The 115,343-nt window shown below is 45.2% G+C and carries 92 protein-coding genes and 1 pseudogene (1 of these 93 running past the window's edge); 58 read left to right on the top strand and 35 right to left on the bottom strand.

All coding sequences use genetic code 11. The features are described from left to right. The 4 genes from B9N89_RS05005 to B9N89_RS04990 form a co-directional block, all read right to left on the bottom strand. Positions 1 to 781, bottom strand: the 5' end (the start) of a protein-coding gene (locus B9N89_RS05005) for a TonB-dependent receptor plug domain-containing protein (RefSeq protein WP_132316209.1). The gene continues 1,268 nt to the left of window position 1, outside the view; the window shows 781 of its 2,049 coding nt (coding positions 1-781); it begins with the start codon at positions 779 to 781; its stop codon lies off the left edge, out of view. Positions 782 to 939: 158 nt separating this feature from the next. After that, complete coding sequence (locus tag B9N89_RS05000) at positions 940 to 1,788, bottom strand: DUF4382 domain-containing protein (RefSeq protein WP_132316211.1); 849 nt, start codon at positions 1,786 to 1,788, stop codon at positions 940 to 942. 11 nt (positions 1,789 to 1,799) lie between these two features. Further along, positions 1,800 to 2,681 (bottom strand): TIGR02147 family protein, encoded by an 882-nt coding sequence (locus B9N89_RS04995; protein WP_132316213.1) that lies wholly within the window; start codon positions 2,679 to 2,681, stop codon positions 1,800 to 1,802. A 66-nt stretch (positions 2,682 to 2,747) separates the two neighbouring features. After that, entirely contained in the window at positions 2,748 to 3,269 is a 522-nt protein-coding gene (locus tag B9N89_RS04990; protein WP_132316215.1) for a hypothetical protein, read from the bottom strand. A 512-nt stretch (positions 3,270 to 3,781) separates the two neighbouring features. Between B9N89_RS04990 and B9N89_RS04985 the strand changes: the two genes are divergently transcribed. Both B9N89_RS04985 and B9N89_RS04980 read left to right on the top strand, forming a co-directional pair. Further along, entirely contained in the window at positions 3,782 to 4,345 is a 564-nt protein-coding gene (locus tag B9N89_RS04985; RefSeq protein ID WP_132316217.1) for a hypothetical protein, read from the top strand. A 242-nt stretch (positions 4,346 to 4,587) separates the two neighbouring features. Further along, entirely contained in the window at positions 4,588 to 5,430 is an 843-nt protein-coding gene (locus B9N89_RS04980) for a histidine kinase dimerization/phospho-acceptor domain-containing protein (protein ID WP_132316219.1), read from the top strand. Positions 5,431 to 5,446: 16 nt separating this feature from the next. On the opposite strand, the gene B9N89_RS04975 is transcribed toward B9N89_RS04980, so the two are convergent. Beyond that, a complete protein-coding gene (locus tag B9N89_RS04975; RefSeq protein WP_200820667.1) occupies positions 5,447 to 6,322 on the bottom strand; it encodes a lytic polysaccharide monooxygenase in 876 nt (291 codons plus the stop codon). 277 nt (positions 6,323 to 6,599) lie between these two features. On the opposite strand from B9N89_RS04975, the gene B9N89_RS04970 reads away from it, so the two are divergent. Together B9N89_RS04970 and B9N89_RS04965 are read left to right on the top strand one after the other, a co-directional pair. Further along, positions 6,600 to 7,076 carry a CBS domain-containing protein gene (locus tag B9N89_RS04970; protein WP_159455152.1) on the top strand — a complete coding sequence of 159 codons (477 nt, stop codon included), beginning with the start codon at positions 6,600 to 6,602 and terminating at the stop codon, positions 7,074 to 7,076. A 272-nt stretch (positions 7,077 to 7,348) separates the two neighbouring features. Then, on the top strand, positions 7,349 to 8,545 hold the full coding sequence (locus B9N89_RS04965) for a glycoside hydrolase family 5 protein (protein WP_132316225.1): 1,197 nt from the start codon (positions 7,349 to 7,351) through the stop codon (positions 8,543 to 8,545). A gap of 86 nt (positions 8,546 to 8,631) precedes the next feature. Here the strand turns inward: B9N89_RS04965 and B9N89_RS04960 are convergent, their stop codons facing one another. Beyond that, entirely contained in the window at positions 8,632 to 9,006 is a 375-nt protein-coding gene (locus tag B9N89_RS04960; RefSeq protein WP_132316227.1) for a hypothetical protein, read from the bottom strand. 333 nt (positions 9,007 to 9,339) lie between these two features. Here B9N89_RS04960 and B9N89_RS04955 point away from each other — a divergent pair, with 333 nt between their 5' ends. From B9N89_RS04955 to B9N89_RS04945, 3 genes are read left to right on the top strand one after another with little or no spacing between them, the layout of a single operon-like run. Then, a complete protein-coding gene (locus B9N89_RS04955; RefSeq protein ID WP_132316229.1) occupies positions 9,340 to 9,855 on the top strand; it encodes a YfiR family protein in 516 nt (171 codons plus the stop codon). Position 9,856: 1 nt separating this feature from the next. Continuing rightward, positions 9,857 to 11,467, top strand: a complete 1,611-nt coding sequence (locus tag B9N89_RS04950) for an ATP-binding protein (RefSeq protein WP_132316231.1) — start codon at positions 9,857 to 9,859, stop codon at positions 11,465 to 11,467. 7 nt (positions 11,468 to 11,474) lie between these two features. Next, positions 11,475 to 13,484, top strand: a complete 2,010-nt coding sequence (locus tag B9N89_RS04945) for a TonB-dependent receptor plug domain-containing protein (protein WP_132316233.1) — start codon at positions 11,475 to 11,477, stop codon at positions 13,482 to 13,484. Here B9N89_RS04945 and B9N89_RS04940 read toward each other — a convergent pair whose 3' ends face one another. Then, the gene (locus tag B9N89_RS04940) at positions 13,485 to 14,639 is read right to left on the bottom strand and encodes a DUF4097 family beta strand repeat-containing protein (protein ID WP_132316235.1); all 1,155 of its coding nucleotides are present in this window, start codon (positions 14,637 to 14,639) and stop codon (positions 13,485 to 13,487) included. Between the two features lie 141 nt (positions 14,640 to 14,780). Beyond that, positions 14,781 to 15,212, bottom strand: coding sequence for a CBS domain-containing protein (locus tag B9N89_RS04935; protein ID WP_132316237.1), 432 nt, complete (start codon positions 15,210 to 15,212; stop codon positions 14,781 to 14,783). A 306-nt stretch (positions 15,213 to 15,518) separates the two neighbouring features. On the opposite strand from B9N89_RS04935, the gene B9N89_RS04930 reads away from it, so the two are divergent. The 3 genes from B9N89_RS04930 to B9N89_RS04920 all read left to right on the top strand — a co-directional run bounded on the left by B9N89_RS04930 (position 15,519) and on the right by B9N89_RS04920 (position 20,226). Next, positions 15,519 to 16,277 carry a response regulator gene (locus tag B9N89_RS04930; RefSeq protein ID WP_132316239.1) on the top strand — a complete coding sequence of 253 codons (759 nt, stop codon included), beginning with the start codon at positions 15,519 to 15,521 and terminating at the stop codon, positions 16,275 to 16,277. Between the two features lie 451 nt (positions 16,278 to 16,728). Beyond that, the gene (locus B9N89_RS04925) at positions 16,729 to 19,422 is read left to right on the top strand and encodes an ATP-binding protein (RefSeq protein WP_132316241.1); all 2,694 of its coding nucleotides are present in this window, start codon (positions 16,729 to 16,731) and stop codon (positions 19,420 to 19,422) included. 27 nt (positions 19,423 to 19,449) lie between these two features. Continuing rightward, positions 19,450 to 20,226 (top strand): substrate-binding periplasmic protein, encoded by a 777-nt coding sequence (locus B9N89_RS04920; protein ID WP_159455151.1) that lies wholly within the window; start codon positions 19,450 to 19,452, stop codon positions 20,224 to 20,226. Between the two features lie 110 nt (positions 20,227 to 20,336). Here the strand turns inward: B9N89_RS04920 and B9N89_RS04915 are convergent, their stop codons facing one another. After that, positions 20,337 to 21,596, bottom strand: coding sequence for a DUF1552 domain-containing protein (locus B9N89_RS04915; RefSeq protein ID WP_132316245.1), 1,260 nt, complete (start codon positions 21,594 to 21,596; stop codon positions 20,337 to 20,339). Between the two features lie 27 nt (positions 21,597 to 21,623). After that, positions 21,624 to 23,366 (bottom strand): DUF1592 domain-containing protein, encoded by a 1,743-nt coding sequence (locus tag B9N89_RS04910; RefSeq protein ID WP_132316247.1) that lies wholly within the window; start codon positions 23,364 to 23,366, stop codon positions 21,624 to 21,626. 370 nt (positions 23,367 to 23,736) lie between these two features. Here B9N89_RS04910 and B9N89_RS04905 point away from each other — a divergent pair, with 370 nt between their 5' ends. Next, positions 23,737 to 24,204, top strand: a complete 468-nt coding sequence (locus tag B9N89_RS04905) for a response regulator (RefSeq protein ID WP_132316249.1) — start codon at positions 23,737 to 23,739, stop codon at positions 24,202 to 24,204. Further along, entirely contained in the window at positions 24,205 to 25,404 is a 1,200-nt protein-coding gene (locus B9N89_RS04900; RefSeq protein WP_132316251.1) for a tetratricopeptide repeat protein, read from the top strand. 87 nt (positions 25,405 to 25,491) lie between these two features. On the opposite strand, the gene B9N89_RS04895 is transcribed toward B9N89_RS04900, so the two are convergent. The 7 genes from B9N89_RS04895 to B9N89_RS04865 form a co-directional block, all read right to left on the bottom strand. Then, on the bottom strand, positions 25,492 to 26,217 hold the full coding sequence (locus tag B9N89_RS04895; protein WP_159455150.1) for a substrate-binding periplasmic protein: 726 nt from the start codon (positions 26,215 to 26,217) through the stop codon (positions 25,492 to 25,494). A 263-nt stretch (positions 26,218 to 26,480) separates the two neighbouring features. Continuing rightward, positions 26,481 to 27,380: an OmpA family protein gene (locus B9N89_RS04890; RefSeq protein WP_132316255.1), complete on the bottom strand. Its 900-nt coding sequence runs from the start codon at positions 27,378 to 27,380 to the stop codon at positions 26,481 to 26,483. Between the two features lie 273 nt (positions 27,381 to 27,653). Further along, positions 27,654 to 28,331: an OmpA/MotB family protein gene (locus B9N89_RS04885; protein ID WP_132316257.1), complete on the bottom strand. Its 678-nt coding sequence runs from the start codon at positions 28,329 to 28,331 to the stop codon at positions 27,654 to 27,656. Then, positions 28,328 to 29,107, bottom strand: coding sequence for a MotA/TolQ/ExbB proton channel family protein (locus tag B9N89_RS04880; RefSeq protein WP_132316259.1), 780 nt, complete (start codon positions 29,105 to 29,107; stop codon positions 28,328 to 28,330). Before B9N89_RS04880 ends, B9N89_RS04885 begins: the two co-directional genes overlap by 4 nt. A 4-nt stretch (positions 29,108 to 29,111) precedes the next feature. Then, positions 29,112 to 30,755, bottom strand: coding sequence for a hypothetical protein (locus B9N89_RS04875; RefSeq protein ID WP_143478117.1), 1,644 nt, complete (start codon positions 30,753 to 30,755; stop codon positions 29,112 to 29,114). Further along, a complete protein-coding gene (locus B9N89_RS04870) occupies positions 30,752 to 31,393 on the bottom strand; it encodes a hypothetical protein (RefSeq protein ID WP_132316263.1) in 642 nt (213 codons plus the stop codon). The genes B9N89_RS04875 and B9N89_RS04870 overlap by 4 nt, the downstream gene beginning before the upstream one ends. A gap of 10 nt (positions 31,394 to 31,403) precedes the next feature. After that, positions 31,404 to 32,639 carry a hypothetical protein gene (locus B9N89_RS04865; RefSeq protein ID WP_132316265.1) on the bottom strand — a complete coding sequence of 412 codons (1,236 nt, stop codon included), beginning with the start codon at positions 32,637 to 32,639 and terminating at the stop codon, positions 31,404 to 31,406. A 323-nt stretch (positions 32,640 to 32,962) separates the two neighbouring features. On the opposite strand from B9N89_RS04865, the gene B9N89_RS04860 reads away from it, so the two are divergent. The 10 genes and pseudogenes from B9N89_RS04860 to B9N89_RS04820 all read left to right on the top strand — a co-directional run bounded on the left by B9N89_RS04860 (position 32,963) and on the right by B9N89_RS04820 (position 47,152). Continuing rightward, positions 32,963 to 33,961, top strand: a complete 999-nt coding sequence (locus B9N89_RS04860) for an LVIVD repeat-containing protein (protein ID WP_132316267.1) — start codon at positions 32,963 to 32,965, stop codon at positions 33,959 to 33,961. Further along, on the top strand, positions 33,961 to 35,712 hold the full coding sequence (locus B9N89_RS04855) for a pentapeptide repeat-containing protein (RefSeq protein WP_132316269.1): 1,752 nt from the start codon (positions 33,961 to 33,963) through the stop codon (positions 35,710 to 35,712). Before B9N89_RS04860 ends, B9N89_RS04855 begins: the two co-directional genes overlap by 1 nt. Next, entirely contained in the window at positions 35,709 to 36,428 is a 720-nt protein-coding gene (locus B9N89_RS04850) for a leucine-rich repeat domain-containing protein (protein ID WP_132316271.1), read from the top strand. The genes B9N89_RS04855 and B9N89_RS04850 overlap by 4 nt, the downstream gene beginning before the upstream one ends. After that, the gene (locus tag B9N89_RS04845; RefSeq protein WP_132316273.1) at positions 36,425 to 37,330 is read left to right on the top strand and encodes a hypothetical protein; all 906 of its coding nucleotides are present in this window, start codon (positions 36,425 to 36,427) and stop codon (positions 37,328 to 37,330) included. The genes B9N89_RS04850 and B9N89_RS04845 overlap by 4 nt, the downstream gene beginning before the upstream one ends. Next, positions 37,327 to 41,586, top strand: a complete 4,260-nt coding sequence (locus B9N89_RS04840; protein WP_159455149.1) for a S8 family serine peptidase — start codon at positions 37,327 to 37,329, stop codon at positions 41,584 to 41,586. The genes B9N89_RS04845 and B9N89_RS04840 overlap by 4 nt, the downstream gene beginning before the upstream one ends. A 196-nt stretch (positions 41,587 to 41,782) precedes the next feature. Then, on the top strand, positions 41,783 to 41,914 hold the full coding sequence (locus tag B9N89_RS32125) for a hypothetical protein (RefSeq protein WP_268808678.1): 132 nt from the start codon (positions 41,783 to 41,785) through the stop codon (positions 41,912 to 41,914). Positions 41,915 to 42,132: 218 nt separating this feature from the next. Continuing rightward, on the top strand, positions 42,133 to 44,889 hold the full coding sequence (locus B9N89_RS04835) for a bifunctional aconitate hydratase 2/2-methylisocitrate dehydratase (RefSeq protein ID WP_132316277.1): 2,757 nt from the start codon (positions 42,133 to 42,135) through the stop codon (positions 44,887 to 44,889). A 410-nt stretch (positions 44,890 to 45,299) separates the two neighbouring features. Beyond that, a complete protein-coding gene (locus B9N89_RS04830) occupies positions 45,300 to 46,214 on the top strand; it encodes a sterol desaturase family protein (protein WP_132316279.1) in 915 nt (304 codons plus the stop codon). A gap of 51 nt (positions 46,215 to 46,265) precedes the next feature. After that, positions 46,266 to 46,334 (top strand): annotated as a pseudogene (locus B9N89_RS32375) (mannan-binding protein); the annotation flags it as partial. 371 nt (positions 46,335 to 46,705) lie between these two features. Then, positions 46,706 to 47,152, top strand: coding sequence for a YqaA family protein (locus tag B9N89_RS04820; RefSeq protein WP_132316281.1), 447 nt, complete (start codon positions 46,706 to 46,708; stop codon positions 47,150 to 47,152). A gap of 39 nt (positions 47,153 to 47,191) precedes the next feature. Here the strand turns inward: B9N89_RS04820 and B9N89_RS04815 are convergent, their stop codons facing one another. Then, positions 47,192 to 50,065 carry a 7TM diverse intracellular signaling domain-containing protein gene (locus B9N89_RS04815; RefSeq protein WP_143478115.1) on the bottom strand — a complete coding sequence of 958 codons (2,874 nt, stop codon included), beginning with the start codon at positions 50,063 to 50,065 and terminating at the stop codon, positions 47,192 to 47,194. Between the two features lie 92 nt (positions 50,066 to 50,157). After that, positions 50,158 to 50,697, bottom strand: a complete 540-nt coding sequence (locus B9N89_RS04810; protein ID WP_132316285.1) for a CAP domain-containing protein — start codon at positions 50,695 to 50,697, stop codon at positions 50,158 to 50,160. Positions 50,698 to 51,214: 517 nt separating this feature from the next. Here B9N89_RS04810 and B9N89_RS04805 point away from each other — a divergent pair. Both B9N89_RS04805 and B9N89_RS04800 read left to right on the top strand, forming a co-directional pair. Next, positions 51,215 to 51,958 (top strand): Bax inhibitor-1/YccA family protein, encoded by a 744-nt coding sequence (locus B9N89_RS04805; protein WP_132316396.1) that lies wholly within the window; start codon positions 51,215 to 51,217, stop codon positions 51,956 to 51,958. Between the two features lie 118 nt (positions 51,959 to 52,076). Then, positions 52,077 to 52,586: a DUF1993 domain-containing protein gene (locus B9N89_RS04800; protein WP_132316287.1), complete on the top strand. Its 510-nt coding sequence runs from the start codon at positions 52,077 to 52,079 to the stop codon at positions 52,584 to 52,586. A 71-nt stretch (positions 52,587 to 52,657) separates the two neighbouring features. Here B9N89_RS04800 and B9N89_RS04795 read toward each other — a convergent pair whose 3' ends face one another. After that, the gene (locus B9N89_RS04795) at positions 52,658 to 52,981 is read right to left on the bottom strand and encodes a hypothetical protein (protein ID WP_132316289.1); all 324 of its coding nucleotides are present in this window, start codon (positions 52,979 to 52,981) and stop codon (positions 52,658 to 52,660) included. A gap of 119 nt (positions 52,982 to 53,100) precedes the next feature. Further along, on the bottom strand, positions 53,101 to 53,385 hold the full coding sequence (locus tag B9N89_RS04790; protein WP_132316291.1) for a hypothetical protein: 285 nt from the start codon (positions 53,383 to 53,385) through the stop codon (positions 53,101 to 53,103). A gap of 351 nt (positions 53,386 to 53,736) precedes the next feature. On the opposite strand from B9N89_RS04790, the gene B9N89_RS04785 reads away from it, so the two are divergent. Further along, positions 53,737 to 55,494: a chloride channel protein gene (locus B9N89_RS04785; RefSeq protein WP_159455148.1), complete on the top strand. Its 1,758-nt coding sequence runs from the start codon at positions 53,737 to 53,739 to the stop codon at positions 55,492 to 55,494. On the opposite strand, the gene B9N89_RS04780 is transcribed toward B9N89_RS04785, so the two are convergent. Together B9N89_RS04780 and B9N89_RS04775 are read right to left on the bottom strand one after the other, a co-directional pair. Then, positions 55,491 to 56,075, bottom strand: coding sequence for a 2OG-Fe(II) oxygenase (locus B9N89_RS04780; RefSeq protein ID WP_132316295.1), 585 nt, complete (start codon positions 56,073 to 56,075; stop codon positions 55,491 to 55,493). The genes B9N89_RS04785 and B9N89_RS04780 overlap by 4 nt on opposite strands. Positions 56,076 to 56,165: 90 nt before the next feature. Continuing rightward, on the bottom strand, positions 56,166 to 57,260 hold the full coding sequence (locus B9N89_RS04775; RefSeq protein WP_159455147.1) for a DUF3626 domain-containing protein: 1,095 nt from the start codon (positions 57,258 to 57,260) through the stop codon (positions 56,166 to 56,168). Between the two features lie 304 nt (positions 57,261 to 57,564). On the opposite strand from B9N89_RS04775, the gene B9N89_RS04770 reads away from it, so the two are divergent. From B9N89_RS04770 to B9N89_RS04735, 8 genes are all read left to right on the top strand, one after another. Next, positions 57,565 to 58,341 carry a TauD/TfdA family dioxygenase gene (locus tag B9N89_RS04770; RefSeq protein WP_159455146.1) on the top strand — a complete coding sequence of 259 codons (777 nt, stop codon included), beginning with the start codon at positions 57,565 to 57,567 and terminating at the stop codon, positions 58,339 to 58,341. A gap of 97 nt (positions 58,342 to 58,438) precedes the next feature. Beyond that, complete coding sequence (locus tag B9N89_RS04765) at positions 58,439 to 58,867, top strand: hypothetical protein (protein ID WP_132316301.1); 429 nt, start codon at positions 58,439 to 58,441, stop codon at positions 58,865 to 58,867. Next, positions 58,864 to 60,201 carry a phenylacetate--CoA ligase family protein gene (locus B9N89_RS04760; protein ID WP_132316303.1) on the top strand — a complete coding sequence of 446 codons (1,338 nt, stop codon included), beginning with the start codon at positions 58,864 to 58,866 and terminating at the stop codon, positions 60,199 to 60,201. The genes B9N89_RS04765 and B9N89_RS04760 overlap by 4 nt, the downstream gene beginning before the upstream one ends. Next, entirely contained in the window at positions 60,202 to 60,450 is a 249-nt protein-coding gene (locus B9N89_RS04755) for an acyl carrier protein (protein ID WP_132316305.1), read from the top strand. 52 nt (positions 60,451 to 60,502) lie between these two features. Further along, positions 60,503 to 61,984 carry a class I adenylate-forming enzyme family protein gene (locus B9N89_RS04750; RefSeq protein ID WP_132316307.1) on the top strand — a complete coding sequence of 494 codons (1,482 nt, stop codon included), beginning with the start codon at positions 60,503 to 60,505 and terminating at the stop codon, positions 61,982 to 61,984. A 68-nt stretch (positions 61,985 to 62,052) separates the two neighbouring features. Next, positions 62,053 to 62,742: a cupin domain-containing protein gene (locus B9N89_RS04745; RefSeq protein WP_132316309.1), complete on the top strand. Its 690-nt coding sequence runs from the start codon at positions 62,053 to 62,055 to the stop codon at positions 62,740 to 62,742. Positions 62,743 to 62,746: 4 nt separating this feature from the next. After that, positions 62,747 to 64,315 (top strand): pyridoxal phosphate-dependent aminotransferase, encoded by a 1,569-nt coding sequence (locus B9N89_RS04740; RefSeq protein WP_132316311.1) that lies wholly within the window; start codon positions 62,747 to 62,749, stop codon positions 64,313 to 64,315. 47 nt (positions 64,316 to 64,362) lie between these two features. Continuing rightward, positions 64,363 to 64,611 carry a hypothetical protein gene (locus B9N89_RS04735; protein ID WP_132316313.1) on the top strand — a complete coding sequence of 83 codons (249 nt, stop codon included), beginning with the start codon at positions 64,363 to 64,365 and terminating at the stop codon, positions 64,609 to 64,611. Positions 64,612 to 64,707: 96 nt separating this feature from the next. Here the strand turns inward: B9N89_RS04735 and B9N89_RS04730 are convergent, their stop codons facing one another. Together B9N89_RS04730 and B9N89_RS04725 are read right to left on the bottom strand one after the other, a co-directional pair. Then, positions 64,708 to 66,543, bottom strand: a complete 1,836-nt coding sequence (locus tag B9N89_RS04730) for a hypothetical protein (RefSeq protein ID WP_132316315.1) — start codon at positions 66,541 to 66,543, stop codon at positions 64,708 to 64,710. Between the two features lie 15 nt (positions 66,544 to 66,558). Continuing rightward, a complete protein-coding gene (locus B9N89_RS04725) occupies positions 66,559 to 68,895 on the bottom strand; it encodes a hypothetical protein (RefSeq protein ID WP_132316317.1) in 2,337 nt (778 codons plus the stop codon). Positions 68,896 to 69,272: 377 nt separating this feature from the next. On the opposite strand from B9N89_RS04725, the gene B9N89_RS04720 reads away from it, so the two are divergent. Next, a complete protein-coding gene (locus B9N89_RS04720; RefSeq protein ID WP_132316319.1) occupies positions 69,273 to 70,166 on the top strand; it encodes a hypothetical protein in 894 nt (297 codons plus the stop codon). A gap of 215 nt (positions 70,167 to 70,381) precedes the next feature. On the opposite strand, the gene B9N89_RS04715 is transcribed toward B9N89_RS04720, so the two are convergent. The 3 genes from B9N89_RS04715 to B9N89_RS04705 all read right to left on the bottom strand — a co-directional run bounded on the left by B9N89_RS04715 (position 70,382) and on the right by B9N89_RS04705 (position 75,311). Beyond that, positions 70,382 to 71,983, bottom strand: coding sequence for a cation:proton antiporter family protein (locus B9N89_RS04715; protein ID WP_200820665.1), 1,602 nt, complete (start codon positions 71,981 to 71,983; stop codon positions 70,382 to 70,384). Between the two features lie 273 nt (positions 71,984 to 72,256). Continuing rightward, positions 72,257 to 73,516 (bottom strand): hypothetical protein, encoded by a 1,260-nt coding sequence (locus B9N89_RS04710; protein WP_132316321.1) that lies wholly within the window; start codon positions 73,514 to 73,516, stop codon positions 72,257 to 72,259. Between the two features lie 265 nt (positions 73,517 to 73,781). After that, complete coding sequence (locus B9N89_RS04705; protein WP_132316323.1) at positions 73,782 to 75,311, bottom strand: cytochrome P450; 1,530 nt, start codon at positions 75,309 to 75,311, stop codon at positions 73,782 to 73,784. A gap of 107 nt (positions 75,312 to 75,418) precedes the next feature. On the opposite strand from B9N89_RS04705, the gene B9N89_RS04700 reads away from it, so the two are divergent. The 7 genes from B9N89_RS04700 (at position 75,419) to B9N89_RS04670 (ending at position 82,204) form a co-directional block, all read left to right on the top strand. Further along, entirely contained in the window at positions 75,419 to 75,577 is a 159-nt protein-coding gene (locus tag B9N89_RS04700; protein WP_132316325.1) for a YqaE/Pmp3 family membrane protein, read from the top strand. 398 nt (positions 75,578 to 75,975) lie between these two features. Then, positions 75,976 to 76,866 (top strand): LysR family transcriptional regulator, encoded by an 891-nt coding sequence (locus B9N89_RS04695; protein ID WP_159455144.1) that lies wholly within the window; start codon positions 75,976 to 75,978, stop codon positions 76,864 to 76,866. Positions 76,867 to 76,926: 60 nt separating this feature from the next. Next, positions 76,927 to 77,694: a hydroxyacylglutathione hydrolase gene (gene gloB / locus B9N89_RS04690; protein ID WP_132316329.1), complete on the top strand. Its 768-nt coding sequence runs from the start codon at positions 76,927 to 76,929 to the stop codon at positions 77,692 to 77,694. A gap of 152 nt (positions 77,695 to 77,846) precedes the next feature. Next, positions 77,847 to 78,089 (top strand): hypothetical protein, encoded by a 243-nt coding sequence (locus B9N89_RS04685; protein ID WP_132316331.1) that lies wholly within the window; start codon positions 77,847 to 77,849, stop codon positions 78,087 to 78,089. Between the two features lie 273 nt (positions 78,090 to 78,362). Continuing rightward, positions 78,363 to 79,142 carry a DUF1295 domain-containing protein gene (locus B9N89_RS04680; RefSeq protein WP_132316333.1) on the top strand — a complete coding sequence of 260 codons (780 nt, stop codon included), beginning with the start codon at positions 78,363 to 78,365 and terminating at the stop codon, positions 79,140 to 79,142. 64 nt (positions 79,143 to 79,206) lie between these two features. Further along, positions 79,207 to 79,992: a substrate-binding periplasmic protein gene (locus tag B9N89_RS04675; RefSeq protein WP_132316335.1), complete on the top strand. Its 786-nt coding sequence runs from the start codon at positions 79,207 to 79,209 to the stop codon at positions 79,990 to 79,992. Positions 79,993 to 80,239: 247 nt separating this feature from the next. After that, complete coding sequence (locus B9N89_RS04670) at positions 80,240 to 82,204, top strand: methyl-accepting chemotaxis protein (protein WP_132316337.1); 1,965 nt, start codon at positions 80,240 to 80,242, stop codon at positions 82,202 to 82,204. A 17-nt stretch (positions 82,205 to 82,221) separates the two neighbouring features. Here B9N89_RS04670 and B9N89_RS04665 read toward each other — a convergent pair whose 3' ends face one another. Then, on the bottom strand, positions 82,222 to 84,126 hold the full coding sequence (locus tag B9N89_RS04665) for a cation:proton antiporter (protein ID WP_132316339.1): 1,905 nt from the start codon (positions 84,124 to 84,126) through the stop codon (positions 82,222 to 82,224). A 42-nt stretch (positions 84,127 to 84,168) separates the two neighbouring features. Between B9N89_RS04665 and B9N89_RS31825 the strand changes: the two genes are divergently transcribed. After that, positions 84,169 to 84,306: a hypothetical protein gene (locus B9N89_RS31825; protein WP_207912194.1), complete on the top strand. Its 138-nt coding sequence runs from the start codon at positions 84,169 to 84,171 to the stop codon at positions 84,304 to 84,306. A gap of 4 nt (positions 84,307 to 84,310) precedes the next feature. On the opposite strand, the gene leuS is transcribed toward B9N89_RS31825, so the two are convergent. Both leuS and B9N89_RS04655 read right to left on the bottom strand, forming a co-directional pair. Then, positions 84,311 to 86,737: a leucine--tRNA ligase gene (gene leuS, locus B9N89_RS04660; RefSeq protein WP_132316341.1), complete on the bottom strand. Its 2,427-nt coding sequence runs from the start codon at positions 86,735 to 86,737 to the stop codon at positions 84,311 to 84,313. A 152-nt stretch (positions 86,738 to 86,889) separates the two neighbouring features. Continuing rightward, positions 86,890 to 88,560, bottom strand: coding sequence for a GIY-YIG nuclease family protein (locus B9N89_RS04655; protein ID WP_132316343.1), 1,671 nt, complete (start codon positions 88,558 to 88,560; stop codon positions 86,890 to 86,892). A 362-nt stretch (positions 88,561 to 88,922) separates the two neighbouring features. On the opposite strand from B9N89_RS04655, the gene B9N89_RS04650 reads away from it, so the two are divergent. Both B9N89_RS04650 and B9N89_RS04645 read left to right on the top strand, forming a co-directional pair. Then, the gene (locus B9N89_RS04650) at positions 88,923 to 90,275 is read left to right on the top strand and encodes a sensor histidine kinase (protein ID WP_132316345.1); all 1,353 of its coding nucleotides are present in this window, start codon (positions 88,923 to 88,925) and stop codon (positions 90,273 to 90,275) included. Next, positions 90,265 to 90,816 (top strand): response regulator transcription factor, encoded by a 552-nt coding sequence (locus B9N89_RS04645; RefSeq protein ID WP_132316347.1) that lies wholly within the window; start codon positions 90,265 to 90,267, stop codon positions 90,814 to 90,816. The genes B9N89_RS04650 and B9N89_RS04645 overlap by 11 nt, the downstream gene beginning before the upstream one ends. A gap of 6 nt (positions 90,817 to 90,822) precedes the next feature. Here the strand turns inward: B9N89_RS04645 and B9N89_RS04640 are convergent, their stop codons facing one another. From B9N89_RS04640 to B9N89_RS32260, 4 genes are all read right to left on the bottom strand, one after another. Further along, positions 90,823 to 93,417 (bottom strand): ATP-binding protein, encoded by a 2,595-nt coding sequence (locus tag B9N89_RS04640; protein WP_132316349.1) that lies wholly within the window; start codon positions 93,415 to 93,417, stop codon positions 90,823 to 90,825. After that, the gene (locus tag B9N89_RS04635) at positions 93,414 to 94,403 is read right to left on the bottom strand and encodes a type 1 periplasmic-binding domain-containing protein (RefSeq protein WP_132316351.1); all 990 of its coding nucleotides are present in this window, start codon (positions 94,401 to 94,403) and stop codon (positions 93,414 to 93,416) included. Before B9N89_RS04635 ends, B9N89_RS04640 begins: the two co-directional genes overlap by 4 nt. Beyond that, positions 94,400 to 95,128: a hypothetical protein gene (locus tag B9N89_RS04630; RefSeq protein WP_132316353.1), complete on the bottom strand. Its 729-nt coding sequence runs from the start codon at positions 95,126 to 95,128 to the stop codon at positions 94,400 to 94,402. The genes B9N89_RS04635 and B9N89_RS04630 overlap by 4 nt, the downstream gene beginning before the upstream one ends. A gap of 126 nt (positions 95,129 to 95,254) precedes the next feature. After that, positions 95,255 to 96,640 (bottom strand): DUF1731 domain-containing protein, encoded by a 1,386-nt coding sequence (locus tag B9N89_RS32260; protein WP_200820664.1) that lies wholly within the window; start codon positions 96,638 to 96,640, stop codon positions 95,255 to 95,257. A 321-nt stretch (positions 96,641 to 96,961) separates the two neighbouring features. Here B9N89_RS32260 and B9N89_RS04610 point away from each other — a divergent pair, with 321 nt between their 5' ends. The 14 genes from B9N89_RS04610 (at position 96,962) to B9N89_RS04545 (ending at position 115,246) form a co-directional block, all read left to right on the top strand. After that, on the top strand, positions 96,962 to 98,344 hold the full coding sequence (locus B9N89_RS04610; RefSeq protein WP_132316355.1) for an ABC transporter permease: 1,383 nt from the start codon (positions 96,962 to 96,964) through the stop codon (positions 98,342 to 98,344). After that, positions 98,341 to 99,039 (top strand): ABC transporter ATP-binding protein, encoded by a 699-nt coding sequence (locus tag B9N89_RS04605; RefSeq protein WP_200820663.1) that lies wholly within the window; start codon positions 98,341 to 98,343, stop codon positions 99,037 to 99,039. The genes B9N89_RS04610 and B9N89_RS04605 overlap by 4 nt, the downstream gene beginning before the upstream one ends. Then, complete coding sequence (gene bamA, locus B9N89_RS04600; protein WP_159455142.1) at positions 99,036 to 101,342, top strand: outer membrane protein assembly factor BamA; 2,307 nt, start codon at positions 99,036 to 99,038, stop codon at positions 101,340 to 101,342. The genes B9N89_RS04605 and bamA overlap by 4 nt, the downstream gene beginning before the upstream one ends. A gap of 18 nt (positions 101,343 to 101,360) precedes the next feature. Further along, positions 101,361 to 101,939, top strand: a complete 579-nt coding sequence (locus B9N89_RS04595) for an OmpH/Skp family outer membrane protein (protein ID WP_132316359.1) — start codon at positions 101,361 to 101,363, stop codon at positions 101,937 to 101,939. A 37-nt stretch (positions 101,940 to 101,976) separates the two neighbouring features. Then, positions 101,977 to 102,501 (top strand): 3-hydroxyacyl-ACP dehydratase FabZ, encoded by a 525-nt coding sequence (fabZ, locus tag B9N89_RS04590; protein WP_234996069.1) that lies wholly within the window; start codon positions 101,977 to 101,979, stop codon positions 102,499 to 102,501. 251 nt (positions 102,502 to 102,752) lie between these two features. Then, positions 102,753 to 103,574 (top strand): acyl-ACP--UDP-N-acetylglucosamine O-acyltransferase, encoded by an 822-nt coding sequence (gene lpxA, locus B9N89_RS04585; RefSeq protein ID WP_132316361.1) that lies wholly within the window; start codon positions 102,753 to 102,755, stop codon positions 103,572 to 103,574. Beyond that, on the top strand, positions 103,571 to 104,752 hold the full coding sequence (locus tag B9N89_RS04580; RefSeq protein ID WP_159455141.1) for a glycosyltransferase family protein: 1,182 nt from the start codon (positions 103,571 to 103,573) through the stop codon (positions 104,750 to 104,752). The genes lpxA and B9N89_RS04580 overlap by 4 nt, the downstream gene beginning before the upstream one ends. Beyond that, positions 104,749 to 106,572: an ABC transporter ATP-binding protein gene (locus B9N89_RS04575; RefSeq protein WP_132316365.1), complete on the top strand. Its 1,824-nt coding sequence runs from the start codon at positions 104,749 to 104,751 to the stop codon at positions 106,570 to 106,572. The genes B9N89_RS04580 and B9N89_RS04575 overlap by 4 nt, the downstream gene beginning before the upstream one ends. A 131-nt stretch (positions 106,573 to 106,703) precedes the next feature. After that, a complete protein-coding gene (locus B9N89_RS04570) occupies positions 106,704 to 107,732 on the top strand; it encodes a hypothetical protein (protein ID WP_132316367.1) in 1,029 nt (342 codons plus the stop codon). Between the two features lie 261 nt (positions 107,733 to 107,993). Then, positions 107,994 to 109,853, top strand: coding sequence for an oligoendopeptidase F (gene pepF, locus B9N89_RS04565; RefSeq protein ID WP_132316369.1), 1,860 nt, complete (start codon positions 107,994 to 107,996; stop codon positions 109,851 to 109,853). 59 nt (positions 109,854 to 109,912) lie between these two features. Further along, positions 109,913 to 110,479: a 5-formyltetrahydrofolate cyclo-ligase gene (locus B9N89_RS04560; RefSeq protein ID WP_132316372.1), complete on the top strand. Its 567-nt coding sequence runs from the start codon at positions 109,913 to 109,915 to the stop codon at positions 110,477 to 110,479. A 47-nt stretch (positions 110,480 to 110,526) separates the two neighbouring features. Continuing rightward, positions 110,527 to 111,387 carry a class II glutamine amidotransferase gene (locus B9N89_RS04555; protein ID WP_132316374.1) on the top strand — a complete coding sequence of 287 codons (861 nt, stop codon included), beginning with the start codon at positions 110,527 to 110,529 and terminating at the stop codon, positions 111,385 to 111,387. Then, complete coding sequence (locus B9N89_RS04550) at positions 111,384 to 113,366, top strand: sensor histidine kinase (protein WP_132316376.1); 1,983 nt, start codon at positions 111,384 to 111,386, stop codon at positions 113,364 to 113,366. Before B9N89_RS04555 ends, B9N89_RS04550 begins: the two co-directional genes overlap by 4 nt. 176 nt (positions 113,367 to 113,542) lie before the next feature. After that, complete coding sequence (locus tag B9N89_RS04545) at positions 113,543 to 115,246, top strand: S9 family peptidase (protein ID WP_159455140.1); 1,704 nt, start codon at positions 113,543 to 113,545, stop codon at positions 115,244 to 115,246. The last annotated feature ends 97 nt before the right edge of the window (positions 115,247 to 115,343 follow it).

Raw genomic sequence — 115,343 nt, 5'->3', positions numbered from 1 at the left:
CTATCAAACCCTTGGCGTAGGTTTCAGCATATTTGATATCCCAAGTTCCTTGCAAGCTGTTGATCTTGGCATCAGAAAGTGTGATTGGATCTCCATAGAAGCTGGTGGATGTTCCATCATTGAGAACTCCTTGGCTCACTGTGAGGTTAACGCTTCCCTTTAGGTCGCCTTCAACTCCAGCATAACCACTTGATACAACTCCATTGATAAAGGCCTCATGCCCTTGCTCGGCATCTACGATGCTATAGCTTCCAGGTCTTTGATCGTTACGAGTGATAAGGTGGATCACGCCCAGTGAGCTATAGCCTCCATAGATAGACGAACCAGGCCCTCTAATGATCTCGATCCTTTCAAGTGCATGGATAGGGAAGTGTTTGGCAAATTGCACAATACCAAACTTCTCCCCATTGATATCGAGACCATTGATCATGACGAGGAATTTGCCATCAATGGCATTTAACCCTCGTATACTCAACAGTTGTGCGCCTTCAATTTCAGTAACAATGCTAAAGCCAGGCACCATGCGCTGGATGACATCGATCACGTCTCTCGCTCCCATGGCTAGCATTTGCTCACGGGTAACCACCGATACGATCCCCGGCGTTTCACGTAAGTTGGTCTCACTCTTGGTTGCGATCGACACATCTAAATCCAACAGTTCAGCGAGGTTGAGAGAGGCGGGCATGTCCTGTTCCTGAGCTAGCAGAGAGCTACCTGTGAACCAAGAAAATAGCAGAAACCAACTAAGACAATGTTCGAGTCGAGGCTTAATAAGCTGCAACTGTAACCTCTTTCATCATATGCAAGCCAATGAGAATAGTAATTGTCTATTTATGGTAATTAATTGAAATTGATGAGGCAAACTAAATCATGTTTAGTCGTGAAGAGCTGAGCGCCTTGACTAGGACAAATGTTCCTAGCCAAGGATTTTGCTAATTGTTATTGGTTAATTGTCACGTTTGAGTCGGTTACTTCAAAGCTGCTGGAATCCGATGTGCTACCGTCAGAGTTGAAGTATCTTATCTTGTAGCTACCTGGTGCTACGAAGCCGATCTCGAACGTCCCTGATTTAACATTTGCGGAGCTAACCGACTGATCACAGCCAGTATCATCATCAGGCTCGATAGAGGCTTCATAAAGACAAGCAACAATGGCACTACTGCTCCCATTGATCTCAAAGCTTTCCTCCGTTGAAACAGCTCTTATCCTTGGGGAAAGCTTGATGGTATTGCCAGTCACCTTGAGCGACTTTCTAAGGTCGAAATCCAAGGTTAATGAGCTGCCCGATTCCGTTACTTCAAACTCGGTTGTAATTTTAATACCTGAGCTTGTCGCACTAGGGGCGGAGACTGCCACTTCGTTGCCCTCAAGGTCAAGGGCTCTAGGTGCGGATTCGGTGCTTAGGACGAGACGAACTTCAGAGTAGGTGCCGTAGGGGATGTCATCAGTCCCGGCGAACAGTATAGAGTCACTACCTTGATAGTCTAAAAGATTGATTTCATCGGTGACAGAAACTGGAATCGAGACATCATCTTCGTCTGTTGATTTTACGGTTATCGAAGCCACGGTAATATAGAATGCGGACAGATCATCCACAGCGGCATCCGTTAAGGCAAGTGTGAAAAGCTTGTCACTGATCTCATTGGGGTCTTCAGGAGTATTCACTGTGGTGCCGTCATCATCTGGGGTCTCCGAGTTTTGGACCTCGTCATCTTCTTCGGGGTTTCCGATATAGGTTCCACAAGCAGAAACTAGTGAGAAACATACTATAAGGTTTAAAAAAGCCATTAGTTCCAATCTCACTTTTTGGTCCCTTTGTCTTGAGGAGTCACGAATGGAAAGAACTGAACATTAAACTGATAAATTCGATCCTGACTTTCAATGTCTTGTGACAAAGAGAAAACTTTTTCATTGAACTCATGGATAAGGGATCGGACCAGTTCGTAGTTCTTTTCGTCGATAGCGATAGTCATCGCACTAATATTTCTCTCACTTCCCTTTACGGTAGACAGTGAATCCTTTGCGCGTTCAATCATCGCCTGATGGTAGGACTTTATGGCCATGCCTCTAATTCTGTGGCCTGTTGCGATGTTCTTACTTGTTTGGGTAAGCATTCCGGTTTCATCTTCTTCCACCAGACCGATACGCTTTAGCAAGTCGATACTCTTCTTAACTTGTTCTGGTCGGACTCGTGGTTGGATCATATCGGCTAAATCTGCAGGTTTATTCGGTGTTGATTCAAGCCCAATGAGTTCTCGAATAACCGGGTGGTACCACTCGCTAAGGTAGGTGAGGATATCCTTATCGTAGGTATCTTCCAACTTGCTTTGTTTGATTTCTAACAAAGCCTTGAACAAGTCATCGCGCTTGCGGGTTGAGCTTGTGTTGCAATATTCCGCCAGGAGCTGGAAGTACTTCTTTTCCGAACCTTTCAGTTGCAGATGCTTGCTGATCTGCTCAGCCGCCTTGGAACTCATCTTTCTTTGACCAGCCATATACTGGTACATGATATTGGTTCGTGCAAAACCCATGTCCTCGGCAAACTGATAGTATGAGTAGCCAGTATCGAGGCCTTTCATGGTAGAAAATAGGCTGCTGAGAAAGACCTTGTAATCGAGAAAGCTACTGGGCTTTAGCTCGACTAGAACCTTTTCATGGATAATTTTTAGGGTGTCGTTCACTGTTTTCCCCTATCTGAAGAGCTTTTCCCTCTTGTGAACTGTGGGAATTATCAAAAATAATGCGTGCTACTGTCTTATAACTTTAAAATTATTAGCCGTTTGAGTTTCTTGTGAAACTGTGGCTAACATACTTTCTTGACCCATTAATATCTGAAAGTTGTTTGCGATTCGACCCGTGAAGTACAAGCAGTACCACCCATTTGGATTTCTGAGTTCCATCATGCCTTTGTTGGCGACATTGAGACCGATCGTTACCAGATAAAGTGCTGGCAGTTCAGTGGCTGTTGGATCGGAGTAAATGAGGTCGCCATTGCCCTTATTTTGATCGATGTTCGCTAGAGTTGGGTTTTTTATTTCTTCGAGGGAAAAGGGGTGGTTCTCCCAAGTGTTGAGGCATTCATCTAGGGCGGTGTATTCCTCTGCTGGCTCGGCTGCTAATTCTTCAGGAGCTTCGGGTGATGACTCCACAACGTCAGGCGTCTCTGGAGTTGCATCAGCCACCTGAGGTGCTTCAGCATGCTTAATGGAGCTTTTCGAAAACTGGCCCGAGTCCGCACAGGAAGCTAAGCCTAACAAAATCATTAACATGTAAATACCTTGGTTACCCATTATCCTTCCCCCGAAAATATGTGCGGTGTCTAATCAATCTATCGGCCTTGCTGCGAATAAAACTAAGGGCAAAAAATGTATCGCTCTTTATCTAATAAAAACTGAATATTATCCTTCAGAGAATAGGTGCTTTTGAACTTTTTTGGTACAAACTCATGGTGCCAGGCTATTGGCTGTCGGAGTTATAATAGAATCGAAATATGTACAAATTAGGACGGTGTAAACCTTTGATAATACGATTTATAAGACAGCTACGTTAGGTTTCTTACATTTTCGACCGAATAGATCTGTACAAACTTCGATCGCAAAATGAAAAAGATCCTAAACTTCTTTCTGATCAGCAAATTCAGCAGTTTTTGAACCTTAGATCCAATGATTCCTTTGTACCGATAGTTGCTTGTTCGCAAAGTTTCGTAAAAAGTTCAGCGTCTGAGGTCTTTCCACCCTATCACGAACTATATAGAACCCACACTTTATGGAGGATGATTCAAATGAAATTTATTGTTGTGCTTTTGATGTCGTTTCTATCACTATTAGCCTGTGAGTCGGAAGAGTTTGCAGGTGAAACGGCACTTCGATCTGGCACTGAAGTGAATGTTGTTTCAGCAGATCAAAGGCCGGAACCTGGTAACGAAGAAAAAGGGTCAGAAAAAGGTGACGAGAAAGGCGATACAAATTCGAATGTTAAGTGCTCCAAATTAGAGGATGGCAGCTACACCGAATTAAAAATTAATGGCAACCAAGAATCCGTATCGATTGAGGATAACAAAGCCATAGTTGCTCGAATTACCGGAAACCAATCACAGTTTGATCTTGAGTTAGTTAGCGAAGAACCGGTTTCAGTCGCAGCCTTGTGCCTATTTATCGCAGGCAATCAGCAGGCGGTAACTATTCGATCGAATCTTAACATATCTCTCGTTGAGATCAGAGCCCGAGGGAATCAGGGAAAAATAGAAATTGAAATGGCCGATGGATATGCTATCGAGGATTTGCAGACAGATGTTAAGGGCAACGGCTCTACGGTTTGGCTCAACAGCATGTTGATCTCTGACTAGTGCTTAGTCACATTGAATCCTCGGCGTTGTTGTCTTCGTCTCTCAATCGTCGCTGTACGGGAGTACTATCCCCTCAATCATTCCTCGACGCCTAGCCGAGAATCCAATGTGACTAAGCACTAGTTACCATAGCCGTCATATATTCTGTCAGGTATAAAGTAGATTAGAAGTAATGCTATAATGGGAGTGTGGTCAGAAGGCCATTCTCTAACCTTGCAAGTGTAGCTTACAGAGAAATTGTGATGTTCAAGAGCTTCCATGAGAGACTCCATTTCCTCGATGAAAATACCCAGTTTAAGGCTAGAATTGGCTTTACGATATCTCTTGTTGGAGCAATATTTGCCTGGATATCTTTGGCAGCTACTCTCAGTTTCTCGCACTTGGAACCACTGATCCTTTTTCTTTCAGCCTCGCTTAGGATTTTTGCTCTTGGATCTTGCTACATGCAATGGCGAAACCCTGAGCTTGATCGGTGGCGGACGGCAACTCTATTCGCTTTTGTCCTAATGATTTTCGTAGGTATTTGTGACAAACGTGGGATTAATAATGCGCCGGCTACCATGGCCCTTGTCTTGATGCCGATTATGGCAACTCAAATTACCTCTGTTCGTCATTCTTCCTTGGTAACAGCACTAGTTTTAGTTGCTATTCTGGGAGGGTTCTCGATCGAGGCCGTTGACCTGCTACCCCCAAAAAAACATCTCGGACAAGAAATTAATCCAACCCATCGCATGATGCAGTATCTTTGCTATGCCTTCGCTTCATTCTTTGTTGGTTTGTATGCAATTAGGGGCCGTAAAGAGCACCAAAAACTTAGAGAAGAACTCGCTCATCAAGAGAAAGCACGGCAGCTTATTATTACCTATAACCATGAGATTAATAACCCTTTAGGGTCTCTTAAGGGAAGTCTCGACTTATTAACTTGCAAAGGGCAATACGACCAAAGCCTCGTTGACAAGGCGCAGCGATCTACCGATCGCATCGCGCAGGTGGTTAAAGACTTGGATCGTATTGCTAAAGGCAGTGCAGATCTAGTTGAAACAGAATACAGTCATCGAACTAGCATGGTGAAGCTGCCTAAATAGTTTCTACAAGTGTTATTTACTTCTGGCAAAGCTCCCAAGCGAGTTGCCAAGCGCTTCCGATTCCAGGTTCAAACTGATTAGACCCTTCAGACCATTGCTGGCAGTAGCCACTGTAGGGAAAAGGTCGGCATTGGTAGCTTGAACCAGTTTTTGGTTGGTAGACAATCGTGCCTGATCGGTACTCTTTGAAGCCATCTGGGAAGTCATAATCAACGTCACAGAGATTTGGGTTTGGTTCTGGCTCTGGCTCTGGATCAGGTGTTGGCTCTGGATCAGGTGTTGGCTCTGGATCAGGTGTTGGCTCTGGGTCTTGTCCCGGGTCGCCTTCTGGGAGAATTACATCGATAGTGTTATAAAAACTATTGACCGTGTCACCAACATCCCAGATAGCCAAAACCACGTGATAACCAGCCTTTGATTCTGGAATCATGCAGTGGTGTGTGAGGCTTTTAGGAGGTCGCTTCATAGCACCTTCGTAGACGCAGAAAGGACTAAGATCAAAGGAAGCCCTGGTTAGTGGCTGATCTGGGTTCCAATGGTCCTTAGTTATAAAGTAGCGCCAGTCTTTGCTAGCGTGAGGCGCTGTGAAGTGCCATCTAAAGTTGATGTGATGTTCAATTTCTGTTTTGTACCAACGTTCTAAGCTCTGCTCGTTCAGGGGGGCAAAACTTTGAAGCCCTGCGCTTGCGATAGAGCCATCTTGTGGGCCGAACTGAGGAAAGCCATCCTCTCCTTCAATGCTTTGTGGTTCCCACACAATGGCTCCACAATCCTCGTTTAATCCCTCACGACAGGCTAAGCCTCTTGAAAAAGGCTCCGCAACGTAGCCGTGAGAGAAAGCGGTCTGGCTTGCAATCCCTGATAATAATGCTGTTAAAATTCCCGTTTTCATAGTCACTCCCATGAGTAAGTTTACGATAAAGGAAGTTTTTTATGAATTGGTGGCGATGCTCAAGTGAAACTCCAGTGATCTGTGCGTGTTTTACAAAGAGCTGCCCAAAACCCGCTCAAAATCGCCCTTTTTTGTTGCATCTCAGATACAGAGCAAACCTTACGATAAGACTGAATTATCGTTTTTATAGGGAATAGTAATGCAACTTTTCTATTTTTATCCGCCGTGTAATCTTTCGATAATCTAAATGGTTGGGAATTTAGTGAAAGGAGATTCCATGCGCGTGTCAGATATAATGTCATCACCGGTCATCACTTGCCATCAGGATTGGCGATTGGAAGACGCGGTTCAATTAATGGTCGAGAAAAAAATTGGCGTTCTTCCGGTAATAGATGATCGCGGTATTCTTCAGGGGACCGTCACTGAAAACGATTTTCTACCCCACTACAGTCGTGTTGATGGACGTGGTCTTTCGGTTGCAACAATTTTTGGCGAGTACCTTGATTCAGCAGAGACTGCCGAAGACATTTTTGAGAGAGTCCGAACGGCCGCTGTCCGAGACTGCATGAACCACTTCCCCATGACCCTGACTCGGGATACAAGCCTAACGTCTACCGTCTATCAGATGTTTCATAGTAGTGGTCAGAAGGCTGTAGTTGTAGAAGAAGGTAGGCCTGTCGGCGTGGTGTCCAGTCACGATGTGATGAAGTCTATGATCAAAGTGCAGCAGTCAGCTCGATGCGCGATTGCATAGCACGTCTCTGGAGCCTGAAAAGGCAAGCCTAGTACTTGGGGCTTGCCTTTTCAACTCTCATGGGAATATTCGCCTCACCCTGCCTCAATGAACTCTAAAGAATGCCATTTCGAACCATAGTCCTACCAAAGTGTTGTTTTTTTGTCCTCGTTCGCTTTTCAATTGGGAAACTGGATAAAAGTCAAATCCTTAATTCATATTTTTAAAAAATTAACAGATGGCAGCAAAACTAGCGAACCAGTTATGGGAAATTAATCAACATTGAGGTTAGTATGGAATTTAGACTTGGTATATCGATTCTAGCGTCTGTGGCTTGTTTTCTAGGGGCTAAGAGCTCAGAAGCATTTGCCTACCAGGGTATAGGTAGCGAAAAACATGTAATGAGCTTCGCTCAAAAAACTGACCCTCTAGTGCGACAGTCTCTCTCTGGGTTGGCTGCGGCGAAGGCTATGGGGCGAGGATTTAATCTCGGGAATACGTTCGATGCCTATGGAAAAGGCTCCAATTGGCGTCGGCACGATGCTGCATTTACCAAGAGTCTGATCGATCAATACGTAAGCCGTGGCTTTACTAATGTTCGAATTCCGATCACTTGGCTTGAAAACCATGAGAATGGTACACTTGCCCTTCCGGGTGGTGGGTTGAATCGAAGCCTGGGCCGCTTTAAGGACCTGAAGGCGACCATCGACTATGCCTTGAGCAAGGGGCTTTGGGTCATTATTAATGCTCACCATGAGCTGTGGCTTAAGAAAGGCTATGATGGCAGCGAGGCAATGCGAAACCGCTTTTATGGTCTTTGGTCTGACATCGCCTGGGAATTCAAGGACTACTCCTCAAAGCTTGTTTTTCATATCCTGAATGAGCCTGAAGGGCGCTTGGGAGATTTTAATGGTGGTGCCTCACCGTATGATGGAAAATCGCAGCAATGGACGAGAGATCTCAATCTAGCTGCCTATGAGGCGATTCGTGCCACGGGTGGTATGAATGCCCAGAGGCTCGTGATGGTATCGCCAAATGCTCAAGGGAATCACGCTATGCTACGCTATGTATACCCCTTAATCAGCAGTTTACCAGGGGGTGGGCAAGACCCCTTTGTAATGGTTGCCGTTCACTCTTATGATCCTTGGCGATTTTGTGGGCCCGAAGGCAATAATGGCTACTATAGATCCAACCTAGCTAAGCTTACCGCTGATATCCGCAATGGTTTTCAGAATGTCCTCGCTTGGAAAGGTTATGGCCGGGTTGGAATTTATTATGGTGAGTATGGGGTTGGTCGTTATCAACAGGCATCCCGTGCGGAGCCGGTGGTCAAGGAGTATTATCGTCTCATGACTCAAGGTATCATCGATTTAGGGCTAGGTGGAGCTGTGTGGGATGACGGTGGTTGGTTTCGGGTTGTGGATGATTCTCGTATTGGTAAAGGGGATGCGTTTGTCTTTGGTCTCGATCGCGCCATCTTAAATCGTTAGGTTTTTTGGTTTTTGAGTCCAAGCATGAGCTATGAGACTCCCTTTAACAAGTAGAGCAACTCAGGTGATACTGGGTTGCTCCTCGATCACTTTCTCTCAACGAACATACCACTGACCCAGCCTTGCTGCTCCTGGCCTTGATCATCCTTGTACAGTACAGGCCAGTAGTTGATACTCCCCCAAATTCTGAGCGAATCTAAAGTAATCGGTGTGCCGGAGGGCACAGAGGAAACGATAACCATACTCCCACCATAGAATCGAACAACTGGAGCACCATTGGTACTGATTTTTTTGCCGTCTATAGTATCACGAATGATCCATTGATACTTTTCAGGGTTTCTAGGTATATCGATGGCGACATCTTCAAGGGAACTATACTCTTCCCTAAATATTTTCGAAGACTTTCCCCATAGTGCAGGAGTGATAAGTAGGTTCACTAAGATGAATGTCAAAAGTTTCATATATGGTCCTAATAGATTTAGGTCTCTATCGGATCCATTGGTAACGAATTTTAGCTGCGCCGCTTCTTAATTTGCTGCGAAAGGTGACACTGGATTGTTCTGCAGCTCCAAGGATACAAATGACTACTTCTTACGATTGCTCTTAACGGACTTGCGAACTTTGTAATACACTCAAGGAGCGACTTGCGTGACTTACAAGTTCACTTTGGTGTGTTAGATAGAATGCAGAAAAACAGACAGAAATTCATAATATGGTATAGGAAGGGGGGCATCTTAATGCTAATATTGAAAAAAATTAACTTCCAGCTAAACTGACTCTGGTAAATATTCACCATGCGACTTCTGAACTACATTCTGTCTGCTTCCCTTAGCCTATTTGGCCTTTCTGCTGAAGCTAAGGTGTTCCAGAAAGAAAAAGTCGAGGCTGTCCTGGTGATTCGACTTTTGTCTTTTATTCAATGGAGCAAAAGCTCCCAGACATCCCCTCATCTGTGTGTATTTAATGCGCAGGAGCACCTAGAGATGCTAAGGCAAGTCCTTCAGCACAAGTCTGCTAAGGATAGTGGTCTACTTGTGCATGATCTTCAGTCAAGCCCAAAGAGCTGTGATGTCGTGCTCTACTCAGGAATAGCTAGCCCAAAAGCTGAGGCGAAAGTCGGTTCTTATCCCAATGCAGCTCTAATAGAAACTTCTGATGCTGATGGTTGGAGTCGCAAACATACGTTAGTGAAGCTCCTTGAAAAGGATGGTTATGTGAAGTTTATCATTTATCTGGCCAATGCTAGAGCTAGATCAATTTTGGTTGATTCTCGATTATTAAAACTGGCCTACAAGATCGAAGAGAATTAAATTGAAGAATGTAACAATCGACAAATTTATTTTCTTTAACTTCTTGATTGGTCTTTTGGCAGCCCTATGTCTAATCATCGCCTTTATCCTATTTTTCGTTTTTGAAAGATTTCGGGAAGAGCAGATCACAGAAGCGAAGCTCATTACCAAAGTCATGCATTCAGAAATTATCCCGCCCTTATTGTTTGACTACCGTGAGTCAGCCAGCCAAGGGATAGCGACTTTTGGCAATTTAAATCAAGTGAGGCGTATTGTTGTCTTTAACTCACAAGACGAAGTTTTCGTTTCGTACCCAGAGGAGGGGCCTGATGAAAGTACCTTTGATGGCGATCCGGGACTTTGGAGTGGCTTCTATCGCCACGAGAGTTTGATCAGGCACGAAGGCGAAGTCGTTGGTCGATCGATCATTCATCTGGATGCCACCAAGCATCTCGATCTGTTGCTGGACACCCTAGCTTATTTGGGTGCGGTAGTACTGCTACTAGTATTTATTCTGTTTTGGCTGGCAAGGCTTTTGTCTCGGAAGGTATCGCGCCCATTTAGTCGTCTGTTAAGGTATGTTGAAGACGTCGCAACCCAGAAGAATTACCAGTATGAAGAGGTCCCTGAAAGTAAAAGCTACTATTTGAAAGAGCTGCAAACCTTTTCAGTCCGTTTTATCAGTTTGATCGATGAGATTCGAAAGAGGGATGCCGACCTCAATCGGATCAACGCAGATTTGGAGAAGCTCGTTGAAGAAAAGTCGAAAAGCCTTAAGCAAGCTCAAGAAAAACTAGTTGAGGAGGCTCACAAAGCTGGTATGGCTGAAGTCGCCTCCGGTACCGTACACAACATTGGTAATGTCCTCACGAGCATCAACACGGACCTTTCTTTGTATCGAGAAAGCACCCAATTTGAAGAATTCATTACCAAGGGATTGATGGTTAGCAAAGAGTTTCAAAAGTCTCTTGATCGTGATCATGAAAATCTAGAACGACTTAAGTTGATCAGCGAGTTCTATGTGACGTTTTTCGAGAACTTTGGGGACGCTGAACAACAGGCAAATCAAACCCTCAACAGGCTCGTAAGTAATGTCAATGTTTGTCTTGATATCATCCATTTCCAGCAGACACTAGCATCACACCAGGGCTACTTCGAAGATGTATCTGTAAAACAGCTTATTGATATCTTTCTGTCAATTAAAGAAACCTATATCAAGAATCGTAAGATTCAACTTAATCTAGAACTGAAGGACAACGACTTGGTAAGGGTTCAAAAGAGTAAGGTTATCAATGTGCTCATCAATCTCCTCAACAATGCCTACGAATCGCTTTCAGAAAAGCATATTGAGCCGAAAATCATCACACTGAGCGGGCAAAGTACGGCAGAATTCTATACCTTAGAGTTTTGCGACAATGGCGAACCCATTGCTGCGGAAGTTGTGAATAAGCTATTTACCAGTGGCTTCACTACCAAGACTCATGGACATGGCTTCGGCCTCCATAGTTGTTACAATTATATGAAGGAAATCGGCGGCGATATCTTTTTCAAGCAAGCAAAGGAAGGTCCGACTTTCGTCATCCAAATCCCCCTTTCTCAGTCTCTGCCCTTGCAGTCATCACTTGCAAAGTGAGGGCGATATGATCTTTTTTGGAAAAATTTGGTGTATAGTTCTTACCATCTGCCTGACGTCATTCGTACTTTGGGATGAAGGATTTGCTGATGAAAATTTGGTGGGGATGTCACTAGAGGAATTGTTAGGGACTAAGGTGAGCGTTGCTAGCGTGCACGAAGAAAGCCTACAAAAGGTGCCTGCCATTGTCTCTCAGTTCTCTCAAGATCAACTTAAAAAGCTTGGTATATATAGTGTCCAAGAGGCTCTTGAACTATTTACTGGGTTTTTGGTCAATCGGAGCTTGAATGGCACCAGAAATGTTGAGATTAGAGGTTTAGTGGATAGCCGCAATCAGAAGATCTTATTTTTACTTAATGAAACGCCGTATTGGTTGGCGGCTACAGGAGACATTCCAGTCGACGACATTCACATAGACTTGGTTGAACGAATCGAGGTTATTCGAGGTCCAGGAGCAGTGCTTTATGGAACCAATGCGTCTGCAGGAGTGATTAAAGTTGTTACTCGCAACAGGCAAGATTCTTCTTTAAATCTAGTTACCAATCAGTTTGGGAGCTGGGGAGTCAGTGCGGTGCACGGTGCTTACGGGGATGAGGATGATCGTTCCTGGCTAATCCATGGCAGCATCGAACGGAAAGACTATGAGGAACTTGAAGTTCGTAATAGTCTTACGGTAGATCAGAGTAGTGGAAGCTTTCTAGAGAATCTCAGCGGAACTTTAGACGATAATATTGAGAGAGATACGGTTTACTTCAACTATCAATCTGGTGGTTTGGACGTTCAAGCGCATTGGTTTAGGAGCGAGGAGCATGCTGTGACCAACGGCACGCTTATAAGCCCTAATACTTTCAATCGCTATGCAGCCCTCTTAAGTAGCCAATATCTCTGGCAGGAAGGTGATGAACAGACCAAAGTCTTTCTCGACTACAACTTGTTTTTTTCGAAAACAGAAGTCGAAGATCTATTTCTAATCTATGGTTTCGATGAAGATGGTTCAATCGAGTTTGCAAGTGATGGTTGGAAAAACTTTAGAATTCGCACTGGAGTGCAAGATTTAAGGCAAATATCAAATGAGGTGAGTGTACTAATAGGCTTTGAAACCGAATTAAGGTCTACTGGAGATTACCTCTATCGGGATCAATCTAATGGTGCGATTATTGATTCAATTGGTGGTGGAATCAGTACCACTCCTGGCTACGATAGTATTTTGCTATATGGCGAGCAAGAAGCACGAGAAGACAGTCTGTATCTGCAACTTGACTGGGACATGAGCCATGATTTTCGTACGATACTGGGCGCTAGACTAACAAAGAATGAGTTTACCGATGCTAAGCTTACCCCTAGATTGTCATTTGTCTGGCAGTTGGATCAGAAGTCAACGTTGAAGTTGCTTCAGGCTTCCGGTTTCAACTCCCCAACGTTTAGTCAAAACTCTATCATTGATAGCAATGGTCGTGCTCGTACGGAAAAAGTACGGGCGGAAACGAATCAAACTATCGACTTACAGTATCAGTACCAGGGCCAAGCCTGGAGCCTCAGTCTCAACGGCTTCTATTATAAGATCGATGACGTTATTCAGCGTAGAAATGGACTGGTCTCAAATCTGGACGGCTTTGAACGAGATGGCTTGGAGGCAGAACTGAGCTATCGACAGAGTGATTTTACTTTCCTTGCAAATACCAGTTATTTGCGTCAGGGATATAGTGTTCGTGACAATGACCCAGCTGTAAATTTCACACCTCGTTTTCTGGCAAACCTAGGCGGCGTTTGGCAGCTCAACTCTAAGGCCAGCCTGGGAATCCGGGCTCAGTATATCGGTCCTCGTTACAACGCTAGACCATATTTTGATATCGCTTCAAATCTTTCTTTTGGTTGGAGTGAGTGGCTGAGCTTTGACGTTGGATTCAAGGGGATGATGGGATTAGAGAGAGTCTATCCAGATGTAGTGAGCTACCGAGAAACCACAATCCGTCGGATTCCTCGGCTTGTCTTTCTGAAAGTCTCTTATGAAAGCTAACTATAGGGTTTTTCGGATATTGATATCGCCATGAGAGCTGTGAAGCTTCAGCAACTGATTGCTGCTGGCGTCCTTATTTTTTTGTTGGACTCGTCTAGCGAATGATTGGCTGCGATCGGAGTCGATAATATTGATCTTATCAGCTCGAAGATCAAGCTCTGACTTAAACTCCTTGGGAAGAAAAACATCGATATCTTGATGACTGGTTCGAGCGTCTAGGGAAAAGCCTTTGTCGAGGCTCGCTTGCCTGAACTCGATTGCTGTGTGGCTTCCCATCAGAGTAACCTGTCCAAATTGCCCATCGAGATTGAACGATCCATGCTCTCCTTCAATATTAACGCTCTTACTGACTTTCCCACTCAGAGTCAGCTTGCTATGACGGCTTTCCCATTGTAGCGATTGAGCTGTAATGGCAAGTTTGGCACTCCCGTGAGAGTTTTCACCTTTTGTGGTATTACCTTTAAAGCCTTCAATTTGCAGGTCACCATGATTTTGAACGATCTCAAGATGAGATGCAGATACGTCTTCAATATCTTGGTCTCCATGTCGCCAGGCTATGCTAGCTTGTTCGAGGGCACGGATGGCAGAGATATTTGCGTCCCCGTGCTTGCCTTCAATGTCTACGGACTTTGCCTGAATGGAACCAACTTTTAAGTCTCCGTGCTTGGCTTCGAGTTTGAAGCTCCCAGTCACTTGGGCTCTTGAAATTTCACTTCTACCATGAGCGGTTTCAATATCTGCTTGCAAAGCTATTAATGTATCCCACTTCAATTTGCCGTGATTCAAATCGAGTTTAAGGGCAGCCAGTTTCGTAGAACCCAAAAGTACTTTAAGCTGACGATCGACACTACAGCGTCGCGATGTGCTGCTTTCGACAAACTTCGTTTCAAGGCTTAGATTTTTTGTGCTTTTTTCGCTGCTTATGGTCATGAGGCATTCAGGTTTTACATTTCCTTGAAAATCTTGAGTTAACGTAAGACCGATGCTTTCGTCATTGGATGCAACGATTTCCAGATCAAGGTGAGAGAAATCCATCTCCAATTCTGTGATATCGTTGAGCGAGAAACGCTTGGTTTCCGTTCGAGTTTCTGCGAGTAGTATCGCGCCTTGGGTAGCAAAAAGGATAGATATAAGAAATCGTATAGTGCTGTTCATTGAAACCCCTTAGAAGTGATTCGATCCCAAGAGAGACTTATACTACATGATTAGCAAGACTATAAGTCTAAAAGAATTCATGGGACGATTGTATTTTCATTAGGGCTAGGGCACCCCCTGTCAGAGGTGCCTTTGAGTTCGTCAAGCTTCTGCTAGATACTCCATGATGTCGGTTGTTGTGATAATTCCTAGAAAGTCCTCATTTTTAGTGTCGACCACAGGAAGCGAATGAAAACTTTCACGGGCTAGGACTTTTGCAGCGTCTCTTAAAGTTGCTTTGGGGTTGATGGTGGTAGGGTTTTGGGTCATTAGATCGTCAATGGTTTTCATATTATCAAGGACCGCCCAAACTTGGCGCTCGTCCTGACCAAATGAATCTGAATAGCTGACTCTGAGAAGGTCGGACAAGCTCACGATACCGACCAATCGGCCCGACTCTAAAACCGGCAAATGGGTAAACGAATTTTCGGAAAAAATCTTTGCAACCTCAGAAACCTTAGTAGTTCGATCAATGGCTACTGGCTCTCTTGTCATGATTTCGGAAACAGGGTGATTTGTGCGGATCTTTGACATAACGTACTCCCAAGGTGTTAAAACTACTCATTGGATTTTAAGCAATTCCCTTGCCAACGGTAAAAGTACGGTCATGTACGAAAATCGATGGTGAAACTGCGCGTATTCGATCATTGTTGGCCCAAATAGAGCAAAGTTAGTTTTTTTAGCGAGATTTACCACTAAGTCAGTTAATGCTTTCAACTTTGAGCCGATGAGGCTGTTGAGAGAGGGAGGGTCTGCCGTGAAATTAGTGCCCACATCGGAAGGTGCGAACGAAGATGACTACCGGCGGGATGCTGCGCTTGTGGTCGAGACACGAGCCTTATGACAGAATTACTGCGTAAGATTCTAGAAGACGAGGGTTATCGAGTCTTTGAGGCAAGTAATGGCCCTGAGGCGGAACAGGTGTTTCTTGATAACCCCCATATCCGACTCGTTCTATGCGATATCAACTTAGGTGATGGCGAAAATGGCTTTGATGTTCTATCTCATATTGTTCCCAAGAGGGCTGAGAGGTTTTTCAAATTTTGCTTTGTGACCGCAAGTCACCAAGAGGGTTTGCGAGATACGGCACTGCGGTTCGGAGCTGATGAGCTTATCCACAAGCCTGTAAGTCCCAAAAAGCTTCGGGAAACCATTGCTTTATTGATGGGAGGCGCTAATTCACAGAATCTTGAGGAAGACGACGTTCGGATCAAACTAGACAACACTCATGGGGAGATAGTGGATAGTCCCATGAAACCACACATTACTATTCTAGAGCTAACCAGGTTTACAATGCTACTTGAGGTGTCTGGGCATATTGTCAAGGGCTACTCCATTAAAGTGTATTCACCTCGACTCGCGCGCTTCCTTGAAGCTGATACCCCATTTTTTACATTAAGGGTTGAAAATACCATGACGGTAAGTGCGGCACGCAAGAAGGCTGAGTCTCGTGGCAAAAAACTTGCGTACGAACAATGTAAGGATACTAATACCCTGATTCGATGCAATATCCTCGATCTGACGAGTGTTGCAGCAAATGGCATCGAGGCCTTGAACAATAGACTTCAAGAAAAGAAACGAGCTGATACCGCAGTGTAAGGGAATTAATAGTCAATTTCAGGTTTGGACTAAAACGAGCCAGGGGCTATTGATGATGAGAACACAAGCGTATAATATGCCTTGGTAAATTATAACCCCTTGTCGCTCGTCATCAACATATTGCCTCTTCCTCGCTCCTAGCCTTGTCTTGATCAAGCCAGTCCAGCTGCGGGTCTTCAAACGTCAAATGCTTCAAAGCAATTCCATATATTCTTACGATTAAGAAAGATTTTTCCTCCCCGGATTTAAGTTGGACTGGGAAATGCTTCTGGGATATGCCTGAAAACGTTGAAGTCACTCCATATATTTGTTAAGGAAACCAGCTGCGAACCGATCTAAGAAGGAGAGAGAATCGGTAAATCCAATTGTGGTTCTTGGTTGTGTTGATGGTTTGCGAGCGGGATTTCTAGATTTGTTTACGTTATCTTAATAAAGACTCATGAAGGTTTGATTGAAGTTCAAAAGCATTGCTGTTCAAGTTAGCCGCAAGATTATCAGCACCATTGCAATCGGAACCCTACTTCTCAGTTCGGCAGTTGGGATCAAGCAATTCAATGATGCCTTGGAAAATTTGAAGCAACGTGCACATCAAAGCATGCGGATGACGACCAAAGCTCTGAGCTCGCCAATCTGGAACTACAGTGAAAATACCATTGTCGAGTATGGTGACGAATTTACTCGCGATCCTGACATCCTTTACATGGAAATCACCGATCCTCAAATCGATTGGATCTATCGCTCAGATGAGTCTTTGAGCGATACCCAAACAAAGACACGGTTCTGCGATTCAAACGATAATTTTTGCTCTGAAGCAATCGTGACTCGTGAAGGGGAGGAAATTGGTCGTGTTTTTGTCATATTCTCCATCAAAAGAGTCCAAAAAGAGGCTCTAGAGACCGCGGTGATTATCTTGATGCTCGGGGGTCTCTGTATCATGATCCTATCAATATTAGTTCGCATTTTCCTTAGACGAATTGTTGAAGAGCCGCTTAGTAATCTTGGCGACGGTGCTCGTAAGCTCGCTGATGGTGAACTTGATCATAACTTCGTCATTCAGGAAAACAATGAGGTCGGAAACCTGGCAAAGAATTTTATGGCCATGCGGGATGCGATCCAGCTGAAGATCAGTGATTTGATCGAGATCAACGATCTCAGCCAAAAACTGAATCAGCTCTACGAGTCTCATAACATAGAAGAGCTGCTGGTGCAGTTCTGCGGCCAGAAGCTGGGCACTGAAAAAGTTTGTTATTATCGCAAAGGGCAAGACGACGGCCTTGTGGAAGGAAGCCAACTCTCTGATCGAATGGTGTCAAAAGAATTTATGCGGGACAAGGGCGCCGAATACCTAAGGGCATCGCTGCGCACCAGACAGATTAAGGCCCATAGACTGGAAAGTGGATTAGGTGTCTACATTCCCATTGTAAAGGAAGATCAATCATGGTTCGGCGTGATTGTGGCAGTTGTACCCAAGGAATACGACTTAGTGCCCTATTTGGTTAGTGTCCTCGAAAACTTAGCCCGTACGGCTGCAATTAGACTCGAAAATCTCCATGTGAACGTTCTCTTGGAACAGCAGAATCGAAACTTGGAGGCTATAGTTAACCAGCGAACTCAAGAACTAAGGCGCAAGAAGGATGATATTCAGGCCATGCTTGAAAACATCAATATGGGGATCTTAACGATCACTCCGGGGCAGCTAATACATCAAGAGTATTCGAAGCAAATGGAACAGATCTTGGAATCTGATCAGATTGCCAATGGCCAACTTATGGATGTTCTATTCTCGTCGTCCGATTTATCAAATGACATTAAGGCTCGCATGGACTCGGCCTTAAGAGTGGCGATCGGAGAGCATGAAATGAACTTTCACGTGAATTATGAAGCTTTTGTGAGTTCTATGCATTATTTCTCCCCGTCGGGCCGGGAAAAGATCCTTGAATTGGAATGGAATCCAATTATTGATCAGGATGGTACCGTTGAGCGCATCATTTTGTCGGTAAAAGATGTAACTGAGGTGCGAAAATTAGAAGAACTAGCGAAAAACCAGTCTCGGCAGTTCGCGGTGATTACAGAAATTGTGACTGTTGGTTCCGAACGGTATTCGGAGTTCATGTATAGTATGGATCGTGCCATCGGTGAAGTTCGTGAAGCCATAGACTTGAACGGTCAGCGGAACCCTGAAGTGATCAACAGTATTTTTAGAACCCTTCATACCCTAAAGGGTAACTCCCGCGCATTGGGCTTTAAGCAGATGGCTGAAGCGATACATAATGCAGAGAAAGTTTATAGCATGCTGCGTCAAGACCCCAAAATGAAGTGGGATCGTTCCACACTTCGCCATGGGCTAAACGAATTAGAAGATTGCATTGGAATCTATCGTGATATTTACGATCAGAAGCTCCAAAAACTGGGGCAGGATTCGAAAATTCCTCAGTTGATGGCAATGCTAGATGAGATCGACCAAGAAATAGATTCAGGTCGGCCAGCTCAGAGCTTATTTCCCTTTCACAATAAATTTAAGCGTATTCTTGATGGTCAGTTAGGACTTGACTATCTTTTTGAGTCGATCCAGGGGGGGATTTGTGAAACCGCAAGTGAGTTAAATAAGCGAACTCCCATCGTTGAGTATACCAAGATTGATATATTTATGGATCGGGATCAATTTGATGCTGTACGAAGTGTATTCGTCCATCTCATTCATAACAGTATTGACCACGGTATTGAGGCACCTGAAGAGCGACTCATGAAGCGCAAGGATCCTCAAGGCTTGATTCAAGTTGATCTAGGATTACATGATGGTCAACGGTTGCAGATTCACTATCAAGATGATGGCCGTGGCTTGGATATCCAAGCACTGAGAGCATCTTTGTCAAAGGATGGAATTGATCATCGCTCATTTAGCGATTGGGACCTAGCTCACTCGATTTTTAATTCGGGACTGTCGACAAAGCCTACTGTAACTGAAGTATCAGGGCGCGGTGTGGGCCTGGATGCTGTGAAACATTTGGTAGAAAGCCATGGAGGAACTATCACCATTGAGCTTGGAGAAGCTACAGCAGGGTTTCGATCCATAGCATTCAGATTCGACTTTATTCTGAGAGAACCTTACAATAAAGGTAAGCTTCATGTTATCAACTCTGTTTAATTTAAGTGGTATAACATCATGAAATGGATGAGTTCTTTACTTCTCTTAGAACTGGCTTTCGCTACGGATAACCTTGCTGCCAAAGACATACCGATGTCTTTTGGCGATATTCCACCTTTTGCTTTTGCCGATGGCCGAGGACTGGCTGTTGATCTTATCAATCACTTTATTCAAGCGACTGGCTCCAAAGTTCAGGTTAGGGTTCTTCCAAATAAGAGAACACGAACTTATCTTAAAAACCAGAAAGTACAGGGAATTGGAATTGTCGATCGACAAAGCGAAGTCGAAGGGCTTTGTTATACTGAGGTCTATATCAATTTTGAAAATATGGCGATAACATTGGAAAGTCAAAACTATCCTAGTCTTGCAAGACCCAAAGATATTACCAAATTAGACAAACCTCGGATAAGCTCGTTTCAGGATGCTAAGCTCTATCTAGGAGATGAATATAACAAGGCCGTTGATAGCCCATCGGTCATGTCTTATGGTGAGTCTTCGAATATATTAGGGGTAGTCAAACAACTTTTTTTTAAAAGAGCCGACCTTATTGTAATGGAGTCGACAATTTTTGATTACTATCGAAAGCAACTAGCTGAGCGAGATCGCCATAGTGAGGTTGCCGAAATACCTGTGACGAAACACTCTATTCTACCTACAACGCCGTTTCGAGCAGGATTTCTTGATGCGAACCTTTGTAAAGTGTTTAATCTAGGCTTAAAGAAAGCAAGGCAGGATGGTAGTTATCAGAAGATTTATGATCACTGGACAAAGGTGGAAAAAACGAAAAAACCATCTCGTCCTTAGGGGCAAGATGGCTGCGAAATTGTCTGGTAAACCTTTCGAGTGTGATGGAATAGAGTATCCCACTTTGCGATTCACTCGCTAAGATTGAGTCACTTGATTTGATACCTCATTTAGATTCCGATAGGTGTAATGCCTCCACCACCAATACTATCTAGATCAGCTTCACCATCTGGAGTCATGGCATCTGCTAACTGACGCCATAAGTTTTTGTTTGTCTGACCGTTGGCCTTAAAAATACCATTCTTAGTGATGGCACCACCCAAGCTACCATAGACGGCACACGGTATGTTGTGGGTTGGGTGTCCTGTGTTGAAAGAGCCATTTGGGCTATCGGCGTGGGCTCCTCCTTCGCTGATATAGACCATCGCAGACCTATCCAAAATATTATAGTCTCCTTCAGTCAATCGATTTGCGAACTTTGCCATGCGATTGTGTACTGAGTTGGTAAACCCTTTGAAAGAGGCTCCGCCATCGGAAAAGCCATTAGAATGAATAAGGTTATGCTGGGGATCGGTATTTGTGTTGAGAAACGAAAGGACGATCACTTGTGCCATATCACAAGCCATGAGTTGATAGGCGACTTCTAGCATATCCTCGTGCTTGGCCTCAACGGAACCTCCGCCTTTGAGTGCTGGACTTTTGTTGCAGGTGGGAGCTTCAAATGGAGTATCTTCTATGCTTGCTGGGGTTTCAGCGTTTTCACCGCCGGAATTTCCGCCTTCGCTTTGTTCAGCGAGGCTATTGTAGTGCTTTTGGAGCTGATCTAAATAGTTATTGAAAATGGCAGCGTCAGAACCAAGGAGGTTGCGCAGGCGCTTGACATCATCAAGACATGGATCAATTACATTCTTCTTACCACTTTGAATCAGTGCCAAATCATGGGAATTGACGCTTTGAAAGGAGCGTCCGAAAAAGGTGCGCATCGCAAGCTGGGGGTCCTGTATTGCGTTGATTGGGTTACTTCCCGAATCGTGAGCGTAATGACGGTCACCGACATCGACCCCTAGGTATTTGATGTCATTATTGTTTAGGCCGAGAGCGGTAAAGAACGATGGTGCACGTTGCTTGCTGTCGCTGAAACTTAGCAGGCAAGTCTCACCAAAATGCCAGTCAAGGCCGCCTTGTGTGACCGCAAAGTTCAAGCCCTCTAAGACGAGAGTTTGGGCTTTAGTCTTATCGCTAAGTCCATTCTGTAGTGCATTGGCAGTATCTTGAAAGTTATGGTGTCCATTGGGCGACGTGCAGATCAGAATCTTGCGACGTCCCTGAGCGCCAAAGGCGCGGGTAGATTGAAATGTTTTCCAAAGAGCTGCAGCAACAATCGTGTGACTGGCATAGTTAAAAAAGTTTCGTCTTGTTAGCTTTACCATTGTGTATCTCTCCTGCTAGGTGTAGTTCTACTTCGTCAGTCGTGAGCGTTCAACAATCATCTCAACAAACAACTTGTCGAATTCAAGTTCTTGTGAACTAGCTCGCTTGTATGCATTCGTGATAGTACAGACATCTCGCTCCTTTTCTAACCTGCCGTAGATCATACGGAAGGCTTGAACTGCGAGACAAACCTCGACTTCTTTAGTTCCCTTTAGAGTTTGGCTGAGGCCAGCGACTCCCGAGAAGGTCTTGGACTGATCGTCCTTCATAGAGATAAAGAGGTTGCCCGGTGTCATAACATCGAAGCCATGGCTATCGGTGGATTGGATGCGACCATCCGGCCCAATGTCTTCCATACCGAATCCAACTCCATTAACAACCGAATGGCACTCGCCACAGCTCCCGTTGCTTGTAGCCTTGTGGAAGGCGTCGACTACGCTTAGACTTTTGTCGAATGGTGTGTTAGCAACGACTTCAGCTAAGTTTTCTGGAGTTTCTAAGCTTTGGCAAAGAAACTTTTCCATGATGTGTTTGCCGCGTTTCGGTGGGTTGGTACTTTCCAAGTTGCTTGTAATCACTGCAAGGCTAGGCTGAGAGAGTATCCCTTGTCTTGATTCTGAGTAACTTAATGGCTTGAGACCTCCAGGAATCTCAATATCGTTGCTCCCCACCGTGAGGCCATAGACTTCCGCGAAAGCCTCATCTCCCATCGTAAAGTTTGCATCGAAGATTTCTGAAAATTGATCACGCTCTGATTTTACTAAGAAATAGATAAATGCGGCCGATTCTTCTTTCAATATTGCTTTGATATCAGCATTGATTTCCGAATTGCCGGTTGCTTCAAAGTCTTTGCTATCGATCAACTTAGTCATGAGCCAAGAACTGACAAAGCGCTTCACCCCCTCATAGAACTTGGGATCATTGATCATGCTTTGAGCTTGTTGGCGAACTGATTGCTGATTATTGAAACTATCACTTTCGGCTAGTGCGACAAGATTTGATGATGGCGGGGAAGCCCAAAGGCTATCAGCGAGGACGGTTGCAACTTCCCAACTATCAAGGTGTCCATCGAGGCCTAGCTGCTTGCGAAAAAGGAAATTATGAGACAATAGAATTCTCTCAACCAGCAGTCCTAAACCCTGGACGTCAGTACCATAGCTATCAACGAGCTTCATCTCTTGTTGGAGTCTCTCGCCATCGATTTTCATCCGCCATATTTTAGGTAGGGTTTCTGAAAGCCAAGATTCAATACAGTCTCGCTTAGGTTGACCACAGTCAATGATTGAGCCGGCATCTGATTGAATTTGTTCGGCGACTTTAACATTCACATCCAGGTATCGTTCTAAACGCTCCCGAGAAAGCTTATTGAAATTACTCAGGTGGTCGTAGGCAAGAACTTGAACTGTTTCTGTTGGTAAGCTGATTTTCAGGACTTCATCGTCAAGGTCAATACCAAATGAACTTTCCACCGACTGTATGTATTCATTAGCTGTGATTAGTCGAGCTTCAGACCGTTGATTAATATCGGTACAAGTCTCTTGGCTCACACCATCTACAATTAGGCTAAAAATTTCGTTCTGACGTTCTGCGTCGAATTTTTCCGCTTCCACCGGGGTTACGGGTCCTGGTGGCTCTTGATTAGCAAACTCCTGGCCTCCCGTATCGATTCGATTCAATAGTGCCTCTGGCTTTTTAGTGCAAGACTGGGAGTAGGAAGTAACACATAGCAGCCCTACAGTAATCCAGCTCAGTTTCTTCTTGAATGTCATGTTGAGTCCACTCCGTTCAAATTTGTTATCGCACTCACATTTTTGCAATCAGCATTCCTAAAAGTCCAAAATGACTTTACTTAAAATAGTTCGTAAAATTAGATAGATAGTGAATCTTATTTCAGGAATGAATTCGAAAAAATACGGCTGGATGATAGAACTTTCGTATTCTACTAAAAATAATAGCTACATACCGACTAGTCAGCAAATCAGTAGCTTTCTAAAACAGTCTCGAGGAGCTAAGTCACTAAAATGTGCTCTGGCGATTCATCCAATAGGCACGCGGAGCCTTCTCCCTGAACACAAGAAATGCTACAATGGAGGCAAAGATCTCTTCATAGACTCAAGTAAATAGCGCTTCGAGGGAACCATGAGCAAGGTAAAATCCATAAAGCCGGACAGGATCTTGATCGTTGATGATGATCCAGACCTCTTAGAGGTGCTTCAAGAGCGTTTTGAGCAATCGGACTGGAAGGTCGATACAGCCAACGATGGTTTAAAAGGACTAGATATCGTAAATGGCAAAGAATTTGACGTGATTCTATCGGATATCGAGATGCCTCAACTAAATGGGATTCAGTTTCTATCAGAGATCCGAGGGTCTGAAAAGAATGCTGGGACGGTTGTTGTCCTGATGTCAGGGGCGTTTAATCAGAAGGACGTCAACGAACTACTAGGCTATGAACTTGGAACCTTTATTGAAAAACCTTTTTCGGCAGAGAAAATACTGAGCCTTATTGAAGACGCCTTGAAACGACGTAGTGAGCTTCAGAGTCAGCTAGAAAGTTCTGAGGTAGATAGCGCGAATAAGAGGTTTAAAGTCATTGGGGAAGACTAGATGATCAGTTCTGATAGTAACATATGTTTACTCCTAAAATCGAAAGATGAAGTTGATTTCTATGAGCGAATACTCAAAGGCTTGAATTTCAATAAGTTCAAATCGTTTACGGATTCTGATGAAGCCTACGAACATGTGATCAGAAATCAATTTGAACTATTTATCACTCGAATGGAAGTAAGCCCCATGTCGGGCCTGGTATTTATTCAGAAAATTCGAGAAACCGGTAACTATGGTCTCGAATCTCACCTTTTCATTGCCGACAAGGTTTCAGGTGATCACATTTGTACCTTGCAAGACTTGGATCTGCCTTATGTCCTTGTTAAGCCATTTACTGTGGATCGGGTGGAAGAAAAACTGAACTACATGTCTAAAATAGAAAACAATCTGACTGAATTCGAGGAAGGCTATCGAAATGCGAAAACGGCTTTCTTTAATAAGCTAGATGATATGGCACTTGAGCTAACTAAGTCTTTGGTAGATGCGAATCCCGATAATCCCAAAGCTCGCCTCCTGCTTGGAGATATCTATCTTCATAAGGAAGACTATGATCAAGCGCAACGTTGCTTCGAACACGTTTTAGAGAAAGACCCTAAGTCTGGTCCTAGCAAGATCCGTATGGCCAAGATACTGATGGCTCGCAATAACTTCTTGGATGCTAGTCAACACTTAAACGACCTAGCGAAGGTCAATCCACATCACATAAAAGTACTGGAAAACGCCGGTCTATCAAACTTCGAGATTAAGGAGTATAAAACTGCCAAGAAGCACATGAAGCAGCTGGTCGCCATTGATAAAGATAACCTTGTGGCTCAGCAAATAGAGACAAAAGTTGAATTTAGGAGCGGCAACATAGCCGCATCGCTCCCGAAGTTAAAAGAAACTATGACCGACAGCGAACTGATTTATTTTGCTAACAATGAAGCGTTGCGCGTATTGAATGAAACTGAAGATACCAAGGCCGCAGTTGCAGTATTCGAAGAAGTTCTCAGCGAGGTTCATGAAAACGTCTTTCGGTATGTGCTGTACTTCAATGCAGGTCAACTATATTGGAAGATGGGGGATCTAGATAGTGCTCGAAAAGCTTTCATTAAAGCGATCGAAATCAATCCAAACTATGATAAACCTCGCCATGCCTTAAAGAAACTTCGAGAGAAGATCAAGGAAGAGCAGCAGTCGTCGCCAAAGGCAAGCGCCTAGATGGACGAAGCAAGCGGAGTTTGAGTTCAGTTCCAAGTTTCCATTCAGGTGAGCCTAATAGCGAACTCGCTGTATGGCAAAAAGGTGTTACTTTTCTATCTGATATGAATCATAGGGGATAATTGATTCATCATACTTAAGGCCCATATACAATCGATCGAGCAACCTCTTATAGGCGCCATTCTTTAATATTTTGGCCATGCCTTGTTCTATCTGCTTACGAATGATTTGGTGGTCGGCACGATGCTTACCTATGGCTAGGAAAATGTCGGTCACGCTAATGGGTTTATCGAGCATTCCTATTCTCGTGCTGGCGTCGTTCCCTAGGCTGAATATAGCATGAATACCGCTGACATCATCGGCATTGGCAAGGTCCAAACGCCCCAAGGACAGCATCTTGAACAGGCTAGAAAGTGTGCTAGTATTGACCACTTTTAGGCCATTATTCTTGAAGAAGGCTTCTAGGCCTGAGCCATTAAGATTTCCCATATACTTTCCAGAAAAATCACTCATTCTATTGAAAGTGATATTTTCAGGAAACTTCGATTTGTTATAAAAGACGCATAATCGAGAGCGAAAAATTGGTTTGCCGATATCCAATTGATCCGAGATTTTAGAAGCAGATACCCCTTTCATATACAAAGCTAGATCGATACTTCCATTGGCGACCGATACTTGAGACCTCGCCCAATTGACGACGGTGTATTTAGGAGAAAACTTAGATTGTTTAAAAATCTCGTTGACTAAATCTATAGTGAAACCATGAGGTGGCGGGCCTTGATCGCTACGGGGAGGATAATGAACAATACCCATGGTTAAGTTTATGTTTGCCAGTGCTATAGGACTATGTATGCTTATAACTAGCAGCAAAGATAAAATATACATACTAAATAAAAGTATTATTCGACGTTGATCAGCAATCGGATCGCCCTTTCTATAGATTATGGTCCGATTTTTGATTGCGGTGCCAGAGATGTCAAGGATATTCGTTTGATCAAGAAGGACTACAGAGAAGTCCTAGATTAGTGACCTCTCGATCCATTAGGAGGAGTGAAACATTTACAGAGAGCCTTGTCTTATATTTCAAAGCCAAGACTGAATCCAAAGTGCACGATTTGATATGAGTGCGTGTATTGGAAACTGCCCATAATTCCTTGATAGCCCAATCCACATTCAGTACGAAGACCGCCATTGAGCGCTAGTTTGTCGTTGTTGGTGGCTAAACCAGCGAGGCCTGATGCTCCGCAAAACCACTGGCTATCTTTCAATATCTCGATATCACGGACATAGCGAGCACCGAATTCTCCATCAAGAGTTTGGAAGTCCTTCTTGCTTGCTGACTGGAAGTGATTGAGTTGAACGCCACCAAGGAGACGAATACTAGGCATATTCTTTAGAAAAATAGGCTTGCGAAGGCTAACTCCCAAAGATCGGTGATCTAGGTCATAGCAATCAACGCAGGCGAGGCCGATCTGATTGGCGAACTCTAAGCCCCGGGCTCCTCTTTTGGCAAGAATCAGCTCTTTTTCGATTTCTACTTCCTTAATTACAATTGGAGTCTCTTCTTTTGCTTCTTGTTCCGTTTTTGGCTGAACGACAATGAAAATTCTCGCTTGTCGACCAAAGCGAGGGTTCTGCCCGCCACCAAATTCGTGAATCTGTTTCACGTTGGGGAATTGCTTCTCGATAAAGCGCTTGACCTTCTGAGACCGACGTACCGACAAGTCTAAATTGTAAGCAGCGGTTCCTGTCGTAGAGGCGGTCGAGACGATGTGAATATAGGTGATGAGTTCGGGGTCAACTTCTGTGAAGCACTCGGAGATTCTTTCCTCCCGAAAAGCAACGCTGTCATTTGGGAATAGGACATTGCAGGTAAAAACCTTGGTTTCCTTCAGCGGTTTCTTATCAGGGATCTCTGCTCCTGAAAGAGCTGCGCTTGTAGAGAGAAGGACTAGAAAGGCTAACAGTTTACTCATACTATCTTTTCCTCTTCAAGCAGTAAGCGGATGTTTGGCCTTTATGGGTCATGAAGCCAACTAATTCCCAGCCTTTATTGCCGTAAAAATTGAGGGCATCTTCCCATAGTGCAGGATTCATTTTCTTGAAAGGGAGGCACTTGTAATCCCACTTGCTAAAATGAAAGAAAGCGGGATCAGGCAATTTCTCTACGTGAGGTGGATCCCTGTAAGGGCTCTTTTTTGTGACACAAGATGTCATGAAGACTAGACTAATCAGATAGATCAATTTCATCAATGTACCCTCACTACCACACGTCGGTTTAGTCGTTGGTTTTCAGCAATAGGATTACCTTCGTCATCAAGGTTAGGGACAAGGGGGCGATTGCTGCCAAAACCTTGGAGGGCTAGCCTATTACCAGGGAAGCCAACATCTTCTAAGCTTTGGACGATGACCAATGCTCTCGCCGAAGATAATTCCCAATTATTGCGAAATCTGGCACTTCGGATAGGAACATTGTCGGTATGTCCTTCGACGGTGATCCTGGTGTAGTCTGGTATGTTTTTTAATACAGCTATCACTTCATGAATGATGGCTTTATTTTCTTCAATAATCTCTGCCTTACCAGACTTAAATAGAAGTGACTCATGAAAAACTAAGTCGACAGATTCGTCGGTAAGATCGACTGTGACCTTGTCGGCGAGGTCGGCTTTCTTGATTTGTTTATTAAGTTCCTCGGCTAAAGTAATCAGGTTGACTTCACCGTCCTGAACCTTGCCGGTCACTGCGTTTTTAACCTGCTCAAACTTTACAGTGCTGACTTTAGATGCCGACATAAGAAGGATAAAGAAAACAAGAAGGAGACTCATTAAGTCACCAAAGCTTGTTAGCCAGCCTTCGTTGGAGGCCCCATCGTCTTCCAGGTCTTCCTCTACATCATTGAGGAATAGGTCATCTTGTGGGTTTATCATGCTTTCACCCGTGAACGAGTTTTTCGCGAAGATTCTAAATAGAAAGCAGGCTTACGATTCTCAATCATATAGATCCAAAGCAGTACTTGCTCAGTATTCTTAGTTCTCTCAACTTTTAGGTTTTCTAGCTTCGCTACCAGTGGGCCAATGACCACTTGAGCAATGAAAATACCATATAGGGTGGTCAATAGTGCTAGAGACATATTAGGGCCAATCGACGAAAAATCTTGGAGGTTACCGAGAAGCTTTACTAGGCCTAGTATGGTACCAAACATACCGAAAGCCGGAGCGAGTGTAGAAAGTTTTCGGAGCAAAGCAATCTGGGTATTCAAAGCAGCGAGTAGTCGCCGCTTCTTGAGTTCGACAATTAATCTAATATCGGGAATGGCTATGCGAGCCTCTAATTTTTCCGCAACCATCTTCCAAGTAGATCCAAAATTCTTATCTTCGTCAATTTTCTTACTGATTCCCTGAGGACCGTCCTTATAGTAGATATCGGTTAACTCGCCTAGTAGGGAGTCTACTGTATTCGTCCGCTGACGCATGCCACTAGCAGACTTCATGACTAAGTTTCTAGCCATTTCAGCTAGGATCGCACAATGGGAGGTATTAAGTGCGATACCGACAACTCCACCCAGAACCACTAGAAGTGAAGGGTAATGAAGAAAATAGGCGATAGGTTTCACCCCATCGAGAACGAAGACTCCAAGATATAGAGAGGCAAAGATTAATGCGAAGCCACTGAGTGATAGTAGCATTTGTAATGAGGTTTTCATGTTATTATTCACCTATTCCTGAAGTGATTCTGTAGCTTCGAAGCAGGTTCATCTGAGATTGCTTCAACTGGTCTTCGGTAGCTGAAAAAGAAAGAGCCATTCCTTCAACAACCTGTCTTCTTACAGGACTCAAACTATCCAAAATATTGCTAGAAATATCCTTATACTTGCTAATTACAGCGACAAGGTCTTCGTTTTCCAGGCCTTCTAGTACTTTTGATAGCTCTTCCTTTGCCAGCATGAGAATGTCACGGCAGCTAAGCTTATAAGCCATAAGCGCCGCAGGAATCTTCATACCACCAGCTTCAAGGCTCGCTAAGGTTTCCTTGGCGTTTAGATCAGCATTCAAAATCTCTTTGATTTGATTGATCTCATTCTTGGATGTTTCGTGAGCAGACAACCTCGATTGCTCATAGGCAGCCTTCAAAGCTCCTTCGACTCTGTTTATCGTTGCATCATCACGCTTAGCACCCATGCCTTGGATGAGCTTGGCTTTTTCATCATTGCTCAGAGTGGCTAGAATATCTGCTGTTTGACTGCCATTCAGATACTTAAAAGCGACCGCCAAATTGCTAAACTTATCTTGCTCCGGTATCAGGTCAAGGATTGCGGTTCCTGAAAGGAGAGACAAAAATCCGAATCGTTGCTGTGACTGCGCTTCGTGAATTTTTCGAAAGTGTTCCACTTCAACAGCCAATGATGCTAGGGTTGATGACTCATTGCCAGCCTTATCTCCACTTTTAAGGAGCTCAGTTTCCATAAAGGAGAAGTTACGAGCGAGAAGCTCTCTGTTTTTCTTGGTGCTCACCGCAGCATAGAGTGCACTTGCTTGATCTAAGTTTAAACCTTGTAGAAATTCCCGGCCGAGCAGTGGATTGCTCGTTAAAAACTCTAGAATCTTGGTAATGTGCTCTTGATTAGCTTCAAAAATATCTTTTTCTGCCAATGCCGGATTAGAAGTTGACTCCGATAGGGACTTTGACTTATCGCCGAGCTTCTTAAGCTCTTTCAAAAGCTTTGAAATCATTATGAGAATGATCAGGAGTGCAATAAAAGCTAGGATTCCAAGTACAATTTTGCCGGCGTAGCCGTTTAGGAATTCTTTTAGGAAAGTTGCAGTATCGAGTTCTTCTTTTTGATTAGGAAATAGTTTGTCCGTCTTAACGAGTTGGACGTTTGGCTTCACGCCATAGATACGACTAATTTTTTCTGAAATAATCGTTTTCGCTAAAGCTGTGGTTTCATCGGAAACTGAACTTAAGACGAGAAATCTAACGAGGATTTCATTAATCTTTGTAGTTTCTTTGTAAGTATAGCTTTCCTTATAATCTACCTTTTTCGCTTGTGCCGGTTTCTTCTGCTCAACCACATCGCCAAAACCTGGTAAGCCAGGAGGAAGTTCTTCTTGTTCAGGTTCTTCGATACGTTGACCTTGCTGATCATCCTTTTGGAGAACTTTCTCCCGTTCAACAGAACTCGATGCGGAGACGATAAGGTGGAACTCATTGTCACTGATCAAGCTTGAAATATCTTTTACCAAGTCGGATCGAATTTGCTCAGAAAGTTTTTCACTTTGAGCTAGAACTTGGAAGCAGTATGAAAAGGCAGTGATCATCACTAAAAATGAACTCTTATTAAATGCTATCATTTTTTCGCAACCTCTTCAGTCTTCTTGATTTTTAGCTTTGGTGCCTGTTCAGAAGGCTCCTCATCCACAGCGTCCTCATTGCTAGCCGGTAAGACTATGGTCTTTTCTTCGGTCTTCGCAGGAATCTCGCTCTCAACTTTAGCAATGGTGCTCTTTAGTTTCTCTTGATTTTCATTGATCAAGATCGATTTTTGCCAATATTTTAGGGCTAACTCTGGAGAGCCCATCATGTACATGATTGATCCCTTCATGTTGAAGAGTTCAAAATTCCATGGATCAATATCTAAGGCCTCGTCAACTTGCTTTAGTGACTTTTCAAAATTTCGTTTGCTATAGTCAGACTTAGCGTTGAATAGAAGTCGAGTGAGCTTTGTCTTTTCTTTTAATGACAGTTCACGCCTTAGAATAAACTGGCTCTCGTCATCGATGAAGTTTCGCTCATGAAGCTTGATGTCATAGCTAGACTCGTTTTTTAGGGCGTCATCGATCTTGATGCGATGGACCCCTTTTTCAGTCTCAATGATCATTTCTCCATTATTTTCATAGATCTCTTTAATCTCAACTTTTTTTAGCACACCTGTGGCCGACAGGGCTTGCGAGGAGAGAAGACCCGCAACTATAAGGGCTATATGTTTCATTGCAGTCTCCTTAGAATGTAAAGTCTACACCGACGCCAAACATCAAAGCGCCCGAGATCGGTTTATCACTTTCGAAAAGAACGTCATCCCCCTCAGGCTCCACTGGCTCAGTTCCTTTCACTTCACCATCATTTCTAGGCTTGGTAAGGAAAACGTGCTGTCGCTCCGTTAAGCTTACATAGAGGATGCTTCCAAGGCGCATCTTAACCCCAGCTTGCAGCTGGAATTGAACATCGCCATTAAAGTCAGTCACACCGAAATCGATTGGAAACAGCCAGTTGACATATTTACCCTGATCACCGGTGATTTCTGCTCGGTTTAGGTCTGTGAAAAGGCTAAAGGTTGTTTGGCTTGGGTATCCACTGTTCTTCCCTAGGTAGGTCACAGCAACACCCATATCACCTAGACCAACAAGTCGTTGACCTATGGAGATGCGCGCACCCATCACAGAAGGTAGCTTGCTGTCGTGGAAGGATGCGGACTGCATTCCGATTCCCATGACAACACCCGAGCGGGATGGGCCTTGGACTGTGGTTCGGTACTCTTTTGAAGTCAGTAGCTTTGAATCTTTGGTGCTGAACAGTGAAGTTTGCATGACAACTTCATCGCCATTATTATCAAGATTCACTGTCATATAAGCGTCAGCACCAATCTTTTCCAAGGCAAATTTTAGCTCATTGTTGTCTGCGAAGCCCTTGCGTATGTAAATATCTTTACCATCAGAGATGGCTCTTGGCTTAAAGCAACCAAAGCAACGAACAAACTTAAATGTATTTTTTGGCTTTGAAGCTTTTTTCTCAGAATCTTCATCATCCTTCTCTTTATCAGAATCTTCTGAAGATTCTTTGGCATCATTTTTAGCCTCTTGGAGGTCTTGCTCCAGACTGAAGACCATGTAGGATCTCAGGTCTGCTTCAAAGGCGCTGCTTTGGCTAAACTCAGTAACCACTACAGTGTTCGCGACGGAGCCGTAATCCTCAATGTCCTCTGCGAACTGCTTGCTTAGCTTATTGATCGCCTGGTAGCTTTTTGAACGATTGATACTATCAGCAGCAGATAGGATAGTCGGTATGAAGAAGGTCATGCCCAATAGCAGTGCAATTCTTTTTAAAGAACGTGAGAACATCAAGGTCAACTCCAGTTTAAGAACATCAACAATCAGCTTAGAGCGCTTAGTGCGCCGGTTGCTCGACAGTGTGCAATGCTTATTCCAAACTTCTAAACCTTTTGTCGAAATTGATTTCAATTTATGTCTCCATATATTCAACAGCTTAATAACTATGCCTGCTCTAATGACGGGTTCGCTGCCACATTCTGATGTGCACTCGTCAACAAGCTGATCAGCATGACGCAATAGACAGCATAGGGTCGTAAATTATTGCTATCAGTCAGAAAAAAAATATTAGGCATGTAATTACAGTTAGTTAAAAGAAGGTGTAATCTACTGCAATTTGTCGCAAGTTCTGTGTCTTACTACTGGCAAAAGAATTGCAGATTTTTGAGCAGCTGTTTTTAGCTGAGTTCCTGCGGTTCTGGTATTTGTTGAAGAAATTGTTGAACGGAAACAGAATGAAAATCATCTCATCTTTTCTATTAGTCTTTGGGCTTTTTGTTAGCTTTTCATGTGGAAAAAAGAAGTCTGACCCGCCCCCGGCCCCATTTCTTAACCAAGTTGCTAGTTATGAGACCAATTCTCCGGTGAATAAGATCCATATTTCCTCTAATTTTCTTGTTGCTTCATCACTCGAAAGCGACACTGTATTTAGATATGATGGTGCGAATCTAGTGAAGGAGCTAGGGCAACGACTTGATATCGTGAGCGTTGAACTAGGCCAAGAGGGGAGTGTATTTTTAGTTCCCAGGGACGCTGACACAATTCCCACTGAGTTACCTGCCATAGTTAACTACGATCATGTGCGATACCCCATCGCTCTAGCCGCTACCAAGGTGGAGCTTTGGCAGCGATCTGATCTTCTATATACATACATACGGGGTAAAGGCTTAGCTACGGGGACTGTAGATGATGACTCAAACTTTGTGCTTGATGAAGTTTTCTATGAGACTGGTAGCGTCAATCCGAGGCAATTGATAGTCCGTGATAGTAAGCTTTTCCTCCTCGATTTTGACAAAGGCTTTATTGCTTTCGATATAAGTGAACCCCGGCAACCGCGGTTATTATCGGAAACATATGTGAGTGCCTATAATAGCGCCATTCTTGAAATCAGCGATGAGATCCTGGCTGTTAGTACACTGCAAGATGGGATATTTTTCTACCGTTTTGACGGAGTCACATTCAATAAGGTTTCCGTCGCTCGGACTTCTGGCTCAGTACTCGACTTAGCGAAGATGGGGCAGAGACTGTTTTTGGTGGAGAGAGTGAGTCAAAGTGTAAGCCAAATAGCGTTGTTTAGCTATCAGAATGGTGTTTTTAGCTCTAACCCTGTCCTCGGCTATGCCGGTAGTCTTAGCTCAATACAAGGCGATCGATCTCGTAGTCAAGTCCTCACAGGTGATGAAGATGGAACCATCACGGTTTTTGATACCCTTGATGGGAGGGGAGCGCAGTGATGAAATCATATATCCTATTGTTAGGTCTTTTTTCTCTATCTTGTTCCCAGTATCAGGGTGGTGACAGTCCAGAAACCAACGGCAGATGCCCAAATATGTCCGCAAATCTAGTTGCATATGACTTCACTGGCAGAGACCTATCGGGCTGCGACTTTTCTGGTGTCAACCTTTCAAAAGCCAACTTTAGCGATGCGATACTTCGTCAAACGATCTTCGATCAAGCGAATTTAAGCGAATCAACATTCGCTAACAATGATGCATTCGAAGCTAGTTTCAAAGGTAGCTTCTTTAGGTCCGCAACCATCTCTCAAGGAAACTGGGTAAGAGCTGATTTTACGGGCGCTGAACTAAGTAACCTAGTTTGGTCTGGCTCGACAATTGAAGCTTCTAACTTTCAAGAGACGCAAGGATCAAATGTTCGTTTTGAAGACGTGACCATCATTCGATCCCATTTTGGCGATAGTGCATTCTCATACACAAAGTTTGTCCGAGGGGTGATTCAGGAGTCGTACTTCAATCATACTAGTGAAAACAAGGGTTTAGCCCAAGTGAGTTTCGAAGAGACCCGCTTGCATCGGGTAACCTTTGAAGGTGCTGTATCTTCCGGTTTAAATTTTACCAATAACAGCCAGTTTAGTTTCGTCGACTTCAAGGCGGCTAACCTCTCTGCCAGTAATTTTTCTTCAGTGTCAGGGGCCAACATTCGTTTTGATCAAGGGGCCATCACCAGCAGTCAATTCACTGGAGTAAACCTAAACTCTTCACCGATAGAGCCCATTGTCCAAGCTAGTCTTGAGGAAGAGCAACAGTTTTGGTCCATACCCGAAAGCTTCGAAGGTCTTAGCTTCAACCAAACCACACTGAGTAACACGCAATTTGCAAGCTCTATCATGCACGGAGCTTCATTTCAGAAAACTGTAGGTTCGATTCACTTTAGAAGTTCAGACATCTCCTCTTCCATATTCTCGGAAGCTGAGCTGCCACTGTCGACATTTAGTGAGGGAGCGAATCTTACCAATGTACAATTCAATCAGGCGGATTTAAGTCAGAGCCACTTTATCGGCTCAATTTTCAACGGTACTTCATTTCTTGGTTCGCAGCTTAAGGATGCACGTTTCTCAGATATCGTGGGTAGCCAAGCCGGTGACGCTGCAACAGGAGTCCTTTTCCAGGAATCTCCGATGGATGGTGTCAACTTTCACAGGGTTAAGTTTAGTGGCTTAGTATTCGAAAATGTAATTGAACTAAAAGGGCATATCTATTCCTCGGAGATGGTAAATAGCCAGTTTAATAACCTATCCGATTCAGTGATCAATGTTTTTAGCAGCGACTTATCATTAAGCTCATTTTTTAATAGCTCGTTGAACTTTCACGCTATCAAAAAGTCGAACTTCTCCAACATGACTAGTGATGGCTTCTCTTTTAACAACACAAAGCCATGGGAAGAGAACCAATTTCAAATCATGATCGATCATGGTAACTTCTCGGGTGCTGTCCTGAAAGGTGGCGTCGCTGACCAATTCTATCAGTGGATTTTTGGAGTTCAGTCCTGCACAGCATCAAATAAAGCCCTTACTCCATACGGAAGGTTAAGGCATCCTCAGGGCGCAAATGCACCTTGGAAGTTCTCAGAATCCATCCTTTCCCCCGCCGCAATTGATAATTTGAATTTGATGCAAATTCAAGCTACCTGCGGTAACTACCAGTGTGTAAAGAATGGTTCGAATCTCAATTGCTCGGTGATACCATGATGCTAAAAACTTTGATCTTCAGCCTCAGTCTCATTGTGCTACCTCAGGCTTTATTGGGCCAGGAGTTCTGCGATCATAACGCCCCGCTTAGCTTTAAAAAGACTCGGGACTTGATGCTAAGAGCACTAGCCGCCCACGAGGGAACTTGTCATGAAAAAGAAGAGTCTCTCCGCAAGCTAAAAAAGGTCGATTTATCTCAACAGGGTATTCAGGATCCTTCACCCCTTCGTGTGCTAGAACAGGTGGAAGATTTAAATCTCAGTAACAATAAGATTGAAAACCCTCATATAGTATTTAACCTCGCTCACCTTAGTTCGTTGAACCTGTCCCATAATCCTATTAAGAAACTTCGGGTAAGAAGCTTATCAAATATAAAAACCTTGCTTTTGGACTTCCTGGGTGGCGCAAAAAGAATTGGCGGAATGCGAAATCTCAGCTCTCTCAAGGATCTTTCTTTTCGAGGCAATAAGCTATCCAGCCTAAAGGTGTTTAATGAGATTCCCCAAAGCTTAGAGTCGTTGGATGTGACTCACAATCCATTGACTGATGCTGAATCTGTGATTAATTTAGCAAACAAAGTTAATCTTAACTTTTTCCTAAATGATCACATCTGCAAATCTAGAAAAGTAAAAGATAATTATGGAATTCAGCAAGGCTGTGTTCAATTAAAGAAAATAAAAAGCCAAAAATCGATCAAGGTAGGTAACGCCCAATGAGAAAACTTGCTTTTTTACTAATCATCGCAAGTATCTTTTCTGCTTGTAACAAACTAGATCAGGATGTTGAAACATCTGATGAGCTAGCTTTAGCAAACCGTAGTGAAATTGAAGAGCTCAATCGCTCAGTTCATGCCGAACGAGAGAATACACAGCAGACCGAGTTTGGTCTTGAGGGTGATGTTCGCTCTCTTCAGGATTGGCAAGAATCGATCAAGAATTCAGCTGCCAAATCACAGGCTTTTAATGACGCTATCGAAAATCAATTTAAGCCCCTATACGAGTGCCTTAACGAGGATGACAACGCAGAATGTCAGGTCTTGGAAAAAATCAAGTCGTGCTTAAGAGACTATAGTCGAGATGCGGAGAGCCGGTTCTGTAGATCTATTAACGAGCTTTTTAAGATTACAGATTCTCACAATGAAAGACTTTTAAAAACAGAAAGCTGCCTTGGAAACACCGAGCCTTTTAGCTTTAGTCAAAGTGCTCCCTTCGATATCACAGTCAAAGAGGATTTTCAGAATTGCTCTAGTTTAATATATATAGCAAGTTTCGCGCAATCCCTAGCGAGATCACTGCACCAGTCGCTACTGGACACGGAAAAAAGGCTAAATGATAGGATTAGTGATCTAAATACCCGGGTAACGGATTTAGAAGCTAAGTTAGAACGTCTTTCAAATTTAACGATTCTACTAGATCGACTGAGTCTTTTAGAAGATCAAAGAATGAATGAATCCATGGCAATATCGAAACTGGCAAAAGAAGTTAAATCGGTGCTATTTGCACCAAATGTGCAGGATAAGGTGGATTCAATTAAAGATATCAACAACAATACTGAACACTGCTACTTTACAGGTAATTCGGTCAATACTGCTCCAGAATGTACAGGACAAGTACCATGAAATTAGTTCTTCTCGCTTTGTTGTTTCAGGTCGTTTTCACTGCTTGTAATAAACAAAGTAGTGGCAATGGCGCTTCGAGTTATTCCACGGAACGATCCTTTCGGTCTTCAGGGGACAGACCCGAGTGCTCTGATGGCGAATGTCTTCCACCTGATGAAACAGAAGAGCAAGATTGCGATCCAGCAATAGACCCTACCTGTCCTTGCGACCCAGTGACAGACCCTCAGTGTGGAATCATAGTTGTGGATGGTATCTGTGCCGTTCAAGCTCCACAGTATCCATTCCTTGGCTGTGATGCATCTCCTGTGCCTTGGTACAAGAAAAAAACAGACGCTGATATTATGCAGGAAATGCAAGGCTCCCTACCTGAGAAGGTGGAGGTGGCTGTTCTTGATAGTGGCTATGAATACTACTCACAATTATCTCCTCGGCAGGCAATAAAGAGCCCCTATGCCGATGCAATGAAGGATGTTGCTTTTGCAATGGGTCGTGTCACACCCAGGGGAAGCCGCGTCGAGGCAACTATTGAATTGGATTTAAGCAATCCAACAAATCCACCGATCGAGTTGCGCGGTGAAAAACCAGTGAATGGATTTTTTGATACTCCAAGCCTTCACGGAACCCACGTCAATGGTATGATTGCGGGTTGTGGGAACAACGGTATTAGTCATAATTTGAAGTTAAACTCTTACCGCTTTGATCTTGGTGATATCTGCGATCCTACAGCTGATGACCTGATCGCATCCATCGATGCGATTTGTGACAAGGAGTCAAGTCTACCGGAGAAGGAAGACTTCAAAATTATTAACGTCAGTCTTGGCTCACTAGAAGATGAAGTTGATTATGACGAAGATGGTTTGCCTTCCAAAAAATTTCAGGAGGCTAAAGGACGATGGAAAGCCAAAGGCTGTATTGTCGTCCAGGCAGCAGGTAACTCATCTCATATGCGACGATACAACGTATCAAAAGGGGTCTATACAGCTTTCAGAAGTGCTGAAAGCCAAGTTAGAAATGATTTTGCTAGGCTCCAAGAGCCTTACTATGTGCCCCGAGTTGCCATCGACCAGTTTCCCAGCATTGACGTGATCTCTCAAGCCGTTCCTGAAGAAGCTATTGATGCTCATTTAGAGGTTGGAGCTACAGGCCAAGCAGGCCAGTATTCTCAGTTTTCGTCCTGGGGAGAGGTTCGCGCACCTGGTTCAGCGACCCCCATCTTCAATAATGTCTTAAGCGGTACAAGCTTCTCCGCTCCGTTAGTGACAGGTATAGCAGCGGAAGTGGGGGCGACGATTAAGTCCCAGAATAAGGCTTTTTGGACTTCCCTTACGCCACCTCAGAAGGTTGAAGTGGTTACCGGAATCATACAAAAGTCCAAATTCGGCGGTGTCGTGAATGGTCTCCGAGCCATTGGTTTGGCAAGGTTGGCAGCTAGTCAAAGCCTTACAAGCATACCAAAGTGGAGTTCCGAAGAATCTCAGGCAATCATGTGCCCTAAGGCCCTGAACGATCGCATGGAAGCCTGCCGAGCAACCCTAACAAATCTCGCGACTGGGTCTGAACTAGATGATCCTCAAGCTGACGCTTGTATCAAAAATGCCAGAGAGTTTGTGACACTCTGCCACCCGAAATCCACCCTCGAAGAGGAAAATAAATTTGGTATTATTAAGGAATTAGTTGAAGTTAGTATCCGAACTGAAGCCTATGGGCAAGCTATTCACTTCATGGAAGTTTTCTATGAGTCTTTGCTTGATGCTGGCCTAGATCTCGAACAGGCGAGGCTACAGTATCGAAAGTTAACCCCGGTCCTTTTCAATCTCGTGCAGAATCGATACGAGAATCGCTTTGGAGAGCGACTTAATCTTGAACTTGTCTTACTAAGACATTTGGTGATTGATGATAGCTTCCGGCCCGACGACATAACTCTGTTTCTTGAGCAGCTTTTCAACGGGGTAAACTTCAGACGAGAGATGATGAAGAGGTCTCAGCGGGGGTCTGAAGAGCGCATGCAGATGATCGTGGATTTGATTGTTGAGCTGAGCAAGTCGCAAAAGGGAGCAATATTGAAAGCTCTCAATACAACCGTGACAACTCAGATGCAGAATGAAAGCTTGATATGGCTCACAGGCCCCAATCAGTATTCGTTTCAGCCAATCCTCCGGCTTTTGGATGTATTGAGCCAGACTAACCTGGCATCCGATGTAGAAAGTCTTGAAAATAATCTGATGAGTAAGATCGAAGCTCAGACATCCTCGATTCCCACTGATCAATACTGGAAACCCTTAGCACAATATAAGCCGAAGCTAAATGTTGTTGGCCAGCCTATGCCTTGGCTCATCAACGTCGACTCTGATGATATATACCATCTTGATCTTTCCTATTTCTCGGGGCCAGCAAATCGTTTTGTTGAAAGCAATGGCCTAAGTGATCATACTTTGATTAATCTTTCCTGGATCTCTGCTATGGGTCTTACGAATCCTCAAGGAGTTTTCTCTCACGAAGAGTATCGGGTTGCGAAACGCTCTTACTTTGAGGCGGTCAACTGGGATGTTTTCGTCGACAAGCTCAATGAAATGGAGTTACCCCAATCTGAAAGGGAAAAGAAAGCACTTGATTATATTGGCGATCGTTTGATTCTTGGTGAACTATTTATCCGGCCTAATAAAGCCCGGTGCTTGCAGGAGCGATTAGGTGCGATTATGATGGATGCCCTGCCCGATTCATCGCTCATTAACTACGAAATTCCTTGTGAGTACCAGAGAATCAGTCAGGTAGCTGACGATTTAGTTCGAACGAAACAACGAGACTACAGGCAGTGTCTAACTCCTGACCTAGCAGCCTTGTATGGGCTAGATCCTAGGAAGGACGGACCTGATAAAGAAATATACAATTGCCAGCTATCAGGATCTCATACTTTAATTCCGCGCCTTTTCGATTCTATTGACGAGTCACAGATAAAACCTTTCGATCGTGAACTGCTCAATTTAGGGATGAGTAATTTGGCTGCCGGGTCTCAGATGCAGAAGACCGAGCTAACGGCTTACATGGAGTCTCTTGATGAGCCTTCACTTCTAATGAGCACTGAATTTGCTAACACGTTTGTTTCAAATGGTGGACCATGGCGTGAGCAAGAGGTTTTGAGAAAACGGGCTCTCGATCAGTTAAGTGTGATCATTGCTGGCATGAGCGATTTAACCCCCAAGTCTTTCCGCGAGATGCGACACGGAATCGAGATATTCACGCGATATTATGATCAGTTTGCTTCCCGAAATGAGGCGATACCCAATCACCAAGCGAGACGAAATGAAATCTTCACTGGACTCATTAACGCCCAGCGCAGTCTGCTATCAAACGAATTGTCGGTAGAACCTGTTGATCTTGCCATGAGCTTTAGGCGACTAAGGCAGTCAGAGATTTGCAAGGCTTTCGGAACCTCTGCTTTTGATATGATTTGGGAGACATTTCCTCTTACCGCCAGTAAAAAAGACGCTGTATTTATGCCTTTGGTTCTCGGACAGGCAGGTAGTGGAGTTGGGAACTATCGATACCTATACGAGGAAGCGCGAGCCTTTGCTCGGAGTTGCTGGGGACATGTGGAACGTTCGCAAGATACTTTGGACCCCGGTTTGCTATGTGACGAGACTAGTGCAGCGGCAGATATCATCTTTGTACTGGATCGGTCAGGTTCAATGCAGGGAGAAATTGATAACGTAAAGTTCTGGACCCAACAGTTGGCTGCGGAATTGCAAGAAAGGGGCTGTGCTTCAAGGCAAGGAGCCATAAGCTACGAGGCTTTTGTCGATGAAAATCGACTCTATCCAACATCTAGCCTCGAAGACTTCACTGAGTTTATGAGCGCGGTGATTGCAGATGGAGGCACAGAAGTCGGCCTCGATGCCATCGAGGTTGCCTTAGAGATGCTAGCCAAATCTTCCAGCCCTGATGAACACAAAAAGAAGTTTATCGTTCTGATTTCTGATGAAGAAAGCGTCTACGCAGATAACTTTTCATCCGATACGGGCAGATTACTAGATTTCTGGCTGGATAAGAAAGATCGGTATGCGAACACTTACTTTACTTATAGTGTCGCTAACTACGGCGGAGATTTAGGGCCGTTCGCTCAAGCCAATGGCTTCGGCGAAGCTCTCAGTCGCGAATTAGGGGGTACTCCTGTTCATCACTCCTTGGAGTTCCCGCTGAACTTCGATAACTTCGTATTCGATTTTAGCGACTATATAGTCACCGAACTAAATCGCTAAAGCCTCCTAGGCTGGGCCTGTAAATTCTGCCCAGCCATGATCTTCTTGGATATGCGAACTGCTTTATACTCCATTGCCAAACTTTGGGTTTGCCTAAGTCAACTTAGTTGATATGATAATGAATATCACTATCATAAATCGAGGTCCAATGGCGGAATGTGCTATTGGTCACGCGTCTAAATGGAGGAGAGTTTTAATGAGTAAAAACGACCTAATTGATGCCCTCACAGACTTCTTCGAAGCAAACAATACGGACATTGATCTTGAGGATTACACTTTTGAAGAGCTTGAATGGGAATTTAAGCGCCAAATTGGTGAGTTGTACTAGTCCCGCCTAGCAATGTCTTCCGCTGCCTGCCATTTGGAGCCAATCAGTATCTGCAATTTTGGTAGGCCGTTTTGCTTCTTGATTGTAGAAGTGACATTGTCAAATAGTCCAAAAAAATATCGTTAATAACTTGTCTATAAAGTGATAATCTGGGCGCGGTTATCGGAGCTAACTAGCGACGAACTGTGTTGTAACTGTTTTACAGACTGTGGAAGACAATGAGCCTTTATACTGAATACCTAAAAGAAATTGCCGAAAGAAAAACTCAAAACTTGCAGCCAAAGCCAATCGATAGCGGTGAACTGCTGGAAGAGATTATCTCTCAGATCAAGGACGCCAACAACGAACACCGTAAGGATTCGATCAAGTATCTAGTTTACAATACGATTCCTGGCACGACTGCAGCCGCGTCGGTAAAGGCGAAGTTTCTTAAGGAAATCATTCTTGGTGAGGCTCAGATTCCTGAAATTGACGCCTCGTTTGCCTTTGAGCTACTTTCCCATATGAAAGGTGGGCCTTCGATCGAGGTTCTCCTCGACCTTGCTCTCGGTGACGAAGCATACATTGCAAAAAACGCGGCTGATGTCTTAAAAACCCAGGTTTTCCTTTACGAGGCCGATACCCAACGACTCAAGGAGGCCTACGAGGCTGGCAATCAATTAGCGAAAGAGATCCTAGAAAGCTATGCCCAGGCCGACTTCTTCACAAAACTTCCAGAAGTTGATGAAGAGATTAAGGTGGTCTCCTTTGTAGCAGCTGAGGGTGATATTTCCACTGACTTGCTATCGCCGGGGAATCAAGCGCACTCACGCTCTGATCGAGAGCTTCATGGTAAGTGCATGATCTCCGAGGACGCCCAGGCCAAGATTCGTCAGTTACAGGAAGAGCACCCTGATAAAAGAGTTATGCTCGTCGCTGAGAAGGGCACGATGGGAGTTGGTTCTTCGCGTATGTCAGGTGTGAACAACGTGGCTCTCTGGACTGGCAAACAGGCTAGCCCGTATGTGCCTTTTATCAATATCGCTCCCATTGTTGGGGGGACCAACGGTATTTCCCCTATATTCTTGACGACGGTCAATGTTACTGGGGGCATTGGTATTGACCTTAAAAACTGGGTGAAAAAAGTAGGTAATGATGGCAAGGCTGTTCTTGACGAAAACGGCGATCCTGTTTTGGAACAAGTGTATTCTGTAGAAACAGGAACTGTATTCACGATCAACACCAAAACCAAAAAGCTCTACAGAGGAGATGACGAGCTAATCGACATTTCCTCAGCGTTAACTCCACAAAAACTAGAATCCATTCGAGCTGGTGGGTCCTACGCGGTGGTTTTTGGTAAGAAGCTACAGGGCTTCGCGGCTGCAACACTAGGCAAGGAGTTGCAATCAGTTTTTGCATCATCGAAAGAAATCTCACATGTTGGTCAAGGGCTAACAGCCGTTGAGAAGATATTCAACCGCAATGCTATGGATGTCACTGAAGGTAAGGTTCTTCATGCCGGATCTGATGTTAGGGTTAAGGTAAATATAGTTGGTTCTCAGGATACCACGGGCTTGATGACAGCCCAGGAACTTGAGTCTATGGCTGCTACCGTCATCGCTCCGACTTTGGACGTTGGTTATCAATCCGGTTGCCACACGGCTTCTGTATGGGATCGTAAGGCTCAGCAAAATATCCCTAAGTTGATGAGTTTCATGAATCGATTTGGTCTCATCACTGCGAGACACCCTGAGGGTAAATATCATCCGCTGACGGATGTTATTCACAAAGTTCTGAACGATCTAACAGTGGACGATCGGGCGATCATCATCGGTGGAGACTCCCATACGCGAATGTCGAAAGGGGTTGCTTTTGGTGCCGACTCGGGCACAGTGGCTCTAGCCTTGGCTACCGGTGAAGTCTCGATGCCGATTCCAGAGTCTGTGAAAGTTACGTTTAAGGGGGCGCTAAAGGATCATATGGACTTTAGGGATGTCGTTCATGGGACTCAGGCACAGATGCTCAAAGAGTTCGGTGAGAATGTCTTCCAAGGCCGGATTATCGAAGTGCATCTTGAAACTCTCCTTGCTGACCAGGCTTTTACCTTTACTGACTGGACTGCGGAGATGAAAGCCAAAGCTTCGATTTGCATCTCGAAAGATGAAGCCCTTATAGAATCACTAGAAATTGCCAAAAGTCGCATTCAGATCATGATCGACAAGGGTATGGATAACCATGCTGAAGATTTAAGAGGTCTTATTGCAAAAGCCGATCAGCGCATTGCCGAAATCAAGTCTGGCGAGGTGCCTGCGCTTTCGCCTGACGAGAGTGCGAATTACGCTGCTGAGTTCGTTGTAGATTTGGATCAGATCGACGAGCCGGTGATTGCAGATCCAGATGTTCATAACGAAGACGTTTCAAAGCGCTACACCCACGATACTTTAAGGTCCATTTCCTACTATAAAGGCGAAAAAACCGTTGATTTAGGCTTTATTGGCTCCTGTATGGTTCACAAAGGCGATTTGAAAATTCTCTCTCAAATGCTTAGGAACATTGAAAAGCAGCATGGCAAAGTAGAGTTCAAGGCTCCACTAGTTGTTGCACCACCGACTTATAATATTGTTGACGAACTAAAGGCTGAAGGGGATTGGGACGTCCTTCAGAAATATTCAGGGTTTGAGTTCGATGATAGCTCTCCAAAAAGCTCTGCTCGGGTTGAGTATGAGAACATGATGTACCTTGAGCGCCCCGGTTGTAATCTCTGCATGGGAAACCAGGAAAAAGCTGCGAAAGGCGATACTGTAATGGCTACCTCAACTCGTTTGTTTCAAGGGCGGGTTGTTGAGGATTCTGCGGAGAAAAAAGGGGAGTCCCTACTGGCGTCCACGCCGGTTGTCGTGCTTTCAACGATTCTTGGTAGAGTGCCGACTGTTGACGAATACAAGTCGGCAGTAGAAGGCATCGTCTTAACAAAGTTTGCTCCATCTGCCAAATAGAGCACTGGATTTCATCTCAAACTGATGATGTCCAGTCTAGGCCTCTCGTCTGATTTTCAAGCGTGACCAAACACCCACACCACGGTGCTGGGTTGGTCGCATCTCATAGTCCGGGCTAGAGGTCCCATTGGCTCATGAAAAGGCTCTCTCCTAAGTAGATTCCAGCAATCATTGAATTGTAAGTAATATTAGCGGGCTATAGGTTATGCTTTAAATTTCCTGTGCCGGAACTTCAAATTTTCCAAACAGGGAAAGAGATTTTTCAAGCAAATCTGTCACTAAATTGAACAACTGAATAAATGTTAGGAAGCCATCTCTGGAAAAAAGGCAATGATATTAGGTGGCCATGAGTCGAATGAAGTTTGCATTTGACGCCAGTGAGACTCACATATTTCGCTGGAGATTTGCTAATGGATTTTTTGTTCAATTTGGATTCCCTGAAGGTGTTCGGTCTGTTCTTTCTTCTGGGAAGTCAGATACTCGATGTCTACCTTAGCTTTCGCAGCCATAGGATCAAGATAAGCAGGGGGGAGACTCTTGCGAACTATAAAGTCATGGCTCTGTATCTTGGTGCCAGGTTATTGATTCTTGATGCCTTGGCGTTCTTCATGTGGAGTGGTCTGAATCAATGGAGCCCATTCGGGGTTTTATCAATGGACTCAGGGCTGGTTTGGCTTGCAGCCTTTATTCTTGTCGACTTTGTTTACTACTGGGATCATCGTTGTGGTCACGAAGTAAATGCCGTGTGGGGCTTCCACAGTGTGCATCATAGCTCAAGTGAGTTTAACCTCAGTGTTACAGGTCGCCTGTCATTTATTGAAGCGGTCTATCGTTGGATTTTTCTAGCGCCGCTTGCATTGATGGGGGTTCCAGCTCTTATGATAGTAATTATAAAGATTTGGTCACGAATATATCAGGTTTGGGTCCATACTAATCTAGACAACGATCGCCTTGAATGGCTTTCTAGAATTTTCGTCACTCCAGGTTTGCATCGTGTTCACCATGGTTCGAATCAACAGTACCTGGACACTAACTATGGTGCTATTTTTTCAATTTGGGATCAGATGTTTGGGAGCTACAAAGTTAAAGATGAGCCCATCGTCTATGGATTAGTCAAGCCTTTGGAAAGCCAAAAAGTGATGGATATCAACTTTCATGTGCTGCGAGAGTTGAGGGATGACTTGAAAAAATCACCGTCTTTAAAAGCTAGCTTCAGCTACCTCTTATCAAAACCAGGAACGATACTTGTTGATTGCGAACAAGAACTAGATCTACCCGAAGTATATGAGAGTCAGGACGTAGAGCTCGCGGAAAAACAGGCTTAGCATCTTAAAGATTTCCAGACAAGGGTAGGGGCGAGGGCAGTCCTTGTAGGTGGTCAATCCACAGGAGGTTGGTGGACGACTGTTCCGGGTCAAATGTCTGTTTGTCAGTGCAACTGCTAGAGTAGCTTTGACATGAATCCAACCTGAATACCTTGAGGGGAGCTTACTACTCCCTAGCTTCATTATCTCTTCGACTTTGGTACACGCCTCAAATGAAAAGGTCATCAAGCTATCATAGATACAATAAAAAAGACTTTGTTTTGGGATTTGTCTTTTTTAGCCTAGCGAACTACTGTTGGTTTTCCAATTGTGCTTCAACTCAGGGGATCATGATGGCTGATCAGGCAGGCGGCTTGACACAACAAGGATACGATTAAACACTCGATCTATCGAGCGGTTCGCTCCCGCTGGATGCCATTTTGGTTGGTGGTCCTTTCGTTTCTTGAGAATACAGTACTTTTTATAGCTATTGAGCCACTTTTATACCTATCATGGCTCGCCGTCATCGAGAAGTATGGCTGATGGCTGGAATGCTGACTCTTGGATCTGTTCTAGGTGGAATTGCTGCTTATGGACTTGCCTATTCGATGTTCGAGCCTATTCTAGAGCCTATCCTTAAATACTTTGAGCTGTTGAAAGAATTTGAGGGGATAAAAGCCGATTTAGAGGACCAATGCTACTGGTCTCTTTTTCTCGTTGGAGTGACTCCTGTTCCGTTCCAGTTGGGGACTTTATCAGCTGGACTGATCGGCATGAGGCTTGACGGCTTTATTGCTGTGATTGCGATCTCTAGAGGGATTCGTTACTTTGGGCTTGCTGCCCTTGTTCGGGTGTTTGGCTCTAGATTAGAGAAAATATTAGATCGCTACGAAACGCCTCTGATGATAGGGTTTTTGCTGATTTTTGTGGGTCTGATAGTCTATTCTTTGGCCTCGTGATCGAGGCACTGCAATTCATTGAAGACAGCTTAAACAAGGCTATGCGACGTTTTGCTGGCCTTTGAAATCTTTATAACGGGCGAAGAGATTCTGAGGAAGTTCAATGAGAAAGGCGAAAGAGCGATTTTGTCTCCCGGCGATAGGTTGGTCGAGACTGATCTCGATGGTGCCTTCAGCATCTTCGATGAACTTCTTAATGGCACCCATGCCCACTCCCCGACCTGAAATATCGTTCACTTGCTTGGCGGTTGAGAATCCAGCGTTGAAAATACACTGTGCTACTTGGTATGGTGTTCCTGCATTGTCTTCGCTCAGGACACCTCGATGGATGGCCATTTTAGAAATCTTTTGTAAGTCAAGGCCAGCTCCATCGTCGCGATAGCTGATGGTGACTTTTGAGGTTTCCCAAGTCATCCTTATGGAAATGTTGCCGACGGGATCTTTACCAATGGCACTCCTGACATCAGGAGGTTCAATGCCATGGTCCATAGAATTTCTGAGAATATGGACGAATACCTTGCGAAGAATATCTTCACCAACGGAGTTCATGTAAATTTCATTGTCTTCTATCATCAGTCGCGGATTGTTTTTGCCTAAGTCCTTAGCCAGAGCGGGAAGAACTTGGCACGATTCTGCGATCACTTGCTGGCGTCTAAGATATAGCCGCTCAAATATCGTCTTGTGCAAGGAGAGGTGATCATTGCCTAGGCTGATAGGTTCTTCGTTTTCGAATCGAGTCATAAGGTGAAGCATCTTTTCTACTTCAGACTCGCTAAATTCGATGTGTGGCTCACCATCGAAATCCCTTCCTAGCTTATTCTTACTCAAGTTCTCGTATGACCGAATGATATCGACGACCTCGTCAAGGTCGGAGTTCATCTTATCGATGCTCCATTCAATGTTTGCATCTGTTTGCAAGGTTGCATAGTATTGTTCAGTTTCATGGAATACCTGTGTCATCTTTTTGAGGTACAGAGATCTTGCGGCTCCTTTCATAGTATGCATATTGATAAATAGAACCTTGAGGGCTTCCATATCTTTTTCTTGTATACTTTTTGAGTTAATAAGCTTTCTATTTTCGCTGACAAACTCATAACAGTCATCTATAAAACGCCTGAATTTTGCAGGATCTATGTTCAATAGCTCGCCTATGAACTGAAGGTCTTCTTCTTTAGTTAGGGCTTCTTCTTCTAAGGATCGTATAAGGGTTACGTCTCGTACTGTAACTAGGATCTTGTTGACAATATCGTCGTCGTTGACAATGGGGTTCCAAGAGAGTTCTAAAATCTGAGATTCACCGTTTTTGTTTTGGCGCTCTACTTCATAAGGTAGGCCGTGGCTATTGGTTTCAAAAGCCAAGAGATCTTCTCCCATTGCTGCTACGAGAACATTTTTAGCCAGATTCTGTTCATTGGAATCAAGGTGACTCTGTTCAAAAAGCAGGCTACAAATATTCACGCCTTCGAAGCTTTCAGCATCAAATAGGACTTTCATGTGATCTGAGATATCGCCATGAATCTCCAAACTGTCTCCTTGAATGGCAAATATTCCCATTTCAAGGTTGGTCATGAATGAGCGGATATCCCTCGTTTGCTCTTCGACACGTTGCTCTAAGGTTTCATTGAGCTGTATCACATGGTCACGCTCACTCTTGAGGTCGCCAGAAAGCTGACGAATCTTGCGCTCCGAGCGGCTAACCCTTGTAAAAGCATTTGAAAATCTTTTTGCCAATAAAAATGATTGGCAAAAGATGAAGGCGAAGAGGCCGGTAGCTCCAAGAGGGATAGACTGGATCAGGGCTCTCGCTAATGCCATGTCGTTCACTGTAGAAATTAGTAACACAAGGAGTCCCATAAGAAATAGCCGAGCCCCTTCGATTCTCTGAAACACGCCTTTGATGGATGCTTTAAATATAAATATCATACTAATGAGGGCTACAACCTGAGCGATGACGGACAAGTTTAAGAAGACCTTAGTCTCAAGAACAAATATAGAAGCGAGATAGACCCCTTTAAACCAGGCGACTGATTGTATAAATCGTCTCGGGATGGACCGAGGGATAATTTCGTTGGTAAAATATAGAAATGAGGGAATTGAGAGAAGCCATAGATTGAACAGAAAAATTTGCTCTTTGGACGTAATGTGGGGAAGAAACACGATTATGGGCCGACCCCTTGCGACCAAGGTGTAAGCAGCGATTAAAAGACAGCTTGCTCCAAAGTAAGCGGCAGATTTTGATTTACGACGAAGTGCAAACAAGCAAAAATGATAGATCCCCATCATAAAAAGGCAGCCGATTAGGAACATAGTCGACGCGGTTATCTTCTCATTCTTAGCAAATATGACTTCGGGTGAACCGATTTCGATGGTCGCCTTGGCTAAGCCAGCAAGGAACATATCATAGTTAGTTACTTGTATCGTTAAGTAAAATGAGGGATTCTCGGGTTGAAAGCTAATCGCTCGTTCTGACAATTGCATTATGTGTTGGTCAGGTTTGTCTGCAACTTTGCCAATATCTAGAATTTTAAGATCGTCGATGAAGATCCTAGCTGATGAGTAAATTGTGGGCCAACGAATCGCTAGAGTTTGAATCTTGTCAAGATCTACCCGGATTCGATAGGTACCATAGCCATAGGTGCTCCGTTGATCAGATCGCCCCCAACTTCCCGGAACCTCAATAAAATCCTTAGAATCTATATCTGAAAGGTCATCAACGGCCACTCCGGGTACCAATTGCTGCCAATAGAACTCCCACTGCCCGGATAATGGAATCACCTTGCCGTCGGAAAAATCCGAAGACCTTAGGTCAGCGACTCCTTTGACAACATTGTGGCTTTGGGCCACGGCCCAGTTCGTTCGGAACAGGTAGCTAATCGCTAAAATCGATAGCATTACCCGGTATATTGGTGGCAATTCTTTGTGACCTCCTGAGGGAATTATCGGAAAGGATCACAAAGAGTAAAGGGTCTTGGGGGAGGGAGTTATAACAATCACTCAGACCTGCCTTAGTAAAAGAAAAGTTGGGTGCCGTAGTACCCATTACCTTTGGCGACGATGCCCACCCCGATAGAACTATGGTTGCCAAGCATATTTTGCTGATGGCCCTTGCTATTCCACCACATTTGGAAAAACTGCTGACCAATGGCTAGTCCCTCTGCAGAGGAGGAGTAGGTCATAGCAACGTTTTCAGCGGAAAGGAACTCTTCAAAATCTGGGTACATTGATTGAATGGAGTGAAGCCTTCGCTCTGGAAAACCATCATGGGAGATTTGGCTAGCAGACGCCTGCTGGTCGGACCATACCCGTGCACCGTAACTAAGTTCTTCTGACCAAGAGAGTGGGGCAAGCCCTAGCTCAGTTCGTTTCTGGTTCAGAGCGCGTAAAACTTCTGCCTCTGCCTGGCATGTGACTGACTCGCAGTTTTTGCTCTCTACGAGGTCTGCCTGAGGAGCCGTCCCATCAGGAGCCTCATCGTTGCTAGGACCGTTATTTGAACCGCATGCGACGATCAGGCTAAGAAGGGTAAGTGTAAGATAAGGTTTCATAATGATTCCATATTTTGATTCTTTTTACGCCTAAATGGCATGCTTATCCTACCACTTAGGGGTAGGGCTAAACAAGAGCATTAGTTGCGAAATCTGGGATTTGCCTAAAAATCAGTCTTATGGGCGTGCTAACAGCCTGATAAGTGGAGTTAAAGTGCTTCTATTCAGCAACAATATACATGTTAGTGATCGTTCTAATTCAAAGCCTGGAGTAGGTAGGACTTGCAATATTGTCGGCCTTGATTCGTCTCGTAGGTGTAAGGGGGAATGAATGAAACAGACAAAATATCTACTGAAATTTTTAGCGAAACATACGGACCTATCCATTGTAGTCACATTTATGATGGTGGTAGGTTCATTTTTATACTTTGCATAGCTAGCCAACCCTTCACAGTCCCCTAAAGTCATCGGCCTTTTACTTACGATTCCATTGCGATGTTCCGATAGCAGAGCTAAGATAGAGCATTGAAATGGTTATAAGTACCCACCTCGAAGGTAAGGAAGGTTTTCAACAATGATGAGATCGGGAAATCCGGCATTAAAACAAGACACGTTTTCAGTTCCCTACTCCCAGAGAAGCACAGATGTCATGACTCTGAATGGAACTGTTAATAAGTGCTTCATATCTGGAATGATTCTGCTGATTGCCGCCATGTTTGTCTGGGAGCGTTTTTTCGGTCAGGCGGAACCAGTCCCTCCTATGGGCTATATCTGGGGAGGTTCGATTGGAGGGTTTATCGTTGCCCTGGTTACCATATTCAAGAAGCAGTGGTCGCCATATACAGTGCCTCTCTATGCGGGTCTTGAAGGGCTATTTCTTGGTGGTATTTCAGCAATGTTTGAGCTTAGGTTCCCTGGAATTGTCGTTCAGGCGGTAGGGCTCACGATGATGGTGTTTATTGCCCTTCTGATGGCTTATAAATCTGGTTTGATCAAGGCGACGGAAAATTTCAAGTTGGGAATTACAGCTGCTACTGGTGGTATCGCCTTGTTTTACTTGCTGCAGATTATTTTAGGGTTTTTTGGTGTTACAGTCCCTTATATCCATGAGTCAGGAGCCATAGGAATCGGTTTCAGTTTATTCGTTGTGGTCATTGCAGCATTGAATCTTGTCATGGACTTCGATTTTATTGAAGCAGGTGCCGAAAGCGGTGCTCCAAAATACATGGAGTGGTTCGGTGCATTTGGCTTGCTTGTCACTCTCATCTGGTTATATCTAGAAATCCTGAGACTCTTGTCTAAGTTGCAAAGCCGTGACTAAAGAAAAGGGGAGAAGCAAAGTGTGCTTTTCCCTGTGCTTGTGCATTGCAATGGCTGATTGCGTTGGTAACGGAAGGGGCCTAAGATAGGGTTTTAAAAACAAGATGGAGCAATCTACGATGACACTATCTATGTACCAAGCTTCTGTGCCGCCGGTTATCCATGGGTTTGCCAACCTCATCAATATCTTGAATAAAGGCCAGGAGTATGCTGATGCCAAGGGCATCGATCCTTCCGTTCTCCTTGGTAGTCGTCTCTACCCTAATATGTTTCCACTGTTGAGACAGGTTCAGATTGGAACCGACATACCGCGACGGGGGATTGCGAGACTCGCTGGGGTGGAGCCAAGCAAACGGGAGGATAACGAGACCAGCTTTCAAGACCTCATCGATAGGGTGAATGATGCCAAGAGCTACATTAGTGACTTCACTCCAGACCAGATCGATGGCTCTGAAGCAAGAGTTATCGAAGTGCCTCTTCGCAAAGAAACAATGACCTTTCAGGGCCAGTCATTTCTTCTTTCCTTCTTGCTACCCAATTTTTACTTTCATATAACCACTGCCTACAACATTCTTCGTCATAATGGGGTTGAGCTTGGTAAGGGAGACTTTCTCGGTGCTCTCAAATAAATTGTGGGTTAGTCGCACGGACCAGATCTTGTAAGGTGAGAACACGCTCGGGAGAGCGTGTTCTAGATAAACTAGGAAAGCTGTCGCGCAGAGTCAGCTAAGAAAGCCGTTGCTCCCATGATCAAAGCGGAAAGAAACGCAGTCATATTTGTCTCCAATAGGGGAGGTAGCCCACTTAACTGGATTACAATCAACCCTAGAAGGACTGCGAGAAATACCGATGACCTGAGCACTAAGGTGTCCGATAGTATTACTAAAAAGGCGGTGATCAGGGCTGAAGCCAGAACCACGTGATCCAGCGCGACGGAGCCGTGTAGGTAGTAGTCTGCTCCCAGAAGTGCCATTAATATTAGGAATATAGGCCAAAACACCATCGGTGAAAGATTCTTCTTCATATAATATCCTTAAATCCATAAGATTTTTCGCAACGGGTATACGATTGGGCTCAGCAAGGCTCATCTGCCCTAAATTGCTGATGTTTCAAACCCAATGAGACAAAAAAACAATGTTTCGATTAGGATTTAGGTGGGGCTCGGATCGATAGGCGCCGACATGATTGGGAATACACTATTGGAGAACTGTACTCTGGAATCCCTAAGCCGCGGAAGCAAAGTTCAGGCGCAGCCAGGATATTGGTGCCCAAAATATCGTCTTCAAGATGATCTGGACCAACATCCGTTTTAGAGTCGTATGATGTTAACTCAAGGTAGAAAAGCTCTTCGAAAGAGTCTGTTGGCACTGAAGCCTGGCTTGCAAGAACCAGGATGATTGCCGTGATTGTTCGAAAAAGCTGAATCATCGTGCCTCTGTTAAGCAGCTTAGTTCCGTTCGCCTATCGGTTTTTCGCAGGCTGCCCTTGAGCCGATTATAGGGGGTAAGCTCTCCTTCGTCACGAAAAATGTAGGTAAGGCCTTGGGGTAATTGATGCTAAGCCTGGAGTGGGAGAGTTATGGGGTGGCATTACTCCATTGTGGTTCTCGGCTCTGGGCCGAAGGTCGTTTATTGGCCCTGCGGATGGCCTCCAGTCGCCAAAAAAATCATGACAGTAAGTTTCAGCTCATTATTGCGTAGCGCCTGCAGTTATGTTAGGCACTTGACAATGGCCCTTAAGGCTGTCTTCCATTCACTCCACTTCAGAAAAACGGACACCATGAACTATTTGACGTCGTTCTTTAACAAAAAAGGAAAAGAATTCGGACTTCGCTATCTTATCTTAGGCGGAATCATTGGCTGTGCTGCTGGTTTGGCGGCTGTAGTATTCCACTACGCGATTCTCGAAGCGAGTGAATATTTGATTTTGCCCTGGTTGGCAGCAATTGAAGCAGAGGGGCTTACAGCTAGAAATATAGGTTTCACCATCATGATTCCCACAGTCTGTGGGATACTGGTTGCCTATATAACTGAGCGTTTTGCTCCGGAAGCCGAAGGCCATGGTGTTCCAGAGATTATGAATGCAGTCGTTTCCCACGATGGCGTGATCAAACCAAAAGTTGGGTTGGTTAAGTTTCTCTGTTCCACTCTTTCTATAGGCGGGGGTTTTTCAGTGGGGCGCGAGGGTCCCACAGCTCTGATCGGAGCAACACTGGGCTCTTGTTTTGGTCAAGTTCTTCGATTCAACCGTAAGCGGATGAAGTTGGCTGTCGGTTGCGGCACCGCTGCTGGAATCGCTGCCACTTTCAACGCGCCGTTAGCTGGTACAGCATTCGCATTGGAGCTCGTCGTTGGAAATCTCAGCCTTGTGTATCTTAGCCCAATCATATTTTCTGCGATGATTGCGACCGTCATCACGAGGAGTATCGCAGGCAATAATCATGCACTCTTCTCGGAGTTTAAGTTCATCTTACAGAGCCCTAGTGAGATATTACTCTATTGCTTCCTTGGTGCCATTGTCGGACTAGTGGGACTCGCTTATACTCGTACACTATACTTTTTGGAAGATAAAGCCAGCAAGCTTCCGTTTCCTCGATGTCTAAAAGGAGCTATGGGTGGATCAATCATGGGAGTGACACTTCTCTTTATTCCTGAGGTTGCTGGTCCTAACACTTGGCCTGTTATCCAAAGTTTTGTCAAAATTACCCCAAGCGACTTTGATCGGATCATGTGGCTGGGGTTGATCTTGGTTGCATTTAAAATTCTGTTCACATCCTTAAGTCTTTCCCTAGGAGCTTCGGGGGGAGTCTTTGCACCATCGCTGGTCATCGGCGGAGCCGTCGGCGGACCATTTGGAATCTTGGTCAATCGACTTTGGCCTGGTTTGGCGGATCATCCGGGAGGCTACGCGCTTGTTGCCATGGGCGCTATCGTAGCAGCCACGACCCAAGCACCCATGACTGCGATTTTTATGATCTTTGAGCTAACTAACGACTATGAGATCGTGTTGCCTTTGATCATGGCCTGCGGCTTCTCCATGGCAGTTCATAATCATCTGCAAAAGGGCAGCATCTATACTCTTAAACTGCTCCGCAAGGGAATCAACTTGCAGTGGGGGCGCGATATTGGAGTTCTGCAATCCATTCTTGTAAATGAAGCGATGAAACGAGAGAGCGACGCCATCGATGTTGATGCTTCATATAGCGATATAGTATCTACCATGAGAAACATCCCTAGGCGCACACTGCCAGTTGTTGACCGAAAAAACACGCTGCTAGGAGTCATAAGCAGTGCAAGTTTGATGCATCAAGATCATGATGCCAAAGGAATTACAGCAAGAGACCTCATGGACCCCGATGCTGAAGTTGTAACGCCAGATCAGAGCCTTTACGTTGCATTTGAGACCATCACCGATGGTGACTACAGCTATTTGCCCGTCGTAGAAAGCCGAGAGAATCCCCGTTTGCTCGGAGGGCTTTATCGGCAGGAGCTTCTGCAGCTGTATCAGAACCAGTTGAACCTTCGCGGGATCTATTAGAGTCTTACGTCCTGGTCACCCTTGTAGAGTATATCTGTTCGCAGAACATACTTAGGATTCTGATCAGGAGTTCGACCTTCATGCCATAAGTCGTGTTTAAAAATCAGACAAGTTCCCTGCCTTGGGGGAACCGTATGATCTGCCCTTCTTTCTCCACTAAAGAATCTCTCATTATAGAAAACTGTTTCCCCCTGATCAAAATCGTCATTCAGGTAAAATAGGCAGGTGTAGCGAGATGTGTACTGCGGATGAGATTCGATAGGATTATCAGTATGAGGTTTGAACGACTGACCTGGTTCATATCTATAAAACCGAAAGTTCTCATGCAACCCTTTTATATCGTTGTTGTGAAATATTTTCGGTAGATTTGCTTTACATCGATTCCAAAGGGTCTTGGCCAGTGTTTCATCTTCAAACTCAACACGATCATTATTTCGAATACCAGATCGTGTCGGAACACAGGATGTGCAGAGTTCCGATGGTTCAAATCCAAGTGTTTCACTGCGGTCAATTAGCTCCTGGCATTCAGTCTTGCTAAGAACCGCATCCACCAAATAGATATCTTTTGCAATTTCTGTCATAGTAAGTACTCGCTAATAGTTGAATAATGTCATCGATTCAACTGTATTATGCTCTTGTCAAGGTATACAAAGTTGAATCTGTCATGGGGATTAATCTTTACTAGGTTCCTGAAAACCAGATCCAAACCGAACTAAAATATGCCAAAGATATTTTATCGATTGTAGTGGGTCGTAAGCTCCAAAATCACGAATGACCTCATCTTTTGATAACCTATGCTCTCGACTAATCCAGCCAAAGTCTCTTGCTGAAAGGGAACCCTTGGTGATCTTTCTTGCCAGAGTTGGCATAGCATTGCCGCGAAAGTTATCTGGAATTTGATCAATAGGAAGCTGAAAGCCTTTGTGCCAAAATAGGTCGATATTAAATTGCTGACTAAAAAGATCTAGTAGTGGAGCTGACTCCGAATATTGAAAGGATCTGTCGCAAACAATTGCTAGGACATCAGTCTTGATGTCAATATCACAATGAACCTGAGCTTCAATATAATGATCGAGATTGCTGCTGTTTGCTTGCATAAAATAGCTGTCATCATAGGACGACATAAGCTGTTTATCAATCATTGATAGCGCTTCATGGACCCTTATATTTGATTTACCTACACAATGCTCGCGGGTAAAAATCTCTGTCAGTAGCTCGCTCACGAGGCAATGCCATTGATTACCACTGGCTCTACCTTTTGGGATGAGAAATGAATCTAAGAAGGTAAAGCTTGCGTATTGATTCATATGAGGTTTAAGCAATAGGTAACACGAACCAAAACGGGGTGCGGGTCCGTCTGGAAAGAATTTCAGATCCAGTGCTCCATATTTGGGTCGTGATGAAGGAAGGGATCCTTCGTAGGCGCCATTGAATAGTTTGTTTTCAAAGCTATACCTAGCGCCTCCTGAGTGTGCGGTGACACCACCGTTGGAAATGCCAGTTTCGAACTGGCTTTGGTAAGATCCATCATTGAGAAGCCCTTCTATCACTGCAAGAGATCGCTTATCGAGTCTATCTGGGTGGAAGTGAAGAGCGATACAGGCTCGGGTCTGTAGTTGAGTGATGAACCGTTCTATATTAGTGAAGGAAATATTCGCCATGTTGGAAATATGCTGCAGGATATCGATTGAATCAGCTTTCTTTTCCTCAGCATAATAGCGCACCGCCTCCAATGCCTGCTTTTGGCAGGTTTCCAATTGCTTCATCATCGTCCCCAAAAGGTGTGTAGCAAGATCGCGACCTTAAAGCTTTACTACCTAAGTTTCGTTCGAAAGTCACTAAACTGTTTTCTCAACTTAGTATTCTGTGTACCCAAATTGAGTACAGAAGGTGAACATCTTTCTAAATAAAGCCTAGCTTTGCTGCCATCCTCATCCTACTTTGCACTTGTTGATTCAGAAAGATGAAAAGATGAGTTTGCTTTTAAGCGAATAAGCTATTCCTTGAAGATGGTATCAGATGATCACTGGAAACTATAAATGTAGCTCGTTATCGAACCATGAAGCGAGAATGCGAATACTGACTAGAACCACAGCAGAGCGTATTCTGAATCAGGATCTGAAGATCCTGGATGCAGGAATGAGCAGAGTAACAGAATTTAAAACTCTGCTCCATAAACAAGGTGTTTTGCTTTTGAACTTAGATAAACCCCCTAGTACTCATGAATTGATAGAGTTTGCTCAGGAATGGGGAAGTCCCATTGAAGAGTTAAACCCTAGGGTTAAAGATCATGTATCTCAACGATATGTTCTGAATATTCGGAACAGCTTATCCAGCACTAAAGATTTTAATTTGCAGCCTTTCTCTGGTGACTTCATCACGCTACATACAGAGTCATCGGCGAGTCCTGATTCCTTAAAACCGAACTACCTCATGCTCTATTGCAAGGATTCATGCTCCAACAACTCAGCGTATACTCTCTTAAGACCGGTTTTAGATGTCTTAAAAAATCTATCTGAAGCGACGAGAGGTATCCTTTCTCAACTTCAGTATGATTATCCGGGTACTAGCTGTATCTTAGAAGGAACACATTTAGCATTTCGCGACTTCTATCTTCAATCTATGCCCTGGAGATACCTAGGCAAAGATATACGTAATCCTGAAATCATTAATCAAGCTATTGAAGAGCTAGTATTCAATATGTATCGACAAGATCCTTTTTATCTAAAGTGGCAGAAGAATCTACTTTTAGTGATCGATAACAGACGGTGGATGCATGGTCGGACGGTGTTGGCGAGATCTGATAAAACTAATACTAGACATCTAATGCGAATAAAAATGCGCTGATCGAGGACTAAACGTGAATCTAAATTGGTCAAGGGCAACAGATCCTCATCAGATACATAGATTATTGATTGAAAGTGATAGATCACTGTCAAGTGTAATGAATGGTACCCCGAAACGCCGCTTTGAATCAACTCGCAAGCGTGTTGAAGAAGGGGCGGTATACCTTCTTGAAAGTGAAGACGAATGGCTGGGAAGTTTTACCTTAACAACCTATCCAGTATTCAACCAAGATATGGTTTCATACTTTACCAAACTCAATAATCCAATGTACTTAGGCCGCACTATTGTCAATCCTAGGCTTTCAAACATGGAAAAATGTTTTGTCACGATGCAGTGCTTTCGGAAATCATTCAAGCTTGCACGGGGGTTCAAATCTGAGACGGTAAGAACTGAAACCCGAGCAGTGAACAGAAATTTTACAGAAATCATGCTTGAAGTAGGTTTTAGGAAGATATACTCATCAGAGATAGATAAAAAGATGGTTTACCTTGAAAGACGAATAATCGATGAAAGAATGATGACATGAATAGGCTTGCGCTGAGTGATTTTTTAAGTGATTTTCGTCACTATGTCTTTCATTTGAACGAATATCGCGAACTTTTAGGTCTGCAAGATAGTATGCGGAAAAATCTTACAAAGTTCTGTGAGAGTGCGAATCAGATAGTAGGCGATCAATGGTTAAAGCATAGATCTGAAATGGCTAATGTTAGTTCTCTAGTGAGTGCTTACCGATCAGTAGAATGGCACAGTGAGAACTACCGAGAGACGATACCATTCACAAGCAAAAAAGATCTCAGGGAAAATATCGCAGCATATCTTAATCCAAAGTATTCGAGAGATCAGTTGTGGCTGCGCCCCACTTCTGGTACCACTGGCAAACCTCTCACGAGCTACTATTCGCCTGAATTTTTTATGGAGTTCCAGGTCTATATACTAATAAAGTTTGCTGTCAGGCTAGGGATTTTAAATGAGTCAATCTTATCGCGGGATGTTTTCTGCGCGGCATTACAAGGTGGAGATAACTTTCCAAACCGAGTTTGGCCGTGCCCAGGAGATATTGTCGGCCTCATACTTCGTCCAACAATTCGCGATCAGGATGAATTGAGTCTTAATCGATTCTTTGAAGTTGTGGAAAAAAGACCTCCTGCGATTATTTCATCATCTCCTCGCATATTGAAGTACATTGCAGAGAGAGCAAGTATATCGCAAAGAGCCTCATTTAAAGACGTTGCAGGCTTTATTTCCTGTTCATCAGAGCTTTCAGATGATCTAAGGCAATTTATTGAGTGTGTTTTTGAGACTCCAGTCTATGATTCTTATGGGCTAAGTGAGGTTGGTCCGGTAGCCATCGAATGTCACCTCAAAAATAGTATGCATATACTGCATGAACAAGTTCTGGTTGAAGTTGAAAGGAGCGATGGTCTGGTTGCACAAGAGGGCGAGGGAGAGATTTTAGTCTCGTCGGTCTACAACGATGCCATGCCTCTACTTAGGTACCGAACAGGTGATATCGGCACCGTTGAGTATGGTGAATGCAATTGTGGATTTCAAGGTTATAGCATCAAGAAGCTCGACGGCCGTGTCCTAAAGAATTTTAGGTTCGGTTCTTTCGAATATTCTCCCAAAGGTCTTGGTAATCTAACAAGCTTGTTTCCCATCGACGAGTTTAGAATATCGCAAGTTGAGTCGATGAAACTATTGGTTGAAGTTCAGTATGGGAAGCGTACTGATGGTCTCCTCCAGAAAGTTGAAGACTATCTTAAAGACCGCATGGAATGCGAAGTCCATATCGAGGTTCAGAGAGTGGAGTTTGATGAAGTTAAGAAGCATTCTAGGTATCAGTTTCTGGAGGGGCTTTAGATGCAGCAACAGATTATAGATATTGTAGATCGAGTCATAGGGGAGCGCCCTGAATCTTTATCTGCGAACGATCTTGATAGAGATCTTACTAGTGTTGGTATGACATCACTAAAAATGGTGAGGTTCATAAGTTTACTAGAATCAGAAATGGGTATTCGTTTTCCTCTAGAGACTTTGCACTCTGACAATTTCAAATCAATCGCTAGTGTGGTAAATATCATTGAAGACTTGCAAAAACGATCTGTTTGATTCAGATCTTCGAAAGTGTGACTCACATATCCAAAGGCTAGGCTCACAAACTATGGCCTCTCTTTTGGAAAATCGACTTCTGGAAAACGAAAATGGAACATTCATAACTATATTGGATGAACATCAGACAAGGTCTGTCAGTTACTCCGATTTATACTGGGGATCTTTGAGAGTTGCTGCATGGCTAAAGCCAATGTTGAAGGACTCAAAGCAGGCTTTGGCAATTATGCCCCATTTTGATTCAGAGTCCATCTACACTATATTCGCTGTCATGAGACTTAATGTACCGATTCTATTTATTGACCCGAAGACTCCTCAGGCAAGGCTTCGTGAAATCACATCTAAATTAAGAATTCGTCATATACTATGTTCTAGAGATGTTGATACTTCCGGAGTGGAATGTAGTTTGATTCGTATCCCTGCCATTGATCAGCTAGAAAAGTTTGTTGAACCTCGGCTAGATACAGAAGATCAAGATAAGGACTGTTTCTACTTCGCAACTTCTGGATCTACAGCGAGTTCTAAGATAGTTGGTCAGAGTATGCGACAGAGTCTGGCAAATGCTGAAGGGCTCAAACAATGTCATAGTTTGGAAGGTAAAAGGATTCTAACTTGTCTTCCGCTACATCATGTCAATGGCTTTCACTTTACGGTATTGGGAAGCTTCTATTCTGGGGCCCACAGTATCTTATTGCCAAAATTCTCCCTATTTGGCTATATCCATGCAGTCGAAAAGTTTGAGCCTGATATTGGTAGTGTAGTTCCTAGTATATTGGAAGTTCTAGCCGAGGCTCCAAGCTCTACGCAGCTCGATAAGTTGGGCTATTTCGTAAGTGCAGCTGCACCCTTGTTTCGGGTCACCGCTAGGAAGATATGGTCGCGCTATGGGAAAAGAGTTTTGCAGGCCTACGGCCTTTCCGAAACTATAAACTTTACGACAATGATTCCTCCTAATACCTCTCAAGAACAGTATGAAGACCTTATTCTTGAAAACGAGATTCCGTCAATAGGTACAGCAATCAGTGGAGTTGATGTATTTATTCTTGATAATAGTGGTAGAGAGCTAGGGCCAAATACGATTGGGGAAATATGTATGCGAGGACAATCGATTATGAACGGCTACTACAAAAATGACATTGAGAATAAGAAATGTTTCACAGCTGGCTATTTCCACAGTCAAGATTTGGGGTACTATACCCTAGACGCACAGTCCGGCAAAAAATTTATTCACATCACTGGTCGGGTAAAGAATATCGCGAAAATCGATGGTTTTACGGTGTCTCTGGAGGAAATCGAGCACTTGCTGAGGAACAGGGTTGATTTAGATGATGTAATTTGTGTTTCTGAAAGATCGCAGTCCGGTGTAGATAAAATAACTGTTCTATATGTCTCTAAAAATGAAATTGATAAGAACACTTTCGAGAAAGCGCTAGAATCCTACTTTCCCAAAAACGTATATCCCAGCCTTTATAGGAAGGTTGATAGGATTCCCAGAACTCCAACGGGAAAGGTCTTGCGAAGGCATTTGATGTAGCGTTCACCTAAGTCTGAAAAAAATGATCCTCTCTTAGCATAGTTAATAAAATCATAGGAAGCCATAGGATGAAGCAGATTCGAACATTGAAATCGACCAAAGATGAAGAAGATATTAAGGCCCTATACAAAGCTCACTACTGGGCTCCTGGAGAGAGCGACATCTTTGAAGCCCCTAGCGATCACCTCTATCATTTCTCTACCTATATTGGAGAGCACACTATCACTGTCGAAAAAGGTGATTGCGTCTATTTGCTCGATGATAAGAAGCAGAATGTATCGGTTCATAAAGGGCCTAAAAAAATTACATCATCCCATTGGGGAATTGTAATCCGGGGGTTCATGCCACCAGATCAGACTGTTTCAATTGAGGGACTTCCCCACTTGCCATATGTTAACGGTTGCTCAACTAAACAGTTAATCTATCCACCTAGACCAGGAGATCCAACCCTCCAATACTTAAATATTCCCGCCCATAGCGCTGAACAGGCTCACCACATTCATTCCACTGTGCGTGTGGTCTATGTTTTAAAGGGTAAAGGGGTGAGTATAGTTGGAATGGAAGGAAAGCAGCATCGAGAAGAGCTGATTCCTGGCAAGGTTTGTATCCTAGAACCTATGTGCCCACATCATTTTGAAACACCATTTGACGAGTCACTGGTGGTTATTCCACTACATGTATTTTCAAGTGCATCAAGCTTTGAGAACCAGCATCCAATGTACAGTGGGACTTTCCTCATGAATCAAGGTAGTAGGTGAGGAGATGAATAACTATCCAATATTATTTGGTAATATTGAGTTTGACGACCCGGGCAGAGATCAGAATTTCGAATGTGGTGGTTTGAGTGCTCGTGAGTCTAAATCATACTTTGATTCCAAAATATTCGATCCTAGCATCGATGAAGCGACTCTTGAGATTTTCAATCGAGTTGAAAACCCCGAAGACCCTATACAGCTAAGAAATATGTGGCGATCACGGGTCGAAGCAGAATTGGGAACGCGCTCCCGCTATCAGCATCTGCAAGGCCTCTGGCGAGAAAGTCGCTCGAAGAGAGATCTTGATCCTCAATGGGTTTTTAGATCTCGATCCACAACCAAGCTTGTTAAAGAACTGTTTAATATGTTTTTTAGGGACGAGCTTTATGGGGATTTGAAAAGTGATGATCATATCATCCTGTCTAATGGCTCAGTAAATGAGGAGTTGTGGGGGCTGCCTGATGTTCTTAAGCAATGTATCACTTATGCATTGGACAGGGATTGGTACGGCTATGCTGATAGTTTAGGAAGAGAGTCAGCTCGTGAAGCACTCGCCAGATACGAAAATTTTCGTGTCAGAGGTGCAAACTACAGTGAAAGAAACTTCGCAGTCAATATGGGAGCAACCTCAGGTGTAAATGCCCTAGTTGATTTTTTGACTATGGGTGGACATCAGTTTAAGGAAGATTCTCTCTGTGGAATACCAAACTATCCTCCCTTAGTTGAATCAATTGCACGTCGAACTAGTGTGAGGTTAGTTCCTCTTAAGTCTCAAGATGGTAGAGTTCTGGTCGACTCTCTCATTGAAGCGCTGAGCCCTGATACCCCATTGGTGATGATACAAACTGTGATCAATCCCACGGGAGCATGTATTGAGGAAGAGGATCTTGCTCGGCTGATTGACGCGACAGATCCTTCTACCATAGTGATACTCGACGAGTGCCACGAATGGGCCGGTGAGACCAAAGCTCTGTGTCAGCAGAGATCGCGAGCCAATGTCGTTAGAGTTTCAAGTGCATCGAAGCAATGGTCGGTACCCGGGTTGAAACTCGGATGGATTATTGCTGATGAAGATTTGATTCGATCCTACTATGAGCATGCGTCTACAAGCTATGGGTGCCCGCCATCTATATTTTTTACGTTACTAGAGGTTATGATTCGCTTTGAACGATGGATTCTCGAAGGCACTTATTCACCAGGAATTCATGAACTCAATGAGTTTGAAGATTCCTATGGCTTCTCGTTGGATCATATTAAAAGAGCTTTTGATTCCTATCAAAGTCAACGCAATATCCGAACAGATACAATTCTAAATCTAAGGGATTTCGCTACTTGTCAATTTAATGAAATGGGTGCGGAAGTATTCAAACCCAGGTACTCAATCAATATCGCCTTTGAGATGAGCCGTTGGAACGATTCTTATCATTGCTTTAAGGAAATTTTAGAATTATCAGGAGTAGCTCTATTCCCTGGAATCCTGACATTTTGCTTCAAGGATGCAATTATGAGGTCGACAGTTTCAATCGATATCAACGAACAAAAAAGAGCGTTTGATAAGCTACGTGTTGTAATTTAATTTTATCTTCCAAGCATTGGGCTTGGATATAATGTTATGGAGTAAATATGAAAAAGAACAAACCTTCACTTCTAGCAGCTACTAGTCTACTCGCAGCAGTAAGCCTCTCATCAGCAGCCCATGGTGGTTGTCCGATGAGTGTTGATCCTGGTCCCATCACTGAGAACCCGTCAGAGCCAGGAATATCTGACATCTTTGATACTCTTGTAAGCCTGGGGATGGGTGTAGGCGATAGCACTGATTCTCAAATTGTAAAGGATAAGGATAAAACTGCACCTGGATTGCTTTGCATCTAAGCTCAGCGTTGCCCTAGGCTGTTTAAATAGTATTTTAAACAGTGCCTAGGGTACGTCACACATGGTAGAGCTAGCTTATGAATGCACGATTCTAATTTACTTGCGAAGCAGATCCTTAGCACTTAGATAGCGACCAATATGCTGCTTAATGTCAGTATTGGTTTCTCGATGAAACGCTTCCACTAAAGCGTTCTTAGCCACAGTTTCAGATTTAGCGGAACCGAGCCAATTAACTAGCTGAGTTTTTACCTTCTTAGACGTTTCCTTTTCAAGGGATTTTGCCCCTGCTGCCAAAGCTTTTGGTGACTTGACTTTTAACGTATGTAAGGCTTCAACCATAGAGAGTCTAACGTCTGGGTGAGGTTCCTGATTCAGAGACTTCACGATTACCGTTTCTCCGACAACAGGCTCCATATTTCGATAGGCTAGGGCTGCACTGGCTCGAATGCTCGGTTGCTTGTGGTCCAGTCGCTTTCTAAGATCGTTATCGAACTTATTGTCACCACTATTACCAATAGCATCGAGTACATTGACTTCTTCACTCACGCCTTGAGCGTCATCGAGACGAGATTTTAGGTAAGTCTGAACAGTTTGAGCGACTTCTTGATGTTGGGCACGACTTCGATCCCCGATGGACCCAACTGCTAACAGGCTTACTACAGATAGCATCCTAGAAGAAGAGTCGGTCGCATAGTTCATAACCAATTGGGTTACTTCTAGCGAGGGTTCTCCATGGTCAGCGAGAGCAGAAATCGCCTGAGCTCGATCAAGTTCTTTGAACTGACTGTCCTCTACAACGGCAATTAGGACTTGCTTAGATTCTGTAGTACCCGCTAATTCTAAGGCGAGGAACACAGCTGGCTTTTCATCTTCTGAAAACTCCTGCCTCCTCAGTGCTTGAAGAATCTTAGACGTTTCTTTCGGGTTTGTTCGAAGCCAGTCTGCGAGATGCTCTGCGCTATTGATGTAGTCCTTTTCATCTCCCTTTAACAAACCAGAAAACTTCTCCCTAATCTCTGAAAAGGTGATTTTTTCTAGGCCTGATACAGGGCCTTCCTTCTCTTTCTGATCAAGGCTATTGGGCTCTCGGAAGTCGAAGTCGTTTACTGCTAGAACGGTATTGCTAGCAATTTTGTATAGATCTGGATTCCTTGCGAGTTGATAGGTCATAAGTAAATCGATTTTTTCTTGTTCAGCGGTATGGAGGACCATACTCATGGTGCCAGTGACCTGAGCCCACCACGTTCCGCCAGGGTCTAGGATGGCTTCTCCCTGACTATCAAGCACGCGAAAGCTGACGCCAAAGTAGTGTTGCATGTCCTGGGTTTCGTAATTTTTTCCTATGCGAATGATTTTGTACTTTTGCTCAAGGGGGCGCGCCTCATATTGAGCTAAATAGTAACCGACGCTATCTTTCTGCCTCACATTCCAGATTTTGGTGGTTTGATCAGCTGGCAGAACGAATTCAAGTGTTTTTAGCTGAGACGCAAGAAACTGCCTAGTAGAAGCTTGCCACTCTTTTGGAAAACCTAGTTTATGAATTCGGCAATCGCTGCCAATTCGCATCACGATGCCTTCATTGAAATTGCCAAGGATTCGTTCTTCTGGATGGGTCAGGTCCTGCTTTAGCTCCAGATCGCCGAAGCGAAGGTGTAGGTCGGCGTAGGTTTTATGATTTTCAATCACATCCAAAGATATTGTCATCCGGAGGAAGTCTTCTGCACTGGGTTTAACTTGAGAATTATTAGCGGCAACTTTTGACTCAAATCGGAACGCACTACGGTCACCCTTTGAAAAATTGCAGATGAGTTGCCCTTTAGGTTTCGGTTGAATCTCATTATTTTTGGGGGGGAACTCAAGAACCAAGAATCCAATTGCGACTAAAATCACAATTGGGATGGTATATGCGATGTATTTCGTAGCATCTCTCATGGCTTTCCTCCCTAGCTACTCCAAGGCCACCGTTTCCAAACTTCTATTGAGTAAGGTCATACGAAGTGGGCGGGTTTGGTAGCGGTAGACGTTTACGGTAATTGTGACTCTAAAAAAGAAAAACCGCAATCTTGCAAAGGCATCGATACGAACCTCCAGCCACCTTGTAGAGGTCACCCAAAGGGCCTTACTACTGATAAGGCTTTGGCCAGCTTGATTCTGAGCCCAAGCTAGGGATGCCGTGAGTGGTAGTGTGGTTGATAGGATGCGAACTCTCGCCACAATACCGGCACTTATGGGGCCTAGGCGAACTCCTCCCCTAATACTAGCATTGAAGGAGAACGAGGGCTCTGTTTTGGCACTTAGAATGGCACAGCGATTTAAACTACTATCCGTGACAAGGTGCTCTTTACACAGGGTTTGGTCGGTTGTTGCGGTGAGCTCGAAATCAGCTGTGATCCCCATGTTTCCACCAACGCGAGCCTTCAAGAACAAGACTACCGGGCCAACAGGAACTCGCAGGGTCGGGAGCTTTAAGGCTTTGGCTGCTCTAAACTTTTGATCTTCCTTCTTGCTCTTTTTAGCTCTCCCACTCTCGTCTGGAGTTTCATCATTCGGACTACTTTCTTCCACATAATTGAATATCCGTTTGCCAAAAGCATCGACTCCCACATGAGTCTTTACGATATCTTCGGAGAAAGTGTAGCTTTGGTTGGCGAAGGCCTTTGATATCGTAACGGCAAATCTTCGGCCAATATTCCCAACCACTTTGGCTGACGCTGTATTTTCGCTACTAATGGTCTCTAAATTCAAAGTGTTATTATTGCGAAACTCGGATCTGAGGGCGACGCGATTAGAATTGCCTAGGTTTCTTGCCAAGTCTCGCCCAAGCTCCGCTTCTGAGGCTCCCAGTGTATTTGCTTCCCTTTGGATTAGAACTACCTGAATGGTCTGGCAATCATTGATATTGAATTCACCTTGATTTCCGTCTTGCTCGAAAGAAGCTTCAAAGCAGGACTGAATCGTAAAGTCCTTTTTGCCAGCCCAAGGACCTCCGGCACTGACTGCTGCTAGAAGATCTCCCTCTATATGAAGCTCATGAGAGAATGTATTTTTTGTGCCTGGGTTTAGATTATTCAAAGGAGCTGCGGCTAGTCGTTCTCCACTTTCGTCGGCGGGATTGCTAACTGTGAGAGCTAAGAAACTACTTTGGTCATCTGTAGGCGCCATTGAAAATCTTATCTCGGCTGATGAGGGGAGGGCATCTAAGCTCGCGAGCTCTTCCTCACTCTTATCAAATGTTAGGTCTTCTTTGATACCTGGGATCTCCTGCTCGTCCTCGGGTCGAACTAAAGAGCGGTCAATATTAGTTACATAAGGATCACGTCCGTTGAGTATGAAAACTGATTGAACCACGACGGCAGCTTGTAAGTTCTCAGATTGCGAGCCGTCGTTTATCGCAGCGACTGAATCGACAACCTCAGACTCACTGTCCCCGGCTAATTGATCCAATTCCTGGCCTGTTTCTTCGGGGTTAGCATTGGGATCTGTGGTTTCAGTCTCATCGATTGGTTCTTCTTGAGTCAGCGAAAAACCAGACTTTCGTAGGGATGTCGAGTTTGGTGTGAATACTGCCACAGAGGACTCTGAGGTAAAGCTCGTATAGCGGATATCCACAGCAGTTTTACCATCCACGACTGGTAGGGCGCGAAGCTCTAACTCATAGGAACAGCCGATACCTGGATCTTCAGCATTGGGGTCAAGTGTTTTCCGGCAGAGGGCATTATCCTCTTGACTTGCTAGCTCTGGAGTAAGAGTTAGCTCAGGAAAGTCGAGTTCCTGGCTATCGGTTCCTCCTGAATCGAAACTGACTCTCATATGCATTTTTTTGCCTTCTGGACCCACGAACCCGCATTGGGTGGTAGGCCATATATTGGCTTTGACCACCTTCTCTTGACCATCTCCCACTACATCAACAACGATTGCGTTGGATGCGCAGCCCTTCACATTGTCAGGGTCTTCCGGCTCTGCTTCGATAAATGAAAATAGAACAGGAATATCTTTTCTCCCAGGATTGGCGTTGTCGTTACTTTGAGCTGTGAGCCCAAATTCTATGGGAATTGTATTGTTTAAATAAAATGGCTGCGAAAGATCGTAGAGGACATTCAGGTAGGTCATTCGCACTTTAGTGAGGCGAAGTGCTTCTTCTGTGACTGCTTCGGCTGGCTGACAAACATCGTTGAGTAGGACTTGGTCGTCAGGGCAAGGAGACGAGTCGCTGCCACCCCGATCACAGCTTATAACCAATGCTGTGCTGAGCAGAGAGACTGATAAGAGATGATAAAGATGCATAACAAGTCCTGTGAATGGCATTCTAGAAGCCTTGGCGTTGCTTAGGGGTATCGGAACCCATCAAAAGATTCTTCTTCCTTTTTGGCAAGGATTAAGGAGCTTTTGGAGCCCCTAATAGCGGATGATCGTGTCTTGTTTGATATGATAGATCCCTAACAGCTTACTAATACGATGGAAAGGCAGGAAAGAAGGGCACTCACTAAAAACTGATGAAAAGCTTTTATGGGAGTATTAACATAAGTGTTTCTACGATGGTTGAACATTTTGGTCAGGTGTTTCCACCTTTCCATCTTCGATCCATAGTTCTTTTCGAAGAGTCATAGAGCTGTTAGCATATTACCAGTACGCATGGCGTTCACCAACAGCTGAGATTTTATATGAAAAGTAGCATACTGTTGTTTTTTCTTTCAGTATCGACAAACCTTCTGCTCGCAAATGGATATGCGCCAGCAAAGAAAAACTTAGAGCTAGCTGAGAAGGCCTTTCACAACCAGGACTGGGATAAGGTAGAAAGCTATCTCGACGAAGTCGATAAGCTTCAAAATAATGAAATGTATGGAACCTTTGGATACGGAGCAGCATCAGAATACCTAAGAGCTTTACTACATATTGAGCGGGCCAAGAAAAGCCTAAGAAAGGCCATTAAGTTTGGAGGTGACGTTGATTTTAAGTTTGTCGATAAAAAGATAGGAGCTGTGAAGGAAGCGCTTGCCAAGCAACAGCTCAAGGTTTTAGAGACACAAATATTGACAAAGTTTGAAGATTCAATGACTCCCAGAAAGTTAAGTTACGAGATCAGTGTCGGAACTGTAGATGGTATTAAAGTTGGCTGGACACTCATACAGGCCAAGAGGTTCTTGCCGAAAGATGCAGAGTTAAAGCTGCAAGAACTAGGGGTCGATATTCCTGGAGTATCGGTTCAGCTTGGGGGGCAAAGCCTATTTGGCTTTACTTTTGAAAAAGTCAACAGTCTTGAGTCCATCAAAAAAGATTCGATTATAGATTCAATTAGAGTTTTTAGCCCCAAGTTTAAGTACAAGGGGGTCCATGTAGGTATGAAAGTTGACAAGGCTGCAAAAATCCTAGGACCTCCAGTCCTAACTTACTATCCGGAGATGGAGAGTAGAGAGTACTTAGAATTTCCCAAGACAGATATGGGGATATTCTTTAGAGTTACGGCTCCGCGTGGGTTAGCAGGGGTATATAAGGGAAAGACCAAATCTACAGAATTTCGCAAAGACGCGAAGATTCTACTGATCTCTGTGAATTAGTCATTGAGGTAGGATCGTTTACCAGCCCCCGGCTTTGGTATAATCTGCCTGACTAAATTGCTTCGATTTTCAAGGTTCATTATGGCATTCGACCATTCGAAGTACATTAGAACTACTCAGTGACACCTAGCTGTTCAAGGGCGATTGCTATTCTATAGCCAATGATGAGCTGATTCCACCGGAACCTCCACCAGCTCCTTGGACCTCACTACAGTTTAGGTGGCAAGTGCATCGATTCGCTTGAGAAAGTCTGCAGCAAACCCTCGTCCCGCTTCACCGTGAATGTCGAACGCAAAGACCACCCCTTGATCAATTAGAGGTGGAGCTTCGTCTTCATAGCGAATTGTTGCTGCAACTTGTCCGGTATAATGATTTTCACGGAGGCGCTGGGCTGCAGAAACATTAGCTTGTGGTGAAGGTAGAGCTAGGATGACCCAGTGTATCTGCCCCAATAGTTGATGGTTCTGGAGCCAAAAATCGGGATTTGTGCCGTCACCAATGATGACTTGGCGCTTTGCACTGCAATGTTCTTGGTTTTTTGTCTCGTCAGTGTCGAGCCCCAGTACTTGATTGGGGAGGTGTTCTTCGATGTACTCATAAATAGATGTTCCTACACGACCCATTCCGATTACCAATAGCCTTGCTTCGGGGGGAATCGCTTGCTTGAGAGGTGGGTCCGCAAGCTCTTGATTGAATCGCTTGAATAGGTGGTTCCAGCGGTTGTATAAATCGTCGCCACCTGTTGCTAAGGGAGCTGATATGATAAATGAAAATGAAAGAACGATTGCAAAGACAGCCATCCATGAAGGTGAGAGCCAGCCATTAGCCATAGCAATCGCACTTACTATGAGTCCAAACTCGCTGAAATTGGCGAGATTAAGTGAAGATTGCCATGACGTTCGAGAACGCAAACCAAAGATCGAAAATAGGATAAAGTATAGCACGGTCTTTAGAGGTAGAACCATTAGGATGCATATTGCAATCAGAAGCTCTTGCAAGCCCGGTAATGCTGTCATACCAACTGTTAAAAAGAATCCCACGAGAAACAAGTTTTTGAACCCAAGGAGTCCCTTGGATAGCTCCTCGGACTTGGGGTGGCCGGAAAAAAGTATGCCTATAATGAGAGCGCCAAGGTCTCCCTTTATATCAACATATTCGAACAAATCTGCACCGCCGACAGCTAGCGTCATCCCAAATAACAACAGGAGTTCACCATGACCGGAGCGATCCAAGAGAAAATGCAGAAAGTGTCTTAGGGGAATTAATAAAGCCAGTGCCAGAGCCCACGGACTAGGCCATTTGCCAGCTGAAATCGCAAGGAAGGCAACAGCTGCAATATCTTGGACGATTAGGACACCAATGGATACGTTGCTGTGCCGTGTGCTAGCCGCCCCCATTTCGTCGAGCACTTTGACTGCGAAAACTGTACTGGAAAACGAGAGTGCGAAGCCAAGCAAAAATGCAGTGGGTGTATCGAATTTGAATTCGAAAATTAGGTGCAGAATGGCTAAGAATCCAGCCATGGTCAGCGTCATGATTACCAAATGGCTTGCTGCCACCCCCCAGACTTCTTTCGCTAATAGGGATCTTAGCTTAAGTTTAAGCCCGAGGGTAAATAGTAAGAGCGTGATTCCTAAATCAGCCGTAATGCGAAGGAACTCACTTTCCTTGACTCCAAATACGTTCAGGATAAATCCAGCGATAAGAAAGCCAACCAACGGAGGAAGTTTAAGTAAAGTTGCTAGAAGGCCGCATAAAAAAGCGATGATTAACCACAGCGGGTCTTGTGGGTGTATGGTAAGAAGTATCGAGTCCATGGGAATGCTCGTCATTTATGATTGCTTTCTTTTCTCCATGAAATTTACGTAGCAGGAATTGGGCAAAGAATAAATGACTTCTTAGTGTATTCCTTTATGGATCAGGACTAAATAAGGGCTCTGGGACATGCCACCTAACAGACTGACCCAACTGCGCGTTAAACCAAAGAAACCCAACTTGCTCAGAAAGACACCCCTGCCGCCATGGGCAATGCCTCCGTACTTATACACTAAATAATTTTAAGCATTGACGAGACAACGTACCCATCAGACTTAGAGAATTGCGTCAGCTACTAAGAAGTCCGCTCCAAGCTTATGTCTCAAGCGGTTTGCTCGATCCATGTTCTTTTGGATCGCGGCCTTGATCCTTGCGCAACGTTTTTCTAGCCTGTCAATACGTTTATAGATACGATAATCCGACTCAAATCCAAGGCTTTTTCTCTGATGCCCCGTCATCTTTCTAAGCTCAGAATAGCTCTTTTGAGAGGTGATCTCAGACTTGAGCGCTAAGATCTCAGCTTGCTTACGGAGCAGCCGGCTAAATTTTCGATAGAGCTGTTCACTCTTTCGTACTAACTGAAAAAAATATTTTAACTGTTTACCTTCAATCTTATTGATATCAATGCCCTTGAGAAAGCTAGATTGCAGATCTCTTCCTTGTTGCTGAGAGCCTCTTGGGTTCCAAGGGCTTTGATCAATTTCTTTGGAAACATTTATTGCATAACACGATGCGCTCTCATAGCCGTATTCAGCAGTTACCGGAAGGTCGTGATCCAAAATCACCAGCCCATTTGCGACTGTTTGGCAAGTGTCAGCCACTGAGTCGTTGTCACTATCGATCCACCAGACACGGCCATAGTGATAAAAATCATAGACCTTGGTTTTTTCCGATTGTCCGATTTGAATTCGAGCTTCTTTTACAAGAAGGTATTCGTCGACAGATGGGTCCTCAGGTTCAGGAGGCATTGTCGTGTTGGGAGACTCATTAGAAAGCACCTCCTCCGCATCTTGCGGTGCCTCCATAGGGTCGTCGACAAAAGACATATTAAACGAATAGTAGACACTATCACTAGGTAAAACAGGACTACTCAACTGAGATAGTACCTGAAATTTTATTAAGTCGTCGGTAGGAGTCGCGTAGGTGGCTTGGTCCCCCTCAGCAAAGTCGGTAAACGGCTCTAAAGCTACAAGATCAACGCCTTGCAATGCGACATTATAGAGCTCAACTCTGCAACGCTGATCACTTTCAAAGACTGTGACGGCCTCAGTTTCTGCATCATTAATATCGTCGTAAGAGGCACCTGAATTACATGACACCAACCGAAACTTTAGGCTTAATTCGATACTAGGATGTAGTTCATCTTGCGGCTGAACTACGAGCGGTATGTTGATTTGGGTGAAGACCCCCTCAGCATTAGTAGAGTTTCCAGTCAATTCTTCGGAGCCACATTGCTGAACAAGAGGCGGTCCGATGAGAAGGGTTGCAATCGCAATTGTTGTAAATGCAGTGTTTCTAAGTATGAATCGAGACATGGTATTGGCCTTCTGTTAAAGGATCAGTTCTCTATCCAATTAAGTCTCGGTTAACTGTTCTGCTGCACACAATGTACCATCTATGTTCTTGACGGCAAACGGCGAGTTTCACTTAAAAGCTGGGTAAGAATTGTAGTCATACCTTCCTTACCCCGATTGTTGTGACGCAAATTAGCCCAATAACCCGCTTATTGTGAGAAATGGCTCAGCAAGGCCTGAGAAAATTATGGTCAGTTCGATCTTAGTCCGTGTTTGTAGGCGTTGATCATCGGCGCTTACGCACTCGACAATAGAAATTCTTTGGCTTAATGGTAAGGCTATGATCAATTTTAAGTTCGTAACAAGGGTCTCCCTCGATATCGAAGAAATACAGAATGTAAGCTAGTGCAATCTGGGCCTCTGTCATGGCAAAGTGTTGACCAATGCAAGATCTCTTCCCGTTACCAAACGGGCGATAGCCATGGGCTGGTCTAACACGAACTGCTTCCGGGGCAAAGCGATCAGGATCGAATCGTTCTGGATTTTGACCCCAAATTTTAGGGTCTCGGTGCAGGCCAGCTAAGAAAATAAAAAACGTATCGTTTTTACGGGCTCGATAGCCGTTCCTCAGTATGGTTTCTTCCTTTGGGCCAACCATGAATGCCGGAGCAGTCGACCACAGTCGTAGACTCTCATTCAAAATTTGTTGGAGGTACGATAGACGGCTCAGATCTTGAAAGCTTAGATCTCGATCACCCTCGGCAAAAACCTGGTCCACTAGAGTCCTTGCCCGGTCTAAGACTGTTTGATGCTTGCTTAGAAAAAAGAGGGTAAACGATAATAAGCTGCGAGTGGTTTCGTGGCCTGCGATCAAAAAGCTAATCAACTGGTAGCGAATGTTTTCTTCACTCAATTGCGAACCATCCTTCGGATCCCGTCCGTGAAGCATCATAGCGAGGAAGTCGTGATGATTCCATTCCCCCTTTGCTTGTCGTTCTTTTACGATACGATCGAAAATCTTAGCTGTGGCCTCTTGGTTTAATCGCATTCGCTTGTTTGCGCCTGGCCTTAATCGATTAATAAATGGCGGTAGCTGATGGCTTATCGTTGCTTCACTGAGTATGGAATCTATGGTTTCGATGAACTCATCTAAACGTTCTTTTTCGAAGCAGTTAAAGCTATAGTTGAAGCCACATAAACCGATAATCTCAATAGTGAGTCGTGTAAAATCGGTGTTCACGTCCAACCATTCTCCCTCTAGCTTGGCCCAGCGATCCACCAGCTTTCGGGTGGTCTGGATCATCACGGGGAGATAGTGGCTCATAGCTCGACGGCCAAATCCGGGCTTTAGAACTCTATGTGCCCGTGCCCAGTTCTCTTCATCATTTCTCGCTGTGATGAGGCCGTCACCAGCTATGGGGCGGATTGAGTCAAGTATTCCGACAACCCTCTTTTCAAAGCGATTCTCGTCGAGCAGTTCTTCAACAATGTCACTGTCGGTCACAACTACGACACTGTCTTCATACAGCTGTAGGCGAAAGAGTCCACCATAGCGACGACAAAGCTGGATCATTCGCTCAAAAGGGTTGCTACTTAAAACGTAGGGGATGTGCCCAATAAGCGGGAATGGTCTGGGGCCCGGAATGTCTTTGACTTCTGTTTCTGTTGGTATGAGTGTCATATCTATCTGCGTGTAGTTATTGAAATCAATTTCGATAACTAGCAAATGAGGATTAAGCAAGCAAGCGCGAGACTTGTGGCGTTTGCTTTCAACATAGCAGAGAATGGAATTGACCTTGCCCAAATCCGATTGCATCTTCCGTTTGGATCGAATGTTTATTTGACATATTCTGACTCAGGTATAGAGCTTGCAGAGACAGGGCGAGTGAAACGACTTTAACAAAAATCACTAAGGGGTGATGTATGGACCTGATTAGAATTATATTTGCGGTTATCTTACCTCCACTTGGAGTTTTTCTTCAAGTCGGCCTAGGAAAGCACTTTTGGATCAATATTATTTTAACATTGCTTGGCTATATTCCTGGTATTGTACACGCAGTCTGGATCATTGCTAAAAAGTAGCTGTAGAACTCTAGGTGGCGAGAGGGCTTTAGGCTTATCAAAGCGATTAAGATTAGCCCGAAAAGCAGAAACAAAAAAGGGAGAGCGCTTATCGCGCTTTCCCCAAAATCATCACTTCCCTACCAAGTGATGGAGTCTTAATGACTTATTTAGTCTTAGAGGTGCCCAAAATAAGTGGGATGCCTATAAATGTCAAGATCATCTTTCTTCAATCCCTCGATTTCTGTTCCTAAAACGACATACCCTATGAAATATATAGCTCTTTTTCCGTCGTGATGAAAGGACAATAGATATTTAAAGTATGTCAATAAATATAAGATAAAGGCCAGATGTTTCCTTCCATTTGGAAATTTGTGTTCAATTATTTTAGGTGGATACAACTGTTTCGGAGGGATTCTATGACTTTGGACCAGCTCAAGGTGCTTTTGTGTATCATCGATACAGGAAGCTTCCGGGGGGCTGCGGAGAGACTCCATCGAGCGCAATCTGCGGTTAGCTACGCAATCAAGGCTCTTGAGGATGAACTTGGCTTTAAGTTGTTCGATCGCAACCGTCATCGCTCCGAACTAACAGCCGAAGGCCGTATGCTCTATCAGCGAGCCTTAGCATTGGTTGAGGAGTCCGACAATCTGGAGCGTTTTTGTCGAGGGTTGGCCCAATCTCAGGAGCGAGAACTGCGGCTTCGCGTTAGCAGTTTATGCCCACTCAAGCCCCTTTCACGGGTTTTTTCAAATGTGACTCATCAGTTTCCGGAAGTCAGCTTGGATCTAAATGTCTCTGACTCGGAAACAATCGTGAGAAGTCTCCTGGCCAGGGAATTTGACATCGGTATTAGCCATCACAAGCACCTGGTTGAAGGGCTCGAAGTGCTGCCTTGGGGCTCGATCGACTTGGTGCCGGTAGCGGTGCCCCATTGCCCTCTATCGAATCACCTGTGGGCAGAGTCACTGCCACAAATCACTTTGGATCATCAGAAATCTACGCCAGATTTGGATGGTGATTACAATAGGATGCAGCCTGGCAAACTTTGGCAGGTGAACCAGATGTCATCTCAGCTAGAGCTTATTCGAGAAGGCTTAGGCTGGGGTTTTGTACCCCATTACAAAGTAGCTCACGACTTGCGTGTCGGTAGTCTGATGTTGCTGGATATTTCCAAGCCAGTTGAGGTTAGTTTCTTTTTATATCGCAATCGTCACGAATTGCTTCGGGAAGCTGCGCAAAGCCTCTGGAGTCAGCTAGAAACTTTAAGCTTTAGTGCCGACGCAAGAGTGTGCCATGCTTTGGCCTGATGACAAACACTCTTTTTTCGTTCAGAATGTGGGCCGATTGCTGAAAGATAAGGAGGTCCTGTGTCGCTTGACGTTTACCAGCTCCCGGTGCTTGAAGACAACTATATTTATATTCTCAGAGACTCAGAAACAGGGTGCTGTGCAGTGGTTGATCCTGCTGAAGCTGAGCCTGTTGAGTCCTTCCTCGACAATCAAGGTTGGGGGTTGGACGCGATTTGGGTGACCCACCACCATTGGGATCATACCGGCGGGATAAAGGCATTGGTCGACCGTTTCGATGCTGATGTTTGGGGGTCTAAGGAAGATCATAAACGCATCCCAAACATCAAGCACAAGCTGTCGGAGGGTGACCGACTCACCTTGGGAGCTGTGGAAGCTGAAGTGATTGAGGTTTCTGGTCATACCGTTGGGCATATTGCCTTCTGGGTTGAATCTGAAAAGGCACTTTTTTCCGGTGACACCTTATTTTCACTAGGTTGCGGTCGGCTGTTTGAAGGAAGTCCTCATCAGATGTGGGCCAGCCTAAAGAAAATTAGAGACTTACCAGACCAAACTAGGGTGTATTGCACCCATGAGTATACAGCCGCTAATGCAAAGTTCGCTTTAAGCCTCGAACCAGATTCCGCTGCTCTGAAAGGCTATGCCCAAGAAGTGCATCAGCTTAGGGCTAGTAACAGACCCAGCATTCCCTGTATTCTGGGCCGAGAGAAGCAGCTCAATCCCTTTCTCAGGGCTGATGATAGCAATCTAGCCAGCTCACTCGGTCTGAGGGTGACGTCGGAAACGGATGTTTTCGCAGCGATTCGTAAAAAAAAGGATGAATTCTGATTTAGCGTAACGTTTTTCACATTTTAGAAGAGTTCAGCGAAGAAAAATTAGTACCCGAAACACTAGCTGTTACAGATAGATACCACATTTCCTTAGTCGTTCTGAACAAGGCTCCGATCGGGTTAGTAAGCAAAACATCGGAGAAAATATAGATGAGAAAGCTAGTGGCTTTTGCCGTGCTTGATGCGGCCGTGGCATTACTTTGCAAAGATTATGTAGTCGAACTCGCATTCGCTGAACCAACTAATGTCCAAGCTGAGTTGGTGTATTTTAATGCTGAAAGTGAAAGTTGCGAATTTGTGAATTCCGGAACCGAGTTACCTCTACCAGCAAACCAAGTTGCTGATGAAACCATCTGCGCAGGCTATAATCCTAATGGGGAAATCCTACTCTAGCTAGGGATTTCCCGCAGCTTATTTTCCTAAACGCCTCCTTTTTTTCATACGTGCCGCATGTTTGCAATCCTTGCGGGCCTTTCCTTAATTCTGTAAAACAATAGAGTCGGGCTCAAAATTAACTTCACAGTCAATCGATCTTGGTCATCACGATGCTTCGGTGCTCAATTACCTCTGTAAACTCCGCTCCGATTTGGCTTTGAATCCTGTGTGATCAATGGGAAGGGAGTTTTTTGAGCCGGCTCATAACGGATCAACTTGATGGAGTGCTTCATGAGTGGCGACTTGCTATTAGATTGCGTTCTAAGTTCCGCAGCCCTGTTCTTTTTGTGTTGGTTGGTGAGTCTCATTAAAAAAGACGCCAGTATTATCGATTCTATTTGGGGCTTATCTTTTGTGGTTCATGCTCAAGTCGCTTTTTGGCATTGGAGCTTGCCTAGTTTAAGTCAGTTCGTAATGATTACCTTAGTAACCCTTTGGGGGCTTCGCCTCAGCTACCATATAGCGGTGCGAAGCATTGGCAAAGGCGAGGACTATCGCTATCAGGCGATGAGGGAGCGGAATAGCCCTGGTTTTTGGTGGAAGAGCCTAGTTTATATCTTTGCCTTTCAATGGCTTTTGTCGGTTGTGATATCAGCACCTCTTTTTTGGACCATGACACAAGATTTAAGCGAGGATCACAGCTGGTTGGTTATTCTGGGTTCGATTATCTGGTTGCTAGGTTTTGGATTTGAAGTGGTCGGTGACCGTCAGCTTAAGGCCTTCAAGGCGAACCCTGAAAACAAGGGGCAGGTTCTCGATTCAGGCTTGTGGGCCTTGACCCGGCATCCCAATTACTTTGGAGATGGGTTACTTTGGTGGGGCTACTATGTCTTGGCTTTGGCAAGTGGCGGCTACCTTACATTCTTCGGTCCACTCATCATGAGTATATTTTTAAGAAAAGTATCGGGAGTTGACTTATTGGAAAAGCGACTCAAGAAAACCAAGCCTGGGTTTGAAGAGTATATGAAGACGACACCAGCATTTATTCCTGACCTAAGGAAGCTGTTGTGAGCGATGTTCATGGTATATTGATAGGGCAACCTGTTTTTTGCTACATCGACTAGGGGTTAGAATCATGGAATACCTTGCTTCATTTCTCGACCACTTGCCTTGCCGAACCAAAGCCTTGGGGCTCGTTATATGCCTTTTATGGGTTGGTGCGGCCGAGGCTCAAGATCAGGAGCTACGATTGGTGACAACCAACTGGGCTCCATATATGGCAGACAATATTCCTGAGCAGGGGTTTTTAGGTAAAATTGTTCTGACTGCATTTCAAAAAGCGGGTTACCAAGCAAAAATTGAGTATCTCGACTGGTCGCGAGCGATTAAGCTCACGGAAAAGGGCAAACGAGACGTTCTTGTCGCGGCATATTATACGAAAGAGCGGGAAGAGGATTTCCTCTATTCCCAGCCATTTTTTAGAGTCAATACGTTTTTTGTAGCTAAAAAAGGCTTAGGGCGTTCGAAATGGAAGGACTTGAAAGACCTAACACCATATAAAATAGGTGTGAGTAAAGGGTATGCAACAAGCGAAGAGTTTGATCGGGCGAGTTTTTTGCAGAAGCGGGTAGCCTTAGACCCGTCCAAGAATCTAGAGGTTCTCCACAGGGGGCGAGTGGACTTGATTGTCATGGCAGAGGGTGTTCTTGAATACGAAATTGATCGAAATCAAAGCCTAAAGCAGGGCGACTTTAAGTACTTGAAGCCACCAGTAAAAGTAAATGACCTATTTCTGTTAGCACCCAAGGCGAAGCCACATAGCAAAAAAATATTAGAAGCCTTCGACGAGGCCTTAGCGGGTATGCGAAAATCAGGCGAGTATGCTGCAATTCTAAAGGAATTCAAGGTTCCGACTCAGTAGATTAACGCCCCACCGGTCGTCACTAAAACTATAGGGTTTGGTCCGATTTGGTAAGAATTCGGCCTTGCATTCATGGATACCTCAATAGATCTACCTCTCGTGGGTATCCTAAGGCTAGGGAATTGGCTTAGGTTTTGAGAATGATCCAAACCTGTCTCGAATTCGACTAAGTGGTGAAAACTTCTGTAGACAATCGAACGAATTAAGTTTTCTCCGAGCGCACCGACAATTGGGGCTGGAGGGAAAGATGTCTGTAAGATCTTGGTCTCTCAGCCGGAAAGTAGGTTTTTCACTACTTTGTCTGAGTGGGTTTTCAATTATAGGCGCAGTTCTTGGGGTTTGGTACTCGTTGGAGCTGTCGGATGCCTATGAAAGTACAATTATCGAAGTCGAGTTGGCGAGTTCTGAGCTGGCGATTATCGAGTCGAGTCTCCACGAAGTTCAAGCACTAGAGTTAGCAACAGACGGTGCGCGGTTGGAGCAGCGCCTAGGGGTTATCGAGAACCACTTTTCCAAGATAAACCATGCCATTGAAATTCTCAGCGAAGATCGGCAAAACGGAATCAATCAAGTCTACATCCAGTCATTCGCAAAAGCGTCTCAGGCCTACCGTGAGATTATCAGTAATCAAATTCAATATAAGGACCTTGAAGGCAGCCTAGACGAAGGGCTGATAGGTGCGCTTACGAAATCAGCAAGCAGCATGGCAAGGGCTATTGAAAAGAGCCAGTCTTGGCGCAAGAACCAGGCATTGGTTCATCTTTTGCGGATGAGAGAGCAAGAAAAGAATTTTCAAATATTTCGAGATGACAAGTGGTTCATACAAGCTGAATCTCTTGGTAAGCGATTCCAGAGCTTCTTGTCTCAGGACTACACATTTTCACGGGGAGAGCGTCGGCAGCTGAAGCGCCTCAGTCAAGGCTATTTAGAACAGTTGAATCGACTGAAAAAAAACCATGGTGATCTGCGTCGGGCGCACGAGGGGCTTGTCGAAAAGCGTCGTCAGCTCATCAACAACTTGAAGCAAATCAGAACTGACGTCCACGAGTTTGCGGAAAATAGAATTGTTCAAAATCAAGCTCTGAAGGTTCAGCTTGAGATTTTTTATGTATTCATCGTTGTTTTGATACTTGTGATTTCAATTCTATCCACTATTGCCGTGATGCGCATTGTCAAAGACCTTGGTGTTACCAGCCGGAAGCTTCGAAAGGCCAATCGAGCGAATCGTCAATCCAGTTCAGAGCTTGGAGATGCATCCCGAGTCTTGAGCAGTGCTGTGGTTGAGCAAGGGTCTGCCATACAAGAAACCGTGGCCACTCTGAACGAGATCACGGCAATGGTTCGGAGGTCACTGGATCATGCGGAGAAAGCCGCCCAGAATTCCAAAACGAGTCACGACATTTCCCATGAAGGGCGAGAGGTGGTCGCAGAAATGCGGCAGTCCATGTTAGAGATCAAGTCGTCTCTTGAACAATTGAGTGAACAGTCGAGCAAAAATAATGATCGAATGAGTCAGACTGTCAAGATCATTCATGAGATCCGCAGTAAAACTGGTGTGATAAATGACATCGTCTTTCAAACCAAGCTGCTATCATTCAATGCATCCGTTGAGGCGGCTCGCGCTGGAAAAGAAGGGCTTGGCTTCGCTGTGGTAGCTCAGGAAATTGGCAATCTGGCGACTTTAAGTGGCAAGGCAGCCAAGGATATCAGCAGCCTTCTCCAGCAAAGCCAGGAAGATGTTGATCAGATAGTGCAGGAATCTAGAGCGTCTCTTACGAAAGTGATGGCTGAAACCAGTGCCAAAGTTGATGCTGGTGCAGGAATATCAGATCGTTGTGAGTCCATTCTTGCCGAAGTTGTTGACCACGCAACCCATGTGAATCGATCCATGGAAGAGATCTTAGAGGCCTCGCGGGAGCAGGCTGAAGGGATTCAAAACATATCGCAGGCTATGGATGAGATTGATAGTGCTACTATGGAAAACTCAGAGATTGCCGATCGAACAGCCTCTGCTTCGTTGCAGCTCGATCGACAGGCGCAGTATATGAGCAGGGAACTTGGCAAGCTTGAGTGTGCGGTTCTCGGTGGAAAGCCTCAACCTGGAAAACAAGCGACAAAACCTCCTCCTAAGCCACCACACCATTCAAAACCTAAGAGTAAGATCAGAGAGCCTCGTGTGGGGTTGGAGAACGACTTTCGCCAAGCCTCCTAGCCCCTGTTTAACGTTTGTTAGTGATCCGATTCCGGAGAAACCAACTTTAAGTCATCGATCTTAGTAGCTTCAAGGCGTGATATTTTATACTCGGCGAGCCAGTCAAGGACGTTTTCTTCTGTAAGATCGGTGTAAACTAATGCGAAGAGTTCTTGGTTTTCCCCGATTTCCATGCCATCGAATGCTGGCTCCCAATATCCCTTCGGTTTGGCGGCCAGAAACAAGACGGAGCGATCGTTGTTGGGGCCATCTGCAATATTATCTGACGAGAGTTTGAACTTAGCGCCTTGCTCTGTCCGTAGTTTCCAGACCACTGCTGTGCCTTGAGAAATTCGATGGAGCCATAGGTTAAAATCGGTCCGGCAACCGAACAAGGTTCGAGCCTCCATAGATTTTACAACCTTTTCGTCCACATGCGAGTTCCGCTGGGTGGCGATGCACACGCGGATATTGTGGTCAAAATCCTTGGTCCGCTTTAGGGCCATGATATTGAGGTCATTGTTCGGCGTAGAAGCGATCACAGAGCGCCGCACATCAATACCTGCTCTCATAAGAACCGATTCCTCCAATGCATTGCCATAGATCACTCGAAAGCCCTCTTCAGATGCTTCGTAGAAACTAGCGCTATTAGAATCGACCAGCACAACATCTTCTTTGTTAAACGATAGAATTTTAGCTAGTACCCGCGAAACCTGGTTGGCTCCGATGATTACGTAGCCCCAATTGCTCTTACGCCTCACCTTGAGCAACGAGGCGATAGGCCCCGCACTTAGGCCTTGCATCACAACTGTAGAGGCAATGACCAAAAATACCAGCGCTCTCATCTCTGTGCCCCCGCCGATTTCGGCTCGACTTAAGTCAAAGGCAAATAGGGATGCAACAGCAGCGGCGACGATTCCTCGCGGTGCTAGCCAACACATAAACAGTCTTTCATTCCAGCTGAGGCGGCTCCCACGGGCGGACCAGAGAACGTTTATGGGGCGGACGATAAAGATCAAGCTCAGCACGACGCCGATTCCTGGCCAACCCAAGGCTATGACATCTACCATGCGAATATCCGCAGCTAGGAGAACGAATAGGAAGCCAATTAACATAATGGTAAGCTGTTCTTTGAAATGCAACAGCCGGTGGGTGGCTGGTAGTTTCATATTACCAACAATGATTCCGGCTACGGTCACTGCCATGATCCCACTTTCGTGAAGCACCTGATTACATACCTCGAAGAGTAGAATCACAAGAGCCAGCGTATACATGTTTTCTAGATCTCGGGGGATGAGCTTGTTCAGTTTTAAGGAGTAGCCAATGAGAAAGCCACCTGCCACTCCCGCTAAAAAGCCAAAGGCCAAGGTAGAGATCAGAAATAACATGGTATCCCAGAAGGCATCGGTCGCTTGACTGCCGATGACGAAATCTAATGCCGCCACAGCAATGATCGCTCCAACGGGGTCGATAAGCACACCCTCTGCCTCTAAAATGGTATGGAGGCGGCGATTTGCTTTGATACGCCTCAGCAGTGGAGTGACGACAGTGGGGCCTGTTACGATGACAAGTGTTCCGAAGAGAAGGCAAATCTGCCACTCCCAGCCCATGATATAATAGCAAGTCAGAGATGCTAGGACAGCAGTGATGATCGCTCCTGAGCCTATCAGCCTTTGGATGACAGTGGCCTGTCGCCTAAGTCGTCGTACTTCAAGTTGGAGTCCCCCTTCGAAAAGAATGACAGCCACTGCGAAACCAACGATGGTTGCTAAAAGATTGCCGAGTCGTGATGGGTCAATCAACCCAAGTCCATCGGGACCGATTGAGACCCCAAGGAATAGAAGTAGGATGATCGCAGGGATCTTTAAGTGCGAGGCCAGTGTCTGGCCAAAAATCCCAACAGCCATAGAAATGATTACAGTAAGAGTTCCGGTTTGCTTCATAGCTCACAATTCTCCAGGTAAAGGCTTCTCCGGCAGCATATCATGAGCCTTCAAACCTTGCCAGACTCAGTGAAGGATAAGATGCGTCTAGGCTTCTCTATTGGCAAGAAGGAGCACCATGTTGTTAGATTGAAGTCATTGGCTTGGGGGGTGAGGATAGGAGTCGATCTCCTATCCTAGTAGCCTATTTGGCGACAAAGTTCACAATCTTTCCTGGTACAAAGATCTCTTTCTTGATCTCCTTACCATCTAGAAACTTAGCGACAGCGGGTACAGCCTTAGCCATCGCAAGGACTTCATCCTGGGCCGCATCCTTGGCAACTTCAATGGTGCCTCGAAATTTACCGTTGACTTGCAGTGAAACGGTGACCAAGTTCTCTACACACAAGGCAGGATCGTATTGTGGCCACGGCTCGTAGCTGATGCTCTCGTCGTGTCCGTAGAGAGACCATAGCTCCTCTGCAACATGTGGCGCATAAGGACTAATGAGGCGAATCATGGTTTCGGCGCTTTCCCGACGAATTCCCGCATCCTCTTTATAGGCTAGGTTGCTTAGCTCCATCATGGCAGAAATCGCGGTATTAAAAGCCATCGCTTCGGTGTCTTCACTCACCTTTTTGATGGTTTTGTGAAGTGCTTTTGTGAAGGCTTCCGACTCGCTACCCTGGGTTTGCTTGGCGTGACCATCGTCATCAACTAGCAATCGCCAAAGGCGTTTGATAAAGCGTGAAGTGCCGTTGATCCCATCAGTTTTCCAAGGTTTCGTTGCTTCTAAAGGACCCATGAACATTTCATAGAGTCTGAACGCATCGGCTCCCCACTGTTCAATCACATCATCGGGGTTTACGACATTGCCTCGGCTCTTGGACATCTTTTCGCCATTTTCGCCAAGGATCATGCCCTGATTGACTAGCTTCTGGAAGGGCTCTTTAGTGGAGACAAGACCAAGGTCATACAAGACCTTATGCCAGAATCGGGCATAGAGTAGGTGAAGTACAGCATGCTCGACGCCACCCACATAAAGATCTACTGGCATCCAGTAGTTTTCTTTTTCCTTACCCCAAGGCGCTTCATCGTTGTTAGGATCGATGTATCGTAGGTAGTACCAGCACGATCCTGCCCACTGAGGCATCGTATTGGTTTCGCGAGTGTAGGTTTTGCCATCTTTTTCGTAAGTGAGCCATTCTTTGGCATTGGCCAATGGCGGCTCACCATCACCTGTTGGCTTGAATTCGCTCATATCAGGAAGAACAATGGGTAGTTCAGATTCTTCAACAGCCACCTCTTTGCCATCTTTGTCGAGGGCAATTGGCATCGGCTCTCCCCAGTAACGTTGCCGGGAGAACAGCCAGTCACGAAGCTTGTAAGTTACAGTTTTCTTACCGAGAGACTTATCTTCAAGCCACTGGCTCATGGCGGCAATACCATCGTCTTTTGACTTGCCATTTAAGAAATCTGAGTTGACGATGGTGCCGTCGCCAACATGAGCTTCGTCTTCGATATTTTCAGGTCCACCTTCAAGAACTCGCTTGATGGCGATGTTGTACTTTTTTGCGAACTCATGATCACGCTCATCGTGGCCAGGAACAGCCATGATCGCTCCGTGGCCATAGCTTGCGATGACATAGTCAGCAATGTAGATCGGTAGCTCTTCGCCATTAGCGGGATTGATTGCATAGGCCCCAGTGAAAACTCCTGTCTTCTCAGTCGAAGTCATGCGATCTCGTTCAGAACGATTTTGAGCCTGCGTGACATAATCTTCCACCACCGAGCGTTGTTCTGCGCTACTAATCTTTTTCACTAGGCTATGCTCCGGAGCAAGCACACAGAAGGTAGCTCCGAACAGCGTATCCGGCCGGGTAGTAAAAACAGTGAAATCTGAGTCACAGCCTTTTACGGCAAACTTTACTTCTGCGCCGACGCTTTTACCTATCCAATTACGTTGCATGTCTTTGATGGACTCGGGCCAATCCAACAGGTCAAGGTCTTCAAGGAGCTTCTCTGCGTAAGCTGTGATTTTGAGTACCCACTGGCGCATCGGCTTTTTGATAACAGGGAAGTCTCCGACTTCAGACTTGCCGTCGATGACCTCTTCGTTGGCAAGCACTGTACCCAGCGCCGGGCACCAGTTCACTGGCTCCCAAGACTGGTAGGCAAGCCCTTGTTCGTAGAGCTTCAAAAAGATCCATTGGGTCCACTTATAATACTTTTCATCGGTGGTGTTGATCTCGCGATCCCAATCGTAGGACAGGCCTATCGATTGAATCTGACGACGAAAGTTATCCACATTGGTTTTGGTCGTGTCCTTGGGATGAGTTCCGGTTTTTACTGCGTGCTGTTCGGCAGGTAGTCCGAAGGCGTCCCAGCCCATTGGGTGGAGAACATTGAACCCTTTCATTCGCTTGTATCGGGCGACGATATCTGTAGCTGTGTAGCCTTCCGGGTGACCAACGTGCAAGCCAGAACCAGAGGGGTAGGGAAACATATCCAGAACGTAGTACTTTGGTTTGCTTCTATCATCCGAGGTCTTGAATGTCTTGTTTTCAAGCCAAAATTTTTGCCACCGTGATTCGATCGCTTTATGATCGTACTCAGAATTCTTCACAGACATGCCTAATTAACGCCTCCGTCAGGGTTCAGTATCAACTTGACTAAAGTCAATATCATAGAAAGTCCGAAGGTAGGAAGCTTCTCTATGGAATTAATTCGGAAATATCAGCAATTCACCAACTTCTTGTGCAGGAATATACGTAAAAGTGGCGGTTAAGCCAAGAAAGTGGCTACGGATGAGGGCGTGATGGGTGATTGGTAAGGAAGGGCAATATGAAAGTCTTGGCCATGCCTCCATAGCCGCCTCATATGCTGGTACAAAAGGGCTCCCTGATCGTAGCTCGTCACTGACAGAGGCTGCGCCAAGGGAGCTTTTGGGGAGTTTGGAATCGCTGGCTTTTTAGCAGGATAGTGAATTTCAAATTGGCCTTGTCCGACTCTTAAATCTGCCCAACCACCAGTCTTCCTTTCAAATATCCAATGGCTGTGATTGAGTTGCCGATAGATGAGGGTTTGTCGGCAGCGATGTAAGGTTTGCAGGAGCCATTGCCAAAGCTGTTCGCTATATTCGTCTGCAGTCGGGGCTTGCTGCTTTTGGTCTGGAATCTTCGGTTCAATTTCGATCTCGTCAGCTTTCGTCTTTTGCTTCTTGTCTTCCAGTTCTCGTTGGTGATCGATGCGATACTTGCGCCATGCAGCAAGCATTTCTTTATGACGACCAGTTGTGGTCAAAGCCGATAGTTTGCCATGGAGTAGCCGTAGGGTCTCGTGAATGAAGGCATCTTGATCATCAGTGCCTGCTACGGGCCAGGGCAAGGTGAAATCATTTTGGATGGTATTGGTGCAATGTCCCATAAAGTGCCAGAGAGTCACAAACCTTGTTTTTTGTTCGAGCCCTGTGAAATAGCCCACAGTGATAGCCGATGTTTTTGTTAGGCCGAGTTCTTGGCTGGTCAATGGGGTAATCGTCCGTTGCTCTGTTTTTAGCTGTCTATTGTAAGGGGGCTCGTAGGTTTTTATGGTTCGGTTTTCAAGGAGCAGAGCTTCAAACTCGCTCCTTGCTTCCAACCAATCAAGGCCTTGAACCTGACTCAACATCTCGTTCAAACGGCTGCCCTTGCTGGTTCGTCCGCGAAAGTAGGAGTTGACCCGATTCTTGAGGTTTTTGGCTTTCCCCACATATAAGACCCGCCGTGATCGGTCGTAGAATCGATAGATTCCTGGGGTGCTTGGGACTCCGAGTCGAATTTCTGGAGATATGATCTGACCGAATTTCTTGATCGCGGGCTGAACTCGCTGGATAGATTTCTTTGCCATAAGTTTTTGGAAGTCGTGAGGGCTTATTCCAAGGCTGGCCATGCGTCGAAGTAGCTCTTGCCACACGATTACAGTGCCGTTGAGGTGGTCATTAGAGCGTTTTTTTTCTTCCATGGAGTGGCCGAGGAATCCTGCCACAGCGCGGAGGCTATAAGACGGCAGGTTCTGAATCAGCAGCTTTGAAAAACGGTGGCTGCATAGAATGTTTAGCTGCGACCAATCGAGATCGGGTAGCAGGCCCTGGAGAAAGCGGCGCTCAAACTGAGCGTAGTGAATCACAATAGTCAGCCTGGGGTTTTCTTTGAGCTTGCGACCAATTGTGTTTGCTAAGTCATCCTCAGAAATTGCCGTTTCGTGGTTCCAGGCATCCACTTCGATACCTGTAAGCTTTCGAATTTGTCCCGTGATTTGCGGCGGCTGGTCGCCGATAAGAGCGCATTGCTGTGTTCCAGAAACAACGGCACCTTTTTCATCTCCTACAGCCCAGGCTGCCTCAAGTATCCTGCCATGCTTCGGGCTGGCATGGGTCGTTTGGCAATCGAAGTAAAGATATGGTTGGCAGGTCATGGAGTCTGCGCTCCGAGAGAGTCATCGATAGTAAGATCCTACAGAAAACTTAGTGACTTGGCAAAAGCTCTCACGCTGAGTATGTCGTATGGACTGGTGGCCACAATAGGAGGCGCTGTCCCTGAGCGGTTAATCGTCTATAAAAACGGGGAAAGCTGGTTCGACCGGTGCGTCTGTGCACCGTAAAGCTCTTTAACTGACGTGCCTCTCCGAAAGAGAGGTTCGTTGCTTCCGTCGGAAACCAGTCTCTCGAAAGCACCGATGACGACTAGGTTTACATATATAGAATTGTGTGTGGACGCACGTAACCAAGCCACTCGTGCTTTATTCGATTAGGCTCGAATTTAACATTGGGGAAACAATTGACTCTTGCTAAGATGGGGCTTCCAGTGGGGAGTGCGGAAGTTGAAGACGATGCGGAAAGGAGCTTGCGGTTGAAACGTTGGCTGGAACAGCTCAAGAATCCTGGTGAAGATATCGATTTGCTGCAATGGTTTACTCGCCTACGGTGGTTGGTGAGTATATTGCAGTTTATCAGTCTTATTCCTGCACTGCTTCTCGGCTTTGTCGATCAGAGCAATATTCTCTGGTACATTTTCGTGATGGGCTTGGTTCCTCTATACAATGTGATCTTTAATTACATTTATAGGAAAGATTCACCTTGGGACTTCCATCCAAGGCAGCTGGTACTTGTCGGCCTATATTTCGATCTGATCCAATTATCAACTCTACTCGCCATGACAGGCGGTTGGAATAATCCATTTAGCTCTCTGATCTTTATTTACGCGACGCTCGCGTCGATGGCCTTGCGATCACAGCACTCGATGATCTATGGATCGGTGTTAATCGTCGACATTGTTCTGCTACAAAAAGTGTTTCGAAGGGACATTCCCAACGCCGTTCCCTGGACCCAGCCATTCGTTGACATGGTGGTCGAATCTGTGGTCGGAGTGAGCTTAATGATGATTTGTGGATCGTTGATTACGAAGCTTTTTCAGCAGGGCGAGCAGGTGGAGCATCTAAAGCGAGCCCGGTTGCGCATGGATCGATTGCGTGCGATTGGAGCCATATCGTCTGGCGTTTGCCATCAGCTTGCGACTCCGCTCAATAACATTGGCATCAGATTCGACCGAATTAAGCGGGATTATGAAGGCACCGATGATGACCTCATCGACAATATCGAATCGATTCAGGTTTCTCTGAAGAAAGCACAGTCAGCGTTGAAAAAGCTGGCGGATATCCAGGTAGATCCTGAGAAAACAGTTTTGGAAACGGTTGATTTCGGTAAGTTGATCGATGAAACCGCTGACTCTTGGCTTAGAAGCGAGAACAATGGTCGGATTCGGATACGGTCTCATGATTTTCCGACCTACATGGTGGCACTGCCTGTTGGTGCTGTCACCCAGGTGGTACTAGATCTATTGGATAACGCCGCCGAAGCCATGGATGATAAGTGCGGTTGTGTACGCCTGTCGTTGAGCCACGATGATAAGTACATCACATTTTCAATCGACGACGAAGGCCCTGGGTTTCCTCCAGAAGTTTTGGAATATTTTGGCGAACCTTTTAACTCTCAAAAAGTTGGCGGAAGTGGGCTTGGAATCTATCATGCCCAGCTTATTAGCCAATTGCTTGGTGGGCGCTTGGACGTCGAAAATTTAGATAAAGGTGCAAGGATTTCATTTAGAATATCGAGGAAGAATTATGGAAGATAATGCAAGACCAAAATTGTTGGTTCTAGAGGACGATGAGGATTTTCGCGAGAGCCTTATCCTTGAACTCGGAGCGCGAGGCTTTGAGGCTTATGGGTCTGATAATTGGAAAAACCTCGACAAAGATAGGCTGGAATCCACTCAGTATGGCTTAGTTGATCTGAGACTTAATCAGGACTCTGGTCTTGAATGTTTGAAACGGCTCAAAGAAGGTCGCCCCGACATGCGGGTTGTTCTCTTTACTGGCTATGGAACCATTTCCACAGCGGTAGAAGCAATGAAATTTGGTGCTGCGAACTACCTAACGAAGCCAGTTTCTATGGACCAGGTGGTAGACGCGCTTTTGGATGTTGTGGAAGAGGACGATCCCGTTAAGAACGAGACAGAGTCTGGTGAGCGCATTAGCCTTGCTAGGCGTGAGAGCGAATACATCGAGTATGTTCTTGCTAAATGCAATGGCAACATTACCCACGCCGCTGACTGGTTGGGAATTCGTCGCCAAAGCTTGCAGCGAAAGCTTAAAAAGTTCCCACCGAATCGCTAAGTTCAGTTAAGAGCTTTTTTGATGGTGGTCATTGCTCGCGTGCAGTGGAATAGTCATTTGAAAGTGGATGGGAAGTCGATCTTCGGCCGTATTCTCATCCACTTTAACGGCAATAGAGCCTCCCAGAGACTCTAGTTCGTGTCGCACGATGTCCATGCCCATGCCACGGCCCGAAACATCAGTAGCAGTATCACTGGTGCTAAAACCAGGTTCAAAAATTAAGTCTGCTACTTCCTGAAGACTTCTCTGATCTAATGCTAGACGGCGCTCTTCGGCTTTGGCCCTAATTTGCCGAAGAGAAATTCCTTGTCCATCATCCCGGTAGTGAATTCGCAAAAAATGATCATAGGGCTCGAATGTGATCGATACCACGATTTGCTGATCGTCGTCGGATTTACTGAGCCCATGATCGATAGAGTTACGAATCAGGTGAGTCAGGCAATCTCTGACTTTAAAGTAGCGATGGGCCTCAAGGAAAATAGGAAAGGGTGCCTGCCAATGCACGGTAACTCGATCGGATGCACGGTGGGCGTCGATCAAACGTTTGCAGTACGGCGCGAGAATTGCTGTATAGATCTTTTGGCCATGAATGACTTCATCGAGCATCTGGTAGTCAATATCCTGCCAATGATTGAGTTCGAGCAAAAGAGTCACAGATTGTAGCTTAAGATCATCATAGCCTTCTAATCCACTATCTCGCTTTAAAACTTCATTGTGAATACGGCTATACTCCTCCAGGCAGTGTGAAACGTCTCTCATGGCAGGGAGAATATCCTCCCGCGTGGTGGTTTGGCCATCGATAATTCGCTTGAACGGAATCTCCGCTTCGTGAACCACTTGGGATAAGATGCGAAGGCCGATAGTTGCGGCGTTACCTTTAATTGTATGAAGCTGACGAAAGATGGTTTTAGCATCCTGTAACGAGGGTGTGCTACTCTCTGAAATGACTTGCAATGCATGATGCAAAGTATGAATAGCTTGGTCAATAAAGGTTATGAATGAACGGCTTTCTGTTTCAATCATCTCTTCGATGTATTGAATAACCTTTTGCTTCTCGACGCTTTCACGTTGTAGCTGTCTTAACTCGGTAACGTCGTGCACGGTCACCAGAATAGCAGCAACGCAGTCGCTATCATCTTCGATCATATTCCACTCGATTTCGATAATTTTGCTTGAGCTGTCACCCCGTTGGTAAATGATCTCTTTGGGTAATATGTGGGCATTGGCGACAAAGTTTAATGTATTTTCATTGAGAGAGGCGTTTAGCAATGAACGGACGGCCAATTTTGCTTCAGGTCTAAGATTTGAGTGGTCAAGAAGCAGGCTATCTATGGTTTCTCCTGCAATCAAGTCTGTCTCTAGAATCAGGCATAGCTTGTGCGAGTGCTCGTCGAGAGCCTTGTAACGACGTCCTATCACGAAAACGCCTTGGTTGATGTGATCCAAAAGAACTTTCATACTACGATTTGTTTTTGCTAGTTCCATCAGGGTCTCATTAAGCCAGTGAGTCCTTTCATCGACCATAGTTTGAAGGTTTTCTGTGTAGTCCTTGACTTCAATTCTCATTTTCTCAAAGGATGCAGCGAGCGAACCTAACTCGTCTTGTGTTTCAGGAACAATGCTATCACGGTAGTTCCCTTCTGAGATTCGCTGTGCAGCTTGTTGCAAATTTAGAATCGGCTCTATAAATCGACGAGACATCAAAAAGCTAATGAAGATTGCAACGGTCACAGCGCCACCTAAGACCACAAGGGTCAGGATGATGGAGTTGCGGATTGATTCTTGAGTTGCATCAACAGACGAACGTTTTATGTTGGCAATCCTGTTTTGTAGATCCTGTAATTTATTTTGTGCCAGCTGTTTTTCCGTTTGAACAGCAGTTTGCAGTCCTGCTAAGGAGTAGTGATACCTTAGGAAACCAATGGGCTCACCATCCTCCATAAGTTCACGAAGATCATCTTTTTCTCCCTCAAAAACTGGAATCGAGATCTCATAAACTGGAATTGGCGGACCGCTTTGCTCCAGTTTAAGGGTTCGACGATGCATCGACAGTCCCTGACTTGCCATAATTTGCGGTGCGGTGTGGTCAGGAACCCGCAGAAACTCGCGCCCTTGCTCGTCGTAGGAAATCCAGGCCTTAGAGTCCTGATCATAGAGGGTTTGGTAGCTAATCGGTTGTGTGAGGTTCGCTTGTTTAAGAAACCAAGCCTTTGCCCGCCCATCCTCTACTGAGAAAAACAGTGCCGATACGATATCTGCGTCGATCGCTACAATTTCGTCAAGATAGGTATTGATGGAGGAGTGGGAGTTTTCTAAAAAAGGGACCTTCAGGACGAGAGCGTCGCGAATGATGGTGTTCTTGGCCTTCCTTAGGGCTTGCTCTTCAAAAATAGCCTTTATCTTCGCACGAGTTTCTTCCGACCCGGCGAGCAATTGATTTTCCATAAGTTGAAATTGTTTGCTTGATTCATCGCTAAATTGTTCTACCAGCTGACTTATGGAAAAATATAGGCCCACAGAAATAAAAAGGGTCGAGAGCAACACCACCGAAAGTGCAAAACCGATAGTCTTCGCTCGGATCGAGTTCGAAAGGCTCATCATTCGACCACCTCGATCGAGCCTTCCTGTTCCACCGAGAATTCGAAGTCGATGGCCTGAGCCTTACGCTTATTGATGGTAAATTGAGGGGAGAGCAGATACTCAACACCAAGTTCCTTGGGGTGGTGACCTTCATCTAGTATGAGAAGTACCTGGTCGGCAATCTGGGCACCGAGATCTTTGAGGTCTGGGGTTGCTGCGAAGGTACAGAAGTCGAGATCTGGCTTTGCGAGGTACTTCAAGCCGCAAACAAAGGGAATGTCCAGTTCCTGAGCTTTAGGAAGCCAAAGGTCGCGAAAGTTATTGCGATTCATTAGGCGGTTGTCGGACATCACCCATATTGCATCGAATTGTTTTTTGCCGTGACGGGTACGAAGGGTTTTCTTGAGGGCGCGGTTCAGTGACTCGCTATTTCCCATATATTGATCAACTGCGAATCCAGATAGAATGATCTGCTCCCGCTTCAGTTGGTGTCGTGCATCGGCAATAAAGGCTGCAAATTCATCCTTGCGATAAACGGTGAGCACTCGCCGGATAGGCTTCTTACTGATGGATCGCAAGGCTACAATCGATGTGTAAATAGGCACCTCAAAGGCGACCCCTGAAATGAAATTTGAAGCTTGCAGGACATGTTTGAGATTTAATCCCATAGTCGCCACCGCAAAAATGGGATTCGCTGCCTTTCTGTTATAACGCTGGGCGAAGTCAATTGAGGTGTTATCCAGCAGAATCAGTAGCTGTGGCTTTCGTTGGTTGATTTCCGCTTTGAATCGATCGTAGTCCGGTTTTGGTTTAAGAATAAAATCATGGAGTTGATACGAACCTAGCTCGACTTCTAATATCTTGTAGAAGTCTTCGAATAATTGTTGTTGTTGACGAACAACAAGTATTGTCGGCTTCGTATCGCTGTAGAGAGCTTGAGGCGCGAGTATTACTATGCCTGCAGTCAGCAATAAGCAAGTAGTAATGAGTCGCTGGAGTGTTCTCATCGTGATGTCCCTCCTTCGGATGTGATCCGCTTCAGATCATCCACCCCTAAGGCTTGAAGGGTTGCTTTTTTAAGGTTTGCAAGAGTGGTATTGAGAGGGCTTTTATGGCCCTTCTTAACAAAGATCTTTGGCAGAGCCACAGGCTCCGATTGATCGATTAAGATCGGCGTGGCCTTTGAATCTTTGCGGATGGTTTCTAAAACCTGGGGATCGATCATGATGACTTCCACATTACCTAAGGCTAACATGGGGTATAAATCCTTGAGCTTGCCGCTGAGCTTAATTCGCTTGAATTGGTATTTCGGGAAAATAGATTTCGCGAATTGATTCATGTTGCGTCGGCCCAACTCATCGAAAGCTCCAAGGATTGGCGGAGAGCTCTTGATATCCCGCCAACGCTCTTCCAAGGTGATAATTTGATATCGAAACGTAGCAGCTCCCTGCCTAGTCAATTGAAACAAGGCCTCATATTGGTCCGATCTAACGGGATATCGAGAGGGTAAGATGGTGAAATCAAACTTCTCGAACTTTGCCGCTCGATCGAAGTCTCGCTGGCGAGAGAAGACTAGTATGCGATGGTCTTTGAGTAGGGGGTCTTGCCTTAAGTTGCGCTTCAGTTGCCGAGCTTGGGTCATGCTTGATGTAAAGACGCCTAAAGTCTCACCAAAGCTTGGAAGGCTGGCAATCAAATTCAATAGGAGAATGGTGTAAATTTTGAGTTTCACCAAACAAAAATCCTTAAGTTTAAGGCTACTTATTGAGTTTCGGAAACGAACGGAGGGGAGACTAGGAAAATAAAGCCTCCCGAGAGGGAGGCAGCAAGGTGCGGCTGATCCGCTATTGGGACGTCTTTAAGCGACTTTGAAAATATCTTTGATAACGGTCTGCCGATAGTTGAATATCTCCTTAATATCCTTGGCAATAATGGGCAGTGCGACCATGCCGAATGGCAGCAGTGGCAGTTGATAGTTGACCCGATCTGTCATGAGAGTGCCTTGGCCGCAAGACTCGAACGTGTGGGTGTGGTGCCAAATTCTGTAGGGTCCCTTCAGCTGTGTGTCCACAAAGCTCTTATTCGGGTCGTAAGACTCGATCAGAGTTTTCCAGCGAATGGGTATTCCTCTCAGCCGTAACTTATATTCGATCAAACTTTCAGCCTGAATTTCTTTGGTGTTGATGTTAGTGATATGGAACTTTAGCATTTTTGGCGTGATTTTTTCTAGGTTGTACGGGTCGCTAAAAAATGGCCAGACCACCTCTGTGTCCTTCGGAAGGTATTGAAACGCTTCAAATCGAAAGCAGGGTTCTAGTACGCCTGTTCTCGGATTCTTACTGAGGTTTAGACAATTTTTTAAAGCTGCGTCGAGGTTAGCGTCGGTGTATCGGAGCTTAAATTTGCTTTTAGTCAAAGCAGTCGATTCGATTCTCTGGCCCTTGACCAAAACATCGGCCGGAGGGCCTGCCACAGCTTTCAGAATAAAGCTCGGCACGGGAATCTTGATCATGGGGCCTCTAAAGTAAGATCCCATCTGCTCGTTTAGTTCACGGCTGGTGGTGGCGCCAGCTACCCCGTTGATCTCTCCTTCGATTCGTCCATGACACGCTTCTAAAAAGAGATTTGTTAGATCATCGATGTGAATCCAGCTCTGATACTGATCTCCTGAGCCGAACTGTGGCAAGGTGTGCCAGAGCCCAGATCGGATGGTCGCTTGAAACATCGGTGACATTGCGCTTAGCACGAGACCGATGCGAACGATGCTTTGGTGTTCACACTGATTGACCTGTTTGTGAGCAGCTTCCCATGCCTGGCAAAGCCTCGCGAGATTGTGGTCTCCTGCGGGCATGCCTTCCCTCTGTGTGCTTGATGTGAACGGGTAATAGCCAATCGCCGATGCGCCGACATACGACTTTAGATTGCTTCCAGCGTCCTTCAAAGCCTTAGCAATCTGTTGAGTCGCAAGCACGCGGGAATCCCAAATAGCCTTCTCCTTGGCTTTCGTGTAAATTCCCCCAAGGATGGGCTCGCCCATGAGATTTATGACCGAGTCTAACTCTTCGAAGGCTTCTCTCGGTGGCCTGTCTTGTGGGTTTTTCCATTGAAATGCTCGAACCGGTAGCCCGTGAAAGCTAGGGTCCTTGCGCCGCGATAGGATTCGTACTTCATGCCCTTCTTGGCATAGCTTACGGCATAGCATGCTGCCGATAAGCCCTGTTGCCCCCGTCACCAGTATTTTCATGTCCAAGATTTCCCTGTGGTTCAAGTTCAGTTCCCTTTCGTCAAAAACTAGCAATCCCCTTGAGCCAGTACTATGCCGTAAAATGTAGCGCCCTGATTCTCTTATGAAAATACGAGATAAGAGCCCTGATCGTCAGAGGTGTGGCGCTCCTTCGCGGGGTGATTTCGGACACGGCAAAAAGGCGAAACTAGCCAAGAAGTGGATTTCTTGCGGGAAAGAATTTGACTGAGGGTTAACTGGGCTGGGCCGGTAAAAAGGGCGGTATCAAGAAAAAAAACATCGAAAAGTAGTGGCAATTATGCAAGCTTATATTGAAAATTGTTGGGAAACCAACATATTATCACTCAAGGTCTTCTTGGTGCCTCACGGGAACTATTTAGTGTCGGAGTTGTATTGGCGGTCATGGGATCAAAACTAAAATTTCTACAGTGGGCAGCGTGGAGGCAATTGATCGCGTCGCGATCAAAGCAAGGCCTCTCCTTTATGACTGTTTTTTCAATCCTCGGCGTGACCTTAGGTGTGGCGGCATTGATTATCGTTTTATCGGTGATGGGAGGGTTCGAACAGGATTTAAAAGGTAAGATGCTCCGCGGGCAGCCTCATCTCGAAATCCTCGCTGAAAATCCAATCCTTGGTTTTAGCCTGAACGATGTGCCCCTCGATCAACTGAAAACAGCTATTCGTGATGGCCATGGTTTTTCTCCTTTTACCCAAGGGGATGTTGTCATCAAACAAGGCAAGCACTTAGCTGCGGTCAATCTGGTTGGAGTCGATACAAAATTTGACAATTCCATGTGGGCCTTTCACGAAACTGTTGTTGATGGTGACCTTGAAAGTATCAACGAGAATCACAGGCCTTTGCTCAGCCTAGAAGAAAATCGGTCGAGCTTCCCCGGCATTATGCTTGGTGAAGGGGTTGCTGGTCAGCTCGGGGCCGATTTAGGTGATGAGGTTACGATATTATCTCCCCAGGCAGCATCAGGTGCTGTGCTTTTTTCAGGTGGAACGATTACTAGAACCTACGTTGTGACCGCTATTTTTCGCAGTCGCATCTTCACCTACGATTCAAAGTGGGCGGTGGTTCGCCTAGAGGAGGGTCGCAAGTTTATGCCTGATTATGACCCTTACTTGGACATTGAAAACTTTGTGACTGGCATTGCTGTGAATGCGGATGACCCCTACGATGTTGATGGTATTGTGAGTCGACTCAAGGCACAGTTTGGGCAGTTAAATTTCAGAACTTGGAAGGATGCAAATAGTGCCCTTCTTTTCGCACTCCAGCTCGAAAAGTACACGATGGGTGCCATCCTTATGCTGATCGTTTTGGTCGCTGTGTTTTCTATTTCTGGAACTATGATGATGACGGTCTTTCACAAGAAAACCCAAGTCTGTTTGATGCGTTCCTTGGGGATGACGCAGAAGGATATTGCTCGTCTGTATATGTTCCAAGGGGGAACTATCGGCTTTTTGGGCATACTACTTGGTCTTGCTCTGGGGCTTGGGGTCTGTTTTATTCTTCATGAGTCTCGCTACATTGATATGCCTGCCAATCTAAATTCGATTCGCGGCCTACCAGTTAAGTTTTTGCCATTCGAGTATGCTGTGATTTGTATTATGGCATTTATGCTGACAGTGCTAGGAGCTTTGTATCCTGCGCTTACAGCGTCTAGACAAAATCCGTCTTCGGGGTTGAGGTATTCGTGAGTTCTAATCATCCAATTATTCAACTTAACAACATCCATAAGACCTACGAATTGACTAAGCAGAAGGTTCAAGCTCTGCGAGACGTCAGTTTGAAGATAAAAAAAGGGCAGGTTGTTTCTGTTACCGGTCGCTCTGGGTCGGGAAAAAGTACTCTGCTCCACGTCACAGGAACGTTGGATCGACCCACAGCAGGTCAAGTGATTCTCGATGGTAAGGACGTTTCGACGGTGAGCGACCAGGTGGCATCCTACTATCGCAATCGGACAGTGGGTTTTGTCTTCCAGATGAACAACCTTTTACCGGAGTTTTCTGCATTGGAAAATGTTATGATGCCGGGACTTGTGGCAGGGGGCGTCAAGCAGGCTGTTGCTAAACGAGCAAGGTTTCTGCTTGAGTCGGTTGAACTCGGTCAACGGATCGATCATAGGCCTGCCGAATTGTCGGGTGGTGAGCAGCAAAGGGTTGCGATTGCTCGCGCTCTTCTCATGGAGCCACCTGTATTATTAGCTGACGAGCCTACGGGCAACTTAGATAAGAAGAGCGCTGAAACTGTGGAAGGACTGTTGTTGGAATTATGTCGAAAAAATGGTGTGACAATGTTGTTAGTGACCCACGATATGGAGCTTGCCAAAAGGTTGCCCGACCACGTCATAATGGAGGATGGGGCAATCAAGGAACTTGGAGGGTCTTGGTGAAACGTCTTATAATTGGTTTACTTCTCCTCCTCGTCCCTATGTCGGCGACAGCAGCCGAAATCATCAAGAAGATGACAGTTAGAGGTAATGCAAAGGTGGAATCGGAAGCGATTCTTACAATCCTGCAAACCCAAGTCGGGAAGGGCTTATCCTCGGCAGTGGTTCGTGATGATATCCTTTCTCTTTATGATCTAGGTTATTTCTCGGACGTTCGATTCTACAAAGATAAGGTTTCCGGTGGTGTTGAAGTTATCATTGAGGTTAAGGAAAAACCGTCCGTAGTTGAGATTGTCTACATCGGGATGGATGAACTGGGTGAAGACGACTTCAAGGAAAAGATGGAGACAGAGCTGTTTACCATCGTTGACGAAGGCGCCATAACCAACGATGTGCGGATGATCGAAAAAGCCTATCTAGAGAAGGGGTTTTACCTAGCAAAGGCTAGTTTCAAACTGGTGCCAGTGCCAGACAACCCCCAGCAGGTGAAGCTTGAAATCATAGTCGACGAAGGTGGTAAAGTCCTGGTCGGCGATGTGCACATCTTGGGCAACGAATACTTCTCCGATAGTGAGCTTATCAATCAGTTCTTTTCCCAGCCCTATACCCGCAGTTCAACGTTCTCGGCACCGGGTTCTGTATACAATGACGATTTTCTTAAGCGTGATACTGAGTTCATGGCCTACCTATACAAAGATCAAGGCTTTGCTGAGGTTAAAGTCGCTAAGCCAGTCACGGTTATGGATTCCGATCGAGAGTTTGTGCGAATCACTTTCGAGGTAGAAGAGGGTATTCAATACAGTATCGGCTCGATTGATTTTGCAGGGGACTTGCTCTACGAAAAGGACGAGCTACGAGATTGGATGCAGTTGAAAGATGGTGATTTATTCCGCTTTAGCCTTTTCCGCAAAGATATCGAGATGCTCATCGATCGCTATGGTGATAAGGGGTATGCCTTTGCTGACGTGAATCCAAAACCACGATTCGATCGCGAGAAGAAGCTCGTTCACCTGGTCTACGACATTGATAAGGGTGAAAAAGTCTACTTTGGTGAGTTTACCTTCGTTGGAAACACAAAGACCCGCGATAACGTCATCCGACGAGAGCTTGAGGTTACAGATGGGGAGCTCTATAGCGGTACCAGACTCAACTTATCAAAGCGAAATATCGAACGTTTGGGTTTCTTCGAGGAAGTTCAAACGATTAAGAAGCGCGACCCTGAAAAAGCCAATGTGCTGAACTACAAGTTTAGAGTGAAGGAAAAGCCAACCGGTCAGTTGCAAGCTGCTTTGGGCTTTAGTCCGAGTTCCGATAGCGATGAAAACCGCTTCTTCGGTCAAGGGCGTTATAGTGAGGAAAACCAAAGTGGCTATGGTTGGAAAACCAGTTTTACGGGGCGATGGAACGGTGGGAATAACTACTCTCTTGAGCTTGGCTTCAGAAACCCCAGAGTTAACGATTCTTACTGGTCTTTTGGCGTCAATGGCTTTACCAGAAACGAGGTGCGACTTCTGACTTCTGACGGTGTTCAGGTGCAAGAGTCTCGCAATGGAGTGAGCGTTTCTGTTGGTCGAAGAATTATCGAACTGATTCGTGCCGCCATAGCTGTAAAATTCACCAAGATTACGCAGGACTCAGATGTCTTCATTCTTCGTAACTTCGATCAGGACGGTCAGTCTCACTCTGTTGTCCTGAGTCTTTCTCGTAATGATACCAACAACTATATCGATCCTTCCGAAGGTTCCAGTGTCCGTTTAAGTCAGGAAATTACCGGCGGCTTGCTCGGCGGCGATCGGAATTACTACGAGACTTTGTTCGACGGTGCCTATTATTTCCCCATCGATTTTACCGACACCTATCGGACTTACTTCAAGTTTCACAGCTTGTTTGGCTTTTTATGGCCAATGGGCGACGAACAGATACCTTTATTTGAGCGGTACGTTTTAGGTGGTCCTGAAAACCTTCGCGGTTACGATTATCGGTCGGTAGGTCAAAAGTTTACTATTATTCGCGCTCCAGGTGGATTCCCTAGTGAGGTGGCCTATGGTGGTAACAAGCAGGCGCTTTTCCAATTGGAGTACTTCTTCCCTGTGATCCAGCAGGCAAATATTAAGGGACTACTGTTCTACGATACGGGGCGGGTTTATTCCGAGGACGAGCCGGTGGAGTTTAAGGACTTCTCTAGTGATGTTGGATTTGGTTTCCGATGGATCACACCTGTAGCGCCATTCCGATTTGAGTGGGCTTACCCTATTGTCGATGGGGATCTTGGTGATTTAGAATTTATTTTCTACTTAGGATATTAATATTAGAAAGGTGTCTCGATGAAAGTTGCGAAGATTATGGAATCTGTTTGGGTTGGTCGTTTGGCTGTGTTGTTGACAATCGCCTTAGGGGCTACCAACGGAGTGTCTGTCGCGAATTCTCCTAAGAGCGCTCGCTATGCTGTTGTTGACATGCAAGCAGTGATTCTCAATGTAGAGGAAGGCAAGAAAGCGCGGGCTGACCTTGAAAAAGAGATCAAAGCCAAAGAGAAAGAACTTTTGGGTCGTAAGCAAGAGCTTGATAAAATGAACAAGGATTGGCAAGAGCAGTCGCCGCTCCTTAGTGAAGAGGCTCGAAAGAAGAAGCAAATGGAGTTTCAGCAAAAGTTTATGGCTCTTCGTAATGACGAGATGCAGTTCCAGCAGGAGATCAAGCGAAAGGAACAAATGGCAACACAAAAAATTGCCGTATCCGTCAGTCGGTTCGTTAATGATCTAGCTAAAAGCCGTGGCTATGAGATGGTCTTTGAGGCCAATAGCGCCGGTTTACTTTATTTGAAAGATCCGGTTGACTTAACCAAAGAGGTCGTAGAAAAATTCGGTAAAGCATCGAATAAAAGCAAGTCTGCTAAAAAGTAGATATCTATGACTGAAGGCTCCAAGGAGGGTTAAGTAAATGGCTGATATGACGGTCCAACCGGGATCGAGTGGTTCCAGGATTCATGAACCTATCGTTGGAGGAACCAAGAATGCGGAGTCGGCAATGAGTGTTCCTAACTCTATGGATGTAATTGAAATTCAACGACATCTGCCACACCGCTACCCGTTCCTATTGATCGATCGGGTTCACGACTACAAAGCTTACGACTTTATCAAAGGCTGTAAGGCAGTATCAGTATGTGAGCCTATATTGCAGGGTCATTTTCCTGGGAACCCTGTCATGCCAGGGGTTCTCATGATCGAAGCGTTGGCGCAGGCATCAGCCATTCTTGGGAAGGTAAGCAAAGGCGAAGCCTGCGATACCTGTTTACTCACGGAAGTCACCGAAAGTCGCTTCCGCCGCATGGTCGTTCCAGGTGATGTCTTAGAGCTTGATGTGAAGTTGTTAAAGTCCCGCAAGGACTTCTTCTGGTTCTCCGGTGAAGCATCTGTGAATGGAGAAATGGCTGCGATCGCTAAGTTTACAGCTAAATTGGCTTAGTTGGCGTCTGTCTTGAAATAGAGTCGGGGTGGTGTGACACCGCTGAGACGGAAAGGGCGAGTTGGTTTTAGAAGCAAAAGTGGAGTTTTAGCCGATTCCAGCTGCTGAAGAGTAGATCAGTACTGATGTACTAAAGAGGCATATGATCATGTTTCCGTAACCAATTCGTCATTGCAAAGCAAGAAAAGGCTCCTTATATTCGGAGTCTTTTCTTTTTAGAGAAAAAAGAGCACTTAAAGAAGGGTATCAGGATGTTCGATTATTCAAGCTTTGAACCTCAGACCAGCCGAGTCGGAGATACACAGATCCACCCAAGCGCCATTGTAGCAAAGGAAGCTCAGTTGGATCGGGGTGTTGTGATAGGGCCGAATGCCATTGTTGGCCCGCGGGTCTCCCTGGGGAAAAACGTTCAGATTGGAGCGGGAGCTATCATCTCTGGTACGACCACCGTTGGCGAGGCAAGTCGAATCTTCCCATTTGCCACAGTAGGATCAGATCCTCAGGACCTCAAGTACGAGGGTGAAGAGACCATCGTCAAGATTGGTAAAAATAATAATATTCGCGAGTATGTCAATATTTCTTGTGGGACCGTCGGCGGTGGCGGTGAGACCACCATGGGCGACAATAACTTAATCATGGTCTATTCCCATGTTGCTCATGACTGCCATATTGGCAGTAACTGTGTTTTTGCGAATGGCGTTCAGCTAGCAGGTCATGTGGTCATTGGCAACCAAGTTGTCTTCGGCGGTATGTCTGGAGCTCATCAATTTTGCCGCTTTGGCGATCGGGCTATGATCGCAGCTGGGGCCATCGTAGTGCAAGATGTTCCTCCCTATTGCATGGTACAAGGGGATCGCGCCCGGATCAGCGGCCTGAATGTCGTTGGCCTTCGCCGCTCAGGTATGCCACGAGAGCGGATTTCCCTTGTTAAAAATATGTTCAAAATCCTCTATAATGATAACCTGACACTCGAAGATGCCATTGAGAAAATTGTCCAGGACGTTGAGGATGCAGAAGAACGATCCGTTTTCCTTGACTTTCTGCGCAGCAGCGAAAGAGGAGTTTGTCGTTGAAACGACCTACCTATTTTATTTCTGGTCGCTCACCATCAGCGGATGTTCTTGCGGCCGAGCTGGTTTTAGCCATTCGGGAGCGATACAGTAAGGTAGAGGGTTACGGGATCACAGGGGCTGCAACCGAGAGAACAAGAATTCCTAATATTTCAAATTTGAAAGACTGTATGGATCACCGGCTACATGAGGACGGCCTGGTCACTGCAGAGAGTAAGAAACTAGCCGAGACGATCATTGACGAGATCGATCAATTAGCCCCCCAAGTCGCGATTCTTGTTGGCTACTCTCCATTTCACCACCATCTGGCAAAATATTTTAAAAGTCGTGCGATCCCAGTTGTTGTTTATGGGATGACGCCTATGAGTGGCTGGCAGGGAGTTACCGCAGAAGACCTGAAAGGGGTTTTGAGCGCGGTTCTGGGCATGTTCCCCGAGTGCGAGAAAATTGTGGCTGACGCGGGAGTGGAGTATGACTTCATCGGCTCTCCTCACCGAGATCGAGTGGATCGTGTGAAAGTTAGTGCAGAAGCCTTGGGGCTCGACCCTGATCAGATGTTGATGAGCTTTCTCCCTGGGTCCCATTTGGAATCAGCCCGCACCATTCTGCCATTTATGGAGGAGATTAGCGCCCACATCCGCAAAGAATTGCCCCAGATGCAATTTGTTGTGCCACTCACAGCGTATCTCTACCAAAAAGCTCAAGCAAAGCTATTTGATCCCAAAAAAATAAAGCTCGCCTCATTGCCAGGCACTGGCAAAAAAATCATGACCTATGGCAATTTCACTATGGTCGAAGGCATGAGTTTAGAGCTTTTATCCCTGTCTAGGGTGGCTATGACTGGCATCGGTGCAAGCTCTCTTGAGGCTGGGCTCAGTCGTATTCCCTTTGTTGCCTGCTATCACGGGGATCAGCGCCAAGAGCCGGTATGTCTTGCCAATCAAGTTGCTAAGTCGCAGCTTGGCCCTGATGTTCACATCGGGACTGATCCCGGCCCTGTGGCTCGTCAGCTTCTTGATTGGATCACAGATGATGCCAAGCGAGACCTTGCAGTTGATAAATTGAAAGTTTTGCGTAAAAAACTTAAGGGCTTTGCCGCTGAGAACGCGGCAGACATCATTGGCCAATCGATTGTCCAATGGAATTTGAAAAAACGCAGTAAAGGTGCTCAAAGCGCATGATATCCAACTTAAGATTGCCAGGTAGCGCCCGTGAGAGATTTCGGGCGCTTTTTATTTCCCCTATATTTGATCAACCCAGTCGTGTTTTTATTATCATCGTTGCACTTCTCGGGCTCTCAAGCTCCCAGAGTCTGTTGATTCTGCTAGTGGGGCCATTTTTCAAGGGCCTGTTCGGGCTTGGTGTTGAAGCGGGGATGATTCATTTAAGTGCCCTGCTGCCAGAAAGCATCATGGAAGTCATACCAAGACTTGGTGGTATTACGATCGAGCGGCAGCAGTTAACCTACGGTGTGCCCGCGGCCATGTTTGTTGCAGCTCTGGTAAAAGGCCTATCTTCCTTTTTTTTCCATTACAACCAGCAGGCTTTGGCATTTCATGTTGCCAAGCGTTACCGAGACCGCTTGTTTGCTGCTGTAGTAGGGATGCCATATAGCGAAATTTCTCGCCGGATGCCTGGTGATTGGATGTCATTGGTCATGAACGATGTTCTTTATCTCCAATCGCGATTTTCCGAGGTTCTATCAAGTGTGGTCAAAGACTCGGTATTGATCGTCTCGGCATTTTTCGTAATGTTTTTGCTCCACTGGCCTACCGCATTGGTGCTGTTGCTGCTTTCTCCATTTTTCTTCGTCTATCTAGGGAGAAAGGGACGCAAGATATCTGCCTATGCAGATGCTTGGCAAAGGCGGTTGGCAGGCATGTCTGCTCGTATTCTGTCATTGAGGCAACGATTTAACTTTATTCGTGCGCAGGGTGGTGAAAGGCGAGAGCTGGAGCTATTCGATCGCCTCAATGATGACTACTACAAGATGATCCGCAAAAGTATCTTTTTACGGGCTGTAATGGGTCCTGCAACGGAGTTTAGTGGCTTTGTCATCTTTGCTGTCGTTCTTTTTCTGATGGCACAAAGCATTTGGATTCCCGATTTTGGCCCTGCGGAACTCATTCAATTTTTTGGTGCATTGGGCCTTCTTTTGAAGCCTCTTAAAGTTTTGGGGGAGCAGTTCGCTCGGATTCAAGAAACCGCAGGAGCCCTTAAAGAAAGCCTTTCGATCTTTCAGCTAGCGTCCCAATTCGAGGATAGTAGGCTGCACCATCAGGGTCGCCCCGTCCCTGATGCCATCCAAATTAGAACCCTTCGAAGTGGTTATAACCAAGTGGCTGCGATCGTTTGCGAAGATCTACACTTGGTTCGTGGCAAGACGGTAGCTATTGTCGGGCCCAGTGGTTCTGGCAAAAGCACCCTCATCAAATCACTTGTGGGATTAATCAAGCCGCTTACCTGGGAATGTGATGATTGCAGCTGGGAAGATCTTGCCCAAGAGTGTTCATTTGTCAGCCAGCGGCCATTTTTCTTCTCTGACACCATTCGAGCGAACCTTAATTACGGTCTTCCCGCTCCGGCTAGTGATCATGAAATGTGGCAACTTTTAGAGCAACTGAGCTTGAAAGATTTGATTGAGTCCTTAGCCGATGGGCTTGATAGCCCCGTTGCGTCTGTTCGTTCAAATTTTTCCGGTGGACAGTTGCAACGTTTGGTTCTTTGCCGGGCATTGCTACGCCAACGTTCCTTTTTAGTGATGGATGAAGCAACCTCGGCTGTCGATGCCAGCAATGAGGAGACCATCACCAAGCTGGCCATTAAAAAAGCGAAGGATGATCAAGTTGGGCTACTGTTTATCACTCATCGACTCCGATGGCTTTCTTTGTTTGACGAAGTTTGGTTTGTGGAGAGTGGGCGAATCATTTTGAATGGGTCTCACGAGAGCCTGATGGCCGACAAACGCTATGAGGACTACCTCCAGACCGCTCATGACTGATCCCAGGGCTGCAAATATTTCCCTCCATATTGAAATGACATGGCGCATTAGACTACACTTGTTATAGGGGCATTCTCTTGGAGCCTCTTGTATTGAGTCGAGTGATTCATTGTCTCTCTATGGAGTCGGGGATGAACGATAATAACGATCCGAATTCGAACGTAGCTTTTAATACCAACACAAGCCCGGATACTCAGGCCAGCACGAATCCGTTTACAGGGGATTTGAAGGGAGAGTTTTCAAGCGACTTTGGTACAAACACCAATGCAGTATCTCAGATCTTTAAGAGCAGTAGCTTTAGCTCTGAGAATCGCACCAAGTACATAGCGATTGGTGCCGTCGTCATCCTAGCCCTTTCAGCCATCGCTTATATTATGACCGATCCAGGCAGTGATCCCTTCGAAGATGAATTCGCAGATGAGATGGCAGATGATGCTTTCCCAGAAGACGCGGAAGATCTTGATGATGTTGGGATGATCGATGATGAAGACCAAAATATGGCTGAAGACGATGCCCCGATGGAAGAAGATATGTCTGGAGAGGCGCCCATGGAAGAGGGTATGGACGACATGGCAGGAATGGAAGCTGCGGCTGAAGCTCCGGTCTCGACCGGCGACTTCACCTTGGTCGCGCCTCAGAGCGGGGCTCGGCGACCGTACGATGAAACCATGGCGCCAGCAGAGTTCACTTGGGAAGGTCCAGCAGATAGGATCAACTTTTCACGAAGCCCGAATATGCAGCCATTGAGTAAGTCAGTACCTCTCAACGGTGCGACTTATTATGCTTTAGAACATCCTTATCCTGGTACCTGGTACTGGCAAGTGGTTAACGCTGATGGCGCGAGTGAAGTGCGAATGTTTAGAGTTATGGCCCCTGAGCGGCGAAGCTTCCCTGTTTCGCAGCCGGCAGAAGGGGGGAGTCTAGCTGCCAACGGCGGTGTGGTTGCCTGGCAGGCTGGGGATAAAATAGCGCGTTACTCCGTAGAAATGGTCGCAGCAGGTGCCAGCTTCGCGCAACCACAGCATCGCTTTGGCACTTCAGGAACCAGTGTCGCTCTTCAGGGAGTTTCCCCAGGATCTTACGATATTCGCGTCGGAGCTTTCTCAGAGGTTTCAGGTCGTTGGGAATGGCAATATATCCGGAATGTCTCCGTTCAATAAGCCCTTTGTTTTATAATATATCTAAGCTCCTATCAGTTTTGGTGGGAGCTTTTTTTATCCCAGCCCTGAAGATTACCCACTCATTCAGTCTGAAAAGTGTGTCGCTCCCTCAGTGAAAGTGGGCTGTGATCTCTGGCTCATTGCCTAAAGCCTTAGGAATGCTTAATTTTATACATGTTATGAAACAGACGGGCAGGCGACTATTTTGCGGCTTGGCAAGTATCTTCACAATCAATATGACATGCTATCAAGGGGAATAACATGATACCAAAGTTTTTATGCTCCATCGCCATTGTTGCGAGTGCAAGCAGTCCGGCATGGGCCGAAACAAAAGGACCCGAGTGGGATCTCACCGAGCTTTACCCATCTAAAAGCGCTTGGCTGAAAGCAATAGACGAAGTCAAGGGTGACGCTAAACAAGTGGATAGCTGCAAGGGGACGATGCTCGCGAATTCTAAGAACCTTTACTCTTGCCTCAGCAAAATATCGGGTGTTCGTAAGGAACTTTACCGGATTTCGACTTGGGCGAGTTTGCAAATGGCTAGCGACAGTCAGAACAGGACCCATATCGAACAAAGTCAGCTAACCCAAAGCTTGAGTCGAGATATCCAAACCCAGTTTGCCTTTGTCGAGCCAGAGTTGGCGACTCTACCCGAAACGAAATTGAAGCGCTTTTTAGTTGAAAATAAGAAACTCAAAGCATTCGATCAGTATTTACGAAATGCGAGAATTCAGGCGAAGCATATTTTGAGCCAGAAAGAAGAGAAGATTCTATCGGCGATGCAACCACTTGCTGGAGGCTCTGTTGGCGTCTATAGCATGCTATCGAACGCTGATATTGAGTATCCTACCGTCACCTTGAGCGACGGGTCGAAGGTGGTAGCCAACGCTGCTGGTTATGGCAAGGTTCGGCAGTCTAAAAACAGAGATGATCGGAAAATGGTTTTTGAAGCGTTCTATAGTACTCTAAAGCAGTACGAGAGAACCTTTGGCTTGACCCTCTATCAAAGTGTCCAGAATCGTGTGACCACTGCCAAAATAAGAAACTACCCGAATGCCCTAAGCGCTGCCCTCGGTAGCAACCAACTTCCTGAAGAAGTTTATCGCAACCTAGTAAGCCAAGTGGAAAAAAATCTTCCTACCCTTCATCGTTACCTGAAGTTAAAGAAAGACATCATGGGTTTGAAAACCATGGAGTACCATGATTTATATCCCACCCTGCTTAAGATCGACAAAGACTACACTATCGATCAGTCTCGAAAGGATCTGCTAGCGGCAGTGGCTCCTTTAGGGGGTGACTATCAAGAGCGCTTGAAAGATGCGACAGGCAAGGCATGGATGGATCTTTACCCAAGAAAGGGCAAGCGTGGTGGCGCGTTCATGAGTGGTGTTGCGTATGATGTTCATCCCTATGTTTTCTTAAATCACCAGGATGATTATAACTCTGCTTCGACCTATGCCCATGAATGGGGTCACGCCTTACATTCTGTCCTGAGCAATGAGAAGCAAGACTTTGCAAAAGCTCGCTACGCGACATTTGTGGCGGAAACTGCGGCAATCGTCAATGAGGTACTGCTATTGGATCATAGTTTGAAGAACGCGAAAACTGATGGCGAGCGACTCTTCTACTTAGACTATGCAATGAACTTTTTGAGAACCACGTTTTTCAGACAAACTCAGTTTGCTGAGTTTGAGCTGAAGCTACATGATGCCGTGGAGAAGGGTGAGGCTCTTTCTGGGCAGAAAATTTCAGAGATCTACGGGAACATCCTACAGCGTTACTATGGTCATAAAGAGGGTGTTGTTCACATTGACCCCAGCTACCACACTGAATGGGCGTTCGTTCCCCACTTCTACTACGGCTTCTACGTTTATACTTATTCCACCTCGATTGCAGCGGCTTTCAACTTTGCAGAAAAGATTCTAGCTGGTGACAAGGAAGCCTTGGACCGGTACCTGACGATGCTAGGTGCCGGTGGCTCGAAATATCCTCATGAGTTATTCATCGATGCAGGCCTCGATATGACGAAGCCAGACGCCTACACACCGATGATCAATAAGGCGAATGAGTATATGAAAGAGATGGAAAAAATTCTCCAAGACAAGAAGGCGAATAGCTAGGCTGTTCATCCTCCCATTGCAATTCCTTCCTGGCTCGCTATATTGAGTCAGGAGGAATCATGGATAAAAAGCAGCAGCTACGAAATGACATGCGTGTCCTCAGAAAGACACTGCCCCAACGCAAGGACCAAGAAACTGCGATCCATAAGCATCTCATCTCTTACCTTTTAGATCGAAATCACAAGGGGCGCATTCTCAGCTATCTTGCAGTCCAAGATGAGCTTGACCTAGAGCCTGTGCACCAGATGTGTTTGCAATCGGGGCTCAGTCTTGCGGTGCCTAAGGTTCTAGATTGGAAGGCCGGAATCATGGAGTTTTTCGAATGGCCCAAAGATGGGGTTTTTAATGAAAACCGTGTCGGAATCCTAGAACCTAGAGACACCGCTACTGTCGAGCCAGCAACGGGCGACATCGTTCTAGTGCCGTGCTTGGCGATTGATAAAAGAGGCTATCGCCTTGGCTATGGCGGCGGTTTCTATGATCGCTTTTTAGCTAAACACCCAGATTTGACCACTATTTGTCCAGTTTTTGATAAGCAGTTTATCAGCCGGGTTCCGGCAGAGCCTTATGATCAACCCATTCAGTTCGCTTGCCTCTCATCCGGCCTAACATCTTTAAACCTTTAGTTTTTCAAGATTCTTCCGACCAGTAGGAAAGCACCAGGAGTCTATATATGTGTCGCTTGTTTGGCTTTCGCTCCGTGATCCAGAGCCAGGTACACAGCTCTCTCGTGGGAGCAGAAAATTCGTTTATGACCCTTAGTTCCGATCATCCTGATGGTTGGGGGGTAGCCTATTACATTGAAGGCTCCCCTCATGTCATGAAGTCGGAGTCGTCGGCAATCAACGATCACCTCTTTCAAAAGGTCAGTGGCCTTGTTGCATCGCAAACTGTTCTCGCCCATCTGCGAAAGGCTACTTTAGGAACCGTTAATGTCGCGAACACTCATCCCTTTCAATATGGCAAATGGGTCTTTGCCCACAATGGCAATATCAATCAATTCGATTCCTATCGAGATGAGCTATTGGCTTTGATTCCCATGGGAATGAGGCGCTTTATTCTAGGTAATACAGATAGTGAAGTTATTTTCTTTATTATCCTCGCAGAACTTGCTCGCAAGGTTAGCCTCCGTGAGAGATCTATAACAGCAACGACGTTGGTGGCAGCGATCAAGATTGCGGTCAATAAGATTTGCGACATTATCGGCCCCTACGAACGACAGCACAGTAAACCCAGCTTAACTTACCTTACGTTTATCATCACAAATGGAGAGGCCATGGCGGCCCACCACGGTGGGCAACCGTTATGGTACTCCACCTACAAGAATAAATGCCCGGATCGGGAGAGCTGCCCCAGCTTTAACGAAGTTTGTGAGTCTCCAAGTCGGTCAGGGTATGTCAACCATCTTTTGTTCTCCTCGGAGCAGATCGATGGTGAGAACCTCTGGCAAGAGATGCTGCCTGGCGCCATCCTTGCTACTGATCAAACAATGATGATGACTTATGGTCGCTCGGCAGGGAGGGACGACGCTTGACTGCACGTTGTCACATCTTGTTGAGCTTGGTTTGCCTTCTGTTAGCAGATCTTGTCATGGCGCAGGTGTTCGATGCAAGCTCTTGGACGCAAGACGAGCCCCTCTATCTTGATGGACATTGGTACTTGAAGCGTGGTGAACTCGTCGACCCCCAGGATGTGGACTATCAAAATCTTCAGGCTTGGGACGTCGTCGATATTCCTCAAGACTCTATCGTGCCTGTGGGGCAATCTTTTGTTGGTACCTTTGTTGCTGTGATTCGTGGTTTGCAAACAGATCGCGAGCTAGGTGTTATGATTCCTAACGTCTATACGAGTGGGCGCTATTTTATAAAAAGCCGTGATAGGGTCCAGATGGTAGGGGCGTCGGGAAGGGTCGATTCTGATCCATTGCGATCGGAACCGAGCTATCTGGAAGTGAATGAGGTCATCGTTCCCGATGAATCCGAGCTGTTGCTCATTATTCAGGTGTCGAATGCGACCCACAGTCGCAGTGGCATTCGTGATTCGGTAACCCTAGCGTCACCGGCCTATATTAACCTATACGAAACCAAGCAAAATCTATTGGGTGGGGCGATCTTTGGCATTCTACTGATGTTTGGGATCTATCATCTCGGCTTATTTATTCAGCGGCCACGCTCACGGGAAAATTTATGGTGGGGGCTGATCTGTTTAGCTTTTTTTATCAATCACTCCAGCATCCTTGCTGTATCCGACATCAATTCTTCTGAATATATGAGTTATATAAGCCGCCATCGAACGCGTTATCTGACAAGTGTGATCATACCCTGGTTGTTTTTCTTTTATATCGATACTCTTTACCCCTTCCGATATAAAATTGTTTTGCGGATCTATTCAGTCATGGGTTTTACCCTACTATGCCTGGGCCTCTATTTCCAACCTCAAGTCTACACCGCCTTTGTATACGCCCTACAGACCTATATTTCGCTCACCGTCTTTCATGTTGTGAGTCGCTTGTGGGTTGCAACTAAAAATCGTGAAGCAGGTGGCATGGCTTCGTTGATCAGTTTCGTTATTTTGACCCTAGGAGTAGTGAACGATATTCTCTATAACGAGAGAGTCATCAATAGTGCCTATCTTACTCCCTATTTTTCAATTTGCTTTGTCATTACGCAGTCGCTCCTGCAAGGCTACTTTCATGCACTTTCACTTAAACAGGTGACCTATCTTTCAAGAGACTTGCAAGAGCAGGTGGACGAAAAAACTAAGAGTTTAGATGATACCAATCAGGAATTAAAGGCTCAGGTCCAGGAAACCAAGCAACTGGTGAAGGTGATCTCCCATGATATCGCCAACCCTCTTTCGATTATCGTTGGTGCCGCTGAGCTTTTGAGTCGTCGGGTTCCAGAAGATGATAGTGCGGGCCAAAGGTTGATTCTCAAGATTATCCGTGCGGTTGAAACCCAAGAAAGAATACTAAACCACATCAAGCATATGCAGGCTATTAAAGACGGCAAAGAGGCTATGGATCTGGTTCCTATCAACTTGCGAGAAGCCTTGGATGACATGTGCTTTGCCTTTGAAGAACGCTTAGCAAAGAAAGAAATCAGTTTAGACGTGACCTTTTCAGACGAGCAGGATTTCATTGCCATGGCTGAGAAAGTTAGTCTTGTCAACGAAGTCCTGAACAATCTTATGTCAAATGCTATAAAGTTTAGTCCTCATGGTGGTAAGATCGTTATTGTGGTTTCAAGAGAAAAGGATCATGGGATCGCTATCCGTCTTATCGATCAAGGGATCGGTATACCCGATAAGCTGCTTACGGATCTTTTTGAAGTGGGTAAGCCCACAAGTCGACAGGGTACCGAGGGAGAAAAGGGGACCGGTTTCGGTATGACCATTGTTAAATCTTATGTAGAAAAATACGGCGGTCAGCTAAGAATTGATTCGAAAGATGAAGAGGATCACCCTAATGACCATGGGACGACCATGACTGTTGTCCTCAAAGAAGCTAGCTAAGCCTAGGGCCTTACAAATATTTCAGGCCTTTAGTGGCTGAGAAACCATGAGAGATTCGAATTATTAATGTGACATAGACCTTATCTAGCTCTCATAATTTGTATCTTACACTCTACGGCATGATTGCTGTAGAGGAGAAAACATTGTTAAGTCATTGGAAGAATAAATTTATTTGTATGTCATGGTTAGCATTAGCTGTCTCATGTGCAAGCTCTAAAAATGATGAGATCAACAGTCCACTGAAGGGACAAAAACAGCCCCCTTTAGTCGATCTGAAAGACTTTTTTAGAAATCCAGAAGTGAATCAGTATCAAATTTCTGGGAATGGTAAGTATCTGGCCTTTTTAAAGGAACATCAAAACCGGATGAACATCTTCGTATCACCGGTTTCAGATTTTACTGACAGTAAGCGTCTCACCTCGATTACCGATCGGGATATAAATACGTTTTTTTGGAAAGCAGGCAAAATTATTTATATCCGTGACAATGGCGGTGACGAAAACTTCTTCCTCACCGCTGTTGATCCTAAAACCGGAAAGGAAACACCTCTTACCCAAATTAAAGGGGTTAAAACCCAACTCATCGATGCCTTAGATCAAATCGATGAATCTCACATTATAGTGGGCTTAAATGAGCGAAAAAGAGAAATTTTCGACGTGTTTAGAGTGAATGTCCATACCGGGAAAAAGACTCTGATCTTGGAAAACCCTGGAATGTACACCGGATATCTAACCGATCATAAAGGCCAATTGCGCGTAGCCTCATCTACGGATGGCGTGAACACCTCACTATTCTATCGTAAGTCTGAAAAAGAAAAGTTCCAGAGGCTCCTTACCACAAACTTTAAAGAGTCTATTGCACCAATTCTTTTCACCTTCGATAATAAAAAGCTGATCGTTGCTTCGAATCGAAACCGCGATAAATTAGCCTACTTTGAGTTTGATCCAGAAAAAGCACTTGAGACCAAACTCATCTTTGAATCTCCGAAGGTTGATGTCGAGAGACTGGTCTATAGTAAGAAAAAGAAGCGCCTTATTGCTGCAATGGCCTATGAAGACAAGCCTAAATGGACTTACTTTGACGATGAGTGGAAAAAGGTCAGAAAGTCCATCGAATCTAAGCTGCCAAAGTACGTCGTTGGTATCTCTAGTTATGACAGGGATGAATCTGTTTATGTGGTTCGTTCTTTTAGCGATCGCTCATTAGGTGCCTACTATCTCTATCGCAAATCATCGGACCAGCTGAAAAAGATTGCTGAGGTTTCCCCTTGGCTAAAGGAAAAGTATATGGCTGAAATGAAGCCAATCACCTATACAGCCCGCGATGGAGTCAAAATCCATGGTTACTTGACCCTTCCGGTGGGGAAGAATCCGAGGAATCTGCCTTTCGTGATTAATCCTCATGGCGGTCCCTGGGCCCGCGATCGTTGGGGCTACAATCGGGAGGTCCAATTTCTAGCCAATCGTGGATACGGTGTTCTTCAAATGAACTTTAGGGGCTCCACCGGCTACGGACGAAAATTCTGGGAAATGTCATTCAAAGAGTGGGGGCGATCCATGCAAGATGACATTACTGATGGGGTTAAGTGGCTGATTAATGAGGGCTACGCGGATCGAGAGCGGGTTGCTATATATGGTGCCAGTTACGGCGGCTATGCGACACTAGCTGGAATTACATTCACCCCTGACCTATATAAGTGCGCGGTGGACTATGTTGGGGTTTCCAACCTTTTTACCTTTCAAGAAACGATCCCTCCCTACTGGGCTCCCTATAAGGCAATGTTAGAAGAGATGGTTGGACATCCAGAAAAGGATAAAAAACTATTGCAGGCAGCGTCACCTGTTTTTCATGTTGATAACCCAAATCCGAAATTTTATTAGACAAGCTACCCTAAAACTTAACTTCTAGATTTTTTTCGCTCCTAATGTATTAGTCGACCTGAGTATTCGGGTTCGAAATATGGTTTCAGTTTTATTT

The organism is Pseudobacteriovorax antillogorgiicola (genome assembly GCF_900177345.1).
Taxonomy (GTDB): Bacteria; Bdellovibrionota_B; Oligoflexia; order Oligoflexales; family Oligoflexaceae; genus Pseudobacteriovorax; species Pseudobacteriovorax antillogorgiicola.
This window is presented reverse-complemented; position numbering and strand designations above follow the sequence as displayed.

What these genes read in the sequence shown, in the direction of transcription:
- B9N89_RS04875 (WP_143478117.1), bottom strand. Translation starts at nt 30,755, where the DNA reads ATGATAGCATTTAATAAGAGTTCATTTTTAGTGATGATCACTGCCTTT.
- B9N89_RS04765 (WP_132316301.1), top strand. Translation starts at nt 58,439, where the DNA reads ATGAATGGTACCCCGAAACGCCGCTTTGAATCAACTCGCAAGCGTGTT.
- B9N89_RS04725 (WP_132316317.1), bottom strand. Translation starts at nt 68,895, where the DNA reads ATGCATCTTTATCATCTCTTATCAGTCTCTCTGCTCAGCACAGCATTG.
- B9N89_RS04570 (WP_132316367.1), top strand. Translation starts at nt 106,704, where the DNA reads ATGAACGATAATAACGATCCGAATTCGAACGTAGCTTTTAATACCAAC.
- B9N89_RS04640 (WP_132316349.1), bottom strand. Translation starts at nt 93,417, where the DNA reads ATGATGAGCCTTTCGAACTCGATCCGAGCGAAGACTATCGGTTTTGCA.
- B9N89_RS04775 (WP_159455147.1), bottom strand. Translation starts at nt 57,260, where the DNA reads ATGAAGCAATTGGAAACCTGCCAAAAGCAGGCATTGGAGGCGGTGCGC.
- B9N89_RS04985 (WP_132316217.1), top strand. Translation starts at nt 3,782, where the DNA reads ATGAAATTTATTGTTGTGCTTTTGATGTCGTTTCTATCACTATTAGCC.
- B9N89_RS04575 (WP_132316365.1), top strand. Translation starts at nt 104,749, where the DNA reads ATGATATCCAACTTAAGATTGCCAGGTAGCGCCCGTGAGAGATTTCGG.
- B9N89_RS04560 (WP_132316372.1), top strand. Translation starts at nt 109,913, where the DNA reads ATGGATAAAAAGCAGCAGCTACGAAATGACATGCGTGTCCTCAGAAAG.
- B9N89_RS04805 (WP_132316396.1), top strand. Translation starts at nt 51,215, where the DNA reads ATGAGATCGGGAAATCCGGCATTAAAACAAGACACGTTTTCAGTTCCC.
- B9N89_RS04860 (WP_132316267.1), top strand. Translation starts at nt 32,963, where the DNA reads ATGAAAATCATCTCATCTTTTCTATTAGTCTTTGGGCTTTTTGTTAGC.
- B9N89_RS04795 (WP_132316289.1), bottom strand. Translation starts at nt 52,981, where the DNA reads ATGAAGAAGAATCTTTCACCGATGGTGTTTTGGCCTATATTCCTAATA.
- B9N89_RS04945 (WP_132316233.1), top strand. Translation starts at nt 11,475, where the DNA reads ATGATCTTTTTTGGAAAAATTTGGTGTATAGTTCTTACCATCTGCCTG.
- B9N89_RS04880 (WP_132316259.1), bottom strand. Translation starts at nt 29,107, where the DNA reads ATGAAAACCTCATTACAAATGCTACTATCACTCAGTGGCTTCGCATTA.
- B9N89_RS04555 (WP_132316374.1), top strand. Translation starts at nt 110,527, where the DNA reads ATGTGTCGCTTGTTTGGCTTTCGCTCCGTGATCCAGAGCCAGGTACAC.
- B9N89_RS04900 (WP_132316251.1), top strand. Translation starts at nt 24,205, where the DNA reads ATGATCAGTTCTGATAGTAACATATGTTTACTCCTAAAATCGAAAGAT.
- B9N89_RS04745 (WP_132316309.1), top strand. Translation starts at nt 62,053, where the DNA reads ATGAAGCAGATTCGAACATTGAAATCGACCAAAGATGAAGAAGATATT.
- B9N89_RS04885 (WP_132316257.1), bottom strand. Translation starts at nt 28,331, where the DNA reads ATGATAAACCCACAAGATGACCTATTCCTCAATGATGTAGAGGAAGAC.
- B9N89_RS04890 (WP_132316255.1), bottom strand. Translation starts at nt 27,380, where the DNA reads ATGAGTAAACTGTTAGCCTTTCTAGTCCTTCTCTCTACAAGCGCAGCT.
- B9N89_RS04645 (WP_132316347.1), top strand. Translation starts at nt 90,265, where the DNA reads ATGGAAGATAATGCAAGACCAAAATTGTTGGTTCTAGAGGACGATGAG.
- B9N89_RS31825 (WP_207912194.1), top strand. Translation starts at nt 84,169, where the DNA reads ATGAGCCTTCAAACCTTGCCAGACTCAGTGAAGGATAAGATGCGTCTA.
- B9N89_RS04940 (WP_132316235.1), bottom strand. Translation starts at nt 14,639, where the DNA reads ATGAACAGCACTATACGATTTCTTATATCTATCCTTTTTGCTACCCAA.
- B9N89_RS04975 (WP_200820667.1), bottom strand. Translation starts at nt 6,322, where the DNA reads ATGAAAACGGGAATTTTAACAGCATTATTATCAGGGATTGCAAGCCAG.
- B9N89_RS04980 (WP_132316219.1), top strand. Translation starts at nt 4,588, where the DNA reads ATGTTCAAGAGCTTCCATGAGAGACTCCATTTCCTCGATGAAAATACC.
- B9N89_RS04970 (WP_159455152.1), top strand. Translation starts at nt 6,600, where the DNA reads ATGCGCGTGTCAGATATAATGTCATCACCGGTCATCACTTGCCATCAG.
- leuS (WP_132316341.1), bottom strand. Translation starts at nt 86,737, where the DNA reads ATGTCTGTGAAGAATTCTGAGTACGATCATAAAGCGATCGAATCACGG.
- B9N89_RS04655 (WP_132316343.1), bottom strand. Translation starts at nt 88,560, where the DNA reads ATGACCTGCCAACCATATCTTTACTTCGATTGCCAAACGACCCATGCC.
- B9N89_RS04710 (WP_132316321.1), bottom strand. Translation starts at nt 73,516, where the DNA reads ATGTCTCGATTCATACTTAGAAACACTGCATTTACAACAATTGCGATT.
- B9N89_RS04755 (WP_132316305.1), top strand. Translation starts at nt 60,202, where the DNA reads ATGCAGCAACAGATTATAGATATTGTAGATCGAGTCATAGGGGAGCGC.
- B9N89_RS04545 (WP_159455140.1), top strand. Translation starts at nt 113,543, where the DNA reads ATGTCATGGTTAGCATTAGCTGTCTCATGTGCAAGCTCTAAAAATGAT.
- B9N89_RS04850 (WP_132316271.1), top strand. Translation starts at nt 35,709, where the DNA reads ATGATGCTAAAAACTTTGATCTTCAGCCTCAGTCTCATTGTGCTACCT.
- B9N89_RS04790 (WP_132316291.1), bottom strand. Translation starts at nt 53,385, where the DNA reads ATGATTCAGCTTTTTCGAACAATCACGGCAATCATCCTGGTTCTTGCA.
- B9N89_RS04635 (WP_132316351.1), bottom strand. Translation starts at nt 94,403, where the DNA reads ATGAGAACACTCCAGCGACTCATTACTACTTGCTTATTGCTGACTGCA.
- B9N89_RS04830 (WP_132316279.1), top strand. Translation starts at nt 45,300, where the DNA reads ATGGATTTTTTGTTCAATTTGGATTCCCTGAAGGTGTTCGGTCTGTTC.
- B9N89_RS04695 (WP_159455144.1), top strand. Translation starts at nt 75,976, where the DNA reads ATGACTTTGGACCAGCTCAAGGTGCTTTTGTGTATCATCGATACAGGA.
- B9N89_RS04700 (WP_132316325.1), top strand. Translation starts at nt 75,419, where the DNA reads ATGGACCTGATTAGAATTATATTTGCGGTTATCTTACCTCCACTTGGA.
- B9N89_RS04760 (WP_132316303.1), top strand. Translation starts at nt 58,864, where the DNA reads ATGAATAGGCTTGCGCTGAGTGATTTTTTAAGTGATTTTCGTCACTAT.
- B9N89_RS04800 (WP_132316287.1), top strand. Translation starts at nt 52,077, where the DNA reads ATGACACTATCTATGTACCAAGCTTCTGTGCCGCCGGTTATCCATGGG.
- B9N89_RS04840 (WP_159455149.1), top strand. Translation starts at nt 37,327, where the DNA reads ATGAAATTAGTTCTTCTCGCTTTGTTGTTTCAGGTCGTTTTCACTGCT.
- B9N89_RS04915 (WP_132316245.1), bottom strand. Translation starts at nt 21,596, where the DNA reads ATGGTAAAGCTAACAAGACGAAACTTTTTTAACTATGCCAGTCACACG.
- B9N89_RS04835 (WP_132316277.1), top strand. Translation starts at nt 42,133, where the DNA reads ATGAGCCTTTATACTGAATACCTAAAAGAAATTGCCGAAAGAAAAACT.
- B9N89_RS04670 (WP_132316337.1), top strand. Translation starts at nt 80,240, where the DNA reads ATGTCTGTAAGATCTTGGTCTCTCAGCCGGAAAGTAGGTTTTTCACTA.
- B9N89_RS04955 (WP_132316229.1), top strand. Translation starts at nt 9,340, where the DNA reads ATGCGACTTCTGAACTACATTCTGTCTGCTTCCCTTAGCCTATTTGGC.
- B9N89_RS04935 (WP_132316237.1), bottom strand. Translation starts at nt 15,212, where the DNA reads ATGTCAAAGATCCGCACAAATCACCCTGTTTCCGAAATCATGACAAGA.
- B9N89_RS04685 (WP_132316331.1), top strand. Translation starts at nt 77,847, where the DNA reads ATGAGAAAGCTAGTGGCTTTTGCCGTGCTTGATGCGGCCGTGGCATTA.
- B9N89_RS04810 (WP_132316285.1), bottom strand. Translation starts at nt 50,697, where the DNA reads ATGAAACCTTATCTTACACTTACCCTTCTTAGCCTGATCGTCGCATGC.
- B9N89_RS04730 (WP_132316315.1), bottom strand. Translation starts at nt 66,543, where the DNA reads ATGAGAGATGCTACGAAATACATCGCATATACCATCCCAATTGTGATT.
- B9N89_RS04735 (WP_132316313.1), top strand. Translation starts at nt 64,363, where the DNA reads ATGAAAAAGAACAAACCTTCACTTCTAGCAGCTACTAGTCTACTCGCA.
- B9N89_RS04895 (WP_159455150.1), bottom strand. Translation starts at nt 26,217, where the DNA reads ATGGGTATTGTTCATTATCCTCCCCGTAGCGATCAAGGCCCGCCACCT.
- B9N89_RS04750 (WP_132316307.1), top strand. Translation starts at nt 60,503, where the DNA reads ATGGCCTCTCTTTTGGAAAATCGACTTCTGGAAAACGAAAATGGAACA.
- B9N89_RS32125 (WP_268808678.1), top strand. Translation starts at nt 41,783, where the DNA reads ATGAGTAAAAACGACCTAATTGATGCCCTCACAGACTTCTTCGAAGCA.
- B9N89_RS04930 (WP_132316239.1), top strand. Translation starts at nt 15,519, where the DNA reads ATGACAGAATTACTGCGTAAGATTCTAGAAGACGAGGGTTATCGAGTC.
- B9N89_RS04705 (WP_132316323.1), bottom strand. Translation starts at nt 75,311, where the DNA reads ATGCAATCGGATTTGGGCAAGGTCAATTCCATTCTCTGCTATGTTGAA.
- B9N89_RS04965 (WP_132316225.1), top strand. Translation starts at nt 7,349, where the DNA reads ATGGAATTTAGACTTGGTATATCGATTCTAGCGTCTGTGGCTTGTTTT.
- B9N89_RS04740 (WP_132316311.1), top strand. Translation starts at nt 62,747, where the DNA reads ATGAATAACTATCCAATATTATTTGGTAATATTGAGTTTGACGACCCG.
- B9N89_RS04960 (WP_132316227.1), bottom strand. Translation starts at nt 9,006, where the DNA reads ATGAAACTTTTGACATTCATCTTAGTGAACCTACTTATCACTCCTGCA.
- B9N89_RS04720 (WP_132316319.1), top strand. Translation starts at nt 69,273, where the DNA reads ATGAAAAGTAGCATACTGTTGTTTTTTCTTTCAGTATCGACAAACCTT.
- B9N89_RS04870 (WP_132316263.1), bottom strand. Translation starts at nt 31,393, where the DNA reads ATGAAACATATAGCCCTTATAGTTGCGGGTCTTCTCTCCTCGCAAGCC.
- lpxA (WP_132316361.1), top strand. Translation starts at nt 102,753, where the DNA reads ATGTTCGATTATTCAAGCTTTGAACCTCAGACCAGCCGAGTCGGAGAT.
- pepF (WP_132316369.1), top strand. Translation starts at nt 107,994, where the DNA reads ATGATACCAAAGTTTTTATGCTCCATCGCCATTGTTGCGAGTGCAAGC.
- B9N89_RS04770 (WP_159455146.1), top strand. Translation starts at nt 57,565, where the DNA reads ATGCGAATACTGACTAGAACCACAGCAGAGCGTATTCTGAATCAGGAT.
- B9N89_RS04910 (WP_132316247.1), bottom strand. Translation starts at nt 23,366, where the DNA reads ATGACATTCAAGAAGAAACTGAGCTGGATTACTGTAGGGCTGCTATGT.
- B9N89_RS05000 (WP_132316211.1), bottom strand. Translation starts at nt 1,788, where the DNA reads ATGGCTTTTTTAAACCTTATAGTATGTTTCTCACTAGTTTCTGCTTGT.
- B9N89_RS04845 (WP_132316273.1), top strand. Translation starts at nt 36,425, where the DNA reads ATGAGAAAACTTGCTTTTTTACTAATCATCGCAAGTATCTTTTCTGCT.
- B9N89_RS04990 (WP_132316215.1), bottom strand. Translation starts at nt 3,269, where the DNA reads ATGTTAATGATTTTGTTAGGCTTAGCTTCCTGTGCGGACTCGGGCCAG.
- fabZ (WP_234996069.1), top strand. Translation starts at nt 101,977, where the DNA reads ATGGCTGATATGACGGTCCAACCGGGATCGAGTGGTTCCAGGATTCAT.
- B9N89_RS04785 (WP_159455148.1), top strand. Translation starts at nt 53,737, where the DNA reads ATGAACTATTTGACGTCGTTCTTTAACAAAAAAGGAAAAGAATTCGGA.
- B9N89_RS04855 (WP_132316269.1), top strand. Translation starts at nt 33,961, where the DNA reads ATGAAATCATATATCCTATTGTTAGGTCTTTTTTCTCTATCTTGTTCC.
- B9N89_RS04595 (WP_132316359.1), top strand. Translation starts at nt 101,361, where the DNA reads ATGAAAGTTGCGAAGATTATGGAATCTGTTTGGGTTGGTCGTTTGGCT.
- B9N89_RS04780 (WP_132316295.1), bottom strand. Translation starts at nt 56,075, where the DNA reads ATGACAGAAATTGCAAAAGATATCTATTTGGTGGATGCGGTTCTTAGC.
- B9N89_RS04675 (WP_132316335.1), top strand. Translation starts at nt 79,207, where the DNA reads ATGGAATACCTTGCTTCATTTCTCGACCACTTGCCTTGCCGAACCAAA.
- B9N89_RS04665 (WP_132316339.1), bottom strand. Translation starts at nt 84,126, where the DNA reads ATGAAGCAAACCGGAACTCTTACTGTAATCATTTCTATGGCTGTTGGG.
- B9N89_RS04920 (WP_159455151.1), top strand. Translation starts at nt 19,450, where the DNA reads ATGAGTTCTTTACTTCTCTTAGAACTGGCTTTCGCTACGGATAACCTT.
- B9N89_RS04905 (WP_132316249.1), top strand. Translation starts at nt 23,737, where the DNA reads ATGAGCAAGGTAAAATCCATAAAGCCGGACAGGATCTTGATCGTTGAT.
- B9N89_RS04680 (WP_132316333.1), top strand. Translation starts at nt 78,363, where the DNA reads ATGAGTGGCGACTTGCTATTAGATTGCGTTCTAAGTTCCGCAGCCCTG.
- B9N89_RS32260 (WP_200820664.1), bottom strand. Translation starts at nt 96,640, where the DNA reads ATGAAAATACTGGTGACGGGGGCAACAGGGCTTATCGGCAGCATGCTA.
- B9N89_RS04715 (WP_200820665.1), bottom strand. Translation starts at nt 71,983, where the DNA reads ATGGACTCGATACTTCTTACCATACACCCACAAGACCCGCTGTGGTTA.
- B9N89_RS04820 (WP_132316281.1), top strand. Translation starts at nt 46,706, where the DNA reads ATGGCTCGCCGTCATCGAGAAGTATGGCTGATGGCTGGAATGCTGACT.